The organism is Gordonia sp. LMA167 (assembly GCF_058130025.1).
Genome location: NZ_CM176708.1, coordinates 6,028,478 through 6,142,325 on the forward strand (window position 1 = coordinate 6,028,478; position 113,848 = coordinate 6,142,325).

Annotated in this window: 114 protein-coding genes (2 of these 114 cut by a window edge); 58 read left to right on the plus strand and 56 right to left on the minus strand. The window is 65.7% G+C overall.

Annotation, left to right across the window (positions count from 1 at the left end; all coding sequences use genetic code 11):
- The 3 genes from rfbA to ACVT6V_RS26995 form a co-directional block, all read left to right on the plus strand.
- Positions 1-295, plus strand: partial view of a glucose-1-phosphate thymidylyltransferase RfbA gene (rfbA, locus tag ACVT6V_RS26985; protein ID WP_489897128.1) — the 3' end only. It extends 581 nt beyond the left edge of the window; the window shows 295 of its 876 coding nt (coding positions 582-876); its start codon lies beyond the left edge, outside the window; it ends in the stop codon at positions 293-295.
- Positions 295-912: a dTDP-4-dehydrorhamnose 3,5-epimerase family protein gene (locus ACVT6V_RS26990; protein WP_489897129.1), complete on the plus strand. Its 618-nt coding sequence runs from the start codon at positions 295-297 to the stop codon at positions 910-912. The genes rfbA and ACVT6V_RS26990 overlap by 1 nt, the downstream gene beginning before the upstream one ends.
- Positions 913-1,165: 253 nt before the next feature.
- Complete coding sequence (locus ACVT6V_RS26995) at positions 1,166-1,897, plus strand: GntR family transcriptional regulator (RefSeq protein WP_489897130.1); 732 nt, start codon at positions 1,166-1,168, stop codon at positions 1,895-1,897.
- A gap of 5 nt (positions 1,898-1,902) precedes the next feature.
- Here the strand turns inward: ACVT6V_RS26995 and ACVT6V_RS27000 are convergent, their stop codons facing one another.
- Entirely contained in the window at positions 1,903-2,913 is a 1,011-nt protein-coding gene (locus tag ACVT6V_RS27000) for an LLM class flavin-dependent oxidoreductase (protein WP_489897131.1), read from the minus strand.
- The gene (locus ACVT6V_RS27005; RefSeq protein WP_489897132.1) at positions 2,910-3,422 is read right to left on the minus strand and encodes an ureidoglycolate lyase; all 513 of its coding nucleotides are present in this window, start codon (positions 3,420-3,422) and stop codon (positions 2,910-2,912) included. Before ACVT6V_RS27005 ends, ACVT6V_RS27000 begins: the two co-directional genes overlap by 4 nt.
- Positions 3,423-3,525: 103 nt before the next feature.
- Here ACVT6V_RS27005 and ACVT6V_RS27010 point away from each other — a divergent pair, with 103 nt between their 5' ends.
- From ACVT6V_RS27010 to ACVT6V_RS27060, 11 genes are all read left to right on the plus strand, one after another.
- Positions 3,526-5,079, plus strand: coding sequence for an AtzH-like domain-containing protein (locus ACVT6V_RS27010; protein WP_489897133.1), 1,554 nt, complete (start codon positions 3,526-3,528; stop codon positions 5,077-5,079).
- A 493-nt stretch (positions 5,080-5,572) separates the two neighbouring features.
- The gene (locus tag ACVT6V_RS27015; RefSeq protein ID WP_489897134.1) at positions 5,573-6,283 is read left to right on the plus strand and encodes a FadR/GntR family transcriptional regulator; all 711 of its coding nucleotides are present in this window, start codon (positions 5,573-5,575) and stop codon (positions 6,281-6,283) included.
- Between the two features lie 48 nt (positions 6,284-6,331).
- A complete protein-coding gene (locus ACVT6V_RS27020; RefSeq protein WP_489897135.1) occupies positions 6,332-7,387 on the plus strand; it encodes an ABC transporter substrate-binding protein in 1,056 nt (351 codons plus the stop codon).
- A gap of 33 nt (positions 7,388-7,420) precedes the next feature.
- The gene (locus ACVT6V_RS27025; protein WP_489897136.1) at positions 7,421-8,782 is read left to right on the plus strand and encodes an amidohydrolase family protein; all 1,362 of its coding nucleotides are present in this window, start codon (positions 7,421-7,423) and stop codon (positions 8,780-8,782) included.
- Entirely contained in the window at positions 8,779-9,531 is a 753-nt protein-coding gene (locus ACVT6V_RS27030) for an ABC transporter ATP-binding protein (protein ID WP_489897137.1), read from the plus strand. The genes ACVT6V_RS27025 and ACVT6V_RS27030 overlap by 4 nt, the downstream gene beginning before the upstream one ends.
- The gene (locus ACVT6V_RS27035; RefSeq protein ID WP_489897138.1) at positions 9,528-10,394 is read left to right on the plus strand and encodes an ABC transporter permease; all 867 of its coding nucleotides are present in this window, start codon (positions 9,528-9,530) and stop codon (positions 10,392-10,394) included. The genes ACVT6V_RS27030 and ACVT6V_RS27035 overlap by 4 nt, the downstream gene beginning before the upstream one ends.
- Positions 10,395-10,404: 10 nt before the next feature.
- Complete coding sequence (locus ACVT6V_RS27040; RefSeq protein ID WP_489897139.1) at positions 10,405-11,199, plus strand: creatininase family protein; 795 nt, start codon at positions 10,405-10,407, stop codon at positions 11,197-11,199.
- Positions 11,196-11,939, plus strand: a complete 744-nt coding sequence (locus tag ACVT6V_RS27045; protein ID WP_489897140.1) for a cysteine hydrolase family protein — start codon at positions 11,196-11,198, stop codon at positions 11,937-11,939. The genes ACVT6V_RS27040 and ACVT6V_RS27045 overlap by 4 nt, the downstream gene beginning before the upstream one ends.
- The gene (locus tag ACVT6V_RS27050; protein ID WP_489897141.1) at positions 11,936-12,388 is read left to right on the plus strand and encodes a cupin domain-containing protein; all 453 of its coding nucleotides are present in this window, start codon (positions 11,936-11,938) and stop codon (positions 12,386-12,388) included. The genes ACVT6V_RS27045 and ACVT6V_RS27050 overlap by 4 nt, the downstream gene beginning before the upstream one ends.
- On the plus strand, positions 12,385-13,446 hold the full coding sequence (locus tag ACVT6V_RS27055) for an acetamidase/formamidase family protein (RefSeq protein WP_489897142.1): 1,062 nt from the start codon (positions 12,385-12,387) through the stop codon (positions 13,444-13,446). The genes ACVT6V_RS27050 and ACVT6V_RS27055 overlap by 4 nt, the downstream gene beginning before the upstream one ends.
- The gene (locus tag ACVT6V_RS27060) at positions 13,443-14,300 is read left to right on the plus strand and encodes an MBL fold metallo-hydrolase (RefSeq protein WP_489897143.1); all 858 of its coding nucleotides are present in this window, start codon (positions 13,443-13,445) and stop codon (positions 14,298-14,300) included. Before ACVT6V_RS27055 ends, ACVT6V_RS27060 begins: the two co-directional genes overlap by 4 nt.
- Positions 14,301-14,527: 227 nt before the next feature.
- Here ACVT6V_RS27060 and ACVT6V_RS27065 read toward each other — a convergent pair whose 3' ends face one another.
- The 4 genes from ACVT6V_RS27065 to ACVT6V_RS27080 are packed head-to-tail and all read right to left on the minus strand — an operon-like array spanning position 14,528 to position 16,722.
- Positions 14,528-14,884 carry a hypothetical protein gene (locus ACVT6V_RS27065; protein WP_489897144.1) on the minus strand — a complete coding sequence of 119 codons (357 nt, stop codon included), beginning with the start codon at positions 14,882-14,884 and terminating at the stop codon, positions 14,528-14,530.
- A gap of 7 nt (positions 14,885-14,891) precedes the next feature.
- Positions 14,892-15,491 carry a DUF3558 family protein gene (locus ACVT6V_RS27070; RefSeq protein ID WP_489897145.1) on the minus strand — a complete coding sequence of 200 codons (600 nt, stop codon included), beginning with the start codon at positions 15,489-15,491 and terminating at the stop codon, positions 14,892-14,894.
- Positions 15,488-15,775 carry a hypothetical protein gene (locus tag ACVT6V_RS27075; protein WP_489897146.1) on the minus strand — a complete coding sequence of 96 codons (288 nt, stop codon included), beginning with the start codon at positions 15,773-15,775 and terminating at the stop codon, positions 15,488-15,490. The genes ACVT6V_RS27070 and ACVT6V_RS27075 overlap by 4 nt, the downstream gene beginning before the upstream one ends.
- A gap of 17 nt (positions 15,776-15,792) precedes the next feature.
- Positions 15,793-16,722, minus strand: coding sequence for a hypothetical protein (locus tag ACVT6V_RS27080; protein WP_489897147.1), 930 nt, complete (start codon positions 16,720-16,722; stop codon positions 15,793-15,795).
- A gap of 204 nt (positions 16,723-16,926) precedes the next feature.
- On the opposite strand from ACVT6V_RS27080, the gene ACVT6V_RS27085 reads away from it, so the two are divergent.
- The 4 genes from ACVT6V_RS27085 (at position 16,927) to ACVT6V_RS27100 (ending at position 20,309) form a co-directional block, all read left to right on the plus strand.
- Complete coding sequence (locus ACVT6V_RS27085; protein WP_489897148.1) at positions 16,927-17,772, plus strand: hypothetical protein; 846 nt, start codon at positions 16,927-16,929, stop codon at positions 17,770-17,772.
- Positions 17,773-17,831: 59 nt separating this feature from the next.
- Complete coding sequence (locus ACVT6V_RS27090) at positions 17,832-18,842, plus strand: glycoside hydrolase family 26 protein (protein WP_489897149.1); 1,011 nt, start codon at positions 17,832-17,834, stop codon at positions 18,840-18,842.
- Positions 18,843-19,081: 239 nt separating this feature from the next.
- Positions 19,082-19,747, plus strand: a complete 666-nt coding sequence (locus tag ACVT6V_RS27095; protein WP_489897150.1) for a TetR/AcrR family transcriptional regulator — start codon at positions 19,082-19,084, stop codon at positions 19,745-19,747.
- Positions 19,748-20,177: 430 nt separating this feature from the next.
- Positions 20,178-20,309, plus strand: a complete 132-nt coding sequence (locus ACVT6V_RS27100; RefSeq protein ID WP_489897151.1) for a hypothetical protein — start codon at positions 20,178-20,180, stop codon at positions 20,307-20,309.
- Between the two features lie 906 nt (positions 20,310-21,215).
- On the opposite strand, the gene ACVT6V_RS27105 is transcribed toward ACVT6V_RS27100, so the two are convergent.
- The 19 genes from ACVT6V_RS27105 to ACVT6V_RS27195 all read right to left on the minus strand — a co-directional run bounded on the left by ACVT6V_RS27105 (position 21,216) and on the right by ACVT6V_RS27195 (position 43,754).
- The gene (locus tag ACVT6V_RS27105) at positions 21,216-21,515 is read right to left on the minus strand and encodes a hypothetical protein (RefSeq protein ID WP_489897152.1); all 300 of its coding nucleotides are present in this window, start codon (positions 21,513-21,515) and stop codon (positions 21,216-21,218) included.
- 1,271 nt (positions 21,516-22,786) lie between these two features.
- Positions 22,787-25,258 (minus strand): outer membrane protein assembly factor BamB family protein, encoded by a 2,472-nt coding sequence (locus tag ACVT6V_RS27110; protein ID WP_489897153.1) that lies wholly within the window; start codon positions 25,256-25,258, stop codon positions 22,787-22,789.
- 43 nt (positions 25,259-25,301) lie between these two features.
- The gene (locus ACVT6V_RS27115) at positions 25,302-25,820 is read right to left on the minus strand and encodes a hypothetical protein (protein WP_489897154.1); all 519 of its coding nucleotides are present in this window, start codon (positions 25,818-25,820) and stop codon (positions 25,302-25,304) included.
- Complete coding sequence (locus tag ACVT6V_RS27120) at positions 25,817-26,161, minus strand: hypothetical protein (RefSeq protein ID WP_489897155.1); 345 nt, start codon at positions 26,159-26,161, stop codon at positions 25,817-25,819. Before ACVT6V_RS27120 ends, ACVT6V_RS27115 begins: the two co-directional genes overlap by 4 nt.
- 8 nt (positions 26,162-26,169) lie before the next feature.
- Positions 26,170-26,430: a hypothetical protein gene (locus ACVT6V_RS27125; RefSeq protein ID WP_489897156.1), complete on the minus strand. Its 261-nt coding sequence runs from the start codon at positions 26,428-26,430 to the stop codon at positions 26,170-26,172.
- 34 nt (positions 26,431-26,464) lie between these two features.
- Positions 26,465-28,021, minus strand: a complete 1,557-nt coding sequence (locus ACVT6V_RS27130) for an AAA family ATPase (RefSeq protein ID WP_489897157.1) — start codon at positions 28,019-28,021, stop codon at positions 26,465-26,467.
- 11 nt (positions 28,022-28,032) lie between these two features.
- Positions 28,033-28,653: a hypothetical protein gene (locus tag ACVT6V_RS27135; protein ID WP_489897158.1), complete on the minus strand. Its 621-nt coding sequence runs from the start codon at positions 28,651-28,653 to the stop codon at positions 28,033-28,035.
- The gene (locus ACVT6V_RS27140) at positions 28,653-29,033 is read right to left on the minus strand and encodes a hypothetical protein (RefSeq protein ID WP_489897159.1); all 381 of its coding nucleotides are present in this window, start codon (positions 29,031-29,033) and stop codon (positions 28,653-28,655) included. Before ACVT6V_RS27140 ends, ACVT6V_RS27135 begins: the two co-directional genes overlap by 1 nt.
- Positions 29,033-30,850, minus strand: a complete 1,818-nt coding sequence (locus ACVT6V_RS27145; protein ID WP_489897160.1) for a hypothetical protein — start codon at positions 30,848-30,850, stop codon at positions 29,033-29,035. Before ACVT6V_RS27145 ends, ACVT6V_RS27140 begins: the two co-directional genes overlap by 1 nt.
- The gene (locus ACVT6V_RS27150) at positions 30,825-31,259 is read right to left on the minus strand and encodes a hypothetical protein (protein ID WP_489897161.1); all 435 of its coding nucleotides are present in this window, start codon (positions 31,257-31,259) and stop codon (positions 30,825-30,827) included. The genes ACVT6V_RS27145 and ACVT6V_RS27150 overlap by 26 nt, the downstream gene beginning before the upstream one ends.
- Positions 31,260-31,309: 50 nt before the next feature.
- Positions 31,310-31,840 (minus strand): hypothetical protein, encoded by a 531-nt coding sequence (locus ACVT6V_RS27155; RefSeq protein WP_489897162.1) that lies wholly within the window; start codon positions 31,838-31,840, stop codon positions 31,310-31,312.
- The gene (locus ACVT6V_RS27160; protein WP_489897163.1) at positions 31,837-34,761 is read right to left on the minus strand and encodes an FtsK/SpoIIIE domain-containing protein; all 2,925 of its coding nucleotides are present in this window, start codon (positions 34,759-34,761) and stop codon (positions 31,837-31,839) included. The genes ACVT6V_RS27155 and ACVT6V_RS27160 overlap by 4 nt, the downstream gene beginning before the upstream one ends.
- Positions 34,762-34,806: 45 nt before the next feature.
- Positions 34,807-35,619: a hypothetical protein gene (locus ACVT6V_RS27165; protein ID WP_489897164.1), complete on the minus strand. Its 813-nt coding sequence runs from the start codon at positions 35,617-35,619 to the stop codon at positions 34,807-34,809.
- A 296-nt stretch (positions 35,620-35,915) separates the two neighbouring features.
- Positions 35,916-37,436, minus strand: coding sequence for a tetratricopeptide repeat protein (locus ACVT6V_RS27170; protein ID WP_489897165.1), 1,521 nt, complete (start codon positions 37,434-37,436; stop codon positions 35,916-35,918).
- Positions 37,433-38,767 carry a hypothetical protein gene (locus tag ACVT6V_RS27175; RefSeq protein WP_489897166.1) on the minus strand — a complete coding sequence of 445 codons (1,335 nt, stop codon included), beginning with the start codon at positions 38,765-38,767 and terminating at the stop codon, positions 37,433-37,435. Before ACVT6V_RS27175 ends, ACVT6V_RS27170 begins: the two co-directional genes overlap by 4 nt.
- Positions 38,764-40,104, minus strand: a complete 1,341-nt coding sequence (locus tag ACVT6V_RS27180; RefSeq protein WP_489897167.1) for a hypothetical protein — start codon at positions 40,102-40,104, stop codon at positions 38,764-38,766. Before ACVT6V_RS27180 ends, ACVT6V_RS27175 begins: the two co-directional genes overlap by 4 nt.
- The gene (locus ACVT6V_RS27185) at positions 40,101-41,438 is read right to left on the minus strand and encodes a hypothetical protein (RefSeq protein ID WP_489897168.1); all 1,338 of its coding nucleotides are present in this window, start codon (positions 41,436-41,438) and stop codon (positions 40,101-40,103) included. Before ACVT6V_RS27185 ends, ACVT6V_RS27180 begins: the two co-directional genes overlap by 4 nt.
- Before the next feature lie 153 nt (positions 41,439-41,591).
- Positions 41,592-42,809, minus strand: coding sequence for a CHAP domain-containing protein (locus ACVT6V_RS27190; RefSeq protein WP_489897169.1), 1,218 nt, complete (start codon positions 42,807-42,809; stop codon positions 41,592-41,594).
- Between the two features lie 141 nt (positions 42,810-42,950).
- On the minus strand, positions 42,951-43,754 hold the full coding sequence (locus tag ACVT6V_RS27195) for a helix-turn-helix transcriptional regulator (RefSeq protein ID WP_489897170.1): 804 nt from the start codon (positions 43,752-43,754) through the stop codon (positions 42,951-42,953).
- Between the two features lie 194 nt (positions 43,755-43,948).
- Here ACVT6V_RS27195 and ACVT6V_RS27200 point away from each other — a divergent pair, with 194 nt between their 5' ends.
- The gene (locus ACVT6V_RS27200) at positions 43,949-44,683 is read left to right on the plus strand and encodes an MSMEG_1198 family transcriptional regulator (RefSeq protein WP_489897171.1); all 735 of its coding nucleotides are present in this window, start codon (positions 43,949-43,951) and stop codon (positions 44,681-44,683) included.
- 40 nt (positions 44,684-44,723) lie between these two features.
- On the opposite strand, the gene ACVT6V_RS27205 is transcribed toward ACVT6V_RS27200, so the two are convergent.
- Positions 44,724-45,740: a ThiF family adenylyltransferase gene (locus ACVT6V_RS27205; RefSeq protein WP_489897172.1), complete on the minus strand. Its 1,017-nt coding sequence runs from the start codon at positions 45,738-45,740 to the stop codon at positions 44,724-44,726.
- A complete protein-coding gene (locus ACVT6V_RS27210) occupies positions 45,737-47,164 on the minus strand; it encodes a phenylacetate--CoA ligase family protein (protein ID WP_489897173.1) in 1,428 nt (475 codons plus the stop codon). The genes ACVT6V_RS27205 and ACVT6V_RS27210 overlap by 4 nt, the downstream gene beginning before the upstream one ends.
- 348 nt (positions 47,165-47,512) lie before the next feature.
- Between ACVT6V_RS27210 and ACVT6V_RS27215 the strand changes: the two genes are divergently transcribed.
- A complete protein-coding gene (locus tag ACVT6V_RS27215; protein WP_489897174.1) occupies positions 47,513-48,001 on the plus strand; it encodes a hypothetical protein in 489 nt (162 codons plus the stop codon).
- Positions 48,002-48,169: 168 nt separating this feature from the next.
- Positions 48,170-48,313, plus strand: a complete 144-nt coding sequence (locus tag ACVT6V_RS27220; RefSeq protein WP_489897175.1) for a hypothetical protein — start codon at positions 48,170-48,172, stop codon at positions 48,311-48,313.
- A 99-nt stretch (positions 48,314-48,412) separates the two neighbouring features.
- On the opposite strand, the gene ACVT6V_RS27225 is transcribed toward ACVT6V_RS27220, so the two are convergent.
- Positions 48,413-50,362 (minus strand): flavin-containing monooxygenase, encoded by a 1,950-nt coding sequence (locus tag ACVT6V_RS27225; RefSeq protein WP_489897176.1) that lies wholly within the window; start codon positions 50,360-50,362, stop codon positions 48,413-48,415.
- Between the two features lie 156 nt (positions 50,363-50,518).
- Between ACVT6V_RS27225 and ACVT6V_RS27230 the strand changes: the two genes are divergently transcribed.
- From ACVT6V_RS27230 to ACVT6V_RS27240, 3 genes are read left to right on the plus strand one after another with little or no spacing between them, the layout of a single operon-like run.
- On the plus strand, positions 50,519-51,157 hold the full coding sequence (locus ACVT6V_RS27230) for a nitroreductase family protein (RefSeq protein WP_489897177.1): 639 nt from the start codon (positions 50,519-50,521) through the stop codon (positions 51,155-51,157).
- Complete coding sequence (locus ACVT6V_RS27235; RefSeq protein WP_489897178.1) at positions 51,154-52,755, plus strand: class I adenylate-forming enzyme family protein; 1,602 nt, start codon at positions 51,154-51,156, stop codon at positions 52,753-52,755. The genes ACVT6V_RS27230 and ACVT6V_RS27235 overlap by 4 nt, the downstream gene beginning before the upstream one ends.
- A gap of 5 nt (positions 52,756-52,760) precedes the next feature.
- On the plus strand, positions 52,761-53,393 hold the full coding sequence (locus ACVT6V_RS27240; protein WP_489901034.1) for a TetR/AcrR family transcriptional regulator: 633 nt from the start codon (positions 52,761-52,763) through the stop codon (positions 53,391-53,393).
- Positions 53,394-53,414: 21 nt separating this feature from the next.
- Here the strand turns inward: ACVT6V_RS27240 and ACVT6V_RS27245 are convergent, their stop codons facing one another.
- Entirely contained in the window at positions 53,415-54,179 is a 765-nt protein-coding gene (locus tag ACVT6V_RS27245) for a hypothetical protein (protein WP_489897179.1), read from the minus strand.
- A gap of 234 nt (positions 54,180-54,413) precedes the next feature.
- On the opposite strand from ACVT6V_RS27245, the gene ACVT6V_RS27250 reads away from it, so the two are divergent.
- From ACVT6V_RS27250 to ACVT6V_RS27265, 4 genes are all read left to right on the plus strand, one after another.
- Positions 54,414-54,575, plus strand: coding sequence for a hypothetical protein (locus ACVT6V_RS27250; protein WP_489897180.1), 162 nt, complete (start codon positions 54,414-54,416; stop codon positions 54,573-54,575).
- On the plus strand, positions 54,575-55,078 hold the full coding sequence (locus ACVT6V_RS27255) for a hypothetical protein (protein ID WP_489897181.1): 504 nt from the start codon (positions 54,575-54,577) through the stop codon (positions 55,076-55,078). Before ACVT6V_RS27250 ends, ACVT6V_RS27255 begins: the two co-directional genes overlap by 1 nt.
- Positions 55,079-55,085: 7 nt before the next feature.
- A complete protein-coding gene (locus tag ACVT6V_RS27260; protein WP_489897182.1) occupies positions 55,086-55,421 on the plus strand; it encodes a DUF3024 domain-containing protein in 336 nt (111 codons plus the stop codon).
- Positions 55,422-55,534: 113 nt separating this feature from the next.
- On the plus strand, positions 55,535-57,202 hold the full coding sequence (locus ACVT6V_RS27265) for an HNH endonuclease signature motif containing protein (RefSeq protein ID WP_489897183.1): 1,668 nt from the start codon (positions 55,535-55,537) through the stop codon (positions 57,200-57,202).
- 37 nt (positions 57,203-57,239) lie between these two features.
- Here the strand turns inward: ACVT6V_RS27265 and ACVT6V_RS27270 are convergent, their stop codons facing one another.
- A complete protein-coding gene (locus ACVT6V_RS27270) occupies positions 57,240-59,498 on the minus strand; it encodes an acyltransferase family protein (RefSeq protein WP_489897184.1) in 2,259 nt (752 codons plus the stop codon).
- Entirely contained in the window at positions 59,483-61,363 is a 1,881-nt protein-coding gene (locus ACVT6V_RS27275; protein ID WP_489897185.1) for a glycosyltransferase family 2 protein, read from the minus strand. Before ACVT6V_RS27275 ends, ACVT6V_RS27270 begins: the two co-directional genes overlap by 16 nt.
- A 113-nt stretch (positions 61,364-61,476) precedes the next feature.
- Here ACVT6V_RS27275 and ACVT6V_RS27280 point away from each other — a divergent pair, with 113 nt between their 5' ends.
- The 7 genes from ACVT6V_RS27280 (at position 61,477) to ACVT6V_RS27310 (ending at position 66,527) form a co-directional block, all read left to right on the plus strand.
- The gene (locus ACVT6V_RS27280; protein ID WP_489897186.1) at positions 61,477-62,676 is read left to right on the plus strand and encodes an alpha/beta hydrolase; all 1,200 of its coding nucleotides are present in this window, start codon (positions 61,477-61,479) and stop codon (positions 62,674-62,676) included.
- A 137-nt stretch (positions 62,677-62,813) separates the two neighbouring features.
- Complete coding sequence (locus tag ACVT6V_RS27285) at positions 62,814-63,647, plus strand: SGNH/GDSL hydrolase family protein (protein WP_489897187.1); 834 nt, start codon at positions 62,814-62,816, stop codon at positions 63,645-63,647.
- Between the two features lie 33 nt (positions 63,648-63,680).
- Positions 63,681-63,965, plus strand: coding sequence for a hypothetical protein (locus ACVT6V_RS27290; protein ID WP_489897188.1), 285 nt, complete (start codon positions 63,681-63,683; stop codon positions 63,963-63,965).
- Positions 63,962-64,579: a YdcF family protein gene (locus ACVT6V_RS27295; protein ID WP_489897189.1), complete on the plus strand. Its 618-nt coding sequence runs from the start codon at positions 63,962-63,964 to the stop codon at positions 64,577-64,579. Before ACVT6V_RS27290 ends, ACVT6V_RS27295 begins: the two co-directional genes overlap by 4 nt.
- A gap of 90 nt (positions 64,580-64,669) precedes the next feature.
- On the plus strand, positions 64,670-64,885 hold the full coding sequence (locus tag ACVT6V_RS27300; protein WP_489897190.1) for a hypothetical protein: 216 nt from the start codon (positions 64,670-64,672) through the stop codon (positions 64,883-64,885).
- Between the two features lie 59 nt (positions 64,886-64,944).
- On the plus strand, positions 64,945-65,502 hold the full coding sequence (locus ACVT6V_RS27305; protein WP_489897191.1) for a hypothetical protein: 558 nt from the start codon (positions 64,945-64,947) through the stop codon (positions 65,500-65,502).
- A gap of 152 nt (positions 65,503-65,654) precedes the next feature.
- Positions 65,655-66,527, plus strand: coding sequence for a 1,4-dihydroxy-2-naphthoate polyprenyltransferase (locus ACVT6V_RS27310; protein ID WP_489897192.1), 873 nt, complete (start codon positions 65,655-65,657; stop codon positions 66,525-66,527).
- Here the strand turns inward: ACVT6V_RS27310 and ACVT6V_RS27315 are convergent.
- The 11 genes from ACVT6V_RS27315 to ACVT6V_RS27365 all read right to left on the minus strand — a co-directional run bounded on the left by ACVT6V_RS27315 (position 66,521) and on the right by ACVT6V_RS27365 (position 76,058).
- A complete protein-coding gene (locus tag ACVT6V_RS27315) occupies positions 66,521-66,871 on the minus strand; it encodes a response regulator transcription factor (RefSeq protein ID WP_489897193.1) in 351 nt (116 codons plus the stop codon). The genes ACVT6V_RS27310 and ACVT6V_RS27315 overlap by 7 nt on opposite strands.
- 100 nt (positions 66,872-66,971) lie before the next feature.
- Entirely contained in the window at positions 66,972-68,045 is a 1,074-nt protein-coding gene (locus ACVT6V_RS27320) for a DUF8320 family protein (RefSeq protein WP_489897194.1), read from the minus strand.
- Positions 68,042-69,247, minus strand: a complete 1,206-nt coding sequence (locus ACVT6V_RS27325; RefSeq protein ID WP_489897195.1) for an ATP-binding protein — start codon at positions 69,245-69,247, stop codon at positions 68,042-68,044. The genes ACVT6V_RS27320 and ACVT6V_RS27325 overlap by 4 nt, the downstream gene beginning before the upstream one ends.
- Positions 69,214-69,873, minus strand: a complete 660-nt coding sequence (locus tag ACVT6V_RS27330; protein WP_489897196.1) for a response regulator transcription factor — start codon at positions 69,871-69,873, stop codon at positions 69,214-69,216. The genes ACVT6V_RS27325 and ACVT6V_RS27330 overlap by 34 nt, the downstream gene beginning before the upstream one ends.
- Positions 69,874-70,001: 128 nt before the next feature.
- A complete protein-coding gene (locus ACVT6V_RS27335) occupies positions 70,002-70,316 on the minus strand; it encodes a hypothetical protein (RefSeq protein WP_489901036.1) in 315 nt (104 codons plus the stop codon).
- Between the two features lie 49 nt (positions 70,317-70,365).
- A complete protein-coding gene (locus ACVT6V_RS27340) occupies positions 70,366-71,265 on the minus strand; it encodes an ATP-dependent Clp protease ATP-binding subunit (RefSeq protein WP_489897197.1) in 900 nt (299 codons plus the stop codon).
- A complete protein-coding gene (locus ACVT6V_RS27345; protein ID WP_489897198.1) occupies positions 71,258-71,560 on the minus strand; it encodes a helix-turn-helix domain-containing protein in 303 nt (100 codons plus the stop codon). Before ACVT6V_RS27345 ends, ACVT6V_RS27340 begins: the two co-directional genes overlap by 8 nt.
- A 75-nt stretch (positions 71,561-71,635) precedes the next feature.
- Entirely contained in the window at positions 71,636-73,393 is a 1,758-nt protein-coding gene (locus ACVT6V_RS27350) for an alpha/beta hydrolase (protein WP_489897199.1), read from the minus strand.
- Positions 73,393-73,710, minus strand: a complete 318-nt coding sequence (locus tag ACVT6V_RS27355; protein ID WP_489897200.1) for a hypothetical protein — start codon at positions 73,708-73,710, stop codon at positions 73,393-73,395. The genes ACVT6V_RS27350 and ACVT6V_RS27355 overlap by 1 nt, the downstream gene beginning before the upstream one ends.
- Before the next feature lie 110 nt (positions 73,711-73,820).
- Positions 73,821-74,906 carry an IS630 family transposase gene (locus ACVT6V_RS27360; RefSeq protein WP_489895452.1) on the minus strand — a complete coding sequence of 362 codons (1,086 nt, stop codon included), beginning with the start codon at positions 74,904-74,906 and terminating at the stop codon, positions 73,821-73,823.
- A 66-nt stretch (positions 74,907-74,972) separates the two neighbouring features.
- Positions 74,973-76,058, minus strand: a complete 1,086-nt coding sequence (locus ACVT6V_RS27365; RefSeq protein WP_489895452.1) for an IS630 family transposase — start codon at positions 76,056-76,058, stop codon at positions 74,973-74,975.
- Positions 76,059-76,279: 221 nt separating this feature from the next.
- Between ACVT6V_RS27365 and ACVT6V_RS27370 the strand changes: the two genes are divergently transcribed.
- Positions 76,280-76,981, plus strand: a complete 702-nt coding sequence (locus ACVT6V_RS27370; protein WP_489897201.1) for a type 1 glutamine amidotransferase — start codon at positions 76,280-76,282, stop codon at positions 76,979-76,981.
- A gap of 55 nt (positions 76,982-77,036) precedes the next feature.
- Here ACVT6V_RS27370 and ACVT6V_RS27375 read toward each other — a convergent pair whose 3' ends face one another.
- From ACVT6V_RS27375 to ACVT6V_RS27390, 4 genes are all read right to left on the minus strand, one after another.
- A complete protein-coding gene (locus ACVT6V_RS27375) occupies positions 77,037-79,598 on the minus strand; it encodes an FtsX-like permease family protein (RefSeq protein WP_489897202.1) in 2,562 nt (853 codons plus the stop codon).
- A complete protein-coding gene (locus tag ACVT6V_RS27380) occupies positions 79,595-80,224 on the minus strand; it encodes an ABC transporter ATP-binding protein (protein ID WP_489901038.1) in 630 nt (209 codons plus the stop codon). Before ACVT6V_RS27380 ends, ACVT6V_RS27375 begins: the two co-directional genes overlap by 4 nt.
- Before the next feature lie 237 nt (positions 80,225-80,461).
- A complete protein-coding gene (gene cds1 / locus ACVT6V_RS27385; RefSeq protein ID WP_489897203.1) occupies positions 80,462-81,601 on the minus strand; it encodes an L-cysteine desulfhydrase Cds1 in 1,140 nt (379 codons plus the stop codon).
- Between the two features lie 7 nt (positions 81,602-81,608).
- The gene (locus tag ACVT6V_RS27390) at positions 81,609-81,917 is read right to left on the minus strand and encodes a DUF4229 domain-containing protein (RefSeq protein ID WP_489897204.1); all 309 of its coding nucleotides are present in this window, start codon (positions 81,915-81,917) and stop codon (positions 81,609-81,611) included.
- Between the two features lie 218 nt (positions 81,918-82,135).
- Here ACVT6V_RS27390 and ACVT6V_RS27395 point away from each other — a divergent pair, with 218 nt between their 5' ends.
- The 3 genes from ACVT6V_RS27395 to ACVT6V_RS27405 all read left to right on the plus strand — a co-directional run bounded on the left by ACVT6V_RS27395 (position 82,136) and on the right by ACVT6V_RS27405 (position 83,266).
- Positions 82,136-82,351, plus strand: a complete 216-nt coding sequence (locus ACVT6V_RS27395) for a BldC family transcriptional regulator (protein ID WP_489897205.1) — start codon at positions 82,136-82,138, stop codon at positions 82,349-82,351.
- Positions 82,352-82,446: 95 nt separating this feature from the next.
- A complete protein-coding gene (locus ACVT6V_RS27400; protein WP_489897206.1) occupies positions 82,447-82,659 on the plus strand; it encodes a hypothetical protein in 213 nt (70 codons plus the stop codon).
- A gap of 136 nt (positions 82,660-82,795) precedes the next feature.
- Positions 82,796-83,266: a helix-turn-helix domain-containing protein gene (locus ACVT6V_RS27405; RefSeq protein ID WP_489897207.1), complete on the plus strand. Its 471-nt coding sequence runs from the start codon at positions 82,796-82,798 to the stop codon at positions 83,264-83,266.
- A 42-nt stretch (positions 83,267-83,308) separates the two neighbouring features.
- Here the strand turns inward: ACVT6V_RS27405 and ccsB are convergent, their stop codons facing one another.
- From ccsB to hemL, 6 genes are all read right to left on the minus strand, one after another.
- Positions 83,309-84,325 carry a c-type cytochrome biogenesis protein CcsB gene (gene ccsB, locus ACVT6V_RS27410; RefSeq protein ID WP_489897208.1) on the minus strand — a complete coding sequence of 339 codons (1,017 nt, stop codon included), beginning with the start codon at positions 84,323-84,325 and terminating at the stop codon, positions 83,309-83,311.
- Between the two features lie 79 nt (positions 84,326-84,404).
- Entirely contained in the window at positions 84,405-86,186 is a 1,782-nt protein-coding gene (resB, locus tag ACVT6V_RS27415; RefSeq protein WP_489897209.1) for a cytochrome c biogenesis protein ResB, read from the minus strand.
- Complete coding sequence (locus ACVT6V_RS27420) at positions 86,183-86,989, minus strand: cytochrome c biogenesis CcdA family protein (RefSeq protein WP_489897210.1); 807 nt, start codon at positions 86,987-86,989, stop codon at positions 86,183-86,185. The genes resB and ACVT6V_RS27420 overlap by 4 nt, the downstream gene beginning before the upstream one ends.
- Positions 86,986-87,615 (minus strand): TlpA family protein disulfide reductase, encoded by a 630-nt coding sequence (locus ACVT6V_RS27425; RefSeq protein ID WP_489897211.1) that lies wholly within the window; start codon positions 87,613-87,615, stop codon positions 86,986-86,988. Before ACVT6V_RS27425 ends, ACVT6V_RS27420 begins: the two co-directional genes overlap by 4 nt.
- Positions 87,616-87,639: 24 nt before the next feature.
- Positions 87,640-88,269: a histidine phosphatase family protein gene (locus tag ACVT6V_RS27430; protein ID WP_489897212.1), complete on the minus strand. Its 630-nt coding sequence runs from the start codon at positions 88,267-88,269 to the stop codon at positions 87,640-87,642.
- Between the two features lie 14 nt (positions 88,270-88,283).
- Positions 88,284-89,603 carry a glutamate-1-semialdehyde 2,1-aminomutase gene (gene hemL / locus ACVT6V_RS27435; protein ID WP_489897213.1) on the minus strand — a complete coding sequence of 440 codons (1,320 nt, stop codon included), beginning with the start codon at positions 89,601-89,603 and terminating at the stop codon, positions 88,284-88,286.
- Positions 89,604-89,729: 126 nt separating this feature from the next.
- On the opposite strand from hemL, the gene ACVT6V_RS27440 reads away from it, so the two are divergent.
- The 4 genes from ACVT6V_RS27440 to ACVT6V_RS27455 all read left to right on the plus strand — a co-directional run bounded on the left by ACVT6V_RS27440 (position 89,730) and on the right by ACVT6V_RS27455 (position 93,560).
- The gene (locus tag ACVT6V_RS27440; protein ID WP_489897214.1) at positions 89,730-90,395 is read left to right on the plus strand and encodes a hypothetical protein; all 666 of its coding nucleotides are present in this window, start codon (positions 89,730-89,732) and stop codon (positions 90,393-90,395) included.
- Positions 90,392-91,600 (plus strand): PrsW family intramembrane metalloprotease, encoded by a 1,209-nt coding sequence (locus ACVT6V_RS27445; RefSeq protein WP_489897215.1) that lies wholly within the window; start codon positions 90,392-90,394, stop codon positions 91,598-91,600. Before ACVT6V_RS27440 ends, ACVT6V_RS27445 begins: the two co-directional genes overlap by 4 nt.
- A 969-nt stretch (positions 91,601-92,569) precedes the next feature.
- Positions 92,570-92,950, plus strand: a complete 381-nt coding sequence (locus ACVT6V_RS27450) for a hypothetical protein (RefSeq protein ID WP_489897216.1) — start codon at positions 92,570-92,572, stop codon at positions 92,948-92,950.
- 82 nt (positions 92,951-93,032) lie between these two features.
- Positions 93,033-93,560 carry a class F sortase gene (locus ACVT6V_RS27455; protein ID WP_489897217.1) on the plus strand — a complete coding sequence of 176 codons (528 nt, stop codon included), beginning with the start codon at positions 93,033-93,035 and terminating at the stop codon, positions 93,558-93,560.
- Positions 93,561-93,582: 22 nt separating this feature from the next.
- Here ACVT6V_RS27455 and ACVT6V_RS27460 read toward each other — a convergent pair whose 3' ends face one another.
- Positions 93,583-94,503 (minus strand): SGNH/GDSL hydrolase family protein, encoded by a 921-nt coding sequence (locus ACVT6V_RS27460; RefSeq protein ID WP_489897218.1) that lies wholly within the window; start codon positions 94,501-94,503, stop codon positions 93,583-93,585.
- Positions 94,500-96,005, minus strand: coding sequence for a PucR family transcriptional regulator (locus ACVT6V_RS27465; protein WP_489897219.1), 1,506 nt, complete (start codon positions 96,003-96,005; stop codon positions 94,500-94,502). The genes ACVT6V_RS27460 and ACVT6V_RS27465 overlap by 4 nt, the downstream gene beginning before the upstream one ends.
- A gap of 143 nt (positions 96,006-96,148) precedes the next feature.
- Between ACVT6V_RS27465 and gabT the strand changes: the two genes are divergently transcribed.
- Positions 96,149-97,513, plus strand: a complete 1,365-nt coding sequence (gene gabT, locus ACVT6V_RS27470; RefSeq protein WP_489897220.1) for a 4-aminobutyrate--2-oxoglutarate transaminase — start codon at positions 96,149-96,151, stop codon at positions 97,511-97,513.
- Between the two features lie 196 nt (positions 97,514-97,709).
- Entirely contained in the window at positions 97,710-99,173 is a 1,464-nt protein-coding gene (locus ACVT6V_RS27475) for an NAD-dependent succinate-semialdehyde dehydrogenase (protein WP_489897221.1), read from the plus strand.
- Between the two features lie 263 nt (positions 99,174-99,436).
- On the opposite strand, the gene ACVT6V_RS27480 is transcribed toward ACVT6V_RS27475, so the two are convergent.
- Positions 99,437-100,522: an IS630 family transposase gene (locus ACVT6V_RS27480; RefSeq protein ID WP_489895452.1), complete on the minus strand. Its 1,086-nt coding sequence runs from the start codon at positions 100,520-100,522 to the stop codon at positions 99,437-99,439.
- Positions 100,523-100,682: 160 nt separating this feature from the next.
- Here ACVT6V_RS27480 and ACVT6V_RS27485 point away from each other — a divergent pair, with 160 nt between their 5' ends.
- Positions 100,683-101,240 carry a YdcF family protein gene (locus ACVT6V_RS27485; RefSeq protein WP_489897222.1) on the plus strand — a complete coding sequence of 186 codons (558 nt, stop codon included), beginning with the start codon at positions 100,683-100,685 and terminating at the stop codon, positions 101,238-101,240.
- Positions 101,241-101,290: 50 nt separating this feature from the next.
- On the opposite strand, the gene ACVT6V_RS27490 is transcribed toward ACVT6V_RS27485, so the two are convergent.
- Positions 101,291-102,013, minus strand: a complete 723-nt coding sequence (locus tag ACVT6V_RS27490) for a GntR family transcriptional regulator (RefSeq protein ID WP_489897223.1) — start codon at positions 102,011-102,013, stop codon at positions 101,291-101,293.
- A gap of 145 nt (positions 102,014-102,158) precedes the next feature.
- On the opposite strand from ACVT6V_RS27490, the gene ACVT6V_RS27495 reads away from it, so the two are divergent.
- From ACVT6V_RS27495 to ACVT6V_RS27550, 12 genes are all read left to right on the plus strand, one after another.
- Positions 102,159-103,511: an MFS transporter gene (locus ACVT6V_RS27495; RefSeq protein ID WP_489897224.1), complete on the plus strand. Its 1,353-nt coding sequence runs from the start codon at positions 102,159-102,161 to the stop codon at positions 103,509-103,511.
- Positions 103,512-103,529: 18 nt separating this feature from the next.
- A complete protein-coding gene (locus tag ACVT6V_RS27500) occupies positions 103,530-104,291 on the plus strand; it encodes an IclR family transcriptional regulator (protein WP_489897225.1) in 762 nt (253 codons plus the stop codon).
- 168 nt (positions 104,292-104,459) lie between these two features.
- Positions 104,460-106,193 carry a 4-oxocyclohex-2-ene-1-carboxylate 5-dehydrogenase gene (gene chcC2, locus ACVT6V_RS27505; protein WP_489897226.1) on the plus strand — a complete coding sequence of 578 codons (1,734 nt, stop codon included), beginning with the start codon at positions 104,460-104,462 and terminating at the stop codon, positions 106,191-106,193.
- A gap of 1 nt (position 106,194) precedes the next feature.
- Positions 106,195-106,503: a YciI family protein gene (locus ACVT6V_RS27510; RefSeq protein WP_489897227.1), complete on the plus strand. Its 309-nt coding sequence runs from the start codon at positions 106,195-106,197 to the stop codon at positions 106,501-106,503.
- Positions 106,500-107,252: an SDR family NAD(P)-dependent oxidoreductase gene (locus ACVT6V_RS27515; protein ID WP_489897228.1), complete on the plus strand. Its 753-nt coding sequence runs from the start codon at positions 106,500-106,502 to the stop codon at positions 107,250-107,252. Before ACVT6V_RS27510 ends, ACVT6V_RS27515 begins: the two co-directional genes overlap by 4 nt.
- Positions 107,253-107,368: 116 nt before the next feature.
- Complete coding sequence (locus ACVT6V_RS27520; RefSeq protein ID WP_489897229.1) at positions 107,369-108,289, plus strand: universal stress protein; 921 nt, start codon at positions 107,369-107,371, stop codon at positions 108,287-108,289.
- Positions 108,290-108,354: 65 nt separating this feature from the next.
- Positions 108,355-109,023: a phosphonatase-like hydrolase gene (locus ACVT6V_RS27525; protein ID WP_489897230.1), complete on the plus strand. Its 669-nt coding sequence runs from the start codon at positions 108,355-108,357 to the stop codon at positions 109,021-109,023.
- 35 nt (positions 109,024-109,058) lie between these two features.
- Positions 109,059-110,027: a phosphate/phosphite/phosphonate ABC transporter substrate-binding protein gene (locus ACVT6V_RS27530; protein ID WP_489897231.1), complete on the plus strand. Its 969-nt coding sequence runs from the start codon at positions 109,059-109,061 to the stop codon at positions 110,025-110,027.
- A 1-nt stretch (position 110,028) separates the two neighbouring features.
- Positions 110,029-110,853: a phosphonate ABC transporter ATP-binding protein gene (phnC, locus tag ACVT6V_RS27535; RefSeq protein ID WP_489897232.1), complete on the plus strand. Its 825-nt coding sequence runs from the start codon at positions 110,029-110,031 to the stop codon at positions 110,851-110,853.
- A 77-nt stretch (positions 110,854-110,930) separates the two neighbouring features.
- Positions 110,931-112,451, plus strand: coding sequence for a phosphonate ABC transporter, permease protein PhnE (gene phnE, locus ACVT6V_RS27540; RefSeq protein WP_489901040.1), 1,521 nt, complete (start codon positions 110,931-110,933; stop codon positions 112,449-112,451).
- Positions 112,427-113,440, plus strand: coding sequence for a zinc-binding dehydrogenase (locus ACVT6V_RS27545; RefSeq protein WP_489897233.1), 1,014 nt, complete (start codon positions 112,427-112,429; stop codon positions 113,438-113,440). Before phnE ends, ACVT6V_RS27545 begins: the two co-directional genes overlap by 25 nt.
- A gap of 78 nt (positions 113,441-113,518) precedes the next feature.
- On the plus strand, positions 113,519-113,848 hold the 5' end (the start) of the coding sequence (locus ACVT6V_RS27550; protein WP_489897234.1) for a type IV toxin-antitoxin system AbiEi family antitoxin. 609 nt of this gene lie beyond the right edge of the window; 330 of the gene's 939 nt are visible here — the first part of the coding sequence; its start codon is at positions 113,519-113,521; the stop codon falls past the right edge of the window.

The following is a 113,848-nucleotide window of genomic DNA, read 5'->3' on the forward strand; positions in this document are numbered from 1 at the left end:
CGAGATCACCGACATCAACGCCCACTATCTCGAGCAGGGCAAACTGGCCGTGAAGGTGTTGCCCCGCGGCACCGCCTGGCTCGACACCGGCACCTTCGACTCCCTACTCGACGCAGGCAACTTCGTTCGCACGGTGGAGCAACGGCAAGGACTCAAGATCGCGGTGCCCGAGGAGATCGCGTGGCGAAATGGTCTGATCAGCGACGAGGAACTGCGGGCGCGCGCTGAGAAACTCAGGAAATCTGGCTACGGCAACTACCTTCTTGAAATCCTCTCGAGAGGCAAGGAGTTCTGATGAAACTGCGTCCGCTGGCCATCGACGGTGCGTGGGAGATCACGCCGGTGCAACACGGCGACGACCGCGGGCTGTTCGCCGAGGTGTTCAAGGGTGACCTGCTGGCCGAGGCCATCGGACACCGGCTCGACCTGGCACAGGTCAACCTGTCGGTGTCGGCGGCCGGCGTGCTGCGCGGCGTGCACTTCGCCGACGTCCCGCCCGGGCAGGCCAAGTACGTGACCTGTCCGTCCGGTGCGATCCTCGATGTCATCGTCGACATCCGGGTCGGCTCACCCACATTCGGCACCTACGACACCGTGCTCCTCGACGACGTCGACCGCCGCGCCGTCTACCTGTCCGAAGGCCTCGGCCACGCATTCTGCTCGCTCGCCGACGGCTCGACGGTCACCTACCTGTGCTCCACCGGCTACAACCCCACCGCCGAACACGGCATCAACCCGCTGGATTCGGAATTGGGCATCGCCTGGCCGACGACGGCGCGCGACGGCAGCCCACTCGACTACGAACTGTCCGCGAAGGACACCGCCGCACCAGGTTTGACCGAGGCGCGGGACTCAGGCTTGCTGCCGGACTTCGGTGACGTCACGACATACTTGCAGGCGATCAGGCACTGATGGGTCGGACGATCATGAAGCGCAGTCGAGGATTCGGCGTGAGGCGTGGCCAACACAATCGCTTGACTCTCCGTGCTGACGCACGCCCAGTTCCGAATAGGTGTCTATTTTGAACTATGCGAAAGCCAACCGATGACGAGCGCCTCGCATACGAGGCTATGTCGGCATGACCCACTCCTGCCCTGAGCAAGCTCAGATTCCGACGCTCTCCACATGTCAGACAACCCACCGCACCCTCCGCTAAACTCCCGCCATGCCCCCAGCACGGCCACCCCTCCCCCGCGACCGCAGCGGCCTGCCCGCGCGGCTGGAGGAAGTGTGGCGGGAGTCGGCGCAGTCGGGGTCACCAATGCCGGGCGAACCGGCGCTGGCCGAGCGGCTGGCCGCGTCGCGGCCGGCGGTGCGGGAAGCACTGGTCCGACTCGAGGAACGCGGCTACATCCGTCGACGCCAAGGTGCCGACACGGTGATCAACCGCCGCATGCTCGACGTCTCGGCCCGCATCGACGAGCAGATCGACCGGGCTGAGCTCATCGCATCGACCGGGCGGCGGGCTTCGATGGTTGTGGTGGAAAGCCGGATCGACGGTGCCACACCCGACGAAACCGAACAGTATGAGCTGAGCGAGGACACACGGGTGCTTCGCACCACCAAGGTGTGGTTCGCCGACGACCTCCCGGTCATCCGCGCCAACGACTCGATCGTCCTGCCCGCCTCCGCCCCCGCCGACATCGACGCGACCAAGCCGGTGTTCGACATCGCCGCACAGATCGGGGTCGGCGCCACCGAATGGGAGATCGTCTACCCGTCGGCCACGTCGGTGTCGGCGCGTGACGCCGGCCTACTCGACATCGAAGAAGGCAAACCGGCTCTCACCATGGAAGTTGTAGGGGTGAGCCGTGCCGGACTCACCGCGTACTGGGCCTCCGAGCTACACGCCACCAACGCGTTTCAGCACACCATGATCCGGCTCGTCCGCCGCTGATCAGCTCACAACGCGACCAGCATCGGCGCCAGACGGGGCCACACGTCCGACGCAAACAACTCCAGCGATCGCCGGGTGCACTCCGCGGGCAGGCGCGGGAACTGCACCAGCAGATCCAGTCGATCCACGCCCGTGACATCGAGGTACTCCGACAACTGCTCGGCCACCTGCTCGGGAGTGCCGAGGATGACATTGGCCTGATACAGCCAATCATCGATGGTTCGTGGTTGCTCCGGCAACAGCCCGGCGGCGATCGCCTCCCGTGTGTACCGGCCGTCCGGGCCGGCGATCATCACGCTGTACACCTCGAACGCCGCCTCGAACTCGGCCCAGGCACGCTCCCGCGACTCGGCCACATAGACGGCGCGCACCCCGCGCACCCGCCCCGACCCGCCGGCCTCCCGATAGCACCGGATGTGTTCGGCCTGCGCCCGCGCATTCTCGGCCTGCCCCACCACAAAGTTCAGTCCGTTACGCGAGGCATGCACCACCGACGCCTCGTCCCGGCATGCCGCCCACAGGTTGTCGCGCACCCTGCCGCCATCGTCGAACGTGATCCGCGGCAGCCCGTCGGACACCTCCCCGTCGAGCAGTCGGAGGATCTCGTCGATGCGGGCGCGGAAGATCTCTTGCCGGCGCAGCCGTTCGTCGCCGGCGTATCCGGTGCCCTGCCCCACCCCGAACTCGGCACGCCCACCCGACAGCAGGTCGAGCATGCACATCTCCTCGGCGGCGCGGGTCGCGCTCACATCCGGCAGCACCTTCACTCCGGTACCGAACCGCATGCGCGGGATCTCGGCGGCCGCCCTGGTCAACAGCATCTCCGGATGCGAGATCCGCCCATAGAAGCTGCGGCCCTGCGGAACGAAATGATGCTCGCCGACCCACACTGCATCGAACCCGAGATCAGCGGCCAACCGGAAATCGTCCAGCGCCCGGTCCACCAGCGCCGCGGTCGACACATCGGGGGTCTCCCACATCTGATACAGCAGGCCCACGGGCAGTGATTGGCTCATGAGTGCGGCTCCTCGACCACGACCAGCTCCACCCCGTCGAAGGAATGACTCTGGTGATCAACACGATTCGTGTCATCGAGTTCCAGGTTGAAGAAACTCATCTGGTCATCGTCAAAAAGCGGGCCCGCATGCCAGGTCCCCCGATGCATGAGCACCACCACGTCACCGGGCACCCGGAACGCCGCCACCTGCTCGATCGACGGCCGCATATCGGGGTCGTCGGCGTCGCCGGGCGGGGCGACCGCGAGAATCCATTCCGCACCGCCGACCGCGGCCAACGCCTGAGTCACCCGTCGGTGACGGGTAATCGAGGTGAACCGTGCCGGCCGATCCCGCAGGGTCATCACATAGAACCGCGGAATGCCATTGCTCAGGTCGAGCAGACGCTCCCCGGGTTGCGGCGCATCACCGTCGGGCACCCCGGACAGCACGGCTCCGAACGGTGCGAACGCCTCATCGGTCAAGGTCTGAACGGGAATCTGTCGCATCGACGACACAACGGGACTCATGGCCACCTCCCAGCAGATTGTCGTGGCGGCGACGCTAGCACATGTCAGACATGTTGTACCGATTCGTCATGTGTGTGAAACATTCGCGGTGCAGTCTGTGGACATGAGTAGCAGTATCGACTGTTCCGTTCCCCCGATCGATCAGACCAATTCGACTCTGATGCAGGCCTTCTGGCGATACGAGTCGGCGCTGATGGCCAACGACGTGGCGGAACTCGACGACTTGTTCTGGCACGACGAGCGCACGATCCGCGCCGACCATTCCGCTGTCCTTATCGGACACGACGAGATCGCCCGGTTCCGCGCCGCCCGCACACAGGGGGCGCCGGCCCGCACCGTCACCGCGGTCCATGTCCGCGAACTCGCCGACGACACCGCTCTCATCCTCGCCGAAACCTGCCGCCCCAACGGGGCACGTGGCCTCCAAACCCAGGCATGGCGGATCACCCCGGACGGCTGGAAAGTGGCGTACGCGCACGTCAGCGCCGGACCGCCGCGCGATACCACCGTGTGGCGCAAGGTCGGAGCACCGTTGGTACCGGCCACGGGTGACGGCGAACTGAATGGACTGACGGTGGCGGTCAAAGACCTGTTCGCCATCGCCGGGGAATCGATCGGCGGTGGCACACCCCACTACCTGGCGCAGGCGTCGATCGAGTCGGCACACGCGGTCGCAGTCGAGGCCCTCGTTTCCCACGGGGCCATCGTCACCGGACTCGCTCACACCGATGAACTCGCCTACAGCCTCGGCGGCGTCAACTCGCACTACGGCACACCCCCGAATCCGGCCGCACCTGAACGCATTCCCGGCGGGTCGAGCAGCGGACCGTCAGTCGCGGTCTCCTCCGGCGAAGTAGATCTCGGTCTCGGCACCGACACCGCCGGATCGATCCGAGTACCCGCCTCCTACCAGGGCATCTGGGGATACCGGCCCAGTCACGGCGCCATCGACACCACCGGTGTGCTGCCGTTGGCGCCGTCATTCGACACCGTCGGCCTCCTCGCGCGTGACATCGACACGCTGTCCCGCGGAATCGACGTTCTGGTTGCGCCGCAGTCGTCTGACGAAATCACCGACGTCGTCATCGACCCCAGCCTGCTCGGCTACGCGGAGCCCGAAGTGGCGCAGGCGTTCTGGCAGGCGGTTCGGCTTGTTGGTCAGGATGTCCCTGTGTCGTTCCGCAGTGTCGTCGACGGTCGGCTCGATGACTGGTTCCGCGCCTTCCGCACAGTGCAGGCCTACGAGGCGTGGGAGAGCCACGGCGATTTCCTCACCGCGCATCCCGACGCCGTGACCGCCGATGTCGCCGAGAGGTTCCAAGCGGCGTCGGTGGTGACCTCGGACGATGCCCGGCGGGCGCGGCTGGTGATCGAGGAGGCGCGTGAGCGGCTTGCGGGTGCGCTGCCCGGTAGTTCGGTGTTGTTGCTGCCGAGCAGTTCGAGTCCGGCGCCGTTGCGGTTGGGTGGGTCGGCTGAGCGGGCACGTACGGCGACGCTGCATCTCACGTGCTTGGCGAGCCTGTCGGGACGGCCGGCGATCTCGGCTCCGTGTTTGACCGCGGATGATGCTCCGGTGGGGTTGTGTGCGGTTGGGGCGGTCGGGGGTGATCGTGCGTTGGTGTCGTTTGCTCGGTCTTGGTTGGAGTTTCGCATCTGAGCTGCGTTCCGCGGAACGGCCCGTACCGGTTGGTGCGGGCCGTTTTTCGTTGCCTGTGGAGGGCCGTCTCCCCGATCCCTGAGGAGGATCGGAGCGATAGCGGAGGGCCGTCTCCCCGATCCCTGAGGAGGGCCGGAGCGATAGCGGAGGGCCGTCACGAAGGGTCGGCCCTTCGTGACGCATCGCTCGTTCCTCGCGAGGCTCCTCAGGGACCGGGCGGGGTGGCGGTGGTTTCGATACGCCACTCACTACGTTCGCGGAGGGCCGTCACGAAGGGTCGGCCCTTCGTGACGCTCGCAAGCTCGCTCCTCAGGGACCGATTGGACGCTCGCAAGCTCGCTCCTCAGGGACCGAAGGGGAAGTCCTTGCGTTACATCTACATTTCGCGCGTCAAAGGCATGTTGCAGCATCGTTCTCCGGCGCGCGACCCAAGCGTACCCCGCCATACGATGTGTTCATCAGATGGTCCGACCAATCAGTCCAAGGGGATCGCGTGACAGAACTGCCGCAGTTGACGGGATTCGTCCGTCGGTCGACGTCGATCGGCGACGAGATCGTCGCGCATTTCGAACGGCTGATCTCCACCGGCGAACTCCAGCCCGGTACGCGGCTGCCATCGGAGCGGGAACTGGCTGCGTCGCTGAATGTTTCGCGCACCTCTCTGCGGGAAGCGATGCACGAGCTCGAGGTCAAGAACATGGTGGCGCGGCGCCCGGGGCGCGGCACCATCGTCACCGAACCCACCGCCCGCGCCAACGACCTCTACGAACGCATCTCGGAGGCCGAGCGAACGCTGCGTGACGTCGCCGAGCTGCGGGAGACCATCGAGCCGCGGTTCGCCGAACTGGCGGCGCGTCGGATCACCGACTCCACCCTGATCGCGCTCGAAACCGTCCTCGAGCGAACGAAACTTCCGCTCACCCAAGAAGAGTCGATCGAGCAGGACATCGCGTTCCACATGCTGGTGGCGCAGGCCTCCCAGAATCGTCTACTCGTGGCGCTGGGAACACTGGCCAACGAGTGGACCGCCTCCACCCGGGCGCTGTCGCATGCGGACTCCCCCTCGCGCCGCCTGTCCCATGAGGGACACCACCGGATCTACCTCTGCCTGCAGCAGCGTGATCCCGAGGCCGCGAGACAAGCCATGTTGCAGCATCTTTCCGAGGTTGCCGACATGACTCGCTCACACCACCCATCGTTCTGATCAACGTCGATCATCGTCATCCATCCATCACACACAGAAGGTTTCCCCATGGAATCAGCACGTCCTCGTCGGCGGCTCCTGCGCGTCGCGGTTGCCGTCGTCGCATCCGCCCTCGCGCTCGGCACCGCAGCATGCGGCTCCGACTCCGGCTCCTCGTCTGACGCGAGCGGTGCCACCAAGATGACCGTGGTCCTGCCCTGGTACGCCGATCCGGAAGGCGGCGGCTACTACGCCGCGCAGACCGAGAACCTGTACAAGGACGCCGATCTCGACGTCACCCTGCAGCCCGGTGGACCGCAGGTGTCGGCCACACAGCTGGTCGCCTCCGGCCGTGCGCAGATCGGCCACACCGATGCCGCCGGCATCGTGCAGGCTCAGCAGGAGGGCATCCCCGTCGTGGCGATCGCGGCGCTGTACCAGGACAACCCGGTCGGCATCCTGTCGCACAAGGATCAGAACATCACCTCGTTCGACGCGATGAAGGGCCACACCCTGGTCAGCCAGGCCGGCGCGCTCTACCCGGTCTGGCTCGACAAGGAACTCGGGGTGCCGCTGAAGACCATGCAGTACCAGGGGTCCATCGCCAACTTCCTCAAGGACCCGACGCTGCTGCAGCAGGGCTGGCCCACCAACGAGGTGCGCCAAGCCGAGGAAGCCGGTGTGCCGGTGAACTTCATGCCGTACTCGGCGTCGGGATTCAACCCGTACAACGACGTCGTCTTCACCTCCAAGAAGTACGTCGACGAGCACAAAACCGAGCTGAAGGCGTTCCTCGACGCCAGCATCAACGGCTGGCACGACTACATGTCCGACGTGAAGGTGGCCACCGACGCCAACAACGCGATCCTCAAGGCCAACAGCGAACAGTCGAACGAGTCCGTCTGGTACGCCTGGGACGCCCAGCGCAAGTATGTCGTCTCCGGTGACGGTGCCAAGCAGCTCGGCGCCATGACCGAAGCACGCTGGTCCACCCTGATCGATCAGCTCAAGAAGCTGGATCAGATCTCCAAGCCGGTCACCACGGGCGATCTCTACGACGCCAGCCTGCTGCCGACGGTCGCTGCGCCGACCGATCTGCCGGCACCGCCGTCCGGCCAGAACTGATCCGCAGAACCGACCAAGGCTAGGAAACCCGTCATGAGAACGGTATTCACCGGAGGCGCGATCATCGTCGACGCCTTCACCGAGATGCCGTCGGGTTTCGTCGTCGTCGACGACGGTGTGATCACCGACGTCGGCGACGGCGAAGCCGCCCGAGAACTGTGCGCCACCGCCGACCGCGTCGTCGACACGACCGGACACCTGGTGATGCCGGGCTTCATCAACGCCCACTGCCACCTGTTCCAATCGATGCTCCGCGGCGTCAGCACCACACGGTGCCTGGAAGACTGGCTGGCCCACGACATCTGGCCGTATACCGGGCGCCTGGAGCCGGAGGACTTCTACCTCGCGGCCACCGCCGGACTGCTGGAGAACCTGCGCTCCGGCGTCACCACGGTGCTGGAGAACCAGTACGTCCACCACCATCCCGAGAACTCCGACCACGTCGCCCGCGCGTTCCGCGACATCGGCATCCGCGGCCTCATCGCGCGCGGCGGTGTCGACATGGACGCCGGCGGTACGCGCACCTCCCGGTTGGAGACCGTCGACGAGTACCTGAACAACGTGGCCGGCTTCGTCTCCACGTGGGATGGCGCAGCCTCGGGGCGCATTCGTTGCGAAGCCGCCATCCAGACCACCTGGCTCGCGTCGGCCGAACTCTGCGATCGGGTGGGCGGCTACCTCGCCGACACCGGCATCGGCCTGCACGCGCACTGCGCGGAAACCCAGACAAGCGTGCAGTCCACCGTGGCGAGTCACGGTCTGCGCGAGGTCGACTACTTCCGCGACCACGGACTCGTCACCCCGCGAACACAACTCGTCCACTGCGTGTGGCTCGAACCCGACGAGCGCGAACTGATCGCCGAGCTCGGCGCCACCGTGGTCACCTGCCCGACGTCGAACGCCTACCTCGCGTCGGGCCCGGCACCCATCTCCGACCTGCGTGCGCTCGGGGTGCCGGTCGCGATCGGCTGCGATGGACCCGGAAGCAACAACGGCCAGAACATGTTCGAGGCGATCAAGTGGTCGGTGCTGTCCGACCGGCTGCGCACCCTGGATGCGGGTCGGCTCAGTGAGGTCGACGCCCTGGACATGGCCTGGCGCGGCGGCGCACGTGCCGTCGGACTGGACGACACGATCGGTGCGGTACGGGCCGGTTATCGCGCCGACCTGGTGACCGTCGACATCGAGTCACCCGGCTACTCGGGCTCGTCGACGTTGCGACGGGGACTGGTCTTCGCCGGCTCCCCCGCCGACGTCGCCGATGTGTGGGTCGACGGCACCCAGGTCGTCGGCGGCGGTGAGGTGCTCACCGCCGATCGACACGACATCCACCGGTCGATGCGTTCTCGTCGCGCATCGATCGTCCACCACGATGACATGGCGGTGAGATCATGACGATGACCATGGCGGAGAACCTCGTCTCCTTCGACGCTGCGGACAAGGTGTACGGCAACGGTTTCCGGGCACTGGCCCCGATCGACCTGTCGGTGCGGCGCGGCGAGATCACCGTGCTGGTCGGTCCGTCCGGCTGCGGCAAAACCACCCTGCTGCGCATGGCGGCCGGGCTCACCGAACCCACCTCGGGCTCGATGACCCGCGACACCGAACGCATGTCGTACGTCTTCCAGGACCCCACCCTGCTCGCCTGGCGCAGCGTGCAGGCCAACGTAGAGGTGATCGCGAAACTCCAGAAGGTGCCGCGCAAGGAACGACGCGAACGCGCCGAACAGGCCATCAAGATGGTGGGGCTCGACGGCTTCCAGAAGTCCTTCCCGCGGGAACTCTCCGGCGGCATGAAGATGCGCACCTCGCTGGCCCGTTCGGTCACCAGCGACCCCGAACTGCTGCTGATGGACGAACCCTTCGCCGCCCTCGACGAATTCAACCGCGAGAAGATGGGTGCCGAACTGTTGCGCCTGTGGCGGGAGAAGCAGTTCAGCGTCCTGTTCATCACCCACTCGATCTACGAGGCGTGCACCCTCGGCCACCAGATCGCGATCATGAACACCGGACCCGGCCACGTCGTCGAGGTCATCAAGTCGCCCAGCCCACCATCACTGGACCCGGAGTCCGAACGCGACGAGGCCGCGTTACGGGCGCTGCAACAACAGATCTCCATCATGCTTGGGAGCTTCCGCGAATGACTGTCATCGATTCCCCATCCCTGCTGACCAAGATCGTCAAGCCCAAGACCGCCGGCACCATCGAAGCCCGCCGTTCTGTGAAGGGGCGGCTGCTGCAGGTCGGTCCCCCGGTGGGTGCGTTCATCCTCGGTATCGCGCTGTGGCAGCTGATCATCGCCCTCTTCGACATCCCGTCCTACATGCTGCCGTCGCCGAAGACGCTGGTGCAGACGATGTGGGAGGAGCGGACATCGATCTGGCAGCCCACCTGGGTGACCGTGCAGGAGTCGTATCTGGCCTTCCTGGTGGCCACCGTCGCGGGCGTGGCCGTCGCGTTGGTGATGGCCCGATGGCGGATCACCGAACGCGGGTTCTACCCGTATCTGATCGTGCTGCAGACCATTCCGATCGTCGCGATCGCGCCGCTGTTCGTGGTGTGGATCGGTCCCGGGCAGACCACCAACATGCTGGTGGGCGCGATGATCGCGCTGTTCCCGGTGGCCGCCAACGCACTGCACGGCCTGAAGTCGATCGACCGGAACCTGGTGCAGCTGTACTCGATGGCCGGCGCACCGCCGCGGGTGACGTTGCTCTCGCTGCGACTGCCGGGTGCGTCGCCGTCGATCCTGACCGGCATGCGTATTGCCGCCGGCGCGTCGGTGATCGGTGCGATCGTCGGTGAGTTCGTCGCCGGTGTGGGCGGCGGCGAGGGTGGACTCGGCTACATCATCACCCAGAGCGCCGTCCAACTCCGCACGCCGCAGCTGTTTGTCGCGGTGGTGATGGCCAGCGTGGTCTCCCTGGTGCTGTTCGGCTTCGTGGTCCTGCTCGAACGCGTATTGCTGTCCCGCTGGCACGAATCCGCCCTGCCCGACGACGAGTGAGGAACTCTTCATGACACGCATCTTTCATCTTGCGCACCTGACCACCACCGACGTCGAGGCGATCGACAAATCCAATGCCGTGGTGGTGCAGCCGATCGGCGCTGTCGAACAACACGGTCCGCATCTGCCGCTGATCACCGACGCCATGCATGCCGAGGTGATCACCGCGGCCGCCGTCGAGAGCCTGCCCGACGACTGCAATGTATGGGTGCTGCCGACGCTGCACTACGGTAAGTCCACCGAGCATCTCGGGCGGTCGGGCACCATCGCGATGTCGGCGGCCACCCTGATGGCCGTCTGCATGGACCTGGGTGAATCTCTGGCCGCCAGCGGTTTCCGCAAACTCGTCTTCGTCAACGGCCACGGCGGCCAACCCGGTCTGCTCGACGTGGTGGCCCGCGACATCCGCCACCAGACCGGGCTGGAGGTGTTCCCGGTGATGCCGATGCGTTTCCCCACGCCCCCGGAGGTGGATCGCAGCCAGGACGACTTCGACATCCACGGCGGCTATGGTGAGACGTCGATCATGATGGCGATCGCCCCCGAACTCGTCCACCACGAACGGGCATTCGCCGACGGTCAGGCCGTCGCGGCCGAGTTCGCCAAGTACAAGCACCTCACCCTCGAGGGTGTGCTGCCCACCGCATGGCTCACCGACGATGTCTCGGCATCCGGCACCGTCGGCGACCCGACCAATGCCAGCGCCGACGTCGGGAAGGCTATCCTGGCGTCCGTGGCCGAGCAGCTTGCCGAATCGCTGCTGGAGGTGCGCTCGTTCAGCTTTCCCGCCCGGACCCGGTCATGACCCGCAACCTGTGGTCGCTGTCCCCGGGGCACGCCGATCTGCGGCGGCCGGCGCTACCCGAACGCCCGGTGGTGCTGGACGCCCAACCGACCGCTGTCACCATCGATCTCACCCGGACCGCGATGATCGTCGTCGACATGCAGAACGACTTCGTCACCGAAGGCGGCTGGCTGCACGGGATCGGGGTCGACGTCTCGGGCGCGGCCGGTGCTGTGGATGTGCTCACGACTGGTCTGCCCGGGCTTCGTGGCGCCGACGTCCCGGTGATCTGGGTGAACTGGGGCAACCGGCTCGACAAGGCCAACCTCCCACCCGGCGTCCTGCACGTCTATGACCCCGACGGCACCGGCGGCGGCATCGGCGACACCGCCGCACAGTCCGAAGCGGTTCTGACCCGCGGAAGCTGGGGCGCCGCCGTCACCTCCGAACTCAAATCGGAGGCTTCCGACATCCTCGTCGACAAGTACCGCATGAGTGGCTTCTTCGACACCGAGCTCGACTCGGTGCTGCGCAACCTGCGCGTCGACACCCTGTTGTTCGCCGGAGTGAACGCGGACCAGTGCGTGTACGCGACGTTGGTCGACGCCGCCTGTCTGGGCTATGACGTGATCATGCTGGAGGACGCCGTCGCCACCACGTCCCCGTCGTACTGCATGGACGCCACCGTCTACAACGTTCGCCAATGCTATGGATTCACGGCGCATCTGGATGCGCTGGTCGCCAGAATCGAGGAATCATGAGCTCCGCCCCCGTCCTGCACGACGTCGCCGACCTGACCGCCTACAAGATCAGCCCCGACGACACGGTGGTCCTGATGGTGTTGTCCGGGCCGTCGACGTCCGGGTCGTCGACGACGGTGTGCTTCGAGATCTGGGAGCCCGGCGGCTCACAGCCCGACAATTCGCATCCGGAGTCGACCGAGACGTTCGTCGTGCTGCGTGGTGAGGGTGTCGCGCACAGCGACGACCACGTCGTGGACCTGAGAGCGGGATCGGTGATCGTGCTGCCGTCCGGGTCGGTCCATCACATCGTGAACAGGTCGGCGACCGACAAGATGTACACCATCACGGTCATGGAAAACGACGGTGGTTTCGAGGATCTCATCCTGCGCGGAACTCCCGTGGACCTGACCGCCGAGGACGTCGCCGTGCTGGCGGCGTCGCATCTGAACGGAACCGCCGCACAGTGAAAACCACCACCGCCGACGACGCCGTCGGCACCCATCACCTCACGTCCACGCCCGACACCATTCTGTGGGGCCAGCTGCCGTGCACCGACGATGCGCCGGTGGTCGCGATGACGCCCGGCGAGACGATCACCATCGACACCGTCAGCCATGAGGGCATCCTGCCCGACCAGGGCAGCGACCCGCGAGAGTTCTTCGCACGGTTCGGGGTTCCATCGCGGGACGTGCTGCCCGATGCGGTCGAGATCGCCGCGTCCGGGCTACGGTCCGGCGACGTGGGACCCCACGTGGTGACCGGCCCGATCGGCGTGCGCGGCGCCCAACCCGGTGATCTGCTGGCGGTCACCATGGTCGACATGGAACGCCGCGCCGACTACGGCATCGTGTCGTCGCGTCACGGCCGCGGTGCGCTGCCCGAGAGCTTCCCCACCGGCGAGGTGAGCAGTGTGTTCTGCAAAGCCGAGGGCGACCTCGGGCTGCTGCCCCTGGCGCAGGACGAGTCGGCCTACGCGGGGTCGGCACGTTCGATCCGCTTCCCACTCAAGCCGTTCCTGGGGATCGTCGGGGTGGCAGCCGCAGGATCGGTTCGCCCCAACTCCATCCCACCGGGACTCTACGGCGGCAACCTCGACATCACGCATCTCGGCGTGGGCGCGACGTTGTATCTGCCGGTGCAGGTTCCGGATGCGCTGCTGTACCTCGGCGACCCGCACTACGCGCAGGGTGACGGCGAGGTCGCATTGACCGCTTTCGAGGCCCCGCTGCGCGCGACGCTGCAGGTGGAGGCGATTCCCGGTGGTGCGCACACCGCGAACGGGCGTCCCTTCGCCGAGACCGCCGACCTGTTGATCAGCATCGGCCTCGACGCCGACCTCGACGAGGCGTGCCGCGAGAGTGTACGGGCCGCGCTCGATCTGCTGTCCCACCGGTACGAGGTGCCCCGTGATCTGGCGTACGCCTACCTCAGTGCGGCGGGCGATGTGCGGATCTCCCAGGTGGTCGATCAGGTGAAGGGATGTCACACGGTGATCCGCAAAGCCGACTTTTGCGAGTGGTCATGAGCGACAGCTGGTTTGCCCTGCGCGACTATGGTTCCGGAGTTCATCTGATCTCGGAGCCCGGGCATGTGAACAGCTACCTGATCATCGGCGACGAGCGTACCCTGCTCTTCGACACCGGACTCGGCATCGGCAACATCCACGACGTGGTGCGCGGCATCACCGATCTGCCGCTCGTCGTCGTCAATTCGCATCACCATTACGACCATCGCGGCGGCAACCAGCACGTGGAGGCCGACGAGTTCCTGTGTCACCGGTCGGGGATGGAATTGTACGGGGAGGTGCCTGCGGAGGTTCTCGAGTCTCATGGAGTATCGGCGGAGCGATTGCTGGCTGCCTACACGCAGTTTCGCGAGCTCGACAAGGTCAAGTTCTTCCTGAGCCCCGATGACCTCACCATGCGGCCACTCCCCGATCTGGCGGAGTGGGCGATTCCCGCGACCCCGCCGACCCGCGGCCTCGACCACGGCGACGTCATAGACCTCGGCAACCGTCGTCTGACCGTGCTGCACACCCCAGGCCACGTGCCCGACTCGTTGTGTCTGTGGGAAGCCGAGACCGGTTTCCTGTTCTGCGGGGACACCTTGCTGACCACCACCTATTGGGCGCATCTGGACGACAGCGATGTGTCGGTGTTCGCACAGTCGCTGGCCTCGCTGGCCGAGCTGCCGGTGGTGAAGGCGTTCGTCGGCCACAACCTCGTCGCCGACGTCGACCGCGACTTCATCGCACGGGTGGCCCAGGCGTTTGCCCGGGTGGCGCGGTACCCGGAGTCGGGTGAGGTGGTCGACGGGCCGCAGGGCGCTCCGGTACGGCGGACGGACGGGCCGGGGTTTGCGATCTTGAGTCGGGTGTGAAGGGCGATTTCCGCAAATACACGGGGAACTGTCAAATACACGTAATGCATCGCGTGTATTTGACAGTTCCCCGTGTAATTGGCGTGGCACCGCAACAGCTTCGCGTTCCGCTGGGGACGCATCGGTGCCCGTCTTCCGATCGTGGACCACATTGCCGACTCCCACCACGCTCGCCACCATCAGCGTCTGCAGCGCAACGATTCCGAGACGGCGCCGCTCAGCGAGCCTCACGCACCGCCGAAACGCCGGAGTTGCCGGAGCATGTGCGCGCGCACGTCTTCGATGATCTCGTTACGCCGGCGGTCGGTGACCCAGCCGCCCCGCGCCTCGATCTCGGCGTCGATCGCCTCGTCCACCCGCCGACGGAACTCGGCGTTGCGGGCATGCTCGTCGGCGGCCCACCGGCGAAGGTCGGCGAGTTCGTCGCCGGTACGTCCGGGATCAGGCTCGGGTTCCGTTTTGGGAGAAGTGAACTCGACCGAGGGGAACTCGATGTTGCGGGCCCGTGCCGTGGCCGTGCCGAGGTCGCCCATCGCAGACTCGAGCTTGCGGAATGCGGCGTCGAAGCCTTCCGGGCTTGTCACAGGTGTCTCACCACCCCAGAGCCTTCAGGACCTTCTCGGTCTGCGGGATGGCCGCCTTGCACGGATTGACCGCCGCACCAACAGATCCGTCAACCGACACAGACAGGAGGAATCCCTCCGGTGTCTTGGGAGTCTGGACCATTGCGCGGCACCTCGCGATGTCCTCCTTGGTCTGCCGGTACATCGTGCCGTCGCGCATGGCGTACTTTCCAGAAACCGTGTTGTCCAAGAGGATATCGACGTCGAACGGCTTGGTCACCGCCATCGCGAGCGACCCGTAGCCCTCGCTCAGCGGCCACGTGCAGCCCGGCAGCCCATTGTCGTCGGTCGGTGTCGGCCGGTCACCGACGTCGCCCTCGGCCAACGGTGCGATGTCCTGCTGAGTGAGGATCGCGCAGAATTGTTGTGCCGTCAGGTCTGTCGGGTTTTGTTCCGGTCTCTCGGCCCAGTTGGTCGCCACACTCGACGTCGCGGCGCTGACCGTCACAGGGCCTTGCGTGCTCGAGGACACCTGCCCGCCATCTGCCGCGTCCTCGCCGCATGCACCGAGAAGCAACACCGTCGCCACCACCGCGCACGTCGCCGGGAACTTGATCAGATTCTTCACGGCGCGTCCTCCCAAAGCTGTCCATTGGCACCCGAATCGTAGCCAGTGGTGGGTGTCGCACCGACTCGTCCCACCTGGGATGCCGTTCCTACGTCTTCGACGAGCTGTGTCTTGTCCTGGACGTCGCCGACAAAATCGGTGAAGGGCTTGAGCTCGTCCTTGACTTTGTCCTCGGCTCGTCCGCGAGCGAAACCGAGAGGGTCGTGGCAGAACTCTATGAACGTCTTCAGCGCATCGATGGCGGTCTGAAGTTCCTGGATCATGTCGTTGACCGTGGTCGCCACCTCATACAGCAGACGTGTCACCTCTGCGACGGCGGCAGCTGTCCCGCACCAGGCACCACCTTCGCGGCCAGCTTGAGGATGCCTTCGAAGCTGTCCACCTTGATCAGCCGGGACAGCCCTTTCTTGACGAGCTCGATGATCGCCTTGGCGGCCTCTTGCAGTTTGTCCGCAGCCATACTGAGCCCACGGTCGAGCAGCCGACCGACGGAGCCCTCCCAGTTGAGGCCTCGCACCATCGCGATGTTGTAGTTCGTGAATGCGATGGCCGCCTTGCCGTTCCAGTGCGAATCGACCTCATTGTGTCCACTGGTCAGATCCCCGGCGATGGTGTCGAAGGCGGTCCCGGATTTTCCGTACGTCCTCCCGATGCGCTTGAGTTCCATCCAGTTACCGGCGACCGGTTCCAGCGCCTCCTGAATCGGGCTCCAGCCGGTCAGATTCTCGATCGCACGGTCGGCATCACCCAGCCACCCGGCGGTTTCCTGGATGATCCCATCCCAGTCCACGTCCTCCGGCGGCGGCGCCGCGACGTCCACCGATCGCGGCGCAGTCAACGTGCGCGCGCCGGGAAAGTCGTCGACAACCGGTTTCGGAAGGTAGAACTCGAGCGGCGACGGGAAAGGATTGGGATTGTGCGCGTCCGTGCGGGTGTGCGCGATCCCCAGCGCCGCGTTGTGGTCGGTGCTCGTGTAGTTCCACGCCGCTTGTTTGAGATTCACGCCGGTACCGACCAAGGCCGGATCGAGCGTGCCCTGACGCTTGACGGTCGCGTCACGCAAGGTGTCGACAGGGCCTTTGAGGCCACTCATAAGACCCTTGAACTCACCGGTCGACCCGGCGTGGCCGCTGACCAACTGCACCGTTTTCTGCAGGTTCCCGTTCAACGCCAGAACGTAGTTTCCCAACCCGCTGATCCACTCCGGATCAGCCCTGAGCTTCTCGCCCACTCCCCCCGAGCCCCCTCGCAGTCCCCTCAGTGTCCCCAGACGCCGACGACTGTAACAGGATGATCGCCGAGCGGCTTTGCGGCCCAAAGTGGATACGAAAGTGCGGCGATGGCCGATCTGATCGTCGACACGTTGCGCGGGTGACGTTGCGGGTGCGGGGCCGCTGTGGCGGACCGTGTCGGAGTTCGTTCGTAACCTGACCGCATGAATACGCCGTCCTGGGACGAACTGGTCGACCGCAACATTGCCGCCGAGCGCACGTCGTTCTCCGGCCACCTCAGCGTGATCGTGCATGATCACGGGATCTCTTTCGAAGAGCGGTTCACCTTCTGGCACCACGCCGGCTGTTGGCGCATCGAAAGCGACGGCGAGACGCTCTATGTCGCAGGCGCCGACGGACCGCCCGTTGTCTACTTCGACGGCAAGATGCGTCGCCAGTACCCCGGACACTTCAGAATGTGGATCGGCACGTCATTCGAACCGCTCGATCTGCTCGGCCGCGACTCCCTTCTCGACGACATACCTTCCGACATGTGCGCCGCGGGGCCCTGTACCGCGACCGACGTCGGTGGTCGGTCGGCGTGGTCGGCATCGCTTGCACCGCTCGGTGGCGGCGATCCGATCGAGCTCGCCTTCGACGATGCCACCGGGCTGATCGTGCGTTTCGCCAGTGAGGGCGAAGTGGTATTCGAGGTCACGGACCTCGTCGGACGCGACGACTTCCCCGGCGACCTCTTCCGCTGGGAGGGCCCTGTCGCCGCCGACGACGATCTCGACGAGGAAGTGGAAGACCCTCTGCGCCAGAACGAAATCCAGATCGAGATCCTCGAGGGCATAGTCGCTGCGCTCGATCATCCGGATGAGGTCACGCAGATCATGGCCACGATTTCCGACTCTGCCGAGAAGCTCAACGCACTCACGAAGCGGTTCGACATCACCGAACTCGGCGCCCATGCCGCGATGAACCCGCATTTTCGGCACTACAGCGTCGGCGATACGCGTGCCATGCGCGACGAACTCGAGTTCCGGAAGAGCAAGAGGCCCGCGTAAGCAGTGCCGAGCTGTCGTCGTGCAGAACGTGACGAATGCCGTCCGCCTACGATGACCCCGTGGACGCGAGCGGTCAATCGGAGATCTCGCGTGCAGTGACGCAACGATTCAGTCGCCGCAGCGCGTTTCGCTTGGCACTGATCGGCGCCGGCACCCTCACCCTCGCCGCCTGCGGCCCCGACTCCCCGTCGACGCCTACCCCGCAGGGCCAAAAGTGGGGTGCCTTCATCCCTTCCGTGACGCCGCTCCCTGGATCGCCGACGTCCCCACTCGATCAGCTCTCCACTCTCGCCGGCGCGAAACCCACCTACGTGCACAGGTTCGTCGCCATCGGCGACGAGCTACCCATCGGTGACCTCGACACCATCGTCGACTTCGGTGCCACTGCCCTGCTCACGCTCGAGCCGTGGAAAGCCGATGAGGGGGTGAACCAACCCCGGTATGCCCTTGCCCGTATCGCTGCCGGCGACTTCGACACTGAGCTGCGCCGCTGGGGCACCAGCATCGCGGCATGGGGCAAACCGCTGCTGCTGCGGTTCGCCCAGGAGATGAACGGCAGCTGGTACCCATGGGCCGTCGGCATCAACGGCAACACCGCCGCCGACTACCGCGCCGCCTGGCAACGAATGCGGTCGGTCCTCACCGATCAGGGTGCCGACAACGTGAAGTTCGTGTGGGCACCCAACGTGCTGACCCTCGGCACCACCGACTTCACCGCCTCCTATCCGGGTCACGACCAGGTCGACTACCTCGCCGTCGACGGCTACAACTGGGGCGACGTCCCCGGACACCGATGGCAGCCCGCTCCGGACCTGTTCCGATCCAGCCTCGACGCGCTCCGTCGGCTCGACGGCGCCCATCCCCTGCTGATCACCGAGGTCGGCTGCGCCGACGGCCCAGCACCAGACATGAAGGCGAACTGGATTCGCGACTTCTTCGCCATCGTCGAATACGAACCTCGCGTCGCCGCATTCCTCTGGTTCCAGATGGACAAGGAACGGGACTGGCGATTCAACACCACGACCGCGAGCACCGAGGCGTTTCGGAGCTCGCTGACGGCGTTGGCCTGATCGGCTGCCCGCCTGCTGGGGAGTGAGGTACGCGACACGTGCCCAACCCACGGCCGCCGTGCCATCGTCTGTCGATGGGGCGACATCGCAGCTCTGCGCCACTTCTGCGAAAGATCTTGCGCGATCTCAACATCTGCTGAGAAGTGAGACCGTCGCGAGTCGTCGATGCACTACGGCAAACAGACAAATAGGCTGTGTAAAGGGACACACGGGGCGACTGTGAGAAAGCGAGACGGGTCGTGACACGAAAGAGAGAGCCCCAGGGTGAACGTCGGCGCAGGCTCGGGGACGCCGCCGTCGAGGTCATCGCGGCAAACGGGCTGCGTGCGCTGACCCATCGGGCTGTCGACGAGGCTTCCGGCCTGCCGGTCGGTTCGGTGAACTACTACGCATCCACGCGGACCAGACTTCTCGCCCTCGCGCTGGAAACCGTGCACGCGAAGCTGATGGAAGTGGCCGTCCAATCATTCGGTCCCTTGCTGGGCCCGGGACCGCACGAGCAGAAACTCGTGGTCGAGTGCGCCACCGACTTCGTCGACACGGCCCGCACCGATGCGCGCAAGGTGGTGGTCGCGCGCCACATGCTGATGGTCGAGGCACAGTTCTATCCCGAGCTCGGTGAGCTGGCCGACGCCCACCGGACCCAACTCATCGAACTCTCGGTGGCGGTCGGTGAACCGTTTCATCCGGCACGGCCCCGTGAGGCCGCGACCATCGTCGTGGCCCTGATGGACGGACTGCTGCAACAGCTGGTGATGACCAACGACGACGCCTTCTCCCGGCCGATGATCCGCCTCGCGATGTCGCGGATCTGCAACATCGGCAGCGAGTCGTCCCGGGTCACCGGACCGCCGCATCCGAGTGCACCCGACTGTTCATCGACCAAGGCGAACTCGCACGCCTGATCTGCACGACTTCGGGTTCCGGACAGACCGAGGCACCGCGCGCCACAGGGAGTTCAGGCCTTTAGCGCACGGTGCCTCGTAGTCCGGTCTTCGCCGTGGCGCTCCCATGGGGAGGGGGGAATCCTCACGCGAGCGACCCCGACGTCCATTGGTCCGACTCGGACTACAACCGAGGCTAACAATTAATTCGACCCGGGATGCGTTGACGCGTTCCGCGGAACGTTCGGGCGGCATCATCGCAGGTCACAGATGCGTGTGCACTAAACATTGGTTGAGATGGGCGGAGTGGCCGCAGCGCTGCCGAACGTTCCGCGGAACGCGGATTGTCGGTGGCCGACGATAATTTGGTCGGTAACCGTTTCACACATCTCAGGGGGTCCTGATGTCGGTTACTCCATTGCCATCGTCGAAGCCGCACTCAGATGATGACGTGCGCAGCATCTTCGACAGTGCCGAGGTGAGCGATCTGTCCACCGACGAGATCGGTACTCGACTCATCGGGTATGCCGAAGAACTGCTGAACATCTCGCTCTGTTCACTGGTTCTCAGGTCGAAAACCTGACGCCAGCACTCCCGAATCACCCGGGTGGCGGCCAAGACCAAGACCTGCTGACCGGCGAACCTGGCGTCTCTACCCACCGGACCGGCCACGCGCGGACCACGACTACAACCGACTGGTCAAGGAGCTCAAAGACGCTCGCCTGTGGATTTCGTAATCACGAGAACTCACGCCGCCGGATACGGCTCCAGGTGCGCCCGCCGCCCGGCGTGCCAACAACCGACAATTCCACCGCTAGAAGTTGCCCGGAAACTCACAGAGCCGACAAAGCCATCACCCTAACGGACCGAGGTAAAACAGGAAGCGTCAGCTGAACCGCCCACATCAGGTTTTGACCATCTTGGTCAAGGACGATTCACCGTAGAAAAGGAAGAAAGGGTCACTTCTTCCAGAAGCCTCCATGTGTGTTGCATAGCAGGCCCGTATTGCGACAATTATTGCAGTTAAGGTGCCCAAACATTCCGCTCGCGCCACCCTTGCCCTTACAGCTCTGACAGTCATTAAGACGCTTGAAGCACTTCTCGCACTGAAACATTTCGACCCCTTCCGGCCAGTGAGCGTAAAATCATGGTAGTCGATTTGCAGGTGCTCTGATATCACCCAAACTAGTGAAGTTCAGCCGACTCGTTGGGATGCGTTCCTCTAATCTCCATCCCCATGTCCGCATTCCCCTCGGATTGTTTGCAGGCTTAGCGCCGGAGAGTGCACCGAGCTTGCCCAATCTTTGCGCGCCGTGCATCAGACATGCGGCCGTCCAGTCGGGCAGTCGCCCTTCCGGCCACGGCCCGGTCTTGGGCAGCGAAACTGCACTCGACAGCGTCGATAACTGCAGAGTAGAAAGCCAGTAGGCAGTTCGGAACTCCGTCGCCCTGGGCCGTTACTGACAATTCTGTGCAGTCGGTGATCGCATCATCGTCTGTACTGTTCGTCGCGTGCGGCAGCGGCCTGATACTGATCGTACCGTTGCCGAGCCTCATCGCGTGCCAAGACGTGTGACGGATGACGACACAGCTTCGGATTGCGCAGGGAAGGGACGATCAGGATCAGTGGCCATACGAACGACATGACAAACACACTGCTAAAAATAGCGTCAGCACCACCATTGATCAATTTGAAATAGATTCCGTGCCGCTGTTGATACCAGCGCTTCGCGAGGAACATTCCCGTGAAGATGTAGGCGAGGCTGAAGATGATTACTCCGATAGTCATGAGACTTTCCCTTTCATTGTCTGCCGTGCGAATGTGAGGACCCATGAAGGGTCGCCGTAGTCCGATAGATCTCTGCGGTCGATGACGTTCTTGTCGCCACAGCAACGCTAGCCGCCACGATTATCGGTGCGATTCCTATGACCCTTCTTGACACTTCATGGCGAATGATTCTGCGGGTGGAGATGCAGTACCTCAATTCTAGGCTCGTCCGGCCAAGAGAAAAGCCTCCAAAGTGACTAATGAGATTATCCGACCAACATTTCCACGAGAGTCGAATCCCACCGTTGGGGAGCATTGACGTGGACAATCCTGCGAGGCCGCACCTGCCAGATCTGAGGGCTCGGCGAGCCATTTGCTGAGAAAATACCTCCACGTCTTCACCGTCGGTCGCGTCCAGCGCGGCGTCCAGCAGGTGCAGCCGTAGGTGCCGACGCTGTCAGCCCACCAGCCGATACCCAGATCCTTGTACTGGAGCCATTGTTGCCGAATGCACTGTCCGACATGTCGCGTCGGGAGTACCAGCTGCTCTGTTTCCGTTGGACAACCAGATGTCGGGATAGCGCAGGCCGTCTCCGAGGCGGATGCGGCAGGGCCCAGGAAGTCGGTCCGGTCTGCTGTTCCTTCTCGTGGTTGATCAGTCGATCTCGCAGCGCACGGGTGGCGTCTGCAGTGCATCCGGCAGCGTCCTCGGCTTGGGTCTGGTAGCCCAGCCGAGTGCCGGCGGTGGTAGTGGTCGTCTGGGAAGTTGCCGATGTCCACGCGGGGCGGCCGCGCCGGACCTGCAACCGTCCCTCCCGCTACAACCGATGGAGCGCCTTCTAGTTGATCCCGGCGCCCTCGTCGAACCGCAACCATGCGCACGCCCGGGGAACCTGTGACGCGGATGTTTGCGCGAATTGGTGCGTAGTTGTTCACACAAGCCGGGCGTCCTGGGCGGCTTGTGCCTGTGCCTGCGGAAGCCACCGACGCGCGGAAGGGAAAAGCCCAACTACTTTGCACGCCAACCTTTCCGACATACCTTCGGTATTCTTGAGCATGTCGTTGGCGGCGCATTTGGCGGTCAGGCTCAGAAGATTCCCTTCGCGATCTCCCACGGTGCGTCTTACTACAACTCGGCATCGGCGAGCAGTCGCTTGAGTCGGCTGCCACGTTATCGGTCGATGTGAACCTCTCCACGATACAAATCGTCGATGAGTATTCTGCTTCCTGCACTTTCGATCGCGCGCCCTCGCAGTGTTGAAGGTCTCGGGAGGATGTGACGATCGTGTGCACTACCGCCAATACCGTGTCGACCCTTCCGGATGCGCAGTCGTGCTGATCAGCTTCGCGAAACAGTGATCGCCATCGAACCCTTGTGTCCGACACCAGTCGTTCGCCGCTTCGGGATTCGGGAATGTTGGCGTGGCGACCGTGACCCACCAGCCGCGGTAGTCGAATACCGGCCATTCATCGCTGTACAGCAACCGTGCATCTGAGAAGCGCAGACGCAGTGCCAGGAATTCATCGAGGATCGACTGATTCGTCCAGGTTCGGCCTTCAGCAACCAATCCAGGACGCTTCGAACTCAGCTGGGCGACCCACCGATTGTTGAGGTTCGCGATGATGAACGACTTGTCGGCGTCGGCTTGCCGGCGCAGAGCATCGCCGACACTCCGGTCCAGTTCCGCCTGATCTGTCACCGCGGGAGCGACGGCCGACGCCGTCAGTCCTGAGCTGCTGCCTGCCGGAATGGGCGCCGAGTTGGTGCCGGCAGGTCCGGGATCGCATTCGACGAGGATGGTCTGGCCGGATGCTGTGCTGTCCGCCGATCCGCCGCTGCTGGTGCTACCGGTCGTACCCGAAGCGGTGCTCACTGTGTCAGGCAGCCTATAGAACGAGCCGGCGGGGAATGTGAGATCCACTGTCGCGGCTGCTCCGTCGCCTCCACCGATCACCAGCGGTGAGGCGGACAGGTCAAAGACCCCCGAGGCGATCAGGCCACCGTTGTCTCGGACGGTGATGCGGGTCTGCGACCCGGACAACACGTCACCCTTGGGACAGGTTGCGGACACTCGCATCCGGATCACCAGGCCACCCGATGCCGTGCTGAACTGCTCCGGCGTGAATGTTGGTGGCGTGCCGCATCTCGTCACATACTTGTCGTCACCCGCCTCTTGCGGCGTCTTGGCTGCGGCGCCGGGGGCGGCGGCCGCACCGCCGGTCGGTGCGTAGGCGGCGATGCCCACCTCCGTCGTGACGAAGAGTTGGTCACCCACCGCCTCAATCTGAGGTATCGCTGCCGTCGACCTCTCTGAATCACCAGCGAGGCCAGTCGGCACTCGGGTCGACCACAATTGCGAACCCGACGCCAGGTCAGTGGCAACGATCGCTCCGGACGGCGTCGCGAAAATCAACCGGGCACCATCTGTCACCACCCGGTCACCCTGGTACGACCGTCCGATGTCCGCTGCCCACATTTGCGATCCGGTCGTTGCATCGGCGACCACGAACCGCGAGTTCTGCTCGTCATAGAGCGCCACGCCGGTCCGTCCGGCCACGAAGATCTGTGTCGCGAGAGGCACCGGACTGGACGCCCACCGTTTGCCCGACCCGTCACCCTTCTGCGGAATTCCGTCGGCGAAGACGTCACCCGCGAAGTCCTCGGCCGAGACCTCTGCGCCAGCCAGCACCGAGCCAGGCAACTCGTGTATCCCGCCGTCACCAGTCACCACCACCAGCGGCCCCTGGGTGACCGATCCGCCTGTGAATTCCCCTGCGGTGAAAGCGATGCCCCCGTCGTGGAGCCGAACCAGCGACACCGACCCGGGCCGGTTCACGATTTCACGGCCGTTGTCGGTCGAGACTATGACAACGCGTCCGCTGCCAGCACTCGCGAAGTACTTGTCGGTGGTCATGACCTCGGACGAATCACCGCTTGGCAGTCCATCACCGAAGCTGAAGGTCTTCTGCCACACCATGCCTTCCGGACCCACCTTGGCGATAATCAGACCTGACCGGAAGTACCGGAGGTAGGCTGCTTGTCCGTCGAACCCGATCGAATAGGGCGAGCGGTCCGGAAATGCAACGGAGGCCTCAACTTTTCCAGATTCTGTGTCGATGAAGAGGACCTGACTGTCCGTGTAGCAGGCAATGGCATGGTCGACGATGCGATCGCTGCAGCCGTTCACAGCCTTTGACGTCTGCCAGTGGCTGCCGTCGGAAACATTGACGCCGACGACCAGCCCACCCCGCCCTGACGCCGTCCCCAGGAGCGTGACCACGGTTCGATCATCGTGCACCACACCGGGACTACGGTACTGGTTCAGTGAGGGATCAGGTGACACAAACCCCTGGCCGCCGAGATCGCCCGGCGAAAGCTGCCACGATATCGACGGTGTGGTCGGATACTCCTTTGTCAATTGGCCCGCCACAGCCTGGACATCGCCCCCACCCGCGGACTCGTCACGGCTCACCAGTGTGATGCCGATCGTCGCAACCAACCCCGCGACACACAGCCCCACCACCACGCCGATGACCATTCGCTTGTGACCGGATATCCGGTCGAGAATCGACGCCCTGTCGCGCGGCGGACGTGGTGGCGTTGGCCCCCAACCGGAACCGCCCGACTCCTGCCCCGGGTCCCCCATCGTGGGATAAGCCTGCCCGAGGTTGATCTGCGGATAGGACCGGTTCGCGTCGAAAGAAGGCTCAGCTGGTGGAACCGAGTTGTACGGACCAGGCTGCGGATCGGTGACGTCGGACATTCGCAACTCCTCGCTGGCGGGCTGGGTCAGGCAGGTGGATTTTCTACCAGGGCTGCGGTTTCACGAAACGCGGTCGGGGCGAATCCCGTTCGACCGCGGCGTCCTTGATATCGCCGGCCACCTGCTTCTCGATGAGCTCCGTGGCCGGCCTTCGGTCACCGTTCTGCAGCCCGTCTATCGCCAGTCCCACATCGCCTACCGTGGTGACCAAGGGAATCATCATTGCCAGAGTGACGACAGCCTCCGGGGCGGCCTGAAGAAGGCGGACCAAAGTCCCGGAACCGATGTTGCTATTGCCCGAGCCCGCGAGGCGATCAGCGAAGCAAGCAGCTTCTTCGCCAAAAGCAGTGAGCGCCTTCGTAGCAGAATTGACATCCTTGGCCGCACCGTCGAGGAGCCGCACAAGTTCCCGGGTATCGACACCGGATCGGCCCAGCGCAGCCGCCTGCCGACCGAGTCCTTCGACCCCTTTGGCGACCGAACTCCAGTCGGCGACCATCGATATCGACTCGGCCTTCAGCGCGCGCGTCTTGTCGGCAACAGTCTGCAGCTGCGAACTCACCGGCGCCCCGACGATCTGTTCGCGGCAGCTTGCTCCTGACGTGCCTTCGCGGCCTGCTGTCGCGCCTGGGCAGAAAGTCGATGTGCAACCTTCTGCGCCTGTGCGAGCTGTGCAACAGCACGCTTGCCTTGACGGCCCGCCGTCTGCAACTTCCCGGTCATCGTGGTGTCTGCCGAGCCCGACGTTCCTGCGATGATCGCGGTCACCTGTTGCGTCAGCTGCGGTATGCCGGCGCCGACCTCCGCTCCACGTTTTTGCTGAGCAGCGCACAGTCGTGCGAGTGCCTCGAGCTCTTTGGCTGCGGCCTCCAATTCGGCCGGGTCGGTCCCGCGGTCTGCCATCGGGACTCCTACAACGACTTGCCGTAGTTCGACGCGATCTTCGCCGCATTCTCGAGCGCGGCGATCGCTGATGTCACCTGTTTGTTGGCGGCATCGAGGGCACTGATCACCTCTTGGTCCTTGCGCTGCGAACTTCCGCCGATCGCGCTGCGCACTTGGCCCATCTGGGTGCTGAATTTGCTCTTGAACTGGCCCAGACTGCCACCGGTCTGCTTCGCTGCGCTGGCCAGTCCGTCTATGCTGCCCTTGAGTTTCTGTAGATCCGACATACTCTCCTCTTCACGGTCCGCTGTGTACGGTCGCTCAGTTGACGATCACGACCCGCCGAGCCGAGTTCCGCCCAATGTCTGCGGGGTAGGTGTTGCGGGATCGGCCCGCCGGCATGGCCCGTTCGCGTCCCCAGGCGCGGATCGCCTCGACTTCCTCTGGATTCGTCCGGCTGAACGGCATCACATTCGTGAAGACTTGCCTGATCAGATCGTCGGTGGGTTGCCGAATGCCGGAGATCACCCCGCTGGTCGCTATCTCGTGGACTGCTGCGTCCAGATCCGATCCGGCGAATCCCTCACTCACCTCCACCAACTCGTCGATGAGCATCGGCGACGGGTCCATGTCGAGATACTTGCGGAAGTAGAGCTCGAGAATCTCTCGCCGATCGTCGTCGTCCGGGAGGTCTACGAAGAAGATCTCGTCGAACCGGCCCTTGCGCAACAGTTCCGACGGCAGGGACAGGACTTCGTTGGCGGTGGCGACCAGGAAGACCTTCGATGTCGACTCCTGCAGCCAGAACAGGAACTGGCCCATCAGCCGTCGTGTGGTCCCGGAATCGCCGTTTCCTCCGGCCAACGCCTTCTCGATCTCGTCCACCCACAGGACGCACGGCGCAACGCGATCCGCGGCATCGAGCGCCTCTTTGAACCGGTTCTCCGACATACCTACATACATGCCGAGGATGGACGCCATGTCGAGGCGATACAGCGGCAGCCGCCACTCTTCGGCGATCGCCTTCGCGCTCAGAGACTTTCCGCAGCCCGGAACACCTACAAGCAATACACCACGCGGCGGTCGCAGGGCCGAGTTGCTCAGGTCCGCCTTGATCAGTGCATGCCGCTCGCCGAGCCATTTCCGCAGGGTGGTGAGTCCACCGATGGCGTAGTCCTTCCCATGCAACCGGACCCGCTCGATACCATTCTGATCGCCGAAGATCTGATCTTTGAAATGAGACAGCTCCTCCACATCGTCGCGCAGCAGCGAACCCTTCGCGAGCAGCGTCGTCAAAGCGTTGACCGCCTCCGTCTGCGTCACCCCGACGAGAATCTCGGCGGCACGCCGGATCTCGTCGTGCTGCCATTCGACCGGCATCACGCCGCGATGATCGTCCACGATCGCATCGACGACTTGGTAGAGCTCGTCGAGGTCGGGCAGGTCGAGCGTGACTGTCATGCCCAGTCGGGCAAGACTCGACCACACCGGACCGGCCGAAACGATGATGATCGCGCCTTGGCGTTCCTCGGCCAACCGCGCCATCTCGGCGAGATGACGGGCTGTCGCGCTGTCGGTCTCGATGTCGTCGACGTCGCTGAACACGAAATTGGCGTGGCTACGGGCGGCAAAGGTAGATGTCGCGAAATCGAGCGCGCCGACGAACGACCGATCGTCGCTGATCGGGACCTGCGGTCCGATCTCGTACAGACCCTTCGCCCGCGAGTGGGCGTGAAATGACATCGAGCGGAACTCACCGGCCACAGCGAAAACGAGGTCGAGTCCACGGGTGCTCTCCATGGTTCGCACGACGATGAGCGGCACTCGCGCCTTGATGAGGCGACGAAGATTCTCGGCGGTTTCGATGCTGTTGGGCATGTGCTCTCGTTTCAGCGGGGCGGTGCGGACGACTCGTCGGCGAGGAAGACGCGACGACGAATCGGTCCGGTGTGGGTGGGCAGCGGAGCGGGTTCAGCGCGTTGTTGCGCGGGCGGGGTCATCCCCTGACGCCCGGTGACGAGTGATCCGAGGGGGAAGCCCGGACGCAGGATCGCCACGAAGCTGTTATCACGCACCAGTTTGAGCATCCTCTCGGCCTGCGCTCGGTCACTTCCCGCCCGATTCGACCCCGATCCGACGATCCGTTCCAGATCCGCCTGCAGGGCGTGGATGTCACGAGACGCGCTGTCATACAGTGGCTTCCTGATCTCTTCGGGTAGCCCAGGATGCGCAGCCAACTGGATCCGACGGGCCAGATGCGCGCGCAGACCGACGATCACTGTGGCCATGTCGTGATCGGAACGCGCAGCGTCCAGTCCGCGGGAGAATTGGTCGCCGAAGTCCGACATCATGGTCTGTATTGCCGTGTTGACGTGCGCGAACAAGCGCGCATACGCCTGTGGCGGCAACGACTCGGCTGTCAACGCAGGCAGAACCGAAAGGTCGGTCTTCGGGTCGCGCCCCCACCGCCGAAGCCCGTCCACCCAGGCCTCGTACACACTCCCGGCCATCAGCGCTCGCCGCGCCGAACAACAAGGGTCTCTCCCGGCGGCATCGGCTCCCATGAAGGCAGATCGCCCGCGATCTTGCGCTTGCGACTCAGTTCCGGTGTCTTGGCACGACGCTTCGAGCGGGTGAAATCGCGTGAAACGACGGGGGTTTCCTTCTGCTCAGGCGGCGCAGGCGGAAGAAAACGACGAGTGGGCCGACGCACCGGCGAGGCGCTCGCACCGGTTGGCATCTGCGGCATTTGCGGGGCCGGCTCCGGCCCCGGCGGTGTAGACGTGGACCAACTCTGCCGCACCGCGCCGTCATCGGGCTGCGAGGCCGGTGGCGCTTGACCGGGCCGGGGAAAGTAGATGCGTGCGGTGGGATCTTGATCGTTGCTCATCAGGCAATTCCCATCTCTTCACGGCGCCCGACGTGAGTCGGCCACGTTTGGACCATTGTGGTCAGCACCGCAGACTTTTCGTCTTCTTCCTGGTATGCGATCTTGGTGTCGACGAATTCGGCGATGGCGCCACGGTATATGTCCACCGAGTGCCGCATGGCCTGTTCACGCATCGCGAGTGCCTCCTGATGTTTCTTGTCGGCGTCTCGCTTCTTCATGTACACCCAGACACCGGCACCAACGCCAGACAGCAGCATCAGCACCACACCCGCGCCGGCCCCCATGAGAAAACCGAGGATGGTGACGACCACAAAGATCGCGACTCCGATCACATAGGTGATCGGCTTGAACTTCACCCGCTCGATGTAATCGGCCACTGCGGTGGCCCACGCCTGAGCCAGCGACTGCTCCGCCTCGGCTTGGGGTACACGACTGTTACAACTCCAACCTCCGAAGCCCAGAGTCACGGCGAAATTGGAGTGCCGGTTGTCCAGAACGATGTCGATGGCGTCGAGATAGCCTTGCCGGTACTTGGCGCAGTACGTATTGATCGCCTGCGCGAAATCGTCTCGGCCGACACCGATCGCCACCTGCTGCGTGCTGACCGAGGCGCCGAGCATGTCCGGACGCAAGGCGATCTGGGTCTGCAGGGTGACCAGATCCAACGTCTCGTCGAGGGCTGTCGTCAGCGCGTCCGCATCTTCTTTCGCGCGGTCCATGTCCCCGTGGTGGTCGATGACTGCCTGGTGAAAGATCACCTCGCGCGCGATCGGAAGTTCCTCGGTATCGAACTCGGTGACCAGCGTCTCGAGGATCTCGTCGAGACGGTCGGCAAGATCAGGGGTCATGTGCACGGGTGTATCGCGGACCGTCGCATACTTGTCGATCACGTTGCCGTGCGCCGAGGCATGCTCGAGCAGATCCTTGAGAGCGGCCCACTGTGGGGTCACCTTCGTCAGGTGCGGGTATTGGGACTCGTCGAGAGTTCCGCGGTGAATGGCGATCTCGTCGCGCCACACGTCCACCTGCCGGGCGGTCACTGCCGGGTCAGCGCGCAGCATCTGATTCCATTCGGCAAGTTGAGTACTCACCATCTCGCGGCCGTGCGCCCCGAACGCGTCCTGCGCGGTGGCCTCAAGGATCACGGCGAACTCGCGGCCCAGACTGCGTGGGTCCAATGACGCGAGGTAGTGACGTAGCCACCGGGTCGCGGACTCCATGCGTCCTTGTCGACGCAAGACAAGCGCGAAGAACAGGCCGGTCTTGGCCGGGTCGCGGGAGAAGGCGGCGTCAACGGACTTCTTACAGAGGTCTTCATCCCCCCGAGACCATGCCGATAGCGCGACGAGCGCCGGCGCCAGCCAATAGCGTGGCGTCTGGATCATCAGTTCTTCGCTCACCTGCTGCACAGTGCGGTTGCTGACATTACCGACGTCGAAGGCCTGCAGCGTGCCGATGCAGGTATGACGGACGCGGTTGTAGTGCCCGTACTCGCGATCGAGGTCCGCTTTCTTGTTACCCAGCACCGTCTCCGAGCGTTGCACGTTGGCGGTGCGCTCGGCCTGCACCACGTATTCCTCGAAACGCTGCCGCAGTTCGAGCAGGTCTGTCCTCGTAGATGTCAGGTCGCTCTTGACAGTGCCGATCTCGGCGGTGAGTGTCTGCCCGACGGTATCGATCTGCTGGCTGAGGATACGGCCCACTTCCCGCACGGCGGGAGTCGGGTCAACAACAACTCTTTCTGTCATCGTGCTCTCTTTCTGTCGTGTGGGGCATGGTTCTGGCGAATTCTCAGGACATTTCGACTGCGGTGCCATCGAACTGGATCGGCACCATGGCTCCGTCCGAATACAGCTCGATGTGCGCGTAGGCACCCGACTGGGCGAGTCCACGCGCCTGCGCATACGGCATCGGAACGGCGTCGCCGGGCGCGAAGTGCTCGCAGATGTTGCCCATGAGATCGAGCTTGTGGTCGACGTATGGCGGACCGAGATAGCATTTGGCGAACAACCCTACGATCATTCCGCCCTGTCGGGCGTCGTATTCGCTGCGTACCCACGCCATGATCTCGCGGTACGCGTGCTGATCGGTGGTCGTATCGAGTTGACGGGCCGCGGCCAGAAGATCGGCCGACCGTGGCCGTAGCCGGTTGGTACGCTCATACGTGGACAGTCCCTGTGCGGGACTGGCCGTCGTCTGCGCGCGACCGAGCGATGTGGAAGCCACGGTTCGGGTGTTCGCCACCCGGCGAAATCGATTGTTCAGCACAGGACCTCCTAGAGCGCCACGAGCAGGATGATGATCACGATGAGCACCAACACCCCGGCACCGACGATGAGCGCCAGCCGCGAGTCGCCTCTGGTCGGGCCGGCGCGGGGTGGCGTCACCGGAGTGCTGATCGTCGGCGCAGGCGGTGGGGATGGCGCGACCCGCGCTGATGCCTGTGCGCGCTCGAGATAGCGTTGCGCCCATTGCCAATCGCGTTGTGCACGTTCGGTACGACGCGACACATCGTCGATGGCCGATGCCACGGCACGGATGTCGACGAGCTGTCGCGGCGGCGGTGCAGTGGCGGCGGTCGGGTCGGGGCCGACCTGTCGACACAGGGCGACCACGTCTCGCTGGACGCGATTGCGCTTGTCGGACAGCTGGTCGAGCTCTGCACGCGCAGTGCGCCATTCGCGGTCGAGCCGCGACACCCGCGCGGTCGCCGTGTGCTCGACTTCCTCGCGTTCGGATTCGGCCCGCGCCGACAGCGATGCCAGTTCTTCGATCGCGCGGCAATACCGCTCGTAATCGGTGTTCACGATGCGCCCACCGATCCGGCGGTCGCCGACTCGTCGAGAGCCTCGAACGGAATCACCTCGAGCAGACCGGCATCATCGTTCCGACTGAACACGCCGACCCGGGGAGCACCATCCGGCGGCAGCGCATGTGGGCCGGCAATCGATCGGAGATCGTCGAGGCCGAGGCGCAACAGCACATAGGTTCCGATACCGTCATGGTCGTAGCCCAGAGTGTCGGTGAGGGCACGTACCTGAGGCCACCAACCCACCACCACCGTGTGTTCGTTGGCCCTACCCGTCGTGAGTCTTTTCAGCAGGTCCGTGCCGGTGATCGTCTCGAACGTCTCCGGGTCGGTGCCGAGCTCCGCTGCGAGGTCCACCCGATGGAGACCCAGCGCGACAACCATCGTGGGAGAATCCGATTCCGCCAACGCCGCCAATGCCTCCAGCACGAACGGCCGCTCGACGACCTCCACCTCGACACCGCGCGAGGTCAGCACCGGGCCGGCGCCGCGCAGGAAGGCGGTGGCATCGGTCGACGTATCGGAGTATCCATCGAGCACCACCATGCGAGCACCCGGCGGCCATCCGGCGGTGGCGGTCACGGCCAGCGCGCCGAGGACCGCGGTCGCGTTGCCGTCGCCGCCGCCCACCATCGCCACTGCGCGGTCGGCACCGGCAGCGAAGTCAACAGTGACGGGTCGATCGGTGATCGCAAGCGGACGTCCGATCCAGCCGACCGACGTCCCATCGGCAGGCAGAGTTTCCGTGGGCCACTGAGCGTAGCTGCGGCCCATGAACACCCATGGCTCGGGGAGGTCGCCCGATTCCGCGGCCCGTTGCCACAGCATCGTCTGCACCTGCTCCAGGTAGTCCGACGCGGCATGCGCGGCGATGCCTCGCTCGTTCGCTCCGTCGCCGGCCATACCGAGGTTGCGGTTCACGATGACCTCGCCGCGGTAGGTCAGTTCAGCGGCGGCCGTGTTGTGCCGCGACAGGATCGCTTCCGATTCCTCCCGATTGTTCTTCAGAGAAATTCGGATGGGGAACTGCGCGAAGATGGAATCGCCCTTGACCTGGAGTCCGGAGATGCCGGATACGGTTTGCGATGACAACAGGATGTGGATTCCGTACGCGCGTCCCTGCTTAGCGATGTTCTCGAACAATCGGACGGCCTCCGTGGTCATGTCGTCGTGACCGTCGAACAGGACCTGGAACTCGTCGATGATCATCAGCAGCCGTCGCATCGGTTCACCCGTGGCTGTGCGGTATGCGGTGAAACCGTTGCAGCGGGTCCGGTTGAAGAGTTCGGCACGCCTGATCATCTCGTCGTTGACAAATTCAAGCACCGACAAACCGAAAGCCTTGTTGGATTCCAGACACAACACCCGCGCATGCGGTAGCCAGTTGCGGCCGCTGTCGTCCCGATCGAACCGTTTGAACTCCAGACCCTGTTTGAAGTCGAGAAGCAACATCTCGAGTTGGTCTGGACCGTAGCGCACGGCAAGCGAGTAGATGATGTCGAGCAACAGGTTCGACTTCCCCTGGCCGACGGCACCACCGATCAGTACGTTGGGCTGGGGTGGATTCTCCGATCGCAACGAGATCGCCAGTTGGTCCCGGCCGCGTCGCCCGATGATCGCCTCGATCTCGTCATCAGACGTTTCACGCCATGGCGCGGACGCGTATCCGTCGATGAGATCTGACAGCTTGATCACCGGGCCACGGGTGTCCGACGCCTGCCGCACGACCTCGGCGAGCGCAGGCTCGATGACGGCGGCGGGAGGCGGGCCATCGTCGGCCGCACAGCTCCCGGCGGGCAGATGCGGTAGCAGCCACCGCCCGTCGCGGTATCCGATGGATGTCAGGAGGCGTGCCAGCGACTTGGGTTTCACTCCCTTTTCGACGCGCGCGTCGGAATCGTGCACGACCAGCAGCGAAATCCCACGTGCCGGTCCGGTTTCGGCAAGCCGGATCAGTTGCTCATGGGTGGCCTGGTCGACGCCGGTGGGATAGTCGAGTACCACCACCAGCACAGCCTCTCCGGTCGGCACCCCTTCCGACTCCCACAATGCACCGAGATCCGCCACATGCCGTGACCCGATGAGTTCTGCATTCGTGGCGGCGACCCGCGTCAGGTCGTCGAGGACATCTCGTAACTGGTCGGTGGTGTGGACCGCCGGCGGCATCGTTGCCGAACTCGCCGACCGCAAGGACGAGAAGACCCCAAGTGTCCCGCGTATCCGCGGATCGAACACATGAATTCGAAGATGACGTAGCGGCGTGGACATCGCCACGCGAAGGACGGTGCTCTGAATCAACCCGGCGGCCGGTGCTTGTCGGGCACCGATGAACCAGCCCGTCGACAACATCAGTGGGGCCAACGCAGGGAGCTCCGTCTCGGTCGGCACACCGTCGGCTATCAAGCGTCCCACCCGGAGGTGACGTGGGAGCGCGCCATCTGCGATCGACCCATCCCAAGAGTCCGTCCACCCCGCGCCGGCACGCCCCGGCGCAAGCGCAGCGGCTGCAGCCCCCAATGCCTCGGTGGCCGCGGACCGGTGTTCTTGCAGCCGATTGTCGATCTGCGCGAATGCCGACTTCCGGAACTCGCCGGTCGCCGTGCGGATCTCGTCGGCACGGCGAGCGAAGTCGTTTTCGCCTTCCTCCGCGGAACTTTCGATCGCCAGCGCCACTTGGTCCATCTCGGCCGACAATTCGGAGGCCTGACGGCGGACCGTCTCGATGATGCGCTCCGCCTGCCGACGGTCCGAGTCCCCGCCGGCCGGTGTGACCTGCGACGGCTGGGGCGGCGGCGGATGCGGTGAGGACCCCGTGCCCGTCGGCGGCGTGTTCACAGCATGCCCGAACGGCGCAGGGTTCTCGGCGCCGTCGATATGGATTCTGCGGGTACGCCGCGGTGGAGGCTGGTGCCAACTCATAGGTAGTGATCGCCAATCGCTAAACCGGGAACGGGATCGGCGCGTTCAGAGCCCCGAGGAATCACCGACACGCGCCTGGACAGATGCCAGTTTGGACCTCAACGCCGCCGCCCGCTGTTCGGCGTTCTGCCGATTCTCGACGCTGCCGGCCAGCACACGGACCCCATGTGCGGCTGCTGTGTCGATGAAGCACCGATTGACCGATGGATCGGTAAGGACCAGAGCAGCGAGAATTCCAGGCGCGATCTTCTTGGACCGGACCAACCCTCGGTACTCGACTTCAGCGGGAATCTGAATATCTCCACCCGTGGAAATCTGTTTCTCCGCAGCAGCCAACAGCAATGCGACGATCCCGCCAGACACCGCCGACACAAGTTTTCGTCGTCCAGGAAACCGTGGAATCGGCAGCGAATCGAGTTGCTGCGCCATTCCGTCGAACATCAGGTAATCGACGACATTCTGAGTGCGGATCTCGGTGATGTCGTTCCATGCCACATCGGCGTTATCGATCGCGAGGCCGGATTCGCTGATCGTCAGTCCCCCATAGCGGTCCAGTTTGCCGACCAGACCTCGTGCCGAGCTGGGGACCCGGGGGTGGGCGGCGAGCAGACTGCCGAGTCCGAGCGACCATGTGCCACGGACCGGACCCGCTGCAGGACGGCGCATCTCGATCTGCGCTCGTAGCCATGCCGCTGCGTCCGCGACCTCGGCGCGTGAGGCGCTCGACGATTCGTCGACCTCGGTGCCACGCATCTGGGCACCGTCCGCCACGAGAGAATCACCCGCCGCGGCGACTCGTGCGGACGTTTGCGCCGACAGGCCCTTGGCCTTCTTGGCCAGGTCATCGAATCTTGCCACAGCAGCTCCTCCACACCGAATGATTCAAAGAATTGCCCACCTGCCCCGCTTGGGCGGAAACGGATACCCGACGAACCGTATCACCGGCAAGCTTGAGCCAGTATCACCCAGAAAGCTGAATCCGGCAGCGTTGCCAACAGATCTGGAAGCCCCGGCCGCTGGAAGCATCGCCACGAGTTCGCAAAGTTCATAAGAATGGATGAATCATTAGCTCCGCTAAGGAAATAGCGGACGTGCCTCGATAGCATGTTATTGTTCTGCGCTTTCCCGTATTGCACAAATACCGGGGCCGCGTATCACCAGATACGGACTCGTGGCACCGCCCGGAGAATCGCGGCCAGGTCGGGGTCGAGCGCGGCGGCCATCTCGCGATGACGTGCCAGGAGTACCCGACCTTCCCCATCCACGAGGGCAGGCGGAGGTGCCATGGGGAGCTCGGCGCTCGCCAGCAGGGTGGCCGCACCCAGGGTCCACGCGGTCGCCGACGTACCGGTCACCACTTCTGCCGGTATCCGCCCAGCGGGTGACACGTCCAGTGGCGCAAGGTCGTCCGGATCATCCTCCGATCCGGTCATCCCGTAGACCCCGGCGTTGAGCACCGTCTCGATGAGATCGGCAGCGAGCTCCTTCGATCCGAACTTGTGCGCCATGAGGAAGGTCCACGTGATCCGGTGTTCGAGGGTTGCCTTCCAGTCGGCGCGTCGGCGTGCATCCGAGAACTGGAAGCGTTCGTAGTCGGCCGCGATGAGCGAGGACACCGCGGCGTCGACGGCCTCGGCCGACAATGCATTGCCGCGGGCGGGGGTGGCGGCGGCCTCACGCATGAGACGTTTCACTCGGTTCCACTGCAGGTTGCCCACCTGATGGTGCAAGCCCGCATCGGCAAGTCCCTGAGCTGCGACGCCGAACGCCTCGTCGGCCTCCGCGAACGCGTCCTTGGCGGCCAGCGCGTTCGCCCTGTTGTATTCGCACATCGCGACCCGATCCGGTCGGCCGAGGTCTGCGAATCGGTCCCGGACCGACTCCAGCAACGCTGTCCCGTGGTTGAGTTCGCCGGATTCGATCAGCGCTTGGGCCATGCCCATCCGCGCTGTCAGCGCGTGCTCCTCGTCCCCCATCTCGTCGCAGATCCGGACGACCTCCTCGAAAGCGTCGAGCCCCTCTCGGGGGCGGTTCGTCGCCATGTACACCGCAGCGAGCGAGTCGGCGCACGTGGCCGCCAAGGTCGATCCCTCGTCGAACATCTCGCGCAACTCCACGAGTTCGGATTCGGCCTCGTCGAGTCGGCCGGAGAGCCGATAGTTGTTGGCGCGGTTGATGCGAACCTCTGCGACGTCGTGTTCCGATCCGAGTTGTCGGTAGATGTCGATCGCGAGACGAAAAGCGTCGTCGGCATCGGCGAAATCCCCCGTCTGCATGGCCATACAGCCGAAGTTGTTCAGCGACTCGACGAAGATCGTCCGGTCCTCGAGGGCAGCGCTTTCCTCACACACCACCCGGAAGGCATCCCGGGCAGTGTCGAAGTTTCCGTGTGCTTGCGCAACATCGGCGACGGAGATCGCGCACCGCATGGCCGATACGGGATCAAACTGTTCATACGCGGTGCGCGCTGTGAGCAGGAGGTCGATCATGACCGCGGGTTCTGCGATCCCGTTGACGTGCTCGGCGAGAGCGAGGTGGACTTCCGCGACTTCCGCCGGATCGTCGCTGTTCTCGGCGGCAACGGCGCGGGCGTCGAGTTCGTCGAGCACGCGCGACCATTCCTCATATTCGGCGTCTGCGTCGTCATCATCAACAGGTGGTTGTGCATCGCTCACCGTCCGTCCTCCTCACCGGCGTCACGCGCATTCGACGGCTCGCGGGGTGGACATACGTGCGCCGCCACCGACGCCCAAGTCAGTGGAGAGGTCGCGGGCCCGGGGTCATCACGCCACTGGTTCAGCTTTGTTCGCTGCCACTGCATCAGGGCAGCCACCGGATCCGCCGCCAGGTGCGTGTCGTCGACGGCAAGTGCGAGTTCAGTGGTCGGACCGGGGACCTCGGTCACGTCGGCGAACTCGCGGAACGCATCGTCGGACGGGAGTGTCCACCGTGTGGTGGTCAGCACCTCGGCACCTGCGCTGAGTATCGCCATCACCAGGCCGAAGGTCTCCGAACTCCGATAGTCCGCACCACCTTCGCACGCGATCACCACCACGCGTGGCGGCATCGGCCAGATTTCGTGACCCGGTACGCCCGTTTCATAAGGGACAGAGCCCTGCGGGCCGAGTTCGAGAGCCGCGGTGCCCATGAGGAGATCCAAGGCCGCAAACGGAAGATGCGCCTGATTAAGCGGGTGCGCGAGGCCCCATTCCTGAGCGTCGTCGGAGAGGTGTAATGATGCCGAGCCCGGCTGATCCAACGTGGAAGACACGTGCCCGAAATAGACCAAACGGCTCGGGTAGGTCCGCAGATCCTCGCTGAGTTCCCATCGCCCGACTATCCGACCGACGCCTGAGCTCCGCGTACGCGGGCCCGACGCCAAGCGGTCCAGGAAGAGTCGAGTGTTCGACCGACTCGGACCGACCTTGGCCGGGCTGCGCAGTACCTGCGCGAGGCCAGCGCCAGGAGGTAGGTCGGGGTCGATAACGTATGTCGCCGGTCGATCTGCCAAGCCCGGGTGCCACGGCTCCGGCTTGCGTCCGCGACCCACGTGGATGGCGGCGGGTGGTTCGTAGCTGACGTCGGCCATCTCCATCAACCGCAGCGGGTCGTGGATCACCAGGAGTTCGAACGGAACTCGTGCGGTCGAGCGACTCGGGGTGATCCGCACGGCGACGGTGCCGCGCGCGGCCTTCCTCCGCAACGTGGTGGCCACATGCGCGGGAATGATGCTTCGGGCGAGTTCGTCGCTCAACGCGTATTCGGTGAACGGACGGGTGAGTCCTCCGGACAATGCCTGTCGTACAGACCTTTCCGGACTCATCAAATCGGCCGGCCCAGGCAGAACCCGATCGAGCCGCCCGATGAGACGCCGCATAGCGGGCTCCGTGATGACGTGCACATCCGGATGCGATGGATCATCGAGCCACCTGAAGGAAAAATAGGTCGCGCCTGCGTCGATCGCACGGATCAGCAACACGAAGTCGTGGGTCATGGTCGACGTCACCCGATCGACACCGCGTAGATCTCGGCCAGCGTCGGGCCAGTCGCTCCGTCGACGGCCGGTTCGCGTCGGATGCGGTCTGCGAACGTCTCGATGCCGTCACGGTAGCCGGCGAGCGCCAGGGCCTGCGGTGCCGCGTGATGTCGTCGGACCACCTGACGAGCGATCGCCCCGGCGGTATCGACCGACTCGGCCGCAACCGCCCGGGCGTCCGCGGCAGCCGCCTGTATCCGTCGGATCTCAGACTCGTCGGTGCCCGCACCGACACTCGCGAGCAGCGCACCCGCGAGACGATGCTGGGTCCAGGCATGACGACAATGGCGGTCGATCCGGGTCATCGCCACTCCCAACGGGTTCAGCCGCATCGTGGAGAGGTCCGCCGCCGATCCCAGGAAGGCGTATCGAACGGAATCCGATTCCAGTCCGGATAGGCTGATCTTTGCTCTCAACCGGCCATTCTCAGCGGTGGCAGGCGAAGAGGCGAGCAGGTCACCGGTGGTGACATCGGCTGCCACCGCGAAGATCCCATCGGCGCGCAGCGCTTCGGTGTCCACACCTGACCGCAGTGAGGCGGAAACGTCCATCATCCCCTGGTCCGTTACCTGCACGTGGATCTCGGCCTCATCGGGGCCGGTGAACAGCAGCAGACGTGGGGGCAGAGCCCGCAGGTCCGCGAGCTGAGCGGCGCTGACCTCGACGTGTCCGAGGTCAGCCGCGAGAGCCGGTTCCATGGCGGATAGGTCCGCGAGAAACGCCTGCAACGTTGCATCGGTTCGATCTGCCCGGTCAGCAAGCACCGCCAACAGATCGTTGCGTTCAGTCTCGGCGAGCACCGCATTCGGCGCAGCGACGATTGCCTCGACGACCCTACCGATGAGTGGGCCGGAATAGTCTGCTGCTGTGATCTCCTCGACGATTCTGTCAGGTATGGCCGCGGCCAGTGCGAATTGTTTGTCCGCGCCGGCTTGACCGCCGAACGCGTGCGCGACTGCCACATCGAGCAGAAGGACCCCGTCGTCGAGATTGCCGAGATAGATGGCATCGACCGCGGTCACGGTTGCCAATCTCGCAAACCCTGCGCCCAGCGCGGGTCCGGGCATGGCCGCCCCGTCATCGGCGGCAATAATGGCTTCCACCACCTCGGGTTCGACGAATCCTGAGCCCGCGTCACGCAGCGCACCTGCATCAGATGCCGCGAAGTCGAGCACATCCTCGACAGAAGCGGCATCGACGACGATCTGCAATCCGTTGGCCGTAAAGGTGATCGGACCGAGTACCACCTGGTTGTGGGCGTGCCAGGAGATGCTTCCATCCGCACCGTGACGCACCGTGCCGTTCACTCGCCGCCCTCTCGGTCCGATCCAGCGTGGATTCTCATCGCCGCTCGATTCACCGCGGTCTGCGCCGTGAGCAGCACATCCATGGCAGCAGCCTGGGCGGAGCCGCTGCGGGAAGACTGTGGTTTCTCGCTCATCCAGCGCTGCGCTACCGCCGCCTTCAGATCAGCTTGCGATGCCTCTGCATCGATGCCGAGCCGACCGGCCAGCATCTCCGAGGCCAATGTTGCCTCCCAGCAAAGGGCTCCGTTGACCTGCAGGCCGGGATCGGAGTCGATGATCGCGATCGCCACGGCCACGACGTCGTGGGCGTCGGAGGCCGACGGCGGTGCCGTTGTGTCCTCTGCCCGGTCGTCGGCGCGCGCGGAGTCGCGCTCATCTCCCACCACCAATCTGCGTTCACCGCGCCGGCGACGGCCGTCCCGGCGCCATTCATCGATTCGAACGGCCGCCAGGCGTAGTTTCAGGTAGTGCTCGGTTCCTTCCAACGGCTTTCCGGCACATTGCCGATTGACATAGGTGACGACAACGCGCGCAAACGCCTCGGCCATCTGCTCACTGTTGCGCCGGCGATCGGCGAAATCGGATTCGACGACTCGCGTGAGGAACTCGACCGCGTCGCGCCGGTACTCGCCGAGGACCTCATCGGATAGACGACCCGCCGGAACAGCACCTCGGTTCGCCAGTGAATCTGCGAGTTCGGTGAGGGTGTTTATGTCCGTCCGGGTGAGCTCGGTCTCCCCGCTTTCGCCTTTCTCGAGGAGAACGACGATCTTCGTCAGGTATGCGTCGAGGGCCGCCTGCTCGTCTCGTGGATGCCGGACCGTCGGGTCATCGAGGAAATGCCGGACCGAGTCGGAACTCGAGTGCAGCGCCGTTTTCTCGTCGATCATCACATGACGCACTTGACGTGCACCGAACCGCTGCGCTTCGCGCACCGCGGTGGACACGGGCGGGCGCAATCCGTCAGGGCGCAAGGCTGCCAGACTGTCACACCAGCCGGCGGTATAGCGGCTCAGTGGCTCGACAGCGTCGACGCAGGACTGCACGATGCTGTGTTGTGTTCTGCCGTCGGACACGCGGGCAGTTCGCCCCCGCATCACCACCGCGGCGGTCCGAGTGTATTCGGCACCGTACCAGCTGGTACCGGCGAGTTGTCCCGACCACGACCGCAGTTCGCCTTGCAGCGCTTTACCTTCTGGTCTAGGTGTCGACATCGCCGACTGGTACTGCCCGAGTAGTTCGTCACGAGCAATGCCTTCGCGCGGCACATCGAGGGCGAAGTCGACTGGTACGGTGCCGCGGGCAGCGATCTCGGGTGGAACCAGGTACGCCACAGACCGCTCCCTTCCGCTCAGCCAGATCAGTCTATTCACTTCATCGACCTCCATGCCGGACAACTCCGCCGACACGCACGACAGGCCGAGCGCCGGTGGCCCGATCGTGGACCACCGGCACAGCTGTCAGTCGTTCTCGCAACCCGGGCGAGGCTACGAGATCACGACCGACCGGCAACCGATCTGCGGGTTGTGGTTACCGTTGGCCACGTTGATGGCGTACGCGCACACGGTCTGCTTGCCACGGGCACCCGTGGTCACCACACGGTCAAAGCCGTGGTTCCCCTTGATGCCGAACGCGCGGTTGACGTCAGGCCTCGAGACGTTGGCCGCGACAGCGGTGGCGCGTGCCCCGGGCCGGCCCGGTTGGGCACCTACGTAAATGTGTACCTGCACCGACTTGTCCGTGGCGTCCGGATCAAAGCTCCAACCGCGTACCTTCACCTTGCCTGCCCCCGCGGCGCTCACCTCATCGAGAACACCCCGCGGGCGCGGGTCGCCGATGGTGACGGAGCGGCATCCCAGATGCACATTCCCGCCGCCGCCGATGTTGATGGCGTACAGACAGACCTGCGTCGGCCCGACCCTGCCCGTATTCAGGATCGCGTCGAAGCCGTGACTCCCGTTGATGCGATGCACGTTGTTGACGTCGGGACGCGAACCGGAGGCCCGGAACGGGTAGCCTTCTGCACCGGCCTGGCCGGCGAGACCTCCGACGTAAACATGGACCTGAATCGATGCTGCGGTGTTGTCGGGATCAAACGCCCAACCACGCACGCGGACTTTGCCATTGGCTGGTGCGGACACTTTATCGACATGACCTATCGGATTCGCGCCGGACGGCGCTGCCGACAGGTTGCGCGGTCGGAGGTACCCCGTCAGGTATGACTTGGTCATCGACGCGACCTTGGTGGCGCCTGGGTTCTGGGTCAGGACCTGAACATTGGCACCCTGATCCGCCAGGACGATCGCGACATGGCCCGCGCCATTGCCGTATGGCCAGTTGGTCCCCCACACCGCGACATCGCCCTTCCGGGGCACCGCGTTCGCCGCCAGCTTCTCATAGTTGCCGGCAGGGGCCGCGCTGTACAGCTGCGCGGCTGACCCCACCAAGAACCGAGGCGCCTTCACCACGTCGCGGTTGTAGAAGTTGAACAGGTCGACGCATTGCGCTCCGTATGAGCCGTCGAAGTCGGCGTAGCGGCCGTTCCACGTGTTCGTGAAACCGTCCACCGCGCCGCTCGCGTTGGCGGGAGCCCCTGCGACGGCAACGCCGATCAGTCCGGTAAGTAGCGACAGCAAGCTGGTGATGACCACCAGCCTGATGCCCCTGACCAGCCGCCATCGTTCGTTCGGGTCATTTGGCCTCATGGTGTAACTCCTTCGATGTGGGCGACCGGGTGTCGGCCACGCTTTGTGTACCGTTTCCCCATCGGTGGCCCTTCGCGAACACCCTTTTCATCGTTTTGTGCGAAAGCCTGCCTATGGCGTCGGGGCTAGCGTGGTCACATGTCACCGACGAGCGCAGGACCGTCCATGGGAACGTGCGAGAGGTGCGCACAACCGTTGGTCACTTGCCCGCGCTGCAACGGGGAGGCCGGCGGCTTCAGCATTGCCGGCCGACTCACGTGCACCCGGTGCTGCGACACGGGCCGCCTCTGCAGTACGCATGGAGACCGCTGGATGAAGTGATACGCGTCCTTCTGCGACGCACCGAACCATTTGCTCATGACTTACCCAGCCGTCAACTATCAGATGGATCAGCAACTGCGTCTTGTTGTTCACCTGTCGTCCGGCATCTATGTATCGCTGAGTGACTCGACGAAAGTGCGTCCGCACTGTGCTCTCGGCCAGAAAGTGGCGCCGCGCGGTCGCTCGGACCGTCGAGCCCAGTGCGTACGTGACGATCACTTCTTGCTCGCGTTCGCTCAGGTGAACCCTGTCCACCCGCGGCGGATTCCCCAGGCCGCGCAGCACGTGTTCCAGGCACCCGTCGGCGTCTGTGGAATCGGGTACCTCGATGCCCCCGAGGTGCGCCACCGCTACGCCGAGTCCAATAACGCTGACACCGGCCGGAAGCCCCACTCGCTCGATCTGCCTCACGCGCTCTGCAGTGCGAACGATCACCACAGCGGCATCTGGACGCAACGTCTCGATGTCGTCGAGATCGATCAAGGTAGCCCGATACCCGAGGGTCTCGACAAGGAGCCGCAAGGCCACGTCGGCGATCGTGTGTTCGGCCGTGATGGCCACCGTCTGCCCACAGGCGGGTCGGGACAAGGGTTTCTCGGTGTCCGGGTTGACATCAAAGGTCACGATGGCTCCTCTAGGTGCTGATTTCGGCTGGGACAAAACGCATGCCGACGTGCATGTTCAGATTCCGTCTCTCGCATCGCGTGTTCAGCCGTGTGGACGACCCTGGTTTCGCGGTTCCGGGCGGATTCCTTCACCCACATGACTGTTGGATGCGTAATCGCGCATGATTGCGCTGAGTTTGGCACTATTCGCACATGCCATCCGGACTACGCATCCTCATCGCCTCTCCTCTCGGCCACGTTGTTTCCGCTCCGCTTCAAACGGCATTCGACGATGTATCCGTGGTGGTTGCCGGCGACCGCGACGAGTTCGAGAGATCCATCGCCGCCCGGGTTCGCTTCGATGTGGTCAGTGCAGATCTGATCTTCAACAGAGCCGACCTGGAATGGACCTTCGATGGACTCGACGTGATCGAAGGACTGAGGGCGGCCGACCGTCTCGCACCGGTACTCCTGGCGACGCAGGGACACTCCATGGAGGAAGACCATCTTGCTGAAGCTCGGTTGCGTTCCGACGTTTCCGGCGTCGTCGCAAAGTCTGCAGGTCTACAGGTCTTCATGGACTCTCTGCGCAGTGTCGCTCTGGGCCGACGCCTGACACAAACGGTCCCTGGAATCTCCCGGCCCTCGCTGTTCGAACTGTTCGAGGGACGACGAGGCGTCACCGCGGCACGGATGGCCGGCGCCATCGCGTCGGGCAACGCAACTGACGGCGCGACTCTCGCCGAGGTCGCCAGGGTGTCCCCGAACACCGCCAACAAGGTGGTCACGAACTACATTGGGCCGCTCATGTGCCGACGCAACGAGCACGATGAGCGCCTGCCACTAACCCAAGCATCGGTTTACCGATGGTGCGGCCTGCACGCGCGATACATCGTCAGTTGGTGTCGCAGACACGGCCATGAGGACGTCCTACGACCTCACTGCTGATCTGCGGGGTCGGTGGGTCCGTCAACCCACCGACCCCGACTCAGGCGACAAACAGTTCGTCGATCCGAATATGCCAACGACCTGAGGGAATCGCGTCACCGCATACGATCTTGCGCGCGGTCATCGCCCCGACCGCCCCGGCGAGAGTGGCCGCGGTGCCCAACTGCGGCCACGACGGGATCGTCCGTCCGACTGCTGACAACGCGGTCTTCATTCGTGGACTGATCTCCTCGCCGACAATGGCACCCGCGATCCGGACTCGCCGCGCCGGGTCCCGCAACGCGGCCGCTTCCAGGGCCGCGACGTCACCGGCGCGACCGTGGAACAGCGGATAGTCGGCATCGAGATCATGGCGTTCGACGTCGAGGATCACGTTGTCCCCGTCGTCGGTAACCATCACAACGGGAATTCCCAATGCCTTCGCCCTCCGGCGAATCTCAACCTTCATAGCGAGATCGTCGACCTCCTCGAGAACGACATCGACGCACGGGGTGGATCCGTCGCCGAGAAACGCTCCGGCGTTGTCGGCGGAAAACCCTTCCGGAAAGGCCTGCAGCTGGCCGTATGGGTCGCTTTCAAGGACTCGGCGTTGTGCCAGTACCACTTTTGCAACGCCAAGATCACATACCGAACCGGACAGCCGGTTGAGGTTGGTGGGACCGAGGGTGTCCGGATCGGCGATACGAAAGTTCCGCGCACCGGTCAGCACACAGGTGTGCAACAGCGAACCACCGACGCTCAGACCGGCGACCGCAATTATCGCCGATGACCACCTCCTCTGCTCGTCGGTCGCAACGAGGTAACGATTCCGCGCGGTTCTGAGCTGATGGAAGGTCCCCGGTTCGGGCAGTCTGACGAGGACACGACGCCACGGGTAGGCAACGTATCGACTGGAAGACTCCAGATCCGCCTCGGATGTCGGGAACGGACCTGGTTCGAGCCGCCGCAACGCCGCCAGCTCGTCACGTGCGCTCGTCCACCCGTCGACCAGTTCATAGTGCCGAGTCAACTCAGCGATGCGGGCCGCATCTCTGGCCGGGTGCAGGATCTCGATCATCGACCGGCTCCGATGTAGCAGTGTTTTGCTCCGGGTACGAAGTCCCCTGTGCCATAGGGATGCAGCTCGATCTGCGGTACCGTGCGGTCACCATGCGTCGCGTACAACGTACGGAACTCCTCATTGTTCGCGACCAACGAGGCCAGGCTTAGCGTCGACAACCGATCACCAAGCGAAACGTCACCGGTACCGACGTTGGCCGCGAGTTCAGCCCGTATCCGCAGCACCGGGTCCTGGTGTTCGTCAGGATCCGTGTCGACAACGAATTTTCCGGTCAACAGTCGCGAGACGCTCGGGTCTTCGAACGCGTCCTTGAGGTCGCAGGGGTAGAGGTTCGCCGAGTAGAACGTTGCCGCCACGTCCGGTCGTCCCGTCAACACTATGAAGCCGGACGTGGGCTCGATGTTGCCGGCAAGTTCGCCATGACCGGAATCCTCGAGGATGGCGCCCAGGCGACGCCCCGATAAGACCGAGCCCCGATCATTGATCCGGTATCTGATCAATGGCAAGACCGAGTCGATGGTGAAGAGGAGGTTGCCCTCGTCGTCCACCTCGGTGAATCGTCGCATCGGGTCGAATTCCACGAATGTAGGCAGTCGATGGGTGTGCTCACCGAATATGCCCACGCACAGCGCAGAGTCGGTCCGGGCCGCCCGACGAATCCTCGTCGTCGCGGGCGTCTCATGACCCATCACGCCGGCTTCGGCAGTTCCATACATCAGACAGACGCGAGCTGGTTCGTGGGGAACACCGAGCCGCTCGAGAATGTGGTCGCGCCACTCTTCCGAGATCGCCTCGCCGGCAAGCAAGACAGCAATGTCTTGGGAGAGTGCGCGGGCCGAAGACTGGTCGATCACATCCTTGATAAATGGCGGATACCCCGCTAGGACGATCTTGTCGTATCGTGATCCAAGTTGCTCCAGGATCGCCACGGCGGCCTTAACATCGATCCCCGGTGTGGCCACCGACAGGCGATTTCCACGGTGCCGCAGAGCGATGCCGGCCTGGTAACTGTATGTTCCGCCGATCCACGTGCCCATGGCGAAACACACGATCATCAACGTGCGGTGGCCGCCGACGTCGAATCCCTCCCTGAAAATCCGATCGTAGAACACCGCAGAATCGTCAAGCGACCTGGACTCTCGCGGGAAAAATGTAGGCGACCCCGTGGATCCGGAGGTCGACGACCAGGTACCTGCGATTGTGATGTCGCCATCCCAAATCAGCTCGTCCAGCGGATACTGCCCGATGTAGCTGCTCTTGGTCGTGATGGGCAGGCGCGCAAAGTCATCCGGGCCGACCGCTGCTAGGGAATGGCCGCGATCCCGTAGGTACGAGGCGTAGGCGGGTACGCGCCGAATAGCGCGATTGGCAATGCCGGTCGCCGCTGACATGCCCGGCGAGGCGAGGGTATCGGGGTGCATGGTGTACTCCTTCGTTCGAATGGACGAAGGAGGTACCGTTTCCCCAAACGGAAGCGAGTCGAGTCGCATCGAGTGCACGGACCCGCTGTCACCCTGCGATGGCTTCGTGGATGCCGATCGATGTCGCGACGTGATCCGGTTCGCGCTGGTGACCGCAGGTGCCCTCGCGCCCACATGCCGCTCAAGTTGATCCCCGCAATTAGTACCTTCGTGCTAATTGTGTGCGCCACGCCTGCGGGTGCGTCGTAGCACCGTCAAGATTGAGCATGATCTCGCCGCGATCACCGCGGCGGCCATGACGAAGGAGTCCAATAAGTGTCTCGGACAACGCTATTTATCCTGGCAGGGGTGGTCGTATCGACATCAGCTGCCATGGCACTCGCGGCCGGACACGCCGCGGCGGCCGATTCCAACATCTTCGCTGTTACGACCACCGCGAGCTCAGCAACCATCACATTGACGCCGCCCCCGTTGAACTCCTGCAACGCCAACATCGTGTGGCGCGGCACCGCGTCGGGACCCTCATCTCAGGATGACATCGTCTGGGTCGGATCCTATGAGTTGCTCTCAACCGACTCCGCCCTCGCCTCTACGCCACGATTTGCCGGAATCGCCAACGACTCCCCCGAGTACTTCACCCCGCGCACCGTCACCATCAACATCGACCCGGGCACGTACACGGTTGGCGGCAAATGCACGCCGTATGATGCCGCAGGCAACTTCGCCGGAGATGACACACAACACACCAAGACCTTCAACATCAGTGCCAGCCCCGACCCGACAGAGCCCGACGACAACGAAAACGCATGGGGCAGCCTGGAGAGCCTGTTTCCCTGAACGAGGCGCCAAAGCCGACCCGAAGCCGGCAACGCATTGCGCCAGTCAGCTGAGGTGCCTCGTCCGCCGCAGCCGCCATTCGACGCCAAGCCGGTTCGATTGTCTCGGAGGCTCTTCGGCGAGCAGTGGGGACACTTCGGCGCGGGTCAACTCGATCGCATCCAGATCATGACGAGTTACTTGGTGCAGTTCGGTAAATCGACCGCGGAGATCGAGGAGATCGAGCACGACCTGGTCAATGAGATACTGGCAGAAGAGATGAGCTGCTCGACCACCGCCGGTACACAGCCCGACGACGCGGCCCGGCCGTGATGGCGCACACCGACAAGCTCTTCCGTCAGCTGGTACCGCTCAACAGCGCCGTTATGTAATCCGCGGAGAAGCGCCACTACTCGTTCTAAACCGAATCTTCTACACCACCGACTCCACCACAAAATCCCCCGGCTTCACCGCCCGAGTCATCTTCCAATAGTCGATGATCCGCCACGGCGTGACGGCGACGACGCGGCCGTCGTCGTTTCGGTACCAGTTGCTCATCGCCGGGTGGGTCCACACCATGCGGGCGTGTGCCTCGTCGACAGCCTTGTTGTACTCGGCGGTGACGTCCTGACGCACCTCGAGTGCACCCAGCCGCTCCCGCGTCATCATCGCGATGGCGTCGGCGATGTAGCGGACCTGGCATTCGAGGATGCTGATGAAACTCCCGCCGTGCCCGAGTGCGGTGTTGGGTCCGGTCAGCACAAAGAGATTCGGGAAGTCGGGGGCGGTGATACCCAGGTAGGCATACGCGTCGTGCTCGCCCCACACCTCGACGGTCGAGCGCCCACTGCGGCCGCGCACATCCATCGGGTAGAGGAACCGGTCGCTGTGGAAACCTGTTGCGAAGACGACGATGTCGAAGTCACGCTCACGACCGTCATCGTCGACGAGTCCGGTGGCGGTGACCTCGCGCACGGCATGGGGCACGAGGTCGACGTTCGACCTGCGCAGCATCGTGTACCACCCGTTGTCGAGTAGCATCCGTTTACCGAAGGGCGGATAGTCGGGCGTGGACAGGGCGATCAGATCATCCCGATCACCGAGTTGCTCCTGCAGATACCGCAGATAGAAGCGGCGATGCCCGTGATTGGCGGCGTTGATCGACGCGGTCTCCTCCGGCCAGTCCGGATCGACCTGCAGCGTGGGATGGACCTTGTCGTTGAAGATCCACGACAGCCGCGCCCGATACCATTCGCGGTAGCCGGGGATCTGCTCCATCAGCCAGTGCACGTCGTCGCCGACGGGTGCGAAATAGTCGTCGTTGGGCGCAATCCACTGTGGCGACCGCTGAAATATGGTCAGCGACTTCACCTTGTCGACGATGGCGGGTCCGATCTGCATGGCGCTGGCGCCCGATCCGACGATCGCGACCCGTTTGCCCTCCAGAGCGCCGGGGTCGTCGAGGGCCGCCGGCCACTGGGCGGAGTGGAAGATCGGGCCGTCGAAGGTGTCCATACCCGGTAGCTGCGGCACCTTGGGGCGGTTGAGCAGGCCGACGGCGCTGATCAGCAACCGCGCCTGCAACGTCTGGACGACGCCGTCTCGGTCGCGCGCGCGGACCGTCCAGAGTTGTTCGGCCGCATCGTAAGCCGCAGATTGCACCTCCGTGCCGAACCGAACGCGGTCACGGATGTGGTGCCGATCGGCGTAGGCGGCGAGATAGTCCTGCACTTCGTCGCGCTTACCGAAATGGGTGGACCAATGATGGTCGAACGACGAGATGGAGTACAGGTAGCTCGGGGTGTCGACGCCGGCGCCCGGATACCGGTTCTCCCACCATGATCCGCCGACCTCGTCGTTCTTCTCGAGGATGACGTGGCGGACACCGGCCGCCGCCAGTTGCACCGACATCAGCATGCCGCCGACGCCCGCCCCGATCACGATGGCACTGAGGTGGTCGACGTCGGCGTCCGGCGGCGTGGAGGGCTGATCGCCCATCTCTTGATCACCAGCGATGATCTCGGCCATCATCGGGCTGAACTCGTGCGGGACGGTCTCGCCGGAGGTGAAGTCCAGCAGTTCGGCAATCAGGTCCTCGTCGGGAAGCCGACGCCGCGGGCAGCCGTCGGCATGCCAGGCGATCACCGCATCCACCACCGCGCCGGCGATCTCCTCCTGGATCTCCGACGCCAATCCACCGGTGCGGTTGTCGTCCATGCCCCGCGACCTCGTCGGCCGGTAGCGCTCCGACAACCATCGGCGGTCCCCCGTGAGCTCGACCAGCACCGCGATCAGGGTGGGCATGTTGCCGGCACGGACAGCGCGCTGCAACCGCGGCACGTCCACGGGCGCGGCGGCGCGTGCAGTGATGGAAGACGACATACACAATGCTAACCACGGTTAGTTACGCGTCGTCAAGGCCGTCGCTGCTGGTCACCACCGACGCTTGACACATTGGACAGCCCGTGCGAGTGTGATCCACATCATGCTAACCGCAGTTAGTCATTGGTTGGTTTACCCAGCGAACAAGGAGTGGTGATGGAACTCAGCGAGGCAATGCGGTCGACCGGGACGTGCCGTTACTTCAGCGACAAGCACGTCAGCGACGAGGTACTGCGTCAGGCCTTCGACAACGCCCGATTCGGCCCGCAGGGCGGCAACCGTCAGCCGGTGCGCTGGGTGGTGGTGCGCGATGCCGAGACCAAGAAGCGGCTCGCCGAGCTGTATCTGCCCTACTGGGAGGCCTACTACGCCGCCATCGTCGACGGGTCCAAGGCGGTGGGTGCCGTCCCCAAGACCATCGAGAGCGCCAACGATTTCGCCCATCACCTCGCGGACGTGCCGGTGATGGTCGTGGTCTGCGCGGAGATGGAAGGCCTACATCCGACGGACAACGAGTTGGGCCGGCTCAGCGTGGTCGGCGGCGCGTCGATCTATCCGACCGTTCAGAACCTGACCCTCGCCCTGCGTGAACAGGGCGTCGCGTCGGCGCTGACCACCCTGCTCTGCGCCGAGGAACCCGCCGTCAAGGAGCTGCTGCACATTCCCGACGGATTCATCACCGCCGCCCACGTGGCGGTCGGCTATCCGCGGGATGGATTCCCCCACAAGCTCACTCGTTCACCCGTGGAGGAGATCGCGTACCTGGACACGTTCGACACCCCGATGTTCGCATGAGCGCCCCGACGAGTGTGCCGCCCCGCGGCCTCACCCCTGCACAGTCGTCGATGCTGGGGCGGGCGACCATCGGCGATCAGCTGCGCCGGCTCTCCCAAACACAGGCGGCCAAGCCGGCGATCGTGTCGTACTCCGCTGACGGCACCCGCCACGCGACGACCTACGGCGAACTGAACCAGCTCGCCAATCGTTTCGCCCACGTCCTGGAAGGACTGGGCGTCGGCCGCGGTGACGGCGTCGCGGTGATGGGCCGCAACAGGGTCGAGAACGTGGTCGCCTACTACGGCGCACTGAAGATCGGCGCCTTCTACTCAGGGATCAGCCCGCTGTTCGGCAAACGTGAGATCGCCCAGCAGATCGAGCATCTCGCGCCGTCGGTGCTGGTGGTGGCGGCCGAGAACGCCGCCCTCGCCGCTCCGATCGCCACCCGTGCGGACGCCCGTGTCATCGTGATCGGCGAGTCCCCCGACCCAACGTGGAGTTCCTTCGACACCGTGGTGAGCGAAGCATCGGCCGACGAGCCCGTCGCCGACGTCGACGAGCACGACCTCGCGATGATCGTCTACACCAGCGGCACCGAGTCGGCGCCCAAGGGTGTGGAGATCGCGCACCGCAATTACCTGATCTCCACCGCCCCGGCCTACACGTGGGGGCTGCGATGCCTGCCCGACGATGTGTGGCTCTATGTGATGCCCTTCCACACCATCGCCGGTATCGGGTCGCTCACCTCGCTGACCCTGCTCGGCGCCACGCTGGTACTACCGGCCTCCGTCGATCCGGGTGAATCGCTGCGGGTGATCCGCGACGAGCAGATCTCGGTGCTCGCGCAGACCCCGACGTTCTACATCGCGCTGGCCAATCACCCCGACTTCGGTCCGGAGACAGTCGGTTCCGTGCGTCGCTGCCTCACCTACGGCGGCCAGGTGTCACCGTTCGCAATCGACGCGTGGGCCGACGCGACACCGTCGTCGGTGTGGGGTACCTACTGGGGTCAGTCCGAACTCACCCAGCTCGGCTCGGTCGGCTGGTTCACGCGGCTCGAGGATGTGCCCGACCATGATCCGACCTGGATCGGAAAACCCGTCGGACATCTGGAGATCCGCGTCGTCGACGCCAACGGTGACGATGCCGCCGAGGGCGAACTGCTGTGCCGGACACCGTCGGTGATGCTCGGCTACCACAAGGATCCCGAGCGGACCGCCGCAGTGCTGGCCGACGGCTGGGTCCACACCGGCGACATCGTCCGCATCGACGACGACGGCAATCTGTTCTTCCGGGATCGCCGCAAGGACATGATCAAGACCGGCGGTTACAACGTGTCGTCACAGGAGGTGGAACGCACCCTGCAGAGCCACCCGGATGTGCTGCGAGCGGCCGTCGTGGGTTTGCCCGACGACTACTGGTCGGAGGCGGTGACCGCGTTCGTCGTCCTGCAGGACAATGCGACGGCGACGGCGGATGACCTGCGCGCCTTCTGCCGGGACGACCTGGCCTCCTACAAGATCCCGAAGGCTATCCACCTGGTGACCGAGCTGCCCACCGACCCGCAGGGCAAACTACTCAAGCGGGAGCTCCGGAGACGCTACGGGAAGGGCTGATGGGGATGGACGACGCGGCGCCGGCCGAAACCGATGCGCGTGCCGAGGGGCGTGGGGTCCGGCGCGCGGTGCGCCGCGACGAGATCGTGGCCACCGCCGCAGCGTATTTCGCCGAGCACGGATACAACAACGCCGGGATGCGCGATATCGCCCAGGCCGTCGGGATCAAGGGTGCGAGCCTCTACAACCACTTCCATTCCAAGGAGGAGATCCTCTACGCCATCGCGTTGCAGATGACCAAGGACCCACAGGAACATCTGCTGGTTCTGGATGAGGAGGGCACACCGGCCCAGCGGCTGACCCGACTGGTCGAGATCCATGTCCGGCATCTGGCCCAACACCGGGTGGAGCACCTGGTGTCGTTGCGGGAACTGTCGGCGCTGCTGCCGGAGCATCGGGCGGTGGTGACCGACTACCGCAAGTACTACCAGCGTCGGGTGCGTGACGTGATCGCCGCCGGCGCACGGGCCGGACAGTTCCAGGTGCGCGATGCGGGACAGTCGGCGATTGCGTTGCTGGACTTGATGAACGGGATCAGCTGGTGGTTGCACGACGACCAGGACGTCGATCAGCTGGTTGCGGATTATGTGGATTTCGGGGTGAATGGGGTGCTGCGCTACGCGGGCCACGACGGGTGACCCGCGCAGCGCAACCGCACCTCACGCGACCCAGTTCGCGGAACTGACGGTTGTGGCGGCACTCTTGTCCACAGTGCCGGCGGCATGAGCCAACACGATCACACTCGTGAAGCTGTCGTCGTGGTCGGTACTGGTGAACGAGAATCGTGTGAATGCGCTGGCCACACCATCGCCGCCGCTGATCCCGAAGCCACCGGACTCGAACCCGGCACGTCTGGGTACGCCGAGGAAAAAGGTCTTGATCTCTGTGTTCGGAGGCAGGCCCGCGACCTTCACTGTCATATCCACGCCGGTCTGAGTTCGTACGGGAGTCACCCCGATCGAGGGTGAACTCACCAGTTTGACTGCACGCCAGTGGGTTCCGGTGAACACTCCCCCGGTTTGCGGCGCCAGCCCCACGGTCCCGTCGGCCGTCCGGCCATCGAGAAACACGTTGGGCGACGGAATCGAACCCAGACACTTGAACGCGACGGCGTCACCGCCGACGGATCGCACCTCCCACCGGGTGCCGGTGAACTCTCGATACTGCTGAGGCGCCAGACCCACCGTGCCGGCGGCCGTGACTCCGTCGAGCAACCTCGGACCCGACAGCGCTCCAAGACAAATCAGACGTAGGCCGCCGTCCTGCAGGTCGACTGCGACCCATCGGGCGCCGGTGAACGGGGCTTCGGTGTTCGGCGACAACCCGACAGTCGCATTGGCCGTTCGTCCGTCGAGAAACCGTGATGTCCCGGGGCCTGTGCCCAGGCATTCGAGCGAGAATGCGCTACCAGTTGTGATGGACATTGTTCCAACCTTTCTATCAATCGACAGGGTGGAATCAGTGTCAGCGATGACGCAATCGCGTTCACGCGTAGGGAACTACGCGTGTACTCCTCCAAACAGAGTCGGAAGTGGCCGAGTAGCTGCCCGCGGCACCATTCGCCTCCCGCGGAGTATTCGCCCAAACGAATGACACCACCGCCTCTGACCTGGGCGTACCCTGATCCCAACTTCATGAGCAAGGTAGAGGTGAGCGTCATGGCCGATGAACGCGACCACGATCACGATGACTACTACGGCGAGCTGATTCCGCCCGCCCCGCCGATCCGCCGTTGGGAGGATCCCGGAGACGACGACGAGGTGCTGCGTTATCGATCCCCCGAGACCTTCCTCGACAAGGTGTTCCGAAGAGACCAGTAGTGCCGTCAAAGCCTGTCGCCGCGATCTACACCAAACACGTCAGCGACCTCCTGGCGGGCGAGTACGACCGTCGTAAGGTGCTTGAGTCACGCGGCGATTCGATCATCAAGACGAGCGCCGCACTGATTGCGCTGATCGCCGCCATCACCGTCTATGTTCTCGGCAAGGACTACGTTGTCACGAACCACTGGCAGTCGAAGTGGGTTCTGGTCGCTTCCCTGGCATGCTTCGTCGTCTCGTCCTTCATCGCCATCTTCATCCAGAACTGGTCACTCAAGCTCACAGTCACCGGCGAGAAGACCCTGAACGGGATGACCGAAGACCTCTGGGACCTGGACGAGGAGACGGCCGAGAGGATGGTCCTGCGACGGCTCGTCCTGTCCACGATCAGTCTGCGTCAGGGCAACAAGTCGAAGGCCACAGCCGCGCAATACGCCGTCATCCTGCAAGTGGTCGCCGTCGGATTGTTCGCTACCGCATTCGTGTTCGAGTTGCTGGGGTGAGGAACCCGTGACCCTTCCCGAGATCGACATCGCGCGCATCCGCCGGTGGTGCCGCGACCGGGTGCCCGAGGAGTTCTGGGATCAGGTACGCATCGAATGTGACGTCGCCGAGCGTCACGCGACGATTGTGGAGACGCGCCCTCCGTGGGACGGCTCGGACGCACCCTGGACCCGGGCCCCGATCGCTCGCTTGCACGACACGACGTCGACGGGCCGGTGGACGCTGTACTGGCGTGACCGAAACCTGAAGTTCCACAGGTACACCGACCTGCCGCCCACCGACAATGTGCAAGCCCTCCTCGATCACGTCGCCGACAGCGGAGATCCGATCTTCTTCGGCTGAGCGTTCAGAAATTCTTGCCAGAAGCATCCGCCAAACCTCTTGCGCATCCCTTTCCTGTCCCTTAAACTCGAACGTACGTTCGACCGCGAGCCGATCAGGGGGAGGTGTAGCTCATGGATTCCGACCGACCGACATCCGACGATTCACACTCCGAGGTGGTGGCGCTGTACCGCGAACTGCACGACGTCCTGGATCGGATCGCGCAGGTCGACACCACGCCGGCCTCGGATGTGGAGGTCGTGGAGGTGGCCGACGCGCACGAGCGTGCCGTTCGTCGGATGAGTGGCTTGGGCCATCACCGCTTGATGGATGTCTCCGATCGAGGCGCCTTCACCAAGTTCGGGTATCGAAACCTGACCGATTTCCTCGGCGACCGCCTCAAGATCAGCGAGCCGCGCGTGCGACAGCGACACACCGCTGCCCTGGCGCCGAGATTTTCGATGCAGGGCGAGAAGATGCCTCCCACCTGCCCGAACACCGCCCAGGCGCTGATCGACGGCGCGATCAGTGTTGATCACGTCGACATCATCCTCAAGACGTTGCACCGGATTCCGGCCGCGCTGCCGGTCGCGGTCAGCGCCGCCGCCGAAGCCGAAATGGCCGACATGGCAACCAAATACTCCACCGATGCACTCATCGAGATCGGCAAACGCATCCTCGGCCACGTCGACCCCGACGGCACCCTCACCGACGACCGCGACCGCGCCCGGCAACGTCGACTCGGTGTGGGCAAACAAGACATGCAGGACATGAGCAAACTCGCCGGCCTGCTGGACCCGAAGACCCGAGCCATGCTCGACGTGGTCTTGGCCAGCTGGGCAGCTCCCGGCATGAACAATCCCGCCGACGACACCCCACTGGTCGGCAGCACAGACGACGTCGTCGATGCCGAACAACTGCGCCAAGCCGTCGAACGCGACCACCGCTCCCAGCCGCAACGCAACCACGACGCACTGGCCGCGCTGCTGCGCCACGCCCTTGATGGCGGCATCCTCGGAAACAGCCACCGCGGACTGCCGCCGCACCTGATCATCAAGATCACCGAATCCGAACTACGCGAACGCGCCGGCGTCGCCACCACCACCAGCGGCGCACGCCTGCCGATCAGCACCCTGATCGAACTGGCCGCCCACTCCCAGATGCACCTGGCCGTGTTCGCCGACCACACCGGCGAACCGCTCTACCTCGGCACCGCCAAACGCCTGGCCAACCAAGCCCAACGATTCATGCTCTTCGCCCACGGCGGCGGCTGCTCCTGCCCAGGCTGCACCCGCGCCTTCGACACCGTGGAAATCCATCACGCCGAACGCGACTACGCCGACGGCGGCACCACCGACATCAACACCCTCACCCCCGCGTGCGGACCCCACAACCGCATGGTCGGCACCAAACCCGGCCAATACACCACCGACATCATCAAAGACGGCCCCAACACCGGCCGCGCCCAATGGACACTGAACACCGACGGCACCACACCACCAAACCCACCACGCATCAACGAACTACCCTTCATCGGCGAACTCTTCGAACGACGCCTCCGAGAACACACACCCGACCGAAACCACCCGGGCACCCCACTGCAGACGATCATCGACGAGATCAACCAGACCCGACCCCAGACAGACCAACCTGCACGCACGCCCACTCACCGCACACCCGGGGAGATCATCGCGAACGAACTGCTCCGCCGACTCATCGAACGCGATCGCGGCAACCATGCCGTCGCGAACGGATGGACCATTTGCCAATCCGGGCCCGAGGGTTATGACCTCGCGCGATGAATCGTCGGTTCACATCCGTCGCTCGATCAAGCGCGGGTCACCGACCGCCGTAATCGAATCGCGCCGCATCCAACTGCTTCACCAACGCCGGCTCCAACACCTTTGCCGCGGTCGCGGTCAGATGCGAGTCGTCGCGGTAGAAGAGGATCTTGTTGCGCGCAGGGAGACACAGATTGCCGTCGCACAGCAGGTCGTTGACACCGATCGTGAGGATGTCGCGACTGCGGCCCTGCGCCTGTTGTTCGAGGATCGGCTCGATCCGGGTGAACCCGTCGAGCGGGAAATCGCATTTGTGCCAATTGTCCAACGCCCCCGACATACAGTCGGCCACTTGGAAACCCGGGTACGGGGTGTCGGCGATGTACACGATCTTCGCCTTCGTGGCACGCAGCGTGGTGAGCGTGTCATTCCACGCCGTCTCCGCCTGAGCCTCGTTCGGCACATAGGTCGACAGCGACGACACGAAGATGATCCGCGGCGCCACCGCCGTGATCTGCTGCAACGCATCCGCCCGCCACTGCGCACAATCAGGCTTCGCATACGGGTCGGGCACCCGACCTCGCGGCTTCAGATCCTGCGCCGGACACGCCGCCTTGGTGAACTGATGGATCCGCCAACCATGCGTGGCACCAATGGTGCGGATCGCCTCTGACCACTGATCGGCGTGACTGTCGCCGAACAGCACCACCGGAATCCCGCCCACCGGACCGAACGTGCAGTCCACGTCCGGCGACAGATCACCCACCGGGATCAGACACTCATGCGGCGACGGCCGGTCGTCGTAGGCCTGAAAAGGGTTCGGCACCACGGCACCCGACGGGTCCTTGTTGTCCACTCCGAACACCGACTGATAGGTCAGCGCGGCGTTCGCGACTGTGTCGCGGCTGGCGATCTGCACCACGATCACACCCGTCGCCATCGTCGCGACCAGCCCGACCACCACCCCGGTGACGCCCACCGAGATCGAGGCCGACGCATTTCGTCGGAGCTCACGGTGCGCGATGATCGGCTCCTCGAAGAACATCGTCGACGCGGTGGCGATGCCGAGCGCCACCAGCGAAACAGCGAGAAGCGCGGGCCACGAATGGTTGCCGGTCGCGGTTTCGAACAGCACGATCGCCGGCCAGTGCCAGAGATACCAGGCGTAGGAGACGCGGCCGAGGAACTTCAGCGGTGGGGTGGCGAGGAGGGTGGCGGGGGTGAGGGTTCGGGGTGCGGGGTCTCGATACGCTGCCTCGCCTAGCGGCTCGGCCGCTACTCGACCAGCGGAAGGCAGCTCGGCGGCTACTCGACCAACGGAAGACGCTCGACCAGCGGAAGGCGGCGCGGACGCTCGACCAGCGGAAGACGCTCGACCAGCGGACGGCAGCGTCGCGATCAACTGGCCCGAGGCGATCACCAGCGCTGCGCCCATCGTCGGGAGCAGAGCCGCGGTGCCGGGATAGGGCGTGTGGGCGTTGATCTGAACAGCGGCGACGACGATCGCGGCAAGGCCGAGCCAGCCGATCACGACGGCAACCACCATGGCCAGGCGCGGCGACTTCCAGCGCAGTGCGAACAGCGGCGCCGCGACGGCGATCAGGCCGCCGACGCCGAATTGCCATGCGCGGCTGTAGGTGGCCATGTAGGCGCTGGACGGGTCGGTGGGGGTCAGCCGGATGGCCACCACCAGCGACGCCACCGTGATCGCGCCGATCACCAGGCCGACCAGCATCCGCATCGACAGCGCCTGCCGCAGAGCCGTTTTCGACGCCAACCAGGCCGCGCCGAACACCAGCAGCGGCCACACGAAGTACAGCTGCTCCTCGATCGACAACGACCAGAAGTGCGTCGCGAGACTGCCGTCCATCGCGCCGGCCAGATAGTTGGCGTTCTGGGAGATGAAGTGCCAGTTGGCCAACTGCGCGGCGGCGGCGAGCAGGTCGATGGCCTGTTTGAACACCGACAGCAGCGGCATGAACAGCACTGCCCCGATGATCGACACCACGATCACCAGTGCCGCCGGCGGGATGATGCGACGGGCCCGTCGTGCGTAGAAGCCCTTGAACGACAACGTCCCCGTGCGCTCGTACTCGCGGACGAGCAGCCGGGTGATCAAGAAACCGGAGATGACGAAGAAGATGTCGACGCCGACGAATCCGCCGGTCACGAACGGGACGTGTGCGTGGAACAGCACCACCAGCAGCACCGCGATGCCGCGGAGCCCGGCGATGTCGTCGAAGAACGTCGGTGGCGGCGGCTGCACCGGGATGCGGTCGGTCGGCGCCTCCGACAATGCCGTCACGGGGCGGTCCACGGCACCATGATGTCGAACCAGCCCACCGCGAGCGCCGCGATGAACACGATCGCACTCGTGTAGCCGACCACCTCGAAGACCGTGATGCGATTCCAGTTGGGCGCCGTCGGACGCTGCTCGGTGCGTGCCGGGCGGAACGCGTCGTCGTCGGCCGCACGATGTCGTGGCAATCGGACCGGCACCGCGGACGTCTCCGGCGCCGACGTCACGCTCCCCCGCCCCGACCGCAGGATCTTCACGAACTCCACCAGCAGCGGCGCCGTCAGATACGTATAGGCGATGACGAATCCGACCATCATCCAGAACGCGGCCAGCCCGTAGACGAGCACGTCACGCACGATCACGACCCAGAACACCAGCAGCGATCCGCCGAGGGCGAGCGTGCCCAGCCGCGCGATCGACCGGGCCAACGAATTGCTCTTGCCGACCGCACCGGTGGGCACCCAGCCGATCTCACGGCCGATGATCTTGTGCCAGATCGCGATGGTGTGCGCGTAGCTGTAGGCGATCTGGATGCGCAGCACCTCGAACCGCCACCGCGTCCGCGACACCAGCGGGAACAACACCACGTACACCCAGAGGCCGAGCAGGAACGGCACCAGCTGCTGCGGCCGGACGTCGTCGGGGAAGAACGCCGCCATGATGATGCCCGGCAGGAACAGCAGAAAGACGTTCATCGCGGTGGTGAAGTAATAGAACACGCCCGCCCACTGGGCGAGGCGTTGCCGGACCGTCGGCCGCACAGGTGTGTCGATGTCGTGGTTGCGCAGCCGCGACAACGACCCCTGACACCAGCGGTACTGCTGATTGAGGAAGCCGGCCAGGTCCGACGGGCACAAGCCCCGCGACAACACGACCGGGACATAGCGGATCGCGTAACCGGCCTGCTGCAGATGGCGGCCGGTGTGCAGGTCCTCACTGTGCTCGATCGCCGCGAAGCCACCCACCCGATTCAGCGCGCCACGCCGATAGACCGCTGAGGTGCCCACACAGTTCGCTGCGCCGATCCGGTCGCGGGACGGCAGCACCCACCGGTAGAAGAACTCCTGCGTCGCACCTGCCGTCCGCTGGATCCAGCCCATCGCATCGGTGGTGGCGAATGCCTGCGGACTCTGCACGATCGCGACCTGCGGGTCGTCGAGATAGGGCACGAGGTGGCCGAGGAAGTCGGGGCGCGGGCAGAAGTCGGCGTCGAAGATGACGATCAGCTCGCCGGAACTGATGGTGCAGGCGTGCCGCAGATTGCCGGCCTTACGCAGGTGCCCGCGGTCGGGGCGCACCACGTATCGGAATCCGTGGGTGTCGGCGAGCTCGCGCACCTCGTCGCGGGCGGCGTCGTCGAGGACGAACACCGTGCGCCGCCCCGGCCAGGCCATGGCGTGCACGTGACGGTAGGTGGCGCGCAGGATGTCGAGGCTCTCACCGCAGGTGGGGAGGAAGATGTCGACGGATGGAAAACCCTTCTCGCCGGGCTGCCAGTCGGCGACGCGCTCCTGATGCGCCTGCCAGGTGATGCGGCGTCTGTTCATCCCCGTGAGCGTCGAAAGTGTGGTGCCAATCACATTTGCGGCAAGAACAATGAGCGCAATCCACAGCAAAGGATGTGCCCGGGCAAATGCGATCATCGACCAGCCGACAAGAAGAAAAGCGGCAATCAGAAATAGCTGAATCCACCGCATTTGTGGGCCGAGATATTCGTAGACCGTCTCGTCGTCTGGGGCCGATACCGCGAATGGATCCTGTTCGGGTGCAGGCGGTTCCGCGTGGGCTCGTCGCAGTGGCCGAGTAGCCACCTCGGGCGCTGCGACCTCGGTGTTCTCGAGGGCATCCGTCGTCGAGTTGGGTCCCCCGATAGTCAACTCCACGAGACAAGAATCGTTGACCATCCCGATCTGCGCAAACCGCAGAAGATACACGGAATTGAATTCGGACCCGGCCTCGCGGTTGCCGATACGAGGTCAACCGCTACCGTTCTCCTGTGAAAATCCGGCGCCGGCGCATCGGTGCGGCCTGTGTGGTGGCCGCACTGCTGGTGTGCTCGGCGTGCTCCGAACAGGGCGCGGGCGGGTCATCGGAGTCGTCATCGGTCACTGCGGTGCGGGCCGAGACGCCTGATGGTCAGGGTCAGGTGGTGACCTCCGAACCGGGCCTCGACGCGTGGCAGTCGTTCCTCGGCGGACATCCGAAAATCACCCGAATGGTGTACCGCTCGACATCCGGGATCGATGAGTCGTCGACGACGGTCAGCGGCGCGGTCTTCGTGCCGGGCGGCGACGCACCGGAGGGCGGCTGGCCGCTGATCGCCTATGCGCACGGCACCACCGGCATCACCCGTGACTGTGCGCCGTCGGATCAGCCGGGCATGTTCGGCGACCTCGCGGCGGTCCGGGACTTCCTGAACGCCGGATATGCCGTGGTCACCACCGACTATCAGGGCCTCGGGGAACGCACCCGCAGCGCGCCGCATCCGTATCTCGAGCCCCGCACCGCCGCCTACAACGTGATCGACGCGGCCCGTGCGGCCCGGTCGATCGACTCTGCCATCGGTCAGCGGTGGCTGGCGGTCGGCCGGTCGCAGGGCGGCGCGGCGGCGTGGGCCACGGGCGAGGAGTACGCGTCCTACGGGTCGGGCAGCGGTGACCTGGTCGGCGTGGTCGCGGTCGCTCCCCTGCTCGACGCCACGTATCTGGTGTCCGAGGCGCAGGACGGCCGACTCTCGGTGGCACAGCGTTTTCTGTATCCGCTCCTCGTGCAAGGGGTGGCCCAGGCCGACCCGAGCATCCGGCCCGACGACCACATACACACCGCCGATGGCACCCAGCCGAGCTTCTCGTGTGCGTCCGGCAAGACCGCGCTCGCCGGCGAGCCGACGCTGCTGCCGTCGGATTCGTTCACCGCCGTCACGCCGGCGGCGGCACAGCGGCTGACCGCGGTGGTGCAGGGATTCGCTCTGCCACAGAACCCGACGAAGGTGCCGATCCTGGCCGTCTACGGCAGCATCGACGACGTCATCCCACCAGATGTAATGCAAGTCACACTGGCACGAGCGTGCTCAACGGGCGACCGAATCGTGCGTGTTCGTCGTGAGGGACAAGGACATTCACTGGATCCGGGGCCCATCATGGCGTCCTGGATGCATGAACGCCTGGCGAATCAGTCGGCGCCGACTGATTGCTGACCGATTCGCACCTACTCGCTGAGAAACCAGTCACTGTTCACCGCTAAGGTGACACGGTTGGATCCTGCTAGTGCAAAGACTCGCTGCAGGTCGGTGAATTGGTTGTGGTTGGTTCTGGATCGGGGAGTGTGCGCGGCATGCCGAATGTTGTGAAGCGGATCTGGGGGTCGGCGCCGCTGTGGGCGTGGATCGTCATGGGTGTCTGTGTCATCGTGCTGGTCGTCGGTTTGATCATCTCCGGCAACCGCACCGCCCCGACGACGTCGGCGGCCACCGAGTCCACGCCGGTCGCCAGTTCGGCGATGCAGACCCCGGCGACCGCGAAGTTCGTCGACGACGCCAAGGCCAACCCGAGCACACCGAAGACCCTGGTTCTGCTGGGTGATTCGACCGGCGCCGCCCGCGACGGCTGGGCGCCCGCACTCGGCCAGTCGATCAGCTCGTCGCTGAACCGGCCGGTGGCCACCAAGTACTGGAACACCTCGACCGGCGACTACGGCGCGATGGTCGGCCTCGGCGACGGAACCAACGGCGCGGTCGGCTTCTGGAATGCCAGCGCGTCGGGCAAAGACGCCGACTACACGCTGCAGAACCTCGACAAGATGATCAAGTCCGACGTCACCCCGGACCTGATCCTGCTGAACTTCGGCCACACCGAGGACACCACCAAGCCACTCGCCCCGCAGCTGCAGCCGTTGATCGCCGAGCTGCGCAAGCGCTACCCGGACGCCGACATCGCCGTCATCAAGCAGAGTCCCGCACAGGGGTCGGATTCGGCGGCGCAGCTCGAGGGCTTCGCCTCCGCGATGGATGCGGAGGGCATCCAGGTGATCGACGTGAACTCCGCGTTCCCCACCGACCCGACCAAACTGTCCGCGGTGATGCGCGACAGCGTCAACCCCAACGCGGCCGGCCAGCAGCTGTGGACGAAGACCGTTCTCGCGGCGTTCGGTCTGCCCGAAGCGCAGTAGGCGCGGGGCCATCGTTCACGCCTGGGAGCAGCCGTGATCCCGCCCGAGTTGTTCTATGGGCTGATCATCCTCAATCTGTTGTTCGTGACAGGTGCCTGGTGTCTGGCGCGGCCGTCGGTGGCGGCTGCGATCGTGCTCGTCGTGGTCTCGGTGGCGTGGGTAGTCGGCAACGGCCCGATCGAGGGTCACGTGCTGTTGTCCTATAACCACCGACACGGCATCACGGAGTCCGATCTGCTGGCGGTGGCCGGATTGGTGATCGCCGCGGTCACGGTGCGACGAAGCCGCACACCGCGCCGACACTCCGGCAGGCGATGAGGCCGGCGATCCGACCTCGGCGGGCACGCCGACTTCTTCTCCTCGGCCTGGCGATCCTGCTTGCCGTCGTCGCGACTGTGTACGTCGTCGTCGGGCAGCGCCTGTTCGACGAGAACCATTCCGACGAGCTGCGGCGCGTCGACGCGATCGTGGTGCTCGGCGGCGAGCATGACGGCCGCGAGGACTACGGTCTCCTGCTGGCGCGCGACGGCTATGCCCACACCGTGGTGCTGTCGAATCCGTACCCGCGCGACGACGCGACCATGCAACGCGTCTGTCGGTCGACGCAGCAGATCGAGGTGATCTGCTTCGCACCGAATCCGTCGACCACGCGCGGCGAGGCGATGTTCACTCAGGAGTTGGCACGCAAACGTCACTGGTCCGACGTCATCGTCGTCAGCTGGCGCTACCACCTGTTCCGGGCACGCTACATCTTCGGTCAGTGCTTCGACGGGAACGTCGTGATGCGCAGTGTCCCCAGGCTGTACTCACACAACCCTCTGGTTCGCGCGCACACCTACGCGTATCAGTACGGGGCGCTCGCCAAGGCGGCGGTGCTCGGGTGTGACACGAAGACTCCACCCCAGGCTGCGGACGATCGCAGGGTTGGCTAGCATTACGCGTCAAGAATGACCGGTCGGGGGGACTGTGGTGAACACATCAAGAACAGTGAATGTACGTCCGTGTGAGCGGATGAGTCGGCGATGAGCTCGGGAATGTTCGGCTGGGACCGCATTCACGAAGCCTCCCGCAGCCAGGCAACATTGCTCATCGCCGAACTCGAGCGGATCGCCGACGATCTGGTCATCCGGATCGAGTCCGCCGGACGCGGCCACGCCGTCGCCGAGCGCAAGGAACTCGAAGAGGTGCGCGGGTACGTGCGGCGGTTGAGCGAGAGCTATCTGTCGAAGGGCGCGTAGGGCGGATCGGCGGCTTTTCCGGGTCTGCCCGATCGGCGGACGGCGCTAGAATTTTGTCTGTGCTCGTCGCGGAGTTGATCGTCATCGTGATAGCCGTCGTTCTGGTGACGTCGGTGTTGCGGTGGGACCACCGTCGGCGTCTTGTCACGCCCTACATCACACATCCGCCTCCGAAACCTGCGAACGAGCGCGACGAGGGACGCTACTGGTCCTATGTTGAACTCCAGTACCAACGCGTCGCCGCACATGAGAGCAATCGGCTCCAGGTCAGCAGTTTTGTCATCGCGGCCTCGATCTTGGCGCTGGGATTGATCGCGAATTCCTCGGACCAGGGCGTCAAGGTCGTCGCGAGCGTCGGCGTCATCCTCACCAACGTGATCGCGATGGTCTTCTCGGCGAACTCGCGACGCTGGGTGAAAGTCCATCAAACCCGGGCGTCCCAGGCGCTCGAAGCCGTCTCGCCGCAGCTCAAGGCACTCCAGGAGAACGTCGACACCTCCTTCGGACTGGACATGGACAGCAGTCGGCGCAACGCACTGATCCGCGGCAACACTCTGACGAACGCCCTGCACGCGACGTTGGCATTGATCGCTGCGTTCGTTCCGCTGTGGAGCTGAGAACCTCTACGCACGGCGGCCACCAGGATTATTGAGACACATTGCGCCACAGCCATTCTCGCATCACTCCGCGGATAGCTCCCCGGAACCTGCCCTGAGGGTGCGGCGGCGTCTGTGCGATCGTCGATCTGTGTGCATGAAATGATCACCCGGTGGCAACCCCAAAGGAGTGGATAGAGGGCGGACGTCCGCGGACACTGCCGAACGCGATCGCCCCGGTGGTCGCCGGTACCGGCGCGGCACTGCGACTCGGCTCGATCGAGTGGTGGAAATTCCTGCTCGCGCTCGTCGTCGCGCTGGCCCTGATCATCGGCGTCAACTACGCCAACGACTACTCCGACGGCATCCGCGGCACCGACGACGACCGTGTCGGGCCGATGCGGCTGGTGGGATCTGGGGCGGCGAGTCCTGCAGCGGTGAAGCGGGCCGCATTCATCTGCTTCGGCATCGCTGCGGTCTGTGGTCTCGCTCTCGCGCTGACGACCGCCTGGTGGCTGATCCTGGTCGGCGCGGTTTGCATCGCCGGCGCATGGTTCTACACCGGCGGCACACGCCCCTACGGATATGCGGGTCTGGGTGAGATCGCAGTGTTCGTGTTCTTCGGTCTGGTCGCGGTCCTCGGCACCCAGTTCGTGCTCGCCGACGAGATCGACTGGGTCGGCCTGGCCGCCGCGGTCGGCGTGGGCAGCATCTCCTCCGGGGTGCTCGTGGTCAACAACCTCCGCGACATCCCCACCGACACCGAATCCGGCAAGGTCACCCTCGCGGTTCGCTTCGGCGACAAGAAGACCCGCATCCTGTTCGGGACACTGCTGACCGTCCCACTGATCATGAGCCTGGTGTTGGCGATCGCCACCCCGTGGGCACTGCTCGGCCTGCTGGCCGCCCCGCTGGTGTGGCTCGCGTACAAGCCCGTGCGGGCGGGCGCGGTCGGGCCGGGGCTGATCCCGTCGCTCGGTGGGACCGGGCAGGCGATGTTGCTGTGGGCGGTGTTGACGGCGGTCGGGTTGGTGCTGGGCTACTGAGCGATGGTGTGACGCACGCTGTACGGGTTCTCGGCGCGCTGCTGTACCAGCCGGACCTGCCGGTCGCGCCCGCCGTCGATGCTCGCGGCGACCTCGTTGAGCGTGATGTAGCCGTCCTCGATGGCCCGGACGAGCAGCGCGATCTTGGAGTTGGCCGGTCGGCCTGCTTCGCGATACTTCGCGCGGATGCGGACCAGGTGGGTGCGAACCGTGGCATCGGAGATGAACAATGCCCGGGCTATCTCGCGCAACGGTTTGTCGGCGACCCAGCGGACGAGGACGTCCACCTCACGATCGCTCAGCACACGCAGCGGAAAGGGGTCCCGCACATCCGGGTTCATCATCGTCATGCTCCTCGCGTCACGTCCCCCGACGATGACGTTACGGATCGCAATCAGGACGAACCAGACACTACTTTCCGTGCCCCCGGGTCTGGGGGCACGCTTAGCTGAACAAACGAACGCTACCCGTCTGGTCGATCTCCGACCGGACGCTGCGGCCATCGGGACGGCGGTGCAGCACCGACGCCGCTATCGAGCGATGCGGCGGCGCCACCCGCACGAAGACCTGTCCTTCGCGCGCATCGGCCAGCACCGACGATGCCAGTCCACTGACGGCCGACGCGACGCGCGGGTCGATCTGGATGTCTTCGGGCGCCTGGGTCGCACCGGCCCGGGAGTCGTCGATGAACACGACCTCGACGCCTTGCGTGCGGGCCTGGTAGGCGGGTTCGTCGAGGTCGAGCGTGGACATCAGCGGCGCACGCAGCCGATCGCGCAGATGCGCCTCCAGCAGAGCGCATTGGATGCGCTCCTCGGTGCTGAGCTCGTCGCCGGACGCGATCCGTTCGAGCATCGGCCGGGCCAGGTTGTCCAGGAACCGCACCTGGTTGGCGCGTTCGTCGGCGGCCGCCGCCTCGGCCGACAGTCGCGCCACCTGCGTGATCGTTTGGGCGCGGAGTGCGAAAACGGCTTTGGCGGTGGGGCGCAGGGTAAACGAGAACAGCGCCGCCATCGTCAGTGGTGCCGCATCGATCGCGACCACGGTCGCACCGCTGAACAGGGGCTCCCCGAAGTGATATTCCCAGGCGGCGAACACGATCGCCTCCCCGGCCAGACCCAGCCACGGCGCGATCAGCCGGCCTCGGACACACATGAAGCAGTAGACGGCGACCGCCCCGCCGTGGGTCCACACCACCATCACCGACGACGCCACCGACACCGGCATCACCGACAGCGCACAGATACTGGCGACCGGGCCGGACGCGGCCAACAACGCGGTTGCACCCAACGGCAGCGGATCGCCCGGAACCATCACGATCGCCACCGCCGCGGCCGATATGACGAGTCCTCCGGCGATCAGCGGCCAGGCCGCCGAGGCATGCCCCATGGCGTAGCCGACGGCGATCCACGTCGAGGCGAGGAAGGTGCCGACCACCAACCATGCGCCCGTTTCGCGCATCCCCAGGAGATCGCGCACGTCCTGACGCTGCGTCGCCTCCACGTCCGGCGCCGTCATTGTGTCCACTCCACACTCACCCGGGTGCCCTCACCGCTCCCGGAGTCGACGCGGGCGGAGCCGCCGTCGACCTTGTTCATCCGACCCAGGATGCTGACCGCGATGCCGAGCCGCGACGCGGGGACATGCGACGGATCGAAGCCGACACCGTCGTCGACGATCTCGGCCCGCAACGATTCCGCACCGGTGGTCACGGTCACCGATGTGGTGGCGTCCGGACCGGCGTGGCGCAGGCTGTTGCGCACGGCCTCGGCGGTGGCGGCGGCGATCGCGGACACCGCCGTATTGGGATAGGAGTCGGAATGGACGCCGTCGCGCACGGCGACCCGTTGCGACGGATTGATCAGGCTCACCGCGGCCCGCACCCGGCTGATCGCCTCGAGCGCGGACACCTCGGAACGGCTTTCGCCGGCCGCCGCCTGCGCCACCGCGGCCAGAGCGGTGCGTGCGTTCTGGGCGAGTTCGGGCGAGGCACCCTGCCGCGACGCCAGCAGCAGGGTGGACATGACGTTGTCGTGGGTCAGCGCATCGAATCGGCTGCGTTCGTCCGCCCGCGCATTCGCGGCCGCGGCCTCGGCGGTGACCTCGAAGGCTTGCGCCCGGGTGGTGTCGAGGATGCCGGCGGTGCGGATCGCCATGACCGCGGCGGCAACGAAGATCAGCGAGAACGAGATGGACCATGCGACGTCGGGTAAAGGTGGCCCACTGGCCCCGGGGGCGCGCATGTGTTGACTGATCACCACGGTGGCGGCGCTGATGATGCCGAGATAGCCGAAGGCGAACACCGCCCGGAAGGCCAGCGCCGCCGCGATCGATGCCAGGCCCGGGAACTGCGCGAACCAGATGCCGCTGTCGGTGCCCAGACGCTGCCCGTTCCATCCGAACCACCACAGACCGACCGCGATGGCATAGCCGCAGGCCGCCGACGCCGCGAAGAGTCGGATGTTACGGATGCCGGCGTGCCAGCTCATCGGTCCCATCGCGACACCGGTTCCGAAGATCAAGACGACCGCCAGGACCGTCCACCAGGTGTCCATGAGGGGCAGCGACTTGGCGATCATCGGGATGGTCATCACCGCGTAGGCCGTGTACCCGACGGAGACGAACACCGACATCAGTCGCAGGATCCGACGGCCCGCGTACGCGTCGCGCTCGTCGTTGACCCCGTTCACCGGCGAAAGCGCCGCGGTATGGGCAGCCATCCATCCTCGATCGCACGCTTGTAGAGGTCGGTCTTTGTTGGTGCCGGTCGGCCGGCCGTACTGTAGCGTCCGCGAATACGGTTCACATAGTCGGTGACGGTCTCGGTGGAAATGTCCAGTTCTTTGGCGACTCTGGCCGATGATTCCCCGGCCGCATACAACTCCAACACGCGACGTAATTGCGGAGAGAGATCGACGAATCCGGGATCGGAATCGATCGCTGCCGCCCAGTCGATGCCGGGCACCGTGTCGCCGGCCAAAGCCAGCCGCATCGCCGAGAGCAACTCGGCCTCGCGAGCGTTCTTGCGCACCACACCCATGACGCCGGCGCTCGCGGCCTGACGGACCATGTACATCTCGTCACCCGAGGTGTACACGAGCGCAGGTATCCCGGCCTGCTGCAATGTCTCGATATTGGTGATCGGCGAGGTGCCGTCGCCGAGTCTGAGGTCGAGCAGAACGAGGTCGAGATCAGAGGTCACCGCGAGCAGCGCGGCCACTGTCTCGGCTCCCGCCACCAGCTCCATGTCCGCCTGCTCGTCGAGCGTGGCCCTCAATCCCCGGACGATCTGTTCGTGGTCGTCGACGACCCCTACGCGCCACACATTCCGAGGCGTATTGGTCATACGTCCCATCATCGCTTACTTGTCGGACAATGGTGCACCGAAACCGCGCTATGCCATTCATTCTTGCGAATGAATGGCGCCCAAAACATGATGTCGCATTTGTTATGAAATTGTTGCCGCAATCCCATTCAACGCCCCGACTTCGGCATTTCCGTAGGACGCAGCGCCCACCCCGGCACCCAATGGGTCACTTTCTCCTGACGGTCTTTTGCAACGATGGTGTAGGTCACCTTGCCGTACCACTCGCCCCACTCCGACCGCGCCCACGCCGTGAGCACTCCGAGATGAATGGAACGGATCTGCAGGCCGTCGGGAAAGTACTCACCGTTGTGATGCGGGGTCTGCGGGTAGAGCGCATTGAGATCGATGAGCACCGCTTTGTGGCCGACCGGAAAGTACACCGGCCGGCGCGGCTGGCCACTGTCTCCACCGATCCACTGCATGCCCACCCTCGAACACTAGTTCGAGGGTGGGCATGAGCTCAAGCGGGCGTCAGACTCCGGCCGGCGCCTCCGGCAGGCTCGCCAGCACGGCGGCCTTGAGGGCCTCGGCGGTGGTTGCCGACTCGATCACCGCGCGCGACGCTTCGTCGGCGCGGTCGATGATCCCGATCAGCAGGTATTCGGGACGTAACCGCTGGTCACCGCGCTCGCGCGCGATCTCCACGGCCCGACCGAACGCCTCGCGGGTCTGCGGTGCGAAACGTGGCCGCGATCCGCGGCCGCGAGGGCCCCGCCGTCCACGTCCGGGCTCCCAGGGACCCTCGTCATTGCCGAACGGGCCACCCGGGCCGAATGGGCCGGGACCGAACGCACCGGGGCCGAAAGCCTCGCGGTCGAACCCTTCGGGACCTTGCGGACCCCAGCCCGACCCGAAGCCGTCGGGTCCCCACGGTCCACGGCCGCGGTGCGGTCCGTGTCCATGGCGGTGGCCACGCCCGCGACCGCGGCCACGACCGTCGGGCCCTTCGCGCCCGTCCGGCCCTCCGCGGCCACGACGTCCCTGCCAGCGATCCGAGCGTTGCGCCCAGCCCTCGGACAGGTCGTCGCCGAAGCGGCCACGGACCGCCTCGCGCACCTTGTCGAGGTCGATGCCGATGCTGCGCAGGGCATCTCGATCCTCTTCGTAGCGCTGCTGGGCCGACTCTTCGTCGGTCGCCGCAGACGCTTCTGTTTCGTCGTCGTGCTCGGAGTGGCACTTCTGCACTGCCTCGCGGGCGCCGGCCAGGGTCAGGCCCTGCTCGCCGAGCAGCGTGAACAGCGGACTCCGGGCGTTGCAGAGCATGCCCAGGATCAGGTGGTCATTTCCGAGCTGCCGGTGACCCAGGTCGCCGGCCTCTTGCATGGCGAATGCCATCAGCATTCTGTCGTCGCGGTTGAATCGCTCAAACATTGTTCGTGTCTCCTTCCGGTCCGCTCGCGCGGGCCTCACGGTGTGCATGTTTCTGATGCACGGCCTGGCGGCTGATCTGCAGAACCTCTGCGATCGACTGCCAGCTCCAACCGTTGGCGCGGGCATTGGCCACCTGGACGACCTCGAGTCGGTCGGCCAGGGTGCGCAACGCGCGGACGGCGGCCAGACCCCGGGCCGGATCGCCGCTCGCGGCATCGCCGGCGAGGTCGGCACCGGTGGTGTCGTCGTCGGCGAGGTCGCCTTGGGCTGCGGTCGGGTTCTGTTCGTCGTGCATGGTGTCAGGTTATGTTGACATCGCCGTGTTGTCAAGAATTATTGACAGTCAAGTTTTGGAACGCTGAGGAAGCGATCACCAGGGCAGACGCAGTGGGATGTCGGGGATGGGGCCGGGCAGGTCGATGTCGCCGTCACGCAGGTCCGCCATGATGCCGTCGCCGAGCAGGTCACCCAGAATGCCGGCGCCGTCGGGGCGACGTTCGACGTACGGACTGGGCTGCTCACCGACGATGACCTTGACCAGGTTGGCGAAGGCGTCGGAGTCCGGATCATCCCAGTAGTCACCGTGGCCGCTGAATCCCTCGATGCGATCGCGATGTCCAGCGGCGTCCGGGCCGTGAAAGCCCGTATCCATGCGGACCACGCCCGGGGCGGTGTCCGGGTCGTCGCCGAGCGGGTTGCCGGGCAGGGACTGCACGTACTGGATGGGGTCGCCGGGCGCGGTCATCGAGAATCGCTCGACGTCGGGGTCGGGGTTGCGCCACGGGCCGTCGAACGCCCCGGTGCCGGCCGCCGACGCATACGCCACGCGGTCGGCACGCAAACCGAGCTGCTCGGCCGATCCGACCACCGCTCCCCCGTAGGAATGGCCGATGAACGTCGTCGTCGCGGTGGGTGCGTGCTCGGCGATCTCGGCGTCGAGCTCGGCACCGAACGCGACCAGTCGCGGGGCCATCGCGCGGGCGAGGTCGGGGTCGGCGGCCGAGCCGTCGATCGAATCGGCCACGCCGGCAGCGAAACCCAGCGCTTCACCGGGCGGTCCGAACACCGTGCCGAGCATGGCTCCGGTGCCCAACGCCCTGCCAAGGCCTTCGAACCCCAACGCCTGCGGGAGGTCGCCGTCCAGGTACAGAAAGACCGGGCCGTTCGTCCGCCGCGCGAGTTCCTCTGCCGCTCTGGATTTTGCATCGCTGTTGTCCAGGTCCGTCCCCGCGCCCGGAACGACCACAGCCGCGAACCGGGTGTCGCGGCGAAACTCACCGATCATCTCGATGAAATGCCCGTTCGGGGTGTTGTCGAAGGCGACGAAGCGACGCTGCGAGCCGTCCGCGTGCGGACGGAGGAACTCCTCGAGCCGTCTCGCCCGCGCACCGTCACCTCGTCCGGCCCGCCGTTCCTCCTCGAGCGCGGCACGGATGTTGATCTCGTTCGCGTCGGCCCGGATGTCGAAGTCGACGCCGTCGAGGTTGCCGATGGTCTGCGGATCGGCGAGCACCACACGCCGTCTTTCGTCGGCGGTCATGTGGGATAGAAGTTCTCGACGTTGCACGGGCGTCATACTCCGCAGTCGGGCGATCGTGCGATGCGGATCGCCGGCCGCTGATGGCGCGGTTGTGCCGGGACGATCCACGAGCGCGAACAGATCTTCGGCGAGGTCGTCGAGCCGCGCGCCGTGGAACTCGTCGATGTGGTCGAGCACGTTGAGCCCGTCGGAGATCTGCGCGGCGATCGTCGCCGCGGCACCACCTGAAAGGTCATCGGCGGCGGCCACCTGGCCGGTGTCACTGACGCGGAATCCGTCGTCGAGCGCGGCGTCGATGTGGCGGAGCACACAGTCCCGCGCACAACCGAGGTCCGCCCCCGCGTCCCTCGCCTCGTCGGCGATCCGGGTCAGCACGGTGCGCACCTCCGCCGTCCGACGGCTCTCCGCAGACATCATCGAGTTCGCGGCACGATGCGCCACACCCATCCAGCTGTCGGCGTCGTCCATCGACCTGATGGCCACTTTCACCACGTGGTCGAGCAGCTGGGCCGCCTGCTGCGCGGCATCGGCGGCGATGGAGAGGCCGTTCGGGTCCCACCTACGGAGGTCGGAGATCGTCGGGCGCATCAACGGCCGATGGCATCGTCGAATACTGCTGCCGCCGCGACGTCCTCGCCCTCGGCCACGACCGTCAACGTGTGTAGTGATTCCGTCATCGACTCCAGCCGGCCGGCGAGGGCTCGCGCAGCGCCTTCCGCGGGTGCGGCCACCGCCGCCACTGCGATCATGGTCCGGCTCGATGGCTGCGAAATACTCTTCAACGCAACGAGATCGACGCTGCGCGCGGTCGCGGCCTGCGCCGTCCACGCCCTGGCGAGACGGTCGACCTCGGCGGGATCCATCCCGAACCGCGGCGACGCCGACCGCAGTGAACCCGATTCCATTTGTTGATTCCTTCCCGGCGAGTACCGAATGGTGAGTGCGATTAGGACGCATCGGGAACGAAGACGGTTCCCTATGGATCGGCAGCGTCATCTAGTGGTGTGTATCTGAATTAGTTGGCTACTCGTTCGAGTGTCGTGCGTGCGCGGGCGATTTTGGCCAGGATGGATTCGGCGGTGGCGGTCCACACGTAGGGTTTCGGATCATCGTTGTGGGCGTTGAGGAATGCCTCGATGCTGGCGATCAACTCGGGCACGCTGCCAAAAATGCCGCGGCGAATGTTCTTGTCGGTCAACTCCCGAAACCAGCGCTCGACCTGGTTGAGCCAGGACGACGATGTCGGGGTGAAGTGGAAGTGAAACCGTTTGTGCCGATCCATCCATCGCTTCACCTCGGGATGTTTGTGGGTGGCGTAGTTATCCAGAATCAGATGGACCTCCAACCCCGCCGGCACCTGCTTGTCGATCGTGTTGAGGAACTTGATGAACTCGTTGTGGCGATGACGCGGCAGGCACTGACCGATCACCGAACCGGTCAGCACATCCAACGCCGCGAACAAGGTCGTCGTGCCGTTGCGTTTGTAGTCGTGGGTCATCGTGCCGGCCCGCCCCTCCACCAGCGGCAACGACGGTTGCGTGCGATCGAGCGCCTGAATCTGGCTTTTCTCGTCCATACACAACACGATCGCGTTCTCCGGCGGGTTCACATACAGTCCCACCACATCGATCAGCTTCTCCTCGAACCGCGGATCATTCGACACCTTGAACGAGTCGACCCGATGCGGTTTGAGGTCAAGATCAGACCAAATCCGTTGCACCGTTGAAGGACTCACACCCACCTTCTTCGCCATCGTGCGGCACGACCAATGCGTGTGCCCCGGCGGCGTGGTCGTCTTGGTCAACCTCACGATCTCGGCGATCTTCTCCTCACTGATCGACGAACGTCGACCGCGGCCCTTTCGGATCAACCCCAACCCCGCCAAACCGTCCTCGGCATACCGGTTGCGCCACGCCCGCACCGTGGCCGGGCGCACCCCGACCTCCTCAGCAATCCGAATGTTGGCCACCCCGTCGGCGGCCATCAACAACACCCGAGCCTGCAACACCTGCTGATGCGGCACCCGCTGGCTACGGGTCAACTTCTCCAATGTCTCTCGCTCACCGGCCGACAAAGCCAACGGTGCTGCAGGCGCGCTCATACCGAAATCATACCCAACGACTAGACGATTATTTACGATACACACCACTAGTGGTGTGTATCTGAATTAGTTGGCTACTCGTTCGAGTGTCGTGCGTGCGCGGGCGATTTTGGCCAGGATGGATTCGGCGGTGGCGGTCCACACGTAGGGTTTCGGATCATCGTTGTGGGCGTTGAGGAATGCCTCGATGCTGGCGATCAACTCGGGCACGCTGCCAAAAATGCCGCGGCGAATGTTCTTGTCGGTCAACTCCCGAAACCAGCGCTCGACCTGGTTGAGCCAGGACGACGATGTCGGGGTGAAGTGGAAGTGAAACCGTTTGTGCCGATCCATCCATCGCTTCACCTCGGGATGTTTGTGGGTGGCGTAGTTATCCAGAATCAGATGGACCTCCAACCCCGCCGGCACCTGCTTGTCGATCGTGTTGAGGAACTTGATGAACTCGTTGTGGCGATGACGCGGCAGGCACTGACCGATCACCGAACCGGTCAGCACATCCAACGCCGCGAACAAGGTCGTCGTGCCGTTGCGTTTGTAGTCGTGGGTCATCGTGCCGGCCCGCCCCTCCACCAGCGGCAACGACGGTTGCGTGCGATCGAGCGCCTGAATCTGGCTTTTCTCATCCATACACAACACGATCGCGTTCTCCGGCGGGTTCACATACAGTCCCACCACATCGATCAGCTTCTCCTCGAACCGCGGATCATTCGACACCTTGAACGAGTCGACCCGATGCGGTTTGAGGTCAAGATCAGACCAAATCCGTTGCACCGTTGAAGGACTCACACCCACCTTCTTCGCCATCGTGCGGCACGACCAATGCGTGTGCCCCGGCGGCGTGGTCGTCTTGGTCAACCTCACGATCTCGGCGATCTTCTCCTCACTGATCGACGAACGTCGACCGCGGCCCTTTCGGATCAACCCCAACCCCGCCAAACCGTCCTCGGCATACCGGTTGCGCCACGCCCGCACCGTGGCCGGGCGCACCCCGACCTCCTCAGCAATCCGAATGTTGGCCACCCCGTCGGCGGCCATCAACAACACCCGAGCCTGCAACACCTGCTGATGCGGCACCCGCTGGCTACGGGTCAACTTCTCCAACGTCTCTCGCTCACCGGCCGACAAAGCCAACGGTGCTGCAGGCGCGCTCATACCGAAATCATACCCAACAACTAGACGATTATTTACGATACACACCACTAGTGTCCCGCGCCGGAAACTCGTTTCATGAGTTCGGCGGTCCAGGTGGATGCATCGCGAGGCGGCGGAGGAGCAGGTACTGGATGTACCTGCGACGACGCCAACGAAGCGAGGCGCCGCCTGGCCGTCGAAATCACCAACGAATTTCCGGTGCGGGACACTAGGCTCACCGAATGGCATTGAAAGCATTGACATTGGTGCACAATGTGCTGCCGGACTACCGGCGCGACATGGTCGGCAGCCTGCTCCCGGCGATGGAGCGTCGCGGCATCGACGTGATCATCCGTGCCGCCGACGAGGGTGAGGCACTGCCCGCACCCTCCGAGGTCGACCTCGTCGTGGTGACCGGTTCGTCGGACTCCGTGCACGACGATTCGCTGGCCTGGATCGACGCGGAACGACGGTACCTGCAGGAGGCGATCGCCGCGGACGTCCCGATCTACGGCATCTGCTTCGGCGGTCAGATCCTGGCCAGCGCGCTGGGTGGGTCGGTCGTGCCGAGCGACCACCCGGAGCACGGGTTCATCCCGGTCCGGACGTCTCGGCCCGACCTCGTGGCCACCGGACCGTGGATGCAGTACCACCACGACACCATCACGGCTCCCGCGGGTTCCGATGTGATCGCCGAAAATGCCGCAGGTGTACAGGCTTTCGTCAGCGGCCGACACCTCGGAGTGCAATTCCATCCGGAGATCAGTCCGGCGTGCTTCGTGTCGTGGAAGGACGGCTTCTCGGGCCCGGAGTCCGACATGTCCGGCGACGACGTGGATCTCGCCGCACTGACGGCGGCGATCGCCGAGAACGCCGACATCGCCGCCCGCGACTGCGACCTGCTGTTCGAACGGTTCCTGGCGCATGCGGGACTGACGGTCTGATCTGGGTTCCGACCTGGGCGGTTAGCTCACAGAAAGCCCGGCCGGGGCCGCCGAGCTACTCGTTCAGGATCGACCCACTGATGTTCATCCTCGACGCGCGCATCGCCGGGATCAGCGCGCCGCCGATGCAGAGGATGCAGGCGACCGCGACGAAGAGCAGGGTGGTGGGTCGGGGCGAGTACTGGATGTCGATCGACGTTGTCGCGGAAAGGATCTTGTCGGACAGGAAGTGCAGGGCGCTGCCCAGGATCAGGCCGGTCAACGATCCGATCAGGGCGACTCCCGCAGCCTCGGCGACCACCATCCGGGAGACGAACCGGCGCGAGGCACCCATCGCGCGCAGCACCCCGAGCTCGCGGCGGCGTTCGATGACCGACAGCAGCAACGTATTCAGGAGCGCGACGGCGGCGGCGAGCGCCACGATCCATTGGATGGCCACCGTGAATGCGCCCGCCTGCTGCGCCTGCATCTGCGCGGCCTCCAGCGCCTGGGCGCCGGAGTGCACATACACCTGGCGCCCACCGACGGATGGGTTGGCCGCCGCGATCGCCTCGAGCCGTTGCCGGATCTGCTCCTGGTCGGCGTTCGGGTCGGTGGACACCTGCAGATAGGTGTCGCCGGGGCGATCGAACCACTGTGACAGCAACGTATTCGACATCGCAGCTGTACCCGATCCGATGGACAGGTAGTTGACGGTGTCGCGGACGACGATGTCGCGATAGCCACTCGGCGTAGCCATCCGCAGCGTGTCCCCCACCCCGACGTCGAGCGTGCGGGCGAGCACGTTGGACAGCAGAATCCCGTCACCCGCGACGACCTGCCGCAGTGCCGCCGGGTCCGCCTTCTTCACGAAGGGTGCCATCGAATCGGGTTCGAGGCCCTGGACGTAGGCGCGCGCCTCGCCGATGTTCACCGCCGCCCACTGCGCTCCGACGACCTGGGTGACTCCGGGGACCTGCTCGACCGCCGGCTTGATCGCGGTCGGCAACGGCGGACCGGTCGGCAACCCGCCGCTGTCCGCCGACGACACATAGAAATCCGGGTCGGCCAGGCCGTCAAGGGAATTCGAGATCGAACCGACGAGATTGTCCAACGCACCCGAGGTGCCCATCCCCACCGCCACCGCGACGGCGACGGTCATCAGGGTCGCCCACGCGCGACGCGGGGCGCGTTCGGTGTTCACCGCGGCGAGCTGTCCGGGTCCGCGGAACCGCCGTGTCAGCCCGACGACCAGTGCCACCAACGGCCGGGTGAGCGCGTAGCAGAGCAACAGTCCACCGACGGCATAGACGGCGCCCGCGAGAATCGCCGGCCGACCGGGCACGTCCGTCGCGACGAACCACGACGCGATCAGCAGCACCACACCGACCACCGCGGAGATCCACACCGCACGGCTGCTCTTCGTGGTGCCGTCGGCGACCTCGCCGGCGACCATCGCCTCCACCGGGGACACCGCGAACACGGATCGCGCGGCCAGTGAGGTCGCCGCCACACAGGCCAGGACGCATGCGACGATCGCGATCACCGGCGCGTAACCGGGCAGGTGATAGCTGATGACGGTGGCCATCTCGTCGGTGTCGGCCTCCGGGATGCGACCGATCGCCCACCGGCCCGCGAGGATGCCGATCGGCACACCGATCGCCCCGCCGACCAGACCGAACAGCGCCGACTCCCCCAGCAGGTCACCGACGAGGTGGCCGCGCCGCGCACCCAGCGCCCGCATCATCGCCAGCGCCTGCCGCCGCGACGCGACCGCCATGTTCATCGTGTTGAACACCAGGAACCCGGCGATGACCAGCGAGATGAGCGACACCAGCAGTGTGGCGTCGCGGGTCACCGAACTGGCCACCTCGGCTTGCTTGGCGCGGAAATCGGGGTCGACCACCACGGCTCGGCCGTCGACGACGCGCGCCACCTCGGACTTGACCGTCGCGACGTCGGCGCCGGGTTGGGTGACGATGAGGATCGAGTCGACCTTGCCCTCCCGCGACGCCAACTCTTGCGCGAGACCGAGGTAGGCGAAGATGAATTTGCCGTTGTTGAGCACCGCGCCCTGGTCGCCGTCGATCACCGAGACCACTCGCACCGGGACACCGTTGATCGTCAGCCGCTGATCCTTGCGCAGGCCGGTCGCCGCGCCGACGACGATCCCGTCGTCGAGGTCACGCTCGGTCAGACCCGAGGATTGTTCCTGCGACACCGCTTGTCGCAGGTCTCCGGACAGCGCGGTGACCCGGAAGTCCGAACCGAGCAGGGCGACGTTGTGGTCGTCGATGACCACCGAGTCGCGGATCAGCGGCACCACCGACTTGGCGTCGGGCACGTCTCTGCGGATCTCGGCGGCCAGTTTGTCATCGATGCCGGAGTCGGCGATGGCCGCGACCTCCACCTGCGCGGTCCCGGCGATGGCGGCGTTGACCTGGCGCACCGACTCGGTCAGCGACCCGTACAGGCCGAGCACCGAGATCAGCAGGGCCGAGGCGACGATCACCACCGACAGCGACGTGAACACCCGCAGCCGGTGGGTGCGGATCTCGCGGAGGTTGAGCACCCGGATCCGTGAGAGCCCGGACGCGACCGACCGAACGGGGTTCGCCCGCGTCGACGTCTCGGTCACGCGATCTTCCCGTCACGCACCGTGATCGTGGTGTCGGCGACGTTGGCGGCGTGCGGGTCGTGCGTGACCATCACCACGAGCCGGTCGGGAGTGTCGTGCGCGACCTCCGACAGCAGTTCGAGCACCGAGTCACCGGTCTTGGAGTCCAGGTTGCCGGTCGGTTCGTCGGCGAGCAGGATCGTCGGGTCCATGATGAGCGAACGTGCGATGGCCACGCGCTGCATCTGTCCGCCCGACAGTTCCGACGGCCGGTGGTTCACGCGGTCGCCGAGGCCCACGCGTTCGAGCAGTTCGACGGCGCGGGGTTTGGCCTTGCGCAGTGATTGGCTGTCCAGCAGACGTGGCAGTGCCACGTTCTCCCACGCCGACATCGTCGGGACGAGGTTGAAGAACTGGAAGACGAAGCCGACCCGGTGACGTCGGAACGCCGATGCCCGTTCGTCGTCGAGCGAGCCGAGGTCGGTGCCGTCGACGGTGATGGTTCCCGATGTCGGGGTGTCCAGCGCACCCAGGACGTGCAGCAAGGTGGACTTCCCGGCCCCGGACGGACCGACGATCGACGCGAACTGGCCGCCGTCCAACGAGAGGTTCAACCCGTCCAGGGCCCGCACCCGCTCATCACCCATCCGGTACTCGCGCACCAGATCGACAGCTTTGACCAGCGGTTCCCCCGCGACATCACTCACAGCCGCATCGTAGCCCACTCCGGTGAGGTAACCCTAAGTAGACGGGCGCCGCGGCCCGGGTTGAGGGCGTCGCCCGCGCGCCGACCCCTGGACCGCCGGGTTCGTCCCCGCAATTCCGCTCGTCGCAGGGTATTTCAGACGGATGATCGAAGAAGCAGTGGAAGAACCCCGACTAGGTCAGTCGGTGGACACCGCGCCGGTCCAGCGGCCGGTCGCGAGGAATTCGTCGAGCACGGCGGTCGCCTCGGTCAGGTCGAACCCCTGTGCGTCGAGCCAGTCGTCGTCGAAATAGGTGTTCCCGTAACGGTCTCCCGAGTCGCAGAGCAGGGTGACGACGCTGCCGGCGCGCCGACCGGCGGCCATCTCGGCGACGAGTTGCAACGCTCCCCACAGGTTGGTGCCGGTCGATCCGCCGACGCGCCGGCCGAGGCGGTCACTGAAGTAGCGGGCGGTCGCGATGGAGGCGTCGTCGGGGACGCCGATCATCCGGTCGATGACCTGGGAGACGAAGGACGGTTCGACCCGCGGACGGCCGATGCCCTCGATGCGGGACCCGAGCTCGGAGGTCAGTGTTCCGTCGGCGGTGCGGTAGGCGGGCAGGAACACCGAGTTCTCCGGGTCCACCACGGCCAGCCAGGTGGGATGGCGGCGATACCGCACGTAGCGTCCCAGCGTCGCCGACGTTCCGCCCGTGCCCGCGCCTACCACGATCCACGTCGGGATCGGGTGATCCTCGTCCGACATCTGCGCGAAGATCGACTCGGCGATGTTGTTGTTGCCGCGCCAGTCGGTGGCACGTTCGGCCATCGTGAACTGGTCGATGAAATGCCCGCCCAGCTCCGCCTCGAGTCGCAGCGCCTCGGCGTAGACGTCGCCGGCACGCTCGACGAGGTGACATTCGCCGCCCTCGCGCTCGATGAGAGCGGTCTTCGACGGCGACGTGCTCGACGCCATCACCGCGATGAACGGGACACCGATCAGTTTCGCGAAGTAGGCCTCACTGACCGCCGTAGAGCCCGACGACGCCTCGATGACCGGGGTGCCCTCGGTGACCCAGCCGTTGCAGATCGCATACAGGAACAGCGATCGGGCCAGCCGGTGCTTGAGCGAACCGGTCGGGTGGGTGCTCTCGTCCTTGAGGTAGAGCTCGATGCCGGTCTCGTGGCCGTCGTCGTCAGTCCAGCGCGACCACTCCGGCAGGTTCAGCCGATGCAGGTGGGTGTCGGCGCTGCGCCGTCCGTCGGCCTCGATCAGCCGGACCGCATTCTCCGACCACGCCCGGTCGCCGCGGTGATCGACGATCTTGGTGGGCTTCACCGGGCGGTCAGTCGGACGGTCCGCGCAGCCGCGACTGCAGGTCGTCGTGCCGGCTGCGGCGGGCGTCGTCGACGGCGGCGATCTGCGAGTTGACGCGCAGACGGAGCTTCTTGAACAGCACCATGCCCAGCGGAAGAGCGATCAGCACACCGAACACGGCCGCCACGAGCAGCGGCACCTTCACCCCGGCGATCGCGCCGATACCCATGATGATCGCGGCCACCACCACGACGAGCGCCAGCCGCGCCAGGGTGTAGAGCGCCACCGCGAGCGCCACGCTGCCGACAGATGCGTTGGCTGGTTTGTCTTCCGTCACGGGTACAGGGTACTGCGCGTTCGATGTGCGATGACCAGGCCGTCCGCAGGGGGTGACCGGCGCCTCTGCGCCGCTTTTGCACCACTTGCGTCACCCGAAATGTCGGTTTTGCACTCTCTTTACCAATTGCTGACTGTTCGAGTACCCGGGTGTTGGCCGTGTATCCATGAGACATCCCACCCGAATCTCGGGTGCAGGCGGAGATGAGAGGAACAACAGTGACCATCACCGACACAGCCGGCATCATCACTCCCGGACTTGCCAGTCAGCACACCCTGACCCCCGGTCAAGTCGCATCCATGTTCAACGTCAACCCGAAGACGGTCGCCCGATGGGCCAGCTCGGGTCTGCTCGGCTCGATCCGCACTCCCGGCGGGCACCGTCGATTCCGCGAGGCCGACGTCGTCGAACTGCTGAACCGCCGCACTCACTGAGCGGTACGCACCCAGGGACGCCCGGCGGCATCTACTCAGGCGGGGCTTACCCGCATCGTGGCAACCTCACGTAGTCTGGTTTACGGGAGGTTGCCATGACGTTTCTGTTCGCCATGATCGGCATCGCCGCGATTGCTTTTCTGTTGTGGCGTGCCTTCGGCCCCCAGCTCAACGACTCGGAGCATCGCGACGAACGACCCCAGCGCCGGCCTTCCGGCCCGGTCGGCCCCGACGACGATCCCGACTTTCTCCGCGACCTCGACCACCGGACCCGCGGTGGCAACGGGGCCGACGGCGACGACACCTGACCTGCACTTTCACCGACCGCCATCGCACGCCGCGAACCCTACCCTGAGGTAGGGTAATCTCCTTCTCATTGCGCAGTGGGGGATGCGACTCGCGAAAGGTGCACGAGATCAACCAATCATTCGGGGATGATCAGCGTTGACATCCGGTGACACACGCGCCGACTCGGCGCAGGACGACGACTCCAGTTTCGCGGAGAAGCTCGGCTACCTCTTCGAGCATTCGCGCGACGAGAACGGCGTGCCCTACACCGGCAAGAAGATCGCCGAGCGCGCCAACCTGCTCGGCTACTCACTGTCGGACGCCTACATCTCCCAGCTCCGCACCGGCAAGGCCCGGACTCCGTCGTTCCGCACCGTCGAAGCGATCTCGAGGGCCTTCGAGGTGAGCGTCACGTACTTCCTGTCCAATCCGGACGAGGATCTCGAACGTGTCCGCCAGCAACGCGACTACGTGCAGATGCTGGCCACCACCGGCACCCATCTGTCCGGCATCGACGTGCGCCGGATCTGCCCGGACACCATCGACGTCCTGATCGACCTGCTGAAGGTGGTCAAGGCGCAGGCGCAGGAGAACATCGACCGCGAAGACGATCAGGGTACCGCATAGCGGCGAGTTCCCGACCGGGCTCGCCGGGCGTGACGACCGGGTCTACAGGCCGGCGTAGGAATGCAGGCCGGAGACCACCAGGTTGATGATGAACAGGTTGAACAGCAGCGCGATGAAGCCGGCGACGTTGATCCACGCCGCGGCGTTGCTGCGCCAGCCGGCCGTCGCACGTGCGTGCAGATAGGCCGCGTAGATGACCCAGGCGATGAACGACACCGTCTCCTTGGGGTCCCAGCCCCAGAACCGGCCCCACGCCGACTCGGCCCAGATGGCGCCGCAGATCACGCCGAGACCGAACAGCGGGAAACCGAAGACCACACATTTGTAGGCGAGCCGGTCCAGCGCGTCGGCGCTCGGGATGCGATCGATGACGCGGCGCGTCCCGGCGGCCAACCCCTTGCCGGCAGCGGCCAGGTCGTCGCCGTCCGGACGACCCCACCGCATCTTGATCAGGTACAGCATGCTGGCGACGCCCGACACGAGCAGGACGCCGGACGACACCGAGATGATCGAGACGTGGATGGCCAGCCAGTAGGACTTCAGCGCCGGCACGACCGGTGCGGCCTGCGTGTAGAGCCAGCGGCCGCCGATGAACATCAGCAGCGACACCGGCAGCAGCACGAACGACAGCAGCGGACGATGCTCCGGCTTGCGCAGCACCACGAGCGCCGCCAGCACGCACGCCGCGCAGGTCAGCGAGATGAACTCGTACATGTTGCCCCACGGCGCACGATCGGTCGCGAACCCGCGCAGCACGATCGAGGCGATGTGGGCGATCACGCCGACGATGACGACCGGATAGGCCATGGCGCCGAGGCGTTCACCGAAACTGCGGCGCGGCGCCTCGTCGACCCGGCCCGGGGCGCGGTCGTCGACGGCGATCGTCGAGCCACCCGCGCCGACAAGCTGCGCCGCCGGGGCGAGCTTGCGACCGCGGGCGCTCGCGAGCGCGGCGAGGAACAGCAGCATCGCGAGCACGTAGATCGTGATCGCGGTGCCGAACAACAGATCCGAGTATCGCGCCAATGTCTCGTCGACATGCACCGAGCCCGTGTTCATGGCACTCGTCCTCCCGCTCGTTTGCGTGCGCTACAGGTCTGACCGTGTCACCGGTCGCCTGCGCTTCTGGTCTGCTGCGTTACAGCCGTCGCCGCTGCCACCGTGATCTGCGTGCGGCGGCCGGGTCGTCGGGGTCGATCACCAGGCCGTGCGCCTGATCCTCGAAGCCTTCGCCCCAGCCCGCCTGATCGGTCCGTGCCAGTCCCGCGATTTCTACTACAGTACGTCGTTCGCCGCTGCCGCCGGAAACCGATGCGTCGACCGGCACCAATCGGGCCCAGATCCGACGACGCCGGATCAACAACGAGACCAGCAGTCCGCCGAGCATCACGATCGCCGACACCAGGACCCACACCTGCGTCGGATCGTGGGACACCTGTACCGATACCCAGCGCTGATAGCCGTCGAACCGCACCGACGTCCCGTCGGGCAGGGTGTGCGTCTGTCCCTGCGACAGGTTCACCTGCGCCTTTCGTTGCAGGCGTCCCTGTTCGATCAACGACTGGTCCAACGAGTAGGCGTTCTGCGGTTTACCGGTGTCCAGCCCGGTGTCGCCCTCGTAGATGCGGATAGCGACCGCCGGATCCGACGGCACCGGGGATGACGAGTTCAGCAGCGTGCCGTGATAGTTGGCCGTCGGCGCGAACAAGCCCTCCAGCGCGACCTGATGCGATCGCCGTTCGTCCTCGTTCGGGTACAGCCCGGCCGGGGTGTCGAACCGCGCCGCACCCGACGACAACATCGTCTGCATCTCCTCCGGGATGAACAGCACCGTCTGGGTGCGCTGCTCACCGTTCGGGAAGGTGACCGTGAAGGTGGGCGCAAAGCCGTTGCCGAGCACATAGACACGGTCACCGGCGACGCGCAGCGGGTCGTTCACCTTGACCGTCGTCGACGACCAGGTCGACGGGTCGGAGGCGGTGGTGTTCTCGGTGTAGCGGACCTTGGCGGTGTACATGCTGGGCTGCCCGTTGGGCAGGAACGTCGCGTCGAAACTGTCAACGCGGAAGCAGAACGGCGCCAGGTCGGTGCCGTCGACGAGGTTGCCGGCACGGAACGAGTCGTAGACCGCGGTGGAGGTGTTGCACAGGCCCTGCTCGCCGTCGGCGACGAGGCTGCGCGTGCCCTCGTAGCCGTAGAGCTTGCCGACCGCGATCGCCACCAGCAGCGCGAGCAGGGCGAAGTGGAACACGAGGTTGCCGAACTCCCGCAGATAGCCCTTCTCTGCGGAGACCTCGACGACGTCGCCCTCCGCCGACGGGCGTCCCTCCGCTGATCGAGTAGCCCCGGAGCTCGCCGACGGGCGTCCCTCCGCTGATCGAGTAGCCCCGGAGCTTGCGGAGGGGCGTATCGAGATCACCCGTCGCCACCCACGCAGATTCCGCGAGATCCGCTCCGCGATCTCCTCCGGGTCACCGTCGACCTCGATGGTGACGTGGCGCGGCAGCCGCCCGAGGTTGCGCGGCGCGGCGACCGGCTTGGCCCGCAGGCTGTGGAAGTGCTCGATCATCCGCGGGGTGAGGCAGCCGACCAGCGAGATGAACAGCAGGACGTAGATGGCGGTGAACCAGGTGCTGGAGAAGACGTCGAACAGCTGCAGGCGGTCCATCGTCTGCCCGACCCAGCCGTGGTCGTCGATGTAGGCCAGCGTCTTCTGCTCGTTGAGCGATCGCTGCGGCAGGAGCGCCCCGGGGATCGCGGCCAGCGCCAGCAGGAACAGCAGGATCAGCGCGGTACGCATCGAGGTGAGCGAGCGCCACAGGTTACGGGCCGGCCACAGCACACGGCGGCGCAGCCAGTGCGGCGGCGTCGGACCGGGGGTCTGCGGCTGCGTTGCGGGGGTCAGGTCGACGTCTGTCATACCGGTAGCTCCGTGTCGGTGATGAAGGCGTCGCGCACCCAGACGATGAACTGATCCCACGCCCCGGTCACCAGCGCGATACCGACGGCGATGAGCATGATGCCGCCGAAGATCTGGATCAGCCGCGCATGATTACGCAGCCATCCGAGGCTGCGCAACGCCCAGGCCGACGAGAAGGCCAGGACGACGAACGGGATACCCAGACCTGCGCAGTAGGCGACGATCAGCGCCACGCCCTTGGCGGCGGTGGCGCCCTCGGTTCCGCTGGCGGTGGCGATCACCGCGGCCAGCGTCGGGCCGAGGCACGGTGTCCACCCGAGCGCGAACACGGCACCGAGCAGCGGGGCGCCGACGATGTTCGACATCCGCCGCGGCGCGAACCGGAACTCGTGTTGCAGCATCGGCACGAGACCGATGAAGACCAGACCCATCACGATGGTGATGACCCCGCCGATACGTTGCAGCAGTTCACGATTCACCACGAAGGTGCTGGTGATGCCGAGCACGCTGGCGGTGGCGGCGACGAAGATCACGGTGAAGCCGAGGACGAACAGTGCGGCTGCGATCGCCACTCGGGATCGGCCTTGTTTGGCCGGTTCGCCGACGGTGACCGCGGGCGCCTCGGCGCCCACCAGGCCCGCCAGATACGACAGGTAGCCGGGCACCAGGGGCACAACGCACGGGGACGCGAACGAGACGAGGCCGGCGATCACGCACGCGGCCAGCGCGAGGAGCAGCGGGCCGCTGGACACGGTGGTGGCGAAGGTGTCGCCGATGGCGGCCTGCGGAGCGAGGTCGATCATGGGGCACCCGCCGCGGGGGTCGTCGCAGACGCGGAGTCACGAGGCTCCTCGGCGGCGACCTTGCGGACCTCGGCGTCGAGTTCGTCGGCGGTGAGCGCCTTGAGGAACACCACGGCCGGACGGTGCTGCCGGTCGAGGATGACGGTGGTCGGCACGACGGCGGTCGGGGTGGTGAGCGCGGCCAGGGTCATGCCGTCGAAGTCGTAGATGGACGGGTAGCCGACGCTGCGGTCGGCGACGAAGTCCTTGGCCGACTGCCGGTCGTCGCGCAGGTTGATGCCGAGGAAACCGACGCCCAGGTCCTTGGTCTGCTCGTAGACGCGTTCCAGATCGTCGGCCTCGCCGCGGCACGGACCGCACCACGAGCCCCACACGTTGATGACGACGACCTCATCGCGGAACTGCTCGTCACCGAGTGCGAGCGGTGTGTCGGTGACCAGGTCGGGCCCGGACAGTTCGGCGACCCGCTTGCGCTGTGCCGGCGGGTAGGTGATGACGGTCTGCCCGCCGGGCGAGACGAACTGGAAGGTGTCGCCCTGCGCCACCGCGTCGTCGCCGGTGCCGCAGCCGCTGGTCACACCGACCAGGACCGCCAACACCGCCAGCAGCAGGGAAAACTTACGCACACTCGTCCTATCGCACCGGCCGGATCATGCCCCCGTGGCCAACGGGTCCGAGGACCCGGCGGGCTCGGAGTAGATGATGTCGACGAGCGCATCGCCCTCGTAGATCAGGCTGGTCAACGACGCCAGCGAACACTGCCGACGACGCGGATCGTGCCACAGACGCTGCCCCTCGAGGAAACGCCGCAGCGTGTAGACGGGCAGCTGGTGGCTGACGCACACCGCCTCGTGGCCGCGGGCGGCGTCGCGCGCCTTGTTGGCGGCGGCGAGCATGCGATGGGCCAGCTGGATGTAGGGCTCGCCCCACGACGGGGTGAACGGGTCACGCAGCTTCGGCCAGTGCCGTGGCTTGCTCAGAGCACCGTCGCCGACCGAGACCTTGAGGCCCTCGAAGACGTTGTCGGCCTCGATGAGTTCCTCGTTGGTGACGATCGACAGGCCGTGGGCGGCGGCGATCGGGGTCGCCGTCTCCTGGGCGCGCTGCAACGGCGACGCGAACACCGCGGTGATGTCGTGGTCGGCGAGGGTGTCGGCGACCTTCTGCGCCTGTGCCCGCCCATCGGAGGACAGCCGGAACCCGGGCAGGCGACCGTAGAGGATGCCGTCGGGGTTGTTGACCTCGCCGTGTCGCATCATGTGGACGATCGTGTTCGTCATCGAGTCTCCCCCGGTCAGCTCTTGGTTGCCGCTGCTGCGGCGTCGGCGGCGGCCGGCAGCGCGTCCGCGATTCGTGCGAAAGCATCCTCGTCCAACGCGGCAGACACAAACCACGCCTCGAACGCGCTCGGTGGTGCGTACACACCGCGGTCCAGCAGAGCGTGGAAGAACGGGGCGAAACGCCAGGTCTCGGTCGCCTTGACGCCCGCGTAGTCGGCGATCGGGTCGGTCCGGTCGGTGAAGAAGACGCTGAGCATGTTGCCGGCCCGCTGGACCCGGTGCGCGACACCGGCCGTGGTGAGGGCGTCGGCGATCAGCGTCTCCAGACGGTCGGCGTTGGCGTCGAGGGCCCGGTAGGTGTCGGCGTCGGCGTGGCGCAGGGTGGCCAGCCCGGCCGCGACGGCGACCGGATTCCCCGACAGGGTGCCCGCCTGATAGACGGGTCCGGTGGGGGCGAGGCGCTCCATGACGTCGGCGCGCCCGCCGAACGCCGCGGCGGGCAGGCCGCCGCTCATCACCTTGCCGAACGTGTAGAGGTCGCCGCCGACGCCCTCGAGGCCGTACCAGCCGGCGGGGCTGACCCGGAAACCGGTCATGACCTCGTCGATGATCAGCAGGGCGCCGTGTCGTCGGGTGAGTTCACGCAGGCCGGCGTTGAATCCGTCGTGCGGTGCGACCGCACCCATGTTGCCGGCGGCGGCCTCGGTGATCACGGCGGCGATCTCGTGGCCGAACTCCTCGAACGCCTTCGCGACGGCCTTGAGGTCGTTGTAGGGCAGCACGATGGTGTCGTGGGCGGCGGCGCCGGTCACCCCGGGCGAGGTGGGCAGTCCGAGCGTCGCGACACCGGACCCGGCGTCGGCGAGCAGCGCGTCGACGTGACCGTGATAACAGCCGGAGAACTTGATGATCTTGGGCCGTTCGGTGAATCCGCGGGCCAGCCGGATCGCCGACATGGTGGCCTCGGTCCCGGAGTTGACCAGTCGCACGCGCTCGACGGGGTCGACGCGGTCGATGATCTCCTCGGCCAGTTCGATCTCCGCCTCGGTGGGCGCGCCGAACGACAATCCGCCGACCGCGGCCTGTTGCACCGCCTCGACGACGGCGGGGTGGGCGTGTCCGAGGATCATCGGACCCCAGGAACAGACCAGGTCGACGTAGTCGTTGCCGTCGACATCCGTCAGATGGCAGCCACTCGCGGAGGCGATGAACCGGGGGTCGCCGCCGACCGCGGAGAACGCGCGGACCGGGGAATTGACCCCTCCCGGGATGGCCTGTTCAGCGCGGCGGAACAGCGCTGCGGACTTCGCGGCGACATCAGCGGATCGGGTCACGGCCTCCAGTGTTCCAAACGCGTCGGCGCGTCCCAAATCCTGTTGCGGACCCGAACCGCATCGCGCGCGGCGATCGGTCTCCGCCTAAGGCGAGCTTCGTCCCAATTCGCTGCCCCGGAGGAACGTGTGCCCACACATGCCGTCGACGATCCAGCTCCCGAAGCGTCGCCGCCGTATGAACCACCCGAATCGTTCATCCCCGTCGACAAGCGGCGATTGGGGATGGACGGCCGGACCCTGCTGCCCGGCTTCATCGTCCTGGTCATCGCCCTGATCCTGTCGTTCGTGCCGGCCATGATCAACGCCGCCGTCGACTACGACGATCCGGTCGCCGCGGGTGACGTGATGGCGGTCGGCGACCGGGTGACGTTCACGCCGACGGTCGGCTGGAATGTGACCGCCGGCCTGCGCCAGGACGAGCCACTGCCCGGCGGCGAGTATCCGTCGACGGCAACCGTGTCTGATTCGGGCGTCGTCCTGCAGATCCGGACCGCACCGTTCGACGGCACCGCCGAGGAGCTGCTCGATCAGATCCGGGACAACAACGAAGACCTCGGGGACCTCGCCCCGGACATCGGTGAGAAGGCCGCGTCGATCACCACCACCGACGGCCATCGTGGCGTCATCGCCGACTATCAGGTCCCGACCGGCGACGGCGTTGTCGCGGCATTCGTCGACAACGGACTCGGTGTCGAGGTCGTGGCCGCCGTGCCGCCGGAGTACGAGCGCGAATCCGCCGAGGACATCGCCCGGATGATCCAGAGCATCACCATCAAGGAGGGATCGCAGTGACCACCACCATCGGTGACGACACACCGCAGAGCGAGTCGGTCGACCTCCAACGCAACCGCTACGAGGCCATCACCAAGTCGGGTCGTGGTGAGAGCTTCACGTTCATCCAGCCGCGCAACCTGTGCTGGTGGGTGTACATCGCGATCGTCGCCTACGGCGCGATGCTCACGGTGACCATGTTCGCCGCACCCTGGCACGCGTATGCGGGCGAACTCGGCAGGACCGTCTTCGTGCTCATCGTCTACGGGGCCCTGCTGTGGTGGTTCACCCGCTACATCGATCGCTACTCGCCGGTGCCGGGGAAGCTGGTGCTGACCGCACTGGTGTGGGGGGCGATCGGCGCGACGATGGCGATCGCCATCAACGCCAACGACCCGATCCGTGCCTTGTGGGCCAAGGGTTTCGGGCAGCAGTTCAGCGCGGAGTGGTCCGCCGGCCTCACCGCTCCCCTGACCGAGGAGATCTCCAAGGGGCTCGGTGTTGTGCTGTTGATCTACTTGGCACCCAAGGTGATCCGCACCGCGTTCGATGGCTTCATCGTGGGCGCGTTCTGCGATCTGGGTTTCCAGATCCTCGAGGACGTGCTCTATTCGTTCAACCTGGCCGGGTCGCATTTCGGTGCTGATGCGGGTGAGATCGGGTTCGGTGTCGCCGTACAACGCATGCTGACTGGCCTCTCGGGACACATCCTGTTCTCCGCCATCTTCGGCGCAGGCATCGTCTATCTGCTCGGGCGGCCCGGTGAGCCGCGCAACGTGGCCCGAGGACTCGGGCTGATGGTGCTGCCGATGGCGATGCACTGGTTCTGGGATTCGATGGGCGCGTTCCTGCCGGCGCCGTCCGATGCCGTCGTCATCGTCGAACTGCTGATCGTCGTGTTGATCTACCTCGCGATCGTGGTCTGGGTGTTCCACCTCGTCGTCGGACGCGAACGAACCTATCTGCGTGCGATTCTCGCCCCCGAGGCCGCCAATGGCGTGCTCACGGAGGACGAGCTGATGGCGGTCTCCGGCGACTGGAAGCAGCGTCGACACCTGCGCAAGGTGGCCGGAGGGCGTGCGGGGCGCCGCCGGGAGAGTTGGGTGACCGACGCCGCCGGCGACCTCGCCGACGCGCTGGCGCAGTCCCGAGGTGCGGCGACTCCCGAGGTGGAGTTCGCACGGTCGGAGGTGACCCGGCTGCGAGGCGTCGACGCCACGGTGTGATCGCTGCCCGTGTGACCGTCTGATCCACCGAGTCAAAGCCTCCGTCGGCGCCATCCGCGCCGGCGGAGGTTTTTCTCGAGTTGACGGGCCGTGATCGCGTGATCTCCGCCACGTTCGCGGTCGCCGACTTCCCCTTCACGCCCGTCCGGTAAAGACTTGTCCCGGAGGGACTTCCCTCCTGGAACGTCGGGGGTCGTCGGGGTGGATGGTTTTCTTGGTCGTGCGCGCGTCACATTGGTCGCGGGCGTGTCTGCAGTCTTGTTGTCAGCATCGTTGAGCGTTCCTGCCGTCGCGGGCGCGACCGGTGGCGCAGAATCAGGTGGCGGTTCGACGGGAACCGTTGGGGGGCACTCGAGTTCGGGATCGTCGCATTCGGGTTCGTCGCACTCTGGTTCGTCGCCCTCTGGTTCGTCGCATTCGGGATCGTCGCATTCGGGATCGTCGAGTTCGGGTTCGGGTGGCTCGTCGGACTCCGAGAATTCGTCGCACGGGAAGGACGGGTCAGCCGGCTCGGGCCCCGGGGGCTCGGGTCCCGGGACCTCGACATCTGGAGGCTCAGGTTCCGAGGGCACCACGCCCGGCCACAAGCGTTCCGGCGAGCAGTCGCCCCACGGAAAGGATCACTCCGACAAGGGTTCCGGCCCCAACGGAGGATCGAAGGGTGACCGGGGCGACCGGGGCGACAAGGGCGATTGCGACGAGGGCGGCGCCGGGACACCGCCGACCACCGAGACGCCACCGGCACCGCCGACTACCGAAGCACCGCCAACTACTGAGGCGCCTCCAACTACCGAGGCTCCGCCCACCACCGAGGCTCCCCCGACCACCGAGGTACCGCCCGCCACGGAAGCACCGCCGACCACGGAAGCACCTCCAACCAGCGAGGTCCCACCCGTCACCGAGGCTCCCCCGACCACCGAGGTCGAGACCGAGATACCCGCGCCCCCGCAGCCGGAGCAGCCGGAGATCGTGCTCCCGCAGTGGCCGACCATCGAGATCATTATCGGCGGTTCGAGCGTCAGCTTCCCGAAGGTCGATCTCCCGCAGATCGGCGGAGGCGGCATCACCCAACCCGGGTCGGGCCCCAAGGGTGAGTCGATCATCGCCGTCACCGGCTCGCGGGGGGATGTCGTCTACGGCTACACCGATTCCCACGGCGGAGGCTTCGTGCCGATGGGCTATCGCGACGCCCTCACGTTCGACACCGGCGTCGGTCTCGCGGCACCCGGTCCCCGGACATATTCCGCCCGCGGCCCTGGCGTTGCCTGGGTTGCTCTCGGTGGCCTCGTCGGCGCAGCAGCATCGGCCGGCGCCGTCGGCGTGTGGCGCCGGCGTGTTCGCGGTGCGTAGGGCGCTGCTTTCGGCGGGATCGGCTGCCTTGTTGATCGTGGCAGCCGCCGGGTGCGGCGCAACGGCGGACGACTCCGTGGGCGTGAATCCCATTGTGACGCTCGCCCCCTCGCTGCCGGTGACCTCGACGCTGATCAACCCGAGCGCAGTCCCGGCCGGTGCGCCGACGCATCTCACTGTCCCGACGCTGGGACTCGACAAGTCGATCCGGACGCTGCCCGCCGAGAGCTGCCCCACCATCGACCCGCCGACACTTGACGATCCGTACTGGCTGCAATGCCGGTCGGCGCCCGGGACCCATTCGGACGGAACGACATTCATCGTCGGTCATGCGGTCGCGCATGGCCACGGCGTGTTCAACGACCTCGGCCGGCTGACCGTCGGCGCCCCGATCATTCTCACCACTGTCCGCGGCGAGCTGACCTACCGCGTCTCATCCCTGACGGCCTATCGCCGCGACGGAGAGATCCAGCGCGCCCGGCAACTTCGTGAACGCGTTCCCGGCCGACTCCTGTTGGTCACCTGCCGGCTCGGTCCCGCGGGCCAACTCACCGACGACAATCTCGTCGTGCAGGCCGACCTCGTCAGCGCAGTTGCCGTACACGGGTAGCCTGTGGACCAGTGGCGGCCGCTCAGTGCAACAGACCGGCGATCTGATCGGCGATCCCTTGTTGCCCAGCAGCATTCGGATGGACCGGCGATGCACCCGAGGCGCCGTTCTGCGGCTCGATCCACCGCTGACCGACCGGTGCGCAGGCGTCGTGGCCCGCAGAGACGTCCGACATGTCCACGAACGTGGCACTCGCCCGTTCCGCGGCGTTCCGGATGGCGTCATTGAGGGTTGCCTGCAGCTCATGCAGATACGCGACATCGCCCGCGGCGATCCGCATGGTCGGATAACAGCCGCCGGTCTCGGGCAGAATCCACGGATAGCCGATCGCGAGGACCTTTGCCTTCGGGGCCTTCTCGCGGACCGCGGCGAAGGACTTCACCAACGCGGGCGAGGTTCGCCGTTCGACGATGTCGGAGTACTCACTGCCGTGGGCCGTCTGGCATGGCGCCCCCTGCAGGTCCGACTCCGCGACCTGAGAACACGCACTGATCGCGGTCGTGTACAAGTCGCTGTCGTTGCCGCCGATCATCACCGTGACCACGTCCGCGTCTGCCGACAGCGCATCCAATTGCGCCGGCACACCGTCGTACTGGGACGTGGTCAGGTCTGCGGTGTCGGCGCCACTACAGCTCACATCGGTCAGCTGGTAGTACTCCGCGGACGCCACCACGTGGGCGAAGTTGCGCGACGACCGCAGACACATGACCGGCGAGCCCTCGACGAGCGGCTCCACACCGGCTGCGGCACTGTAGCTGTCGCCGAGGTTGACCATCTGGGTCTCCGTCGCGGAGGCCGACGTCGGCATGGCCCCGGGCCCGGTGCCGTTGTCATCGTTGCCGCCGCAACCGTTCACGACCACCACCATCGTCGCGACGAACGCTGCCGCCACGGCGCGGCGGACCGTTCCCCGGGTCCGCACTCCGTGTGTCACAGTGCTCATGCGCCGGCTCCCAACATCATCAGCAACAGCTCCGCTCTGGTCCGGGCGTCCGTGAGGTCCACCCCGAGCAGGTCTTCGATCCGTTCGATCCGGTGCCGCAGGGTGTGTCGATGCACACCGGCCGCCGCCGCCGCGACACCCCAGTTCCCGTTGGCCTCGAGGTAGGCCAGCAGGGTCGATCGCAGATCCGTGCCGTGCTCGGCGTCGTGGTCGAGGACAGGTGCCAAGCGCTGCTCGAACGCATCGGTCAGCGCCTGCCGGATCGGATCGCTCGTCAGCAGCGACCGGCTGCCGTACAGATCGACAAGCCTGCCCACCGGCGCGGACCGGCACGCCAACCGCGCCTGCCGCACCGACTCGGACGCCTCACGCAGACCGGTCACCGGGCCGATACCACCGGACACGGGCCCGATCGTGTTGAGCATGGTGAGCAGGCCGTCGGCGAAATCGACCCGGTCGTCACCACGGAGGAGGACGAACACGACGGGGCCGTCGCGATGCACGAACACCGACCGCCATCGATGTTCGAGCTCCTCGACGAGACGTCGGCGGCCGCGGGTCGCAGTCTCCTCATCGGCGAAGGTGAAGGCCACCGCCCGCACCTGTCCAGTCGGGTCTGCGGCGCGCCCGAGGATGCGGTCGATGCCCGGCCCGGCCGGCGCGATCCCGTCGATCACCATCGCGAGGACGTCGTCATGGAGTTCCGCGACGTCGCGGCTGACCTGCCGCGGTTTCACATGTTCGATCGCCAGTAGGGAGATCGCGTGACCGACCAGCATGCGCGCGACATCGTCGAGCGCCGAGGGGCCGAGGACACCGAGGTGCCCGTAGGTGCGACCGCCCGACCCGACTCGCGCGACCGTCATCGTGGCGTCGTCGGTCACCCACACCGCGCCGGCCGACGCGGGATCACGCACCACCAGATCACGGACCCGCTCGAGGTCGACCGGCGGAAGCGCACCCGGCGCCGCGGCAACCACCGCGAGACCGTTGTCGAGCAGCACGACATGCTGATCGACCGCCTCCGCGAGCACGCGAACCACCGCGGCCGACCCACCCGACGCGGCAGCGCGAGTCATCCGGGGCTGCGCCTTGGTCGCGGCGACCAGGCGGGAGGACCGCTGCGCGGCGATCTGATCGAGGACGGTCCGGGCGATGGCTGAGAACGGCACCGGCAGCGGCACCTCGAACAGCGGCAAGCCCAGGGCGTCGGCCTCGTCGGCCATCTCGACCGGAATCGCATCGAACCCGAAACCGAGGCCGAGACCCACGGCCGCGACGCCCACATCGTCGAGGTTCTTGAGGTAATCGCGCCACACGGCCGGGTCGTCACCGAGCCGCAAACCCGTGGTGAGCAGCACCTCGCCGCCCGACAGCCACTCGGCGGCGTCGATCAGCTCGCTGGACACGGCACAGTCGAGCAACCGGTCCAACCCCGCGGCCCCGCCCCGCAGGGTCAACTGCAGACGCCGCTGGGCCATCAACCACCGCACCGTCGCCATGGGGGCAGCCTACCCATCCGATGGACACAATGGAGTGCGTTCGCCGACATCTTGTACAAGTTGGCAGGACACCTCCCGGCGACAGAGGCGAAGACTGGGAACGTGCCCATTCGAGGAGCCAGCACAGAACGAGCGAGGACGAGATGACCACCATCACCCATCGACTGCCCCAGAAGCGCCACCTCGTCACCGAGCTTCCCGGCCCGCGGTCCGTCGCGCTGACCGAACGTCGCCGCACCGCGGTCGCCGCCGGACTGGGGTCGGTGGCGCCGGTCTACGCGGCCGACGCCGACGGTGGCGTCATCGTGGACGTGGACGGCAACTCGCTGATCGATCTCGGCTCGGGGATCGCCGTGACCACCGTCGGCGCCAGCAATCCGGCGGTCGCCGATGCCGTTGCCACGCAGGCACATCACCTGACCCACACCTGCTTCATGGTGACGCCCTACGAAGGCTATGTGGCGGTCGCGGAGAAGCTGAACCACCTGACACCCGGCGATCACGAGAAGCGGACCGCCTTGTTCAACTCGGGCGCCGAGGCGGTGGAGAACGCGGTCAAGATCGCCCGTCTGGCCACCGGGCGCAACGCCGTCGTCGCCTTCGACCATGCCTATCACGGACGCACCAACCTCACGATGGCACTGACCGCCAAGTCGATCCCGTACAAGCACAACTTCGGCCCGTTCGCGCCGGAGGTCTACCGGATGCCGATGAGCTACCCGTTCCGCGATCCGCTCGGCACCGACGGTGTTGCCGCCGCGAACCGGGCGATCAGCATGATGAGCACACAGATCACCGTCGACAGCCTGGCCGCGGTGCTCGTCGAGCCCATTCAGGGTGAGGGCGGATTCATCGTTCCGGCACCGGGTTTCCTGCCGACGCTGGCCGCCTGGTGCCGACGCAACGGGGTCGTGTTCATCGCCGACGAGGTGCAGAGCGGCTTCTGCCGAACCGGCGACTGGTTCGCCTGCGACCACGAGGGTGTGATCCCCGACCTGATCACGATGGCCAAGGGCATCGCCGGAGGGATGCCGCTGTCGGCGGTCACGGGCCGCGCCGACCTGATGGATGCGGTGCACCCCGGCGGTCTGGGCGGCACCTATGGCGGTAATCCGGTGGCCTGTGCGGCCGCGCTGGCCGCGATCGACCAGATGACCACGCTTGATCTGGCCGCCCGGGCGCGACACATCGGCGAGATCGCGATATCGGCGTTGTCGTCGACGGCCGAGAAACTGGCCGCGGACGGCCACGGTGTGATCGGCGAGGTTCGCGGGCGTGGCGCGATGGTCGCCGTCGAACTGGTCCGGCCCGGCACCACCGAACCCGATCCAGAGCTTGCCAAAGCCGTCGCCGCCCAAGCACTCTCACGCGGGGTTCTGGTGCTGACCTGCGGCACCTACGGCAACATCCTGCGGTTGCTCCCGCCTCTGGTGATCGACGACGACCTCCTGCGCGAGGGCCTCGACATCCTCGCCGACGCCCTGACATCGAACCAACCGGTCCACTAGCCGAACCCCGCGCCGGTGGCGCAGCCCGAACCCCGCCGGTCGTCGAGTAGCCCGGCCCCCGCTGGTCGAGCAGCCCGCCCGGCCCCCTCGCTGGTCGAGCAGCCCGCGAGCCCCTAGGGCGAGCGAGCGTATCGAGACCACAGAAGCGCACCGACACCACAGACCCGAAAACCAACCAGAAAGGCTGTGCAATCACATGACCGACAACCCGGACCCGCGAACAGTTCTCGACTCGGTGCCCACCGGACTCTGGATCGATGGTGAATCGGTTCCGTCGAAGTCCGGCGGCACCTTCGCCGTGTACGACCCGGCCACCGAGGAGGCGTTGATCTCGGTTGCCGACGCAACCGTCGACGACGCCGGGCTCGCACTGGACAAGGCCGTCGCCGCCTCCGACGACTGGGCGGGCACCGCACCGCGCGAACGCGGCGAGATCCTGCGTCGCGCCTTCGAACTGCTCACCGACCGCGCCGATCATTTCGCGATGCTGATGACCCTCGAGCTCGGGCGCGCACTGCCCGACAGCCAGGCCGAGACCAAATACGGTACCGAGTTCCTGCGCTGGTTCGCCGAGGAAGCGGTCCGGATCAGCGGCCGCTTCACCGCCGCTCCCGCGGGCACCGGACGAGTCCTCGTCTCGCACCAGCCCGTCGGCCCGTCCCTGGCCATCACCCCGTGGAACTTCCCGCTGGCGATGGGCACGCGCAAGATCGGCCCCGCGCTGGCGGCGGGAAACGTGATGCTGGTCAAGCCCGCCCACGAGACGCCGCTGACAATGCTCGCGCTGGCCGAGGTCTTCGCCGAGGCGGGCCTGCCGCCCGGTGTGCTCTCGGTGCTGCCGACCAGCAATGCCGGCGACGTCTCCACCGCGATCATCACCGATGACCGAATCCGCAAGATCAGCTTCACCGGTTCCACCCCGGTGGGCCGAAACCTGATGGCGCAGGCCGCAGAACGCGTGCAACGCACCTCGATGGAACTCGGCGGCAACGCACCGTTCCTGGTGTTCGACGACGCCGACGTCGACGCGGCCGTCGACGGCGCCTACCTCGCCAAAATGCGCAACGGCGGCGAGGCCTGCACCGCGGCCAACCGTTTTCTGGTGCAGTCCGGTGTGGTCGAGGAGTTCACCGAGAAGCTCACCGAGAAGATGGCCGCGGCCCGGCTCGGCCCCGGATATGAGCAGGGTGTGGACCTCGGTCCGCTGGTCAGTGCCAAGCAGCGCGACAAGGTCGCCGAGATGGTGGACGCCGCCATCGCCGACGGTGCACGAGTTCGACTGGGCGGCAAGACACCCGAGGGCAAGGGATTCTTCTATCCGGCCACGGTGCTCGATCGGGTCGACCCCTACGCCCCGGTCACGCGCGACGAGATCTTCGGTCCGGTCGCGGTGATCAGCAGTTTCGATTCGGAGGCCGACGCCATCAAGGCCGCCAACTCCACCGAGTACGGACTCGCGTCCTACTTCTTCAGCCGCGATCTCGAGCGCTGTATGCGGGTCTCCGCCGCGCTCGATTCCGGGATGGTCGGGGTGAACCGCGGTGTCATCTCCGACCCCGCAGCACCGTTCGGCGGGGTCAAGCAATCCGGCATAGGCCGCGAAGGCGGCAGCGAGGGCATCGAGGAGTACCTGTCGGTCAAGTACATTGCGCTGACCTGAGACCGGGGCCCGACCCGCCGCTGAAACCCGCCCTCGACAGGCCAGCCGTCGGCGATGCGCCGACCACCGGCCCCCGTCGGGCGGTTTTCGGTGACGCGTCGAAGTGCCGGGCGCCCTGACCTAGGCCGGGGTCTGCGCCGCCGCTGAAACCCGCCCTCGACAGACGAGCCGTCGGCGATGCGCCGACCACCGGCCCCTGTCGGGCGGTTTTCGGGTGACGCGTCGAAGTGCCGGGCGCGCTGACCTAGTGGTGTGTATCTGAATTAGTTGGCTACTCGTTCGAGTGTCGTGCGTGCGCGGGCGATTTTGGCCAGGATGGATTCGGCGGTGGCGGTCCACACGTAGGGTTTCGGATCATCGTTGTGGGCGTTGAGGAATGCCTCGATGCTGGCGATCAACTCGGGCACGCTGCCAAAAATGCCGCGGCGAATGTTCTTGTCGGTCAACTCCCGAAACCAGCGCTCGACCTGGTTGAGCCAGGACGACGATGTCGGGGTGAAGTGGAAGTGAAACCGTTTGTGCCGATCCATCCATCGCTTCACCTCGGGATGTTTGTGGGTGGCGTAGTTATCCAGAATCAGATGGACCTCCAACCCCGCCGGCACCTGCTTGTCGATCGTGTTGAGGAACTTGATGAACTCGTTGTGGCGATGACGCGGCAGGCACTGACCGATCACCGAACCGGTCAGCACATCCAACGCCGCGAACAAGGTCGTCGTGCCGTTGCGTTTGTAGTCGTGGGTCATCGTGCCGGCCCGCCCCTCCACCAGCGGCAACGACGGTTGCGTGCGATCGAGCGCCTGAATCTGGCTTTTCTCGTCCATACACAACACGATCGCGTTCTCCGGCGGGTTCACATACAGTCCCACCACATCGATCAGCTTCTCCTCGAACCGCGGATCATTCGACACCTTGAACGAGTCGACCCGATGCGGTTTGAGGTCAAGATCAGACCAAATCCGTTGCACCGTTGAAGGACTCACACCCACCTTCTTCGCCATCGTGCGGCACGACCAATGCGTGTGCCCCGGCGGCGTGGTCGTCTTGGTCAACCTCACGATCTCGGCGATCTTCTCCTCACTGATCGACGAACGTCGACCGCGGCCCTTTCGGATCAACCCCAACCCCGCCAAACCGTCCTCGGCATACCGGTTGCGCCACGCCCGCACCGTGGCCGGGCGCACCCCGACCTCCTCAGCAATCCGAATGTTGGCCACCCCGTCGGCGGCCATCAACAACACCCGAGCCTGCAACACCTGCTGATGCGGCACCCGCTGGCTACGGGTCAACTTCTCCAATGTCTCTCGCTCACCGGCCGACAAAGCCAACGGTGCTGCAGGCGCGCTCATACCGAAATCATACCCAACGACTAGACGATTATTTACGATACACACCACTAGGCCGGGGTCTGGCGCCCCCGGCCCCTGAGGAGCGGGTAGGCGAAGATCACCATTCGCCGGGTGCGTCGACACGCGTGCGACTTTCGGCGATTTCCGTACACTCGTGCACATGCGTATTCGGGTTGCCGCAGTACTCATCGCCGTCTTCACCGCCCTGACCGTGATCGTGGCCGCGCCGGCCCGGTCCGAGGCCGCGCCGGTGGGTGCGGGCAGCTCTGATCTGCTGTCGCCCAACAGTGTCTTCTTATGGCAGAACCCGCCATCGCGCTACATCGTGGTCCTGGGCGCCAAGATGGGCACGTTCGGGCAGACCCCGGGCATCCTCGAACAGCGGATGAATGTCGCTGCCGGACTTGCCCGATCCCACCCTTTCAACCGGATGGTCGTGTCCGGCGGCAACACCTGGTGGCTGCCGGTGTCCGAGGCGCAGTTCATGAACCTCGGCCTGATGCGGCGGGGCGTGCCGGTGTGGCAGATGGTCAACGAGGGCGCGTCGACCAGCACGGTCCAGAACGCCACCAACACCGTCGCGATGCTCAAGCGGATGGGCGCGACCGGCGCCTTGATCGTGACCAACGGTTTTCACATGCCGCGGGCCATGAAGGACTTCCGGACGGCCGCCGCGAAACAGCACGCGCGTCTCGAGTTCCGCCCGGCCTACGCCTGATGCAGCCGCCTGACGCAGCCGCCTGATCCGGCCGACGAGCCAGTCGCCACTCAGTCGTGCGGCGCGACCATCGTGGTGGTGAAGGTCATCCGGTCGCCGCGGTAGAGCGATCGACGGTGTTCGATGGGGATGCCGTCCTGGTCGTAGGACACCCGGTTGAGCAGGAACATCGGCGTTCGGGCGTCGACGGTGAGCAGCGCGGCCTCACGCGCGTCGGGCAGTGTCGAGTCGATGGTGTCCTCGGTGCGTCGGAACTCGATGCCGCGCTCGATGATCGCCGCATACAACGACGAGGTGGTCTCGAAGGATTCCTCGAGACCCGGATACCGCGCCGCCGGTAGCCGGGTGCATTCCAGACCGACGCGCACATTGTCGGTGGTCAGGACGCGTTCGAGCTGCAGGATCGGATCGCCGGGGGCGATCGCGAGATGCCCGGCGAGCTCGTCATCTGCCTCCAGATGGCTCCACCCGACGAGGATGCGGCTGGCCGGACGTCCTCGGTCGCGGGCGGCCTCGGTATAGGACCCGATCATCAGGGGTTGCAGGATCTTCGGGCCCGCGACGACCGTGGCACGCCCGCGGCGCTCGATGCGCCCGGCGAGGAGGAGTTCCCGCAGCGCCTGGCGGACGGTTTCCCGGGCCACCGAATACTGTTCGGCGAGGTCGCGTTCGGCCGGCACCGGGTCACCCTCGGCCATGCCGTCGAGCACCGTCTCGAGCTGCGCGCGCACGACCTGGTGTTTGAGAACCCGGGGCTCGGCGGCGAACGTCATACCCCGACGATACCGGGGTGCCGGTCTAGACCAACTCGACATGCGGCGGGCGTCAGCTTTTCCAATGGATGGATGTGACGTTGTGCACCCGTGGTGCGGATTGGGAGGTTGTGTCACACCACCCAGGCCGACCTCAGGAGAGCCGATGAACGTTACCGTCGTGACGCACGACAACCCGACCACAGCCCAACCGACCGACGTCGCGAAGACACCCACGAAGGCGGCCCTCGCGTCGTTTCTCGGAAGTGCGCTCGAGTACTACGACTTCTTCATCTACGGTTCGGCAGCCGCCCTCGTCTTCGGGCACACCTTCTTTCCCGAGGGCAACGATGCGATCGGAACGGTCGCCGCACTCGCGACCTTCGGCGTGGGCTATGTGGCCCGGCCGATCGGCGGTATCGTGCTGGGCCACTTCGGTGACCGGCTGGGCCGCAAGAGGATCCTCCTGTTGACGCTACTCATCATGGGCCTGTCGAGCCTGGCCATCGGATTCTTGCCCACCTACGACCAGATCGGCATCGCTGCGCCGGTCCTGTTGGTGCTCTGCCGTCTCGCCCAGGGCTTCTCCGCCGGCGGTGAGGCAGCCGGTGCCAGCACGTTGACCCTCGAACACTCCCCGGAAGGACGTCGTGCGTTCTTCACCAGCTTCACGATGACCGGCTACGCCGCCGGAATGGTGCTCGCCACGCTTGTGTTCATCCCCGTCGCGGCATTGCCGAAGGACCAGCTCGACGCCTGGGGTTGGCGAATCCCGTTCTGGTGCAGCGCCGTCGTGTTGATGGTTGCCTATTTCGTCCGCACCAGGCTCGACGAAACCCCGGTGTTCGAGCAGTCACGCGAGCATGCCGAGGTCCAGAAGCTGCCCGTGGTGACCGTCCTGACGACACAGTGGCGCGACGTCCTGCGGATCGCGCTGTGTTCGCTGTTCGCCGTCGGCCAGACCGTGTTCACCGTCTTCGGGCTGGCCTACGCCACCGGGCCGGACGCCGGCATCGGCCGCAGCACGATGCTGTGGGCGTCGTCGGTATCGATCGCCGGCTCCATCATCGCGATTCCGTTGCTGGCCAGGTTGTCCGACCGCGTTGGTCGACGTCCGGTGTGGATCGTCGGCGCTCTCGGCTGCGCCGTGACGATGTTCGCGTACTTCTGGGCCATCTCGGTCGGGTCGACGCCGCTGATCTTCGGTGCCGCGCTGCTGACGATGACGCTGTTCTACTCGATGGTCAACGGCCTGTGGCCGAGCTTCTTCACCGAGATGTTCGCCGCGCCCGTGCGCTACTCCGGCTTTGCCGTTGGCACGCAGATCGGCTTTCTCATCGCCGGCTTCGCCCCCGCGATCGGCTGGGCATTGCTGGGGACGGGCACCAACGCGTGGGTGCCGGTGGCGGTGTTCACCGCCATCTGCATGCTCATCTCCTCGGTCGCGGCGTTCACCGCCCGCGAGACCTACCGGGTGCCGCTCGCCGAGCTCGGGAATCCGTCGACTCCGCGCGAGTAGCCGGAGGACAATGAGGCGATGTCTCGGACACCGACAGGAGAATCGGTCACTGCCCGCGTCGTGAGGGTGTTGTCCTCGTTCGACGCGGACACACCGTCCCTCTCGGTGTCCGACATCGCGCGCCGGTCCGACCTCCCCGTCGCGACCGCACACCGCATCGTCGGCGAGCTGGTGAAGTACCGCCTTCTCGAGCGCAATGACACGCGGATCAGCATCGGTGTGCGGATGTGGGAGCTGGGCGCCCGCGGCTCGCACACCTTGAGCTTGCGCGAGGCCGCCTTGCCGTTCATGGAAGACGTGAACGCCGCGATCAAGCAGCACACCCAGCTCGGCATCCTGGACGGCAACGAGGTCCTCTTCCTCGAACGCCTCTCCACGCGTGGATCCGTCGTCAATGTCACCAAGATCGCCGGACGTCTCCCGGTCCACGCCTGCTCGTCCGGACTGGTCTTGTTGGCCAGTGCCCCCGCCGACGTCCAGAATCAGTTGTTGTCACAGCCGCTCGAGCGCTACACCGACGCGACCATCACCGACCCCGCACAGATGCGACGTCTGCTCGGCGAGGTCCGCAGCCAGCACTTCGCCGTCGCCCGGGGGCTGATCACGCCGGGGGCCACCGGAGTCGCCGTCCCCGTCCGCGACAGCACCGGCGGCGCGGTGATCGCCGCACTGTCCGTCGTGATCCCGAATGATCAGGCGAACCCGCAGGCGGTCGTCGCGGCGCTGACCACCGCGGCGCGCGGCATCACCCGCGCGATGTCGCGCGGATCGCGACCCTGAACAAACCTTTCCATCCATTGGAGTCCGGCTGTGACCCCGGTCTCGGGTCGGCCAGAGTGGGTGTCACCACCCAAGGACAACGGTCGCGAAGCCGGCAGTCGGAATCAGCTGTATATCAACGCTTTCGCACATTCTGACCGTGTTCCGCCCTCAGAAAGGTGAAAACAGATGAGCTCGAAAACGGTCAAGTGTGACCTGCTGGTCATCGGCTCCGGAGCTGCCGGCATGGCTGCCGCCCTCAAGGCGGCCGCCGACGGCCACAGCGTGATAGTCGCGGAGAAGTCGACCTGGCTCGGCGGGACCACCGCCATCTCCGGCGGCTGGGCCTGGGTTCCCGGCAACAAGCAGGGTGTCGCGCAGGGCGATACCCGTGCCGAGATCGAAACCTACATCCGCGCACTCGCCAAGGACTGCTACAAGACCGAGATGGTCGACACCTTTCTCGACGAGGTGCCCGAGGCGATCGACTGGCTCGAAACCGAGACAGACGTCGAATTCGTCTATCCGGAAATGGCTCCCGACTATCAGATGGATGCGCCGGGAGCGAAGCCGTCGGGGCGCGCGATCTCGGGCAAGGTCGTCGACGCACGCATCCTCGGCGAGAACCGGCTGCGGCTGCGGCCCTACCTCGACACCTACACGGTCTTCGGCTACATGCCCGAGGTCGGCCCGGACATCGCGGAGTTCCTCCATGCCAACCGGTCACTGAAATCCTTTGCCTACGTGTCGAAGAAGCTGCTCAAGACATGGGCCGAGACGGTGGTGTGCCGCCGTTCGTTCGACCGGACCAACGGCAATTCACTGATGGTGCGGATGGTGGCGTCGGCCGCCAAGCTCGGTATCCGCATGTGGACCGAGACGCCCGTGACGAAGATCGTGCAGTCGGAGAACGGGATCGTCACCGGCGCCGTGCTCGGCGGCGCGCACGCGGCAACGGTGCAGGCACGTCTGGGTGTGGTGATCGCGGCCGGTGGGTACTCCTCCGACGCAGCCATGCGCGCCGAGTTCTGGCGCCACGATCCCCACGGCGACAACCACTTCACACCCACGGTCGGCCACGACGGCGACAATGTGCGCCTGGCCGCACCGCTCGGCGGGCACGTGGACACCGATGTCCACGAGCCGGCCGCCTGGGCTCCGGTGACCGTGTTCACCGGACTGCGCGGACACCAGCGCATCTTCCCGCATCTGCGCGCATTCGGATTGCCGGGCCTCATCGCAGTGAACCGCAAGGGCGAGCGCTTCGCCAACGAATCGAGCTCGTACCACGACTTCGGCATGGCGATGATCCAGGAGAACGCCGGCCAGGACGAGACATTCGGCTACATCATCGCCGACTCGAAGGCCATGAAAAAGTACGGTATCGGCTACGCGAAGCCCTGGCCCATCCCCCAGGGATATTTCAAGAAGACCGGCTTCCTGCACAAGGCCGACACCGTCGAGGAACTCGCCCGCACCATCGGTGTCGACGCCACCGGACTGAAACAGACACTGGCAGAGTTCAACTCCGGCGCAGCCAAGGGCGAGGACCCCAAGTTCAACCGCGGATCCAACTGGTTTCACCACTTCAAGGGCGACATGGAGCACAAGCCGAACCCGAACCTCGAACCGCTCGACCGGGGCCCGTACTACGCGGCCAAGATCGAGATGGGCGACCTCGGGGCCTACTCCGGCCTGGCCGTCGACCGGCACAGTCAGGTGCTCGACGACGACAACCAGCCGATCCCGGGCCTGTACGCGGCGGGTTCGGCCGCCGTCAGCATCTTCGGCGGCGGCTACCCCGGCTACGGCGCCAACATCGGGCCTGCCCTCGTCTTCGGCTACACCATCGGACGCGACGCCGAGGTTCTCGCCTCGCTGCGCGGCGAAACCGCCACACCGGCTGTCCTGGAAGAGGTCTGACATGACGTTCTTCCTTGTCCGATACCGCTATACCGATGACAGCGCCGGCCGCGACACGCACCGGCCCGACCACAAGCGCCACCTGGCCGACGCGGCCGACCGGGGGCTGATCCTCGGGTCGGGACCGTTCGCACCGGACGAGCAGCCGGGCGCAGCCATGATCTATGCGTCGGCCACACGCCAGGCCGTGATCGACGTCGTCGAAGGCGACCCGTTCCACGTTCACGGGCTCATCGCGTCGTATGAGGTCACCGAATGGATTCCGATGATCGGCCGGTGGGCCGTCGCAGCAGCAGGAGGTCGGTCATGACAGGTCGAGTGGCCGGCAAGATCGCCATCGTCACCGGGGCCAACGGCGACTTGGGCGGTGCCACCGCGCGAATGCTCGCCCGAGAAGGAGCCCGGGTCGCGGCCTTTGACCTCAAAGTGCCGGACGCACCGTTCGACTCCACGGACATCACCTCGTTCGCCGTGGACGTCACCGACGAGTCCAGCGTGGCCGAGACGGTCGCGGTCGTGACTCAGACCATGGGTGTTCCGGACATCCTGGTCAACTGCGCAGGCATCATCGGGCGTCCCGCCCCGTCGCACGAGGCCTCCGTGGGCGAGTTCGATCAGATCTTCGACGTCAACGTCAAAGGCGTCTGGCTGATGACCAAACACGTGGTGGGCCACATGATCGATCGACAACAGGGCAGCATCATCAACTTCTCGTCGATCCACGGGCTGACCGGCGGATCCAACGTCCCGCTCTACCACGCGTCGAAAGGCGCGGTGCGGCTGCTGAGCAAATCGGACGCCGTCACCTACGGGCCGGCCGGGATCCGCGTCAACTCCATCCATCCCGGTTCGATGCGCACGGCGATGAGCAGACGATCGGCCGAGGGCAGCCCGCTGGGCGCCGAGGAGTACTACCGGCGCCTGGTGTCGGGAAATCCGCTCCCGCGACAAGGAGAGCCCGACGAGATCGCCTATGGAGTTCTCTATCTCGCATCGGACGAGTCGGGGTTCACCACCGGCACCGAGCTGGTCGTCGATGGAGGCTACACGGCGCACTGAGGGCCCTACCCCGGGCACCGAAGGCGGACTACCCTCGATGACAGACCCGGCACACAGCTGGGCCCACACCGCTGGACCCTCCGGATTCGCGGCGATCCGGAATCGAGGACGCTTCGATGTCATCACCCGACGAGCAACTCGAAATCATGGTGGGCGTCGACGGCTCATCGTTCTCCCTCGCCGCGACGGAGTGGGCCGCGCACGACGCCGAGGCGTGGGACATTCCCCTCCGGTTGGTTCACGTGGTGTCCCCGCTGGTGCTCTCGGCATGGCCCGAGGAACTGAAACCCGAGGACTTCGCGGAGCGGGTGAACGATGAAGCCAACCGGATGATCGACGCCGCCCACCAGGTCGCGGTCGAATCGATGTCGTCCGATCGGACGCCACCGATCGCCACCGAGGTGATCGGTGGGCACATCGTGCCGACCATGGTCGAGCTGTCGCGCAAGGCCGCCATGTTCGTGGTGGGCTGTCGGGGTCAGACCGCGGCTGCGCGGGCCATACTGGGGTCGGTCAGTTCCGAGCTGGTGCATCACGCGCACTGCCCGGTGGCCGTGATCCACGACGAGGCCCCGCACAAGCAACGCTCGGCCGAGGCGCCGGTGGTGGTCGGCGTCGACGGGACACCCGAGTCGCAGCGAGCGGCCGAGCTGGCATTCGCCGAGGCGTCGCGTCGTGGTGTGGGCGTCGTCGCGATGCACGCGTTCAGCGACATGGGTCCGATCAATTTCGGCTCCCTCAACTGGGCACCGATCGAGTACCGCAACATCAAGGCCGCCGAGGAACAGGTGCTTGCCGAGCGTATGGCCCCCTACCGGCAGATGTATCCCGACGTCGACGTCCGCCTGGTCGTCGCCCCCGACCGGGCGGCTCACCGATTGCTCGAGGTCGCCCTGAACGCCCAGCTCGTGGTGGTGGGAAGCCATCGCCACAGCGGATTCGCGGCGATGGTGCTGGGCTCGGTCAGCGGTGAGGTCGTCAACGCGGCCGAGGTCCCCGTGATCGTCGTCCGTTCTGGTCTAGACCAAATGGTCTGACACTGTTAACCCGCCGTTCGTCCTGACGGCACCTTTTGGTCTATACCAAACCGCACGCTGTCCTCATGCAGACAGCAACATTGGTCGTGTTCGACATGGCCGGAACGACAGTCACCGACGACGGACTCGTGGTCGCCGCGTTCGAGGCCGCCGCAACCGCGGTCGGTGTACCCGCCGCAGGTCCCGAGCGCGACCGGGCACGACAGTATGTGCACGACACCATGGGTCAGTCGAAGATCGAGGTGTTCCGCGCGCTCTTCGAGTCCGACGAACGCGCCGCCACCGCCAACGCCGTCTTCGAGCGCGCCTACACCGACGCCATCCCGGGAGGCGTGAAGGCGGTGCCGGGCGCTGCCGAAATGATCACCCGCCTGCCGGCCGCGGGAATCGCGACCGCGTTCACCACCGGCTTCAGCCCCTCCACCCAGCAACGAGTCCTCGACGAACTCGGCTGGACCGATCTGGTCGACATCGTGCTGTCACCGGGCGACGGCACCCGCGGCCGCCCCTACCCCGACCTGGTGCTGCGGGCGGCCCTCGCGGCGCAGGTCACCGACGTCGCCGACATCGTGGTCGTCGGCGACACCGCCAGCGACATGGTGACCGGCCGCCGGGCCGGCGCCGGCGTGGTCGTCGGCGTCCTCACCGGCGCCCACGACGAACATGCCCTGCGCACCGCGGGAGCCACACACGTGCTCCCCTCGGTCGCAGAACTCTCCGAGATCGTCCTCTGACCCGCTCACCGAATCGTCGAGAAAGGCTTGTTCCCATGAGAATTCGCTCCCGCCGTATCGTCGCCGCCGCAGCCCTCGCCGCGTCTCTCGCCCTGGTCGCCTCCGGATGCTCCGGTTCCGACGACGACTCCACCAACGCCGAGGGATTCCCCGACACCATCACGCTGGCGGCCGTCCCCGCCGAGAACTCGACCGACATGAAGGCCAGCTACGAGCCGGTGATCAAGACGATCGAGGCCCAGACTGGATCGAAGGTCGACTTCGTGCAGGCCTCCGACTACGCCGGCGTCGTCGAGGGCATGATCGCCGACAAGGTCGACCTCGCATTCTTCGGGCCGTTCGCCTACGTCGTGGCCGGCATCAACGGCGCCCACATGACCCCGCTCGGCGCGGTCATCAAGGAGAAGGGCGGCGAGCCCGGATACAAGTCCTATGGCCTCACCCAGGCGAACAACACCTCGATCAACGGGCTCACCGACTTTGCCGGCAAGAAGGTCTGCTTCGTCGATCCCAGCTCGACGTCGGGATTCCTCCACCCGACCGCCGGGCTGATCGAGGCCGGCGTCATCAAATCCGGTAGCGAGCAGGATGTCTCGGCCGGCGTCACCCCCATCTACGCGGGCGCACACGACGCGTCGGCACTGGCCATCGCGTCGGGCCAGTGCGACGCGGGCTTCGCCTTCGACACGATGGTCGACAAGACCATGATCGAGAAGGGCGACCTGAAGCCCGGTCAGCTGAAGACCGTGTGGAAATCCGACACGATCGCGGGTTCGGTGTTCGCGGCCAACGACTCCCTCGGAACCGAGGCCATCGACAAGCTGAAGAAGGTCTTCACCGAGGACGTCAACGTCGATGCGATGACCGCGGCCGGTTACTGCACGGGCGAGCAGTGCCTGTTCACCGACGAACGCGCGTGGGGCGTGGTGCCCGCCCAGGACTCCGACTACGACGGGGTCCGGCACGTCTGTGACGTCACCAAATCCGAGAAGTGCCAGGGCTGACATGACACCGACGCAGACACCCCCGCACGTGGCCGGCGACGACCGTGTGGTCCATGTCAGGCACCTGACGAAGAAGTTCGACGGCACGGCGGCGCTCGAGGATGTGTCGCTCGACGTCCACCGCAGCGAGCTCGTCGTGTTGCTCGGACTGTCCGGGTCGGGAAAGTCGACGTTCCTCCGATGCCTCAACGGGTTACACCCGGTGACGTCGGGCAGCGTCGAAGTGCGTGGGGTGCGCGTCGATCTCGCCGGTGGACGGGATGTGCGGACGTTGCGCCGCGACGTCGGCTTCGTCTTCCAGCACTTCAATCTCGTCGGCCGACTGAGCTGTATCGAGAACGTGCTCATCGGCGGCCTCGGGCGACTTCGGTTCCCGCGCTACGGCTCTCTGACCTACCCCACACGGATGCGGGCCGAGGCGCTCGGGCATCTGGACCGGGTCGGACTCGCCGACCTCGCCGAACGTCGCGCCGACACCCTGTCCGGCGGCCAGCAGCAGCGGGTGGGCATCGCCCGGACATTGATGCAGCGGCCCAAACTGCTGCTCGCCGACGAACCGGTGGCCTCGCTGGACCCGGAGAATGCGGGCGTGGTGATGGATCTGCTGTTCCAGGTGTGCATGGAGGAGAAGCTGACCGTCATCTGCACCCTGCACCAGGTCGACCTCGCGATGGGATGGGCGCACCGGATCGTCGGGCTCCGTTCGGGTCTCAAGGTGCTCGACCGCCCGACCGTGGGACTCGGCCGCGACGACGTGATGTCGATCTATGAGCGCGTCGACCCGTTGTCCGAGCCGGCGGCGAGCAAGGCGACCCGACCGTGGTGAACACGCTGCTGACCGACCGCCCCTCCGAGGACGAGCAGAAGCGGGCCAGAGACCGGGGTCGGCACTCCCGGCTACTGATGCCGGCCCTGGCGGTGGGCGCTCTCGTGGTCACCGCCATCTCGGCCTGGTACATCGACTTCGCACCCGGCACGCTGTTCGCCGGACTCGACGACATCGCGAACCTGCTCGAGCGAATGATCCCGCCGCGCATGGACGATCCGGGCCGGATCGGGGAACTCGCCTTCGAGACCTTGCTGATGGCGTTGTTGGGGACGGTACTGGCCGCGATCGCCTCACTGCCGTTGGCATTTCTCGCCGCCCGCAACACCTCTCCCCATCCGATTGTCCAGGCGATCGCCCGTGGGGTCATCACGTTCTGCCGGGCGATGCCCGACCTGCTGTTCGCGGTGTTGTTCGTGCGGGCGCTCGGGATCGGCATACTCCCCGGCGTGCTCGCCCTGGCACTGCACTCGATCGGCATGCTCGGCAAGCTGTTCGCCGACGCCATCGAGGAGACCGACGTCGGACCGCGGGAGGCGGTGCGCTCCGTCGGCGGCGGATACCTCCGGGAGATGATCAATGCGGTTGCACCGCAATGCGTGCCGTCCTGGATCGGTGCGTTCGTCTACCGCATCGACATCAACCTGCGGATGTCGGTGGTCCTCGGCTTCGTCGGCGCCGGTGGCATCGGGTTCGCATTACAGGATGCGTTGCGCGGCCTCATCTATCCACGCGCACTGGGCATCGTGCTGGTCATCCTGGTGATCATCACGGCCATGGAACTGATCGCGATCGCGGTGCGGCGGATGCTGCTCAGTCCCGACGGCGCGAACCCGAGACGCGAGCGGATCGCACGCACGACGTTCTCCGTCGGCATCGCCGCATCGACGCTGGCATCGCTGGTCGTCCTGCACATCTCACCGTGGTCGTTGGTGACCTGGGTCGGTCCGTGCTTCGAAGTGTTCGGCAAGATGATCCCGCCGAACTTCGGCGCTCTCGACGGCCAATTGTTCACCGCGGCAACCCAGACCGTCGCGATCGGCATCGTCTCCACCGCCATCGGTGCGGTGCTGTCGATACCGGCGGGCATCTGTGCGGCCCGCAACGTGACGCCGCACGTCACGGTCTACTGGTTGGCCCGGGCCTGGATTCTGGTGGTCCGGTCGGTCCCCGAACTGATCCTCGCGGTGGTGTTCGTGGCGGCACTCGGCCTGGGCCCCGTCGCCGGCACCTGTGCACTGGCGATCGGGTCGATCGGATTCCTCGCCAAGCTCGTCGCCGATGCCGTCGAGGAGATCGACCCCGGCCCGATGGAGGCCGCCCGATCCGTCGGATGTGGTTGGTGGAAGACGCTGTTCGCCGCGGTTCTTCCGCAGGCGATGCCCTCCGTCATCGGTTCGGGCCTCTACCTGCTCGACGTCAACATCCGCACCTCGACGGTGCTCGGCATCGTCGGCGCAGGCGGTATCGGCTTCCTGCTGTTCGAGTCGATCCGTACCCTCAACTTCGACGTCGCCGGCGCCATCGTCATCGTCGTGTTCGTCATCGTCTTCACCATCGAAAGGTTGTCCGGTTGGATACGCTCACGCCTCGTCTGACCCGGGCCGCGATCTGGCGGGGTTCCTCCGTCGACGTCGAGAGCGTCCCCGTCCCGTCTGTCGGCCACGGCGAGGTACTCGTGCGAGTGCGGTTGGCCACGGTGTGCGGGAGTGACCTGCACACCGTGGCCGGCCGGAGGAGCGCACCGGTCCCGTCGATCCTCGGTCACGAATCCGTCGGCGAGGTGATCGCGGTCGGCGCCGGCGCACCCGCGGCGCCCGGGGCACGCGTGATCTGGTCGGTCACCGTGGCGTGCGGCGACTGTGACCGGTGCCGTATCGGTTTCACTGCCAAGTGTCTGCGTGTGCGCAAGGTGGGACATGAGTCCTACGACGGCGACTGGCCGCTCTCGGGCGGCTACGCCGAGCACATCCTGTTGCCGCGGGGCACCGCGGTCGTGTCGGTTCCCGACGACGTTCCAGATGCGGTGGCCGCGCCCGCCGCGTGTGCGACCGCGACCGTGATGGCCGCTGTCGAGGCGGCCGGTGACGTGCGGGACCGACGCGTGCGGATCGGGGGCGCCGGCATGCTCGGGGTGACGGCGGCCGCCGTCTGCGCCGACCTGGGCGCCGACGTCGTCATCACCGACCGACACGCCGACCGCCTCTCCCTGGCCGAGTCCTTCGGTGCGAGTGCGGATCACGGCGGTCGGGTCGATGTCGCGATCGATTTCACCGGGTCGAGTGATGCGGTCTGCGAGGCGTTCGAACGGCTCGACGTCGGCGGCACGTTGGTGATCGCCGGGTCGGTGACACCCGGGCCCGCGCTGCACGTCGATCCCGAACGGGTGGTGCGCAACTGGCTCACCATGCGTGGGGTGCACAATTACGAACCCCGACACCTGCAGCAGGCCGTCGACTTCCTGCACCGCACCCTCGACGTCTACCCGTGGATGTCGCTGGTGACCGAGCCGGTGGCGCTCGCCGACATCGCCGCCGCGCTCACGCCGCCGCCACCCGGCAAGCTGCGGGTTGCAGTCGCGCCTTGAACAGCGTGCGACCTGCCGGCGAACCGTGAGTGCGCGCGCCCCGGGGAACCGGTTGCGCCGATCCCGCGTCCAAGACCCATGACCAGCTTCGCAACGCTCGACGGCGCGGTGAATCGCGCCGAGCTCCTTGCCAACGGCTTCGCCGACCACGAGGTTCGCGCCGCGGTGCGCGCAGGCGTCCTCGACACGTTGGCGCCGGGAGTCCTGATCCGCCCCGAGCTCCTCGACGGCACGCGCGAGCAACGCCATCGCGAGCTCGTCAAGGCCTGGCTGCGCCGATCATCGAAACCCGGGCGCGCCCTGACCGACGTCTCGGCACTGGCCGTGCTCGGATTACCGGTGTGGGGTCTGAACACCTCCCGGGTGGTGCTCGCCGATCCCGGCCTGGGCCCCGGATTACGGTCGACG

What these genes read in the sequence shown, in the direction of transcription:
- ACVT6V_RS27225 (WP_489897176.1), bottom strand. Translation starts at nt 50,362, where the DNA reads ATGTCGTCTTCCATCACTGCACGCGCCGCCGCGCCCGTGGACGTGCCG.
- ACVT6V_RS27000 (WP_489897131.1), bottom strand. Translation starts at nt 2,913, where the DNA reads ATGAGCCAATCACTGCCCGTGGGCCTGCTGTATCAGATGTGGGAGACC.
- ACVT6V_RS27510 (WP_489897227.1), top strand. Translation starts at nt 106,195, where the DNA reads ATGACGTTCTTCCTTGTCCGATACCGCTATACCGATGACAGCGCCGGC.
- ACVT6V_RS27230 (WP_489897177.1), top strand. Translation starts at nt 50,519, where the DNA reads ATGGAACTCAGCGAGGCAATGCGGTCGACCGGGACGTGCCGTTACTTC.
- ACVT6V_RS26990 (WP_489897129.1), top strand. Translation starts at nt 295, where the DNA reads ATGAAACTGCGTCCGCTGGCCATCGACGGTGCGTGGGAGATCACGCCG.
- ACVT6V_RS27465 (WP_489897219.1), bottom strand. Translation starts at nt 96,005, where the DNA reads ATGGCGACGGTGCGGTGGTTGATGGCCCAGCGGCGTCTGCAGTTGACC.
- ACVT6V_RS27460 (WP_489897218.1), bottom strand. Translation starts at nt 94,503, where the DNA reads ATGAGCACTGTGACACACGGAGTGCGGACCCGGGGAACGGTCCGCCGC.
- resB (WP_489897209.1), bottom strand. Translation starts at nt 86,186, where the DNA reads ATGACAGACGTCGACCTGACCCCCGCAACGCAGCCGCAGACCCCCGGT.
- chcC2 (WP_489897226.1), top strand. Translation starts at nt 104,460, where the DNA reads ATGAGCTCGAAAACGGTCAAGTGTGACCTGCTGGTCATCGGCTCCGGA.
- ACVT6V_RS27135 (WP_489897158.1), bottom strand. Translation starts at nt 28,653, where the DNA reads ATGGCCGGGAGTGTGTACGAGGCCTGGGTGGACGGGCTTCGGCGGTGG.
- ACVT6V_RS27140 (WP_489897159.1), bottom strand. Translation starts at nt 29,033, where the DNA reads ATGAGCAACGATCAAGATCCCACCGCACGCATCTACTTTCCCCGGCCC.
- ACVT6V_RS27370 (WP_489897201.1), top strand. Translation starts at nt 76,280, where the DNA reads ATGGCATTGAAAGCATTGACATTGGTGCACAATGTGCTGCCGGACTAC.
- phnE (WP_489901040.1), top strand. Translation starts at nt 110,931, where the DNA reads ATGCCGGCCCTGGCGGTGGGCGCTCTCGTGGTCACCGCCATCTCGGCC.
- ACVT6V_RS27035 (WP_489897138.1), top strand. Translation starts at nt 9,528, where the DNA reads ATGACTGTCATCGATTCCCCATCCCTGCTGACCAAGATCGTCAAGCCC.
- ACVT6V_RS27145 (WP_489897160.1), bottom strand. Translation starts at nt 30,850, where the DNA reads ATGGCACCGCAGTCGAAATGTCCTGAGAATTCGCCAGAACCATGCCCC.
- phnC (WP_489897232.1), top strand. Translation starts at nt 110,029, where the DNA reads ATGACACCGACGCAGACACCCCCGCACGTGGCCGGCGACGACCGTGTG.
- ACVT6V_RS27235 (WP_489897178.1), top strand. Translation starts at nt 51,154, where the DNA reads ATGAGCGCCCCGACGAGTGTGCCGCCCCGCGGCCTCACCCCTGCACAG.
- ACVT6V_RS27475 (WP_489897221.1), top strand. Translation starts at nt 97,710, where the DNA reads ATGACCGACAACCCGGACCCGCGAACAGTTCTCGACTCGGTGCCCACC.
- ACVT6V_RS27295 (WP_489897189.1), top strand. Translation starts at nt 63,962, where the DNA reads ATGAGGCCGGCGATCCGACCTCGGCGGGCACGCCGACTTCTTCTCCTC.
- ACVT6V_RS27525 (WP_489897230.1), top strand. Translation starts at nt 108,355, where the DNA reads ATGCAGACAGCAACATTGGTCGTGTTCGACATGGCCGGAACGACAGTC.
- ACVT6V_RS27285 (WP_489897187.1), top strand. Translation starts at nt 62,814, where the DNA reads ATGCCGAATGTTGTGAAGCGGATCTGGGGGTCGGCGCCGCTGTGGGCG.
- ACVT6V_RS27315 (WP_489897193.1), bottom strand. Translation starts at nt 66,871, where the DNA reads ATGATGAACCCGGATGTGCGGGACCCCTTTCCGCTGCGTGTGCTGAGC.
- ACVT6V_RS27120 (WP_489897155.1), bottom strand. Translation starts at nt 26,161, where the DNA reads ATGGCAGACCGCGGGACCGACCCGGCCGAATTGGAGGCCGCAGCCAAA.
- ACVT6V_RS27335 (WP_489901036.1), bottom strand. Translation starts at nt 70,316, where the DNA reads ATGCAGTGGATCGGTGGAGACAGTGGCCAGCCGCGCCGGCCGGTGTAC.
- ACVT6V_RS27495 (WP_489897224.1), top strand. Translation starts at nt 102,159, where the DNA reads ATGAACGTTACCGTCGTGACGCACGACAACCCGACCACAGCCCAACCG.
- ccsB (WP_489897208.1), bottom strand. Translation starts at nt 84,325, where the DNA reads ATGAACACGGGCTCGGTGCATGTCGACGAGACATTGGCGCGATACTCG.
- ACVT6V_RS26995 (WP_489897130.1), top strand. Translation starts at nt 1,166, where the DNA reads ATGCCCCCAGCACGGCCACCCCTCCCCCGCGACCGCAGCGGCCTGCCC.
- ACVT6V_RS27380 (WP_489901038.1), bottom strand. Translation starts at nt 80,224, where the DNA reads ATGGGTGATGAGCGGGTGCGGGCCCTGGACGGGTTGAACCTCTCGTTG.
- ACVT6V_RS27190 (WP_489897169.1), bottom strand. Translation starts at nt 42,809, where the DNA reads ATGAGGCCAAATGACCCGAACGAACGATGGCGGCTGGTCAGGGGCATC.
- gabT (WP_489897220.1), top strand. Translation starts at nt 96,149, where the DNA reads ATGACCACCATCACCCATCGACTGCCCCAGAAGCGCCACCTCGTCACC.
- ACVT6V_RS27160 (WP_489897163.1), bottom strand. Translation starts at nt 34,761, where the DNA reads ATGAGTTGGCACCAGCCTCCACCGCGGCGTACCCGCAGAATCCATATC.
- ACVT6V_RS27325 (WP_489897195.1), bottom strand. Translation starts at nt 69,247, where the DNA reads ATGGCTGCCCATACCGCGGCGCTTTCGCCGGTGAACGGGGTCAACGAC.
- ACVT6V_RS27220 (WP_489897175.1), top strand. Translation starts at nt 48,170, where the DNA reads ATGACGAGTTACTTGGTGCAGTTCGGTAAATCGACCGCGGAGATCGAG.
- ACVT6V_RS27085 (WP_489897148.1), top strand. Translation starts at nt 16,927, where the DNA reads ATGAATACGCCGTCCTGGGACGAACTGGTCGACCGCAACATTGCCGCC.
- ACVT6V_RS27500 (WP_489897225.1), top strand. Translation starts at nt 103,530, where the DNA reads ATGTCTCGGACACCGACAGGAGAATCGGTCACTGCCCGCGTCGTGAGG.
- ACVT6V_RS27485 (WP_489897222.1), top strand. Translation starts at nt 100,683, where the DNA reads ATGCGTATTCGGGTTGCCGCAGTACTCATCGCCGTCTTCACCGCCCTG.
- ACVT6V_RS27350 (WP_489897199.1), bottom strand. Translation starts at nt 73,393, where the DNA reads ATGCGCCCGACGATCTCCGACCTCCGTAGGTGGGACCCGAACGGCCTC.
- ACVT6V_RS27020 (WP_489897135.1), top strand. Translation starts at nt 6,332, where the DNA reads ATGGAATCAGCACGTCCTCGTCGGCGGCTCCTGCGCGTCGCGGTTGCC.
- ACVT6V_RS27480 (WP_489895452.1), bottom strand. Translation starts at nt 100,522, where the DNA reads ATGAGCGCGCCTGCAGCACCGTTGGCTTTGTCGGCCGGTGAGCGAGAG.
- ACVT6V_RS27030 (WP_489897137.1), top strand. Translation starts at nt 8,779, where the DNA reads ATGACGATGACCATGGCGGAGAACCTCGTCTCCTTCGACGCTGCGGAC.
- ACVT6V_RS27210 (WP_489897173.1), bottom strand. Translation starts at nt 47,164, where the DNA reads ATGCACCCCGATACCCTCGCCTCGCCGGGCATGTCAGCGGCGACCGGC.
- ACVT6V_RS27110 (WP_489897153.1), bottom strand. Translation starts at nt 25,258, where the DNA reads ATGTCCGACGTCACCGATCCGCAGCCTGGTCCGTACAACTCGGTTCCA.
- ACVT6V_RS27265 (WP_489897183.1), top strand. Translation starts at nt 55,535, where the DNA reads ATGGATTCCGACCGACCGACATCCGACGATTCACACTCCGAGGTGGTG.
- ACVT6V_RS27530 (WP_489897231.1), top strand. Translation starts at nt 109,059, where the DNA reads ATGAGAATTCGCTCCCGCCGTATCGTCGCCGCCGCAGCCCTCGCCGCG.
- ACVT6V_RS27330 (WP_489897196.1), bottom strand. Translation starts at nt 69,873, where the DNA reads ATGACCAATACGCCTCGGAATGTGTGGCGCGTAGGGGTCGTCGACGAC.
- ACVT6V_RS27300 (WP_489897190.1), top strand. Translation starts at nt 64,670, where the DNA reads ATGAGCTCGGGAATGTTCGGCTGGGACCGCATTCACGAAGCCTCCCGC.
- ACVT6V_RS27340 (WP_489897197.1), bottom strand. Translation starts at nt 71,265, where the DNA reads ATGTTTGAGCGATTCAACCGCGACGACAGAATGCTGATGGCATTCGCC.
- ACVT6V_RS27355 (WP_489897200.1), bottom strand. Translation starts at nt 73,710, where the DNA reads ATGGAATCGGGTTCACTGCGGTCGGCGTCGCCGCGGTTCGGGATGGAT.
- ACVT6V_RS27365 (WP_489895452.1), bottom strand. Translation starts at nt 76,058, where the DNA reads ATGAGCGCGCCTGCAGCACCGTTGGCTTTGTCGGCCGGTGAGCGAGAG.
- ACVT6V_RS27420 (WP_489897210.1), bottom strand. Translation starts at nt 86,989, where the DNA reads ATGATCGACCTCGCTCCGCAGGCCGCCATCGGCGACACCTTCGCCACC.
- ACVT6V_RS27050 (WP_489897141.1), top strand. Translation starts at nt 11,936, where the DNA reads ATGAGCTCCGCCCCCGTCCTGCACGACGTCGCCGACCTGACCGCCTAC.
- ACVT6V_RS27490 (WP_489897223.1), bottom strand. Translation starts at nt 102,013, where the DNA reads ATGACGTTCGCCGCCGAGCCCCGGGTTCTCAAACACCAGGTCGTGCGC.
- ACVT6V_RS27205 (WP_489897172.1), bottom strand. Translation starts at nt 45,740, where the DNA reads ATGATCGAGATCCTGCACCCGGCCAGAGATGCGGCCCGCATCGCTGAG.
- ACVT6V_RS27240 (WP_489901034.1), top strand. Translation starts at nt 52,761, where the DNA reads ATGGACGACGCGGCGCCGGCCGAAACCGATGCGCGTGCCGAGGGGCGT.
- ACVT6V_RS27520 (WP_489897229.1), top strand. Translation starts at nt 107,369, where the DNA reads ATGTCATCACCCGACGAGCAACTCGAAATCATGGTGGGCGTCGACGGC.
- ACVT6V_RS27515 (WP_489897228.1), top strand. Translation starts at nt 106,500, where the DNA reads ATGACAGGTCGAGTGGCCGGCAAGATCGCCATCGTCACCGGGGCCAAC.
- ACVT6V_RS27360 (WP_489895452.1), bottom strand. Translation starts at nt 74,906, where the DNA reads ATGAGCGCGCCTGCAGCACCGTTGGCTTTGTCGGCCGGTGAGCGAGAG.
- ACVT6V_RS27125 (WP_489897156.1), bottom strand. Translation starts at nt 26,430, where the DNA reads ATGTCGGATCTACAGAAACTCAAGGGCAGCATAGACGGACTGGCCAGC.
- ACVT6V_RS27250 (WP_489897180.1), top strand. Translation starts at nt 54,414, where the DNA reads ATGGCCGATGAACGCGACCACGATCACGATGACTACTACGGCGAGCTG.
- ACVT6V_RS27025 (WP_489897136.1), top strand. Translation starts at nt 7,421, where the DNA reads ATGAGAACGGTATTCACCGGAGGCGCGATCATCGTCGACGCCTTCACC.
- ACVT6V_RS27320 (WP_489897194.1), bottom strand. Translation starts at nt 68,045, where the DNA reads ATGACGGCGCCGGACGTGGAGGCGACGCAGCGTCAGGACGTGCGCGAT.
- ACVT6V_RS27005 (WP_489897132.1), bottom strand. Translation starts at nt 3,422, where the DNA reads ATGAGTCCCGTTGTGTCGTCGATGCGACAGATTCCCGTTCAGACCTTG.
- ACVT6V_RS27200 (WP_489897171.1), top strand. Translation starts at nt 43,949, where the DNA reads ATGCCATCCGGACTACGCATCCTCATCGCCTCTCCTCTCGGCCACGTT.
- ACVT6V_RS27130 (WP_489897157.1), bottom strand. Translation starts at nt 28,021, where the DNA reads ATGCCCAACAGCATCGAAACCGCCGAGAATCTTCGTCGCCTCATCAAG.
- ACVT6V_RS27400 (WP_489897206.1), top strand. Translation starts at nt 82,447, where the DNA reads ATGACGTTTCTGTTCGCCATGATCGGCATCGCCGCGATTGCTTTTCTG.
- ACVT6V_RS27430 (WP_489897212.1), bottom strand. Translation starts at nt 88,269, where the DNA reads ATGACGAACACGATCGTCCACATGATGCGACACGGCGAGGTCAACAAC.
- ACVT6V_RS27040 (WP_489897139.1), top strand. Translation starts at nt 10,405, where the DNA reads ATGACACGCATCTTTCATCTTGCGCACCTGACCACCACCGACGTCGAG.
- ACVT6V_RS27245 (WP_489897179.1), bottom strand. Translation starts at nt 54,179, where the DNA reads ATGTCCATCACAACTGGTAGCGCATTCTCGCTCGAATGCCTGGGCACA.
- ACVT6V_RS27105 (WP_489897152.1), bottom strand. Translation starts at nt 21,515, where the DNA reads ATGACTATCGGAGTAATCATCTTCAGCCTCGCCTACATCTTCACGGGA.
- ACVT6V_RS27345 (WP_489897198.1), bottom strand. Translation starts at nt 71,560, where the DNA reads ATGCACGACGAACAGAACCCGACCGCAGCCCAAGGCGACCTCGCCGAC.
- ACVT6V_RS27045 (WP_489897140.1), top strand. Translation starts at nt 11,196, where the DNA reads ATGACCCGCAACCTGTGGTCGCTGTCCCCGGGGCACGCCGATCTGCGG.
- ACVT6V_RS27010 (WP_489897133.1), top strand. Translation starts at nt 3,526, where the DNA reads ATGAGTAGCAGTATCGACTGTTCCGTTCCCCCGATCGATCAGACCAAT.
- ACVT6V_RS27060 (WP_489897143.1), top strand. Translation starts at nt 13,443, where the DNA reads ATGAGCGACAGCTGGTTTGCCCTGCGCGACTATGGTTCCGGAGTTCAT.